Genomic DNA, 115343 nt, shown 5'->3' on the forward strand with positions numbered 1-115343 from the left:
CCTCTGTCCGCCCCCTGAATGCCGCGCGGTTGCCTAGCCAGCCGGAGCGACGGCGCTTGACGAACCAATAAAACAGCCGGAAGTTGCACCAACGCTGGAGGAGCGCGACATGGGGGCCTTCTTGCGCAAGGCCGTGGCTCGGCTTTGGTCTCGTCTCCATCCGGCCCGGGCTGCATCGGCCCATGGCCAGGCCAGCAGTCTTCCCACCGCTCGCCCCAGCGTGCCCGACGCCTCCTTGCGGGCGCTGGAAGCTGCGTTGGGCGATCCCGAAGAGCAGGTGCGGATCGGCGCAGCGCGGGTGGCACCGGGGCTGGCGCCGCAGGACGCGGCCGCGCTCCTGTCCGCACGCGAGGCCCACCTGCCCGAACCGCTGCCCATCGCCGAGGCCGCCATTCTGGCGACGGCGATCGAATGGGCCGGTGGCGACGGCGTGCCGCTGGCCGCCCGCATCCTGGAGACGACGCCGGACGTGGTGGAGGCGGCCACCGCCGGCGACGGCGACCATTGGGCGCACGTGAGCAACGCGTTGATCCACAACATCGCGCGACGGGGGCCCTTCAGGCTGCTCCAGCCGTTTTATGTGGCGCACCGCGTGCGCATCCAGCCGCAGAAGGAGCCGCCGGAGCACGACGAAGTCGAGCTGGGCGCCGGCCAGCGGAAGGCGCAAGCCGCCCGATGGGCCTTCAAGGATGCCCGCCGTGACGTCTCAAGTTTCGGCTACGACGAGGCGACCCAGGCGCGCCTCGACTCGGTCTTCGCGCCGACGCTCTCCCGCCTTGAAACCGGTGACGTGGACGGCGCCCTCGCCGGCCTTCTCGCTTTGGCCATTGCGGATCAGGACCAGAGCGTCCGGCTCACCGCCCAGCGGATGCTTGTGGTGTTCGGAACGCAGGCGGCGGAACCGCTGCTCGCCATGCTCGCCGAGGATACGACCGCCCTTCCAAGGCTTGAGGTCCTGCCAAGGCTTGAGGTCTTGCCGGGGCCGGAGGTCTTGGCGGGGATTGCGGCGGAGCCGCGCGGCTACGTCCCCAAAGGCGCGACAAGCGCGCGCCTGCGCGCCTTTTTCGCCTGCGAGACGCTGGAGGACTTCACCGACCGGCCGACCGCCTTCGCCGTGGTCCATGCCGTCCTCTCCGGGAATGGGCCGGCACGGGTCCGCGCCCAGCGGGTCGCCGCGCGCATGTCGGCCGACGTGGCGCTGCCGGTCCTGGCGTGGTGCGCGCTGCACGGGCCCAACCCGTCCGAGCGCATGGAAGCCAGAATTCTGCTGGATCGGATCCTCATGCGCGATCACCGGCTGGGCATCCGCTTCCACCGCATCGGCCCCACCGAGGTGACGCCGGAAACCCTCTCGTGGCTGGGCCGCATCGTTCGGTCTGGGCCGGACCGGCGGGCATGGACGGACGACCAGGACATCGCCCTTGCGGTGCTGGCCGAGGCCATTGCCGCCCTTCCCAGCGTCTTCGGGGACGCCGGCAATATGTACAAGGAGCTGGGCACCGCCGAGCGGCTCGCCAATTTCATCGCGGCCGAGGAGGCGGCGCGTGCCGGGTCGCCCGCCCCTCCGAGGCCGGCGGGGGTGCAGGCCAGCAAGTCCATTGTTTACGAGGATGCGTCTTACGACGCGAAGGTGAATTTGGACCGGATCGCCCCGGATCTGGCTGCATCGGTTCCCGGTCAGGACAAGGGCGCGACGGCGCCCCTCCCCGCGCCGGCTCCGCGCTTCACCGACCTCCAGCTTTCCGATGCGGGCCGCGAACTGGGGGCGCTGGAACCCCTCGTCCACGGCCGCGCCTACACCCTGAGCATCGCGGTGCGCGCCCTGCGGCTCGGCCTGACGAAAGACAGCGAAGAGCAGCCCGGCGTCCAGATTTTGAGGCAGACGCAGACCGAAACCGTGTGGGCGATCGTCAGCGATGAAAGCACCGCCGAGTTCGACGACGAGGAAGGCGGCGCCTTCGAGATCGACAGGCGCTTTGCATCGTTCCGCCTGCCGGTGAGCGGGGATTCGGAGACGGCCGCCGTGTTCGGGCTTACACCGAGGGTCAAGGCGTTCCGCCAGCGCGGCGGCCAGCGCGGGCGCATCGGCATCCGGCTTTATCACCGGCTGAACCTGATCGATCATCTGGAGCTCGACCTGCGGCTGGAAGTGCAGCCCGACCAGCCCCTCTCACCGCCCGACGAGCCGGCCGTCAAGGTGGTGTTCTGCCGGGCGGAGGGCTTGAGCGTCGAGCCGATCGAGCCGGACCGGGCCGCCCGCGCGCTCAACATCTCCATCGGCCTCGTGGCCGGCACCGAAGCCACCTACCGGTTCGCCGTGACCCTCGGCAATGCCGGGGGCATCCCCCAGACCTACGCCGTGAAGCGCCTGCGGGCCGACCAGCTCGACAGCTTCATGACGCGCTTCCGCAATATCCTGCTGGATGCGGTCTTCGGCGAGGCCTTCGCCAAGGCGGAGCTGACGCCCGCCGCCTGCACCAGGACCCTGACCGACCTCACCCGCCTGGGCCAGGAGGTCATGACCACCCTGTTCGACTACGGCGAGGGCGGCGATTTCTTCAGCCTCGGCCAGATCATGCTGGAAGCCCTGCCACAGGCCCCCGTGGTGCAGATCGTGCTGGGAAAGGGGGCGGAAAACCTTGTCCTCCCCTGGCAGATCCTCAGCGTCGACACGCGCGCCGCCGCCGGTCCGGGCGCTGCGACAGCACGGCCGAAGCCGGAGGACAATCTGTGGGGTTTGCGCTTCGTCCTCGAGGTCAAGCGCTGCGGCGACGGCATCGATCCGCGCCCCCCGGCCGAGCGGGGCCGACGGCCGATCAAGGTCCGCTACGGCAACTGGCCGTTCGCCAACGAAGCGCAACACCGCGCCCGGCTGGCCGCGATCATCGCCGCCCATGCGGACGAGGCGGTCCTGCTCGAACCCTTCATCACGGGTCCGGCGGATTTGTTCGAGGTGCTGAAGGGCGGCGGCCAGCTCATCTATCTTTACGCCCACGGGCATGCCGCGGCACCGTCCACACCCTCGGCCATGGCCCTGCGCGACCTCACCCTCGCCAAGCTGGCGGACGTGCGCGAGGAACTGAAGCGCAACGCGCCGGGCCTTCCCCAGGACGAGGTCGAGCAACGCCTTGCAACCCTCCAGGCCCTGAAGGACGTGGTAGGCCAGGGCGATCCGGCGAGCGCCCTCATCCTCAGCCTCGCGACGGTGCGGCTCACCGACCTGCTTTTGGCCCTGCCGCCGGACGGCGCCAAGCTGGCCGACGCGCCCATCCTGTTCCTCAACACCTGCCAGTCGGCACAGCTCTGGAACGGTGTGGAGAATTCCTTCGTGAGCTTCTTCCTCTCGCGGGGCGCCCGCGCCATCATTGGCAGCGAGGCGACCATTCCCGCCGTATTCGCCGACCGCTTCGGCTGCGAGGTCATGCGCCGGGTCTTCCTGGGGGAGACCATCGGCGAAGCGGTGCGGCAGGCGCGGCTGACCCTGCTCCGGGAGAGCCGGAATCCGCTGGGGCTCTGCTATTCGGTTTACGGAGCCGGCGATGCGCGGCTGATCCAGCCGCGTGCCGCCGGGATGGGAGGACCATGATGAGCGACATTCAAACGGTGATCGGCCAACTTCAGCAGGCCGACGACGAAAAGCTCCTGGAACAGCTCGGGGCCTATTCCAAGGCCTATGCCTCTGATGCGGCGAAGTTCGCCGCCCCGGCAACGTCCGTGCCCCTCGACATGGCGACCATGGGGCCGCTCGACGGGCTCGTGGAGATTGGCCGGCGGGTGCTGAAGCGCTGGCAGAAGGTCATCTACGATCTCGTCTGCGGCGGCAGCGAGGGCGACCAGGATGCACGCAAGACCATTCTCGATTCCCTCAAGATCAATTCGCCGGAAGCCCTCGCAGCGGCGGTGGCGGGCGTCCTGATCAGCGCGTTCAATGTCGGCCCCGCCATCGCGACCATCGTCGGCGTCCTGTTCGGCCGCCTCCTGCTGCCGGCTGCCGGCGAGGTGGTCTGCGAGTATTGGAAGGAACAGCTGGGCTGAGCCTGCGGGGCAGTCGGTGCGGCCCTTGCAGCCCAGGCTGGAGAGCGCGTTCTCGTTTGTTGGCGGGAGAGGGGCATTTGCGCGGCTTTGACACGATGGCACCGGATGCTGCGCCCGGGTGCCCTGCCCCGCCATCGGCGGGCGGGCTCGGGCGCGAGCTTGCTGCGTCGGCGATGGCCCGCGAGGTGGCGACCCTCGCGGGCCTGGACCGGAGCCAGTTGATCGCCGCCAGCGACGCGCTCGGCGCCGAACTCGGCATTCGGATCGCCCTTTATCCATTGGCGCCGCAGCCATCGTTCACCGCCCTGATCGAGAGCCTGCTGGATCGCCTCGCCCAGACCCTGAGCGGATTGTGGCCGGCCTGGTTTCCAGGTGCCGCGGACTATGACCAGGCGTCGGCCATCGCATTGGCGGTGATCCACGGTGCGGCGGACGGGCAGGCGGCACAGCTTGGTGTTTCCACGGCCTGGCTGCGGCGGGCCGCCGGCCTGGCCATGGCCGGCCTGCCGCCGCGCACGCCGGAGCTTCCCGAGGGCGGGGAAATCCGCAATCTCTGCATGGCCATCGCCGCCGCGAGCGGAGCGCACCGGCTCGTCATTGTCCTCGACCCGCAGGGCGAGGAGGCGGATTTCGCCCCGTGGATCGAGGGCCTGTGCCGATGGATCGTCAACCACGCCGACGTCTCGGTGTGGGTTGCCAAACCCGCCGCGCGCTGGCGCACGCTCGCCCTGTTCCGCTCGATCGGCAGCGAGCAGCCGATCGCCGACGCCGGCCGGGACAGCGCGCCGGATGCCGGCATTGCGGACGACAACCAACCTTTCTTCGGCGGCATCATGGGGCGCCCCAACCCCAACAGCTTGGCCGAGGTCGCGCTCTGGCGGTCCCTGTGCCAAGCCGATTGGGCGCGCGGCTGCAGCTTCAACCGGATCGCCCCCGTCGCCCTCGCACCCAAGGTGGATATCCTGTGGGAGCAGGAGAAACTTGTTGTCGAGATCGACGGCGACGACCATCGCGCGAAGACAAAATATGCCCAGGATCGGGAGCGGGACTTCGCCCTGCTTCAGGCCGGGTTCCTCGTTCTCCGACTAACCAATGAGCAAGTCCTCTCGGATTTGCAGCTTTCGCTTGCAAAGGTGAAGGCGATTCTGGCACTCCGGCGCGACATCACTGTCTCGCCGGACACGGGAGACATCGTCGCCGCCCGGGCCGAGCCTGCCTGAGCGGGTTCGACCTGTGGAGGCCGGGACCATGACCGCCGACCTGAAACCCAATCAGCGCCTGCTCCTGCTCACCCTCATGGCCCGCGGCGGCAGCGCGGTGAACCGGGACCTGGGCGGGATCGTCGCGCTCGAAGCGGCGGATCGCAAGGCGCTGGTGAGCCAGGGGCTGCTGATCCAGGGGCCGCGGCTTCCCCGCGGCAGTTTCGAGCTGGAGTTGACGGACGGCGGCTGGTCGGCGGCGTGGAAGGACTTTTCCGCGCCGGCGCCGTCACCGAGCAGTGCCGCCGCCAAGACCCTCTACGCCGTTCTCGCGCGGCTCGGCACCTATATGGAGGCGCAGGCGCTGTCCGCCGCCCATGTCTTCGGCGGCGTGGCTTCGGCCACAAGCGACGCCCGCCCGGCGGATCAGGCGGTCGAGGATGCCTACCGCTCCCTCGTCACCCGGCCGCAGGGCTGGGTTCGCCTGTCGGCCCTGCGCAAGGCCCTGCCCGGCTTCGACCGGGCGTCTGTCGACGCGGCCCTGCTCGCGCTGCTGCGGGCGCGGCGCATCAGCATCGAGCCGGTGGTGGACCAGAAGACCCTGACCGAGGACGACCGCACGGCGAGCCTCCTCGTCGGCGCCGCGCCGGCCCACCACTTCGCGTTCCTCGATTGATGGCCCCCGCATCCATGGGTCCAGAACTCGCAGCCCTCCAGAAGCATCGTTTCGATTGGGTGCATTCGCTGGAAAGCGTCTGGCACGATTCCGATCTGCATGTGGAAGCTCTCCACGCCGTCGAGCGTGCGAGCATCTTGCGTGCTTTCAGCGAAGCCGAAGCCTCTCTGGAGGAGCCTCCAACCGGCGAATCGCCTCTGGGACATTTCCTGATTGGCGGGAAAGGGCTTGGAAAGACGCACCTGCTGGGCGCGACCCGGCGGGAGATATGGCAGCGAGGAGGGTATTTTTTCCTCGTCGAGCTTCTGGATGGTCGCTCCTTCTGGGAATGCGTCGTCACGGCCCTGCTCGATGGGCTCACACGCACGCTGCCCAACGGACCACGTCAGATCGACATCTGGGCGGAGCGTCTCGCTCACCGCTTCGGCTTCTCGCAAGACCAGTCGGAATACCGCGCACTCACCGGGCCTCATTTCGACGGCAAAGCAGTCGATGGCCTTGTCACACGCCTTAGAAGCAACCGGACCAATGGACTGCGAATGCCCGCGGGCCAGAAGGGCCGCGATATCGCGGACGCCTTCCGGGCGCTGCTCCTGTTCAAAAGCACGCACCCCCACGGAGCGCAGGGCGAACTGTTGCTGCTGGGGCAGAGCATGGAGACGGCGGACCAGCGGGCGTTCAATTTCAGCCAGCCCTCCCTCTCCCCGCAAGGATGCGTCTTCGCGCTGTCGTGGCTGCTGGGACAGACCGGCGCGACACTGATGGCCTTCGACCAGCTCGACGTGCTGCTCGACACCCTCGCGGTGATGAAGCAGCCGGACCAGCTGGCGCAGATCGCCCATGGCCTCATGGACATGAAGGAGTACACGAGGGCGACACTCACGGTCGTCTCATGCTTCCCGGAGACCATGCAATATATCGAGCAAAAGGCCGTGGGCGCAGCGAGGAACCGCTTCCGGCCGACCCCGGTGACGCTCCTGCGCCAGATCGACGGGGCGATGGCCGAAGACATCGTGGCGCGTCGCTTCGCCGCCGGCAATGCGCGGGCCGGATTTGAACCGCCCTACCCCACCTGGCCCATTGCGCGAAGCGCCTTCGCCCGGGAAGAGCTGCCGGATTTCACCCCCCGCGAGCTGATTACCGAGGTAGCGCAGCATGTGAGCCGTTGCATCGACAGAGGTGCGGTCAGCGAACTGACCTCGTTTCGCCAGCCCGCGCAGCCCCCTACGGCGCCCAATCCCGCGCCGCCGAACGACCACGCCCCCCTCGATCGCATGTTCGAGGACTTCCGCACCGCCCCCGCCAGCGTGCCCACGCCCGCCGACGAGGACACCGTGGTGCCGGCCCTCCTGCGCGCCGGCCTCGAAGCCTGGATCAACGAACGGGCCGACGAAGGCAAATACGCCTTCGAGACCGACTTCGGAAAAGGCACCCCCGCCCTCCATGCGCGCCTGCGCAAATCCCTGGACGAAGCCTCCGAGGCCGAGGAAATCTGGTCGTTCCGGGCCATCGGCGCCCCCCACCATGCAACGGTGCGCTCCCGCTTGCGACAGGCCAGGACGGCCACCGGCGCGGGCCTGCTGAAGGAGTTGCGCCACCTGATCATCCTGCGCAGCACGCCGTGGCCCAATGGCGCATCGACGGCTGCTGCCGTGGCCGAGCTGGCGCAGGATGGCGGGCGCATCCACACCCTCGCGCTTGAGGAAGTCCGCATCCTCGGCGCCCTCAAGCGCATGATCGAAGCCCAGCCGCAGGGCCTGACCGGGTGGTTGCGGGCCCGCCGGCCGACACGGCAGGTCGCCTTGTTCGCCCACTGCCTGCCCAATGGCTCGAGCGGCGGCGCCCCCTCTCCCGACGGCGGACTGCCGCCCGCCGGCAAGGCCGAGAATGGCAAGGCTGAAAACGGCAAGGCTGAAAACGGCGAGGCGGAGGGCGGGAAGCTCGTCGGCGACACGGCGGACGGCACGCGACCGCCCCCTTCCGCAACCAACCTCGATGATCCCCACACGATGCCCGTGGGCTTTCCGGGCGCCCCGGAGGATGGCGCGGCGGCGGTCTTGCTGCCCTTGTCCCGCCTGCGCCAGCACGTGGCCGTGTTCGCCGGCTCAGGCTCCGGCAAGACGGTGCTGCTGCGGCGGCTGGTGGAGCAGGCGGCACTGCGCGGTGTCTCGTCCATCGTGCTCGACAGCAACAACGATCTCGCCCGCCTGGGCGAGGCGTGGCCGACCCCGCCGCAGGGCTGGGCGCCGGGCGATGACGGCCGGGCGGGCCGTCTGTTCGAGGCGACCGAAGTGGTCATCTGGACGCCGGGTCGGGCCGACGGGCGCGCGCTCAACCTGCGCCCCCTGCCGGATTTCGCCGCCATCTCCGGGGATGCGTTCGAGCTGCAGCAGGCCATCGACATGGCGACCGCCACCCTGTCGCCCCTCGCCGGGTGCGATGGCACCACACAGGCTGCCCAGCGCGCCCGCGCCATCCTGAAGAGCGCCATCGAGGTCTTCGCCCGCATGGGCGGCGGCGACCTTCACAGCTTCATCGCGCTGCTCGCCGAACTGCCGGACACCATCAGCGATATTCGCAATGCGCCGAACATCGCCGCGGGCCTCGCCGACAATCTCATCGCCCAGCGCCAGCTGAACGTCCTGCTGCGGGACCAGGGCGAACCGCTCGACCCGGGGCTCCTGTTTGCGCCGAAGCCGGGAAAATCGGCGCGCATCTCGGTCATCAGCCTGGTCGGGCTACCCGATCAAAGCGTGAAGGAAAGCTTCGTCAACCAGTTGCAGATGGCTCTGTTCGCCTGGCTGAAGAAGAACCCGGCCAAGACCGACCTCGGCGGGCTCTTCGTCATGGACGAGGCGCAGAATTTCGCTCCGTCCGCCCACGCGACGGCCTGCCGCCAGAGCACGATTTCGCTCGTGTCCCAGGCGCGCAAGTACGGGCTCGGCATGATCTTCGCGACCCAGGCGCCCAAGGGTATCCACAACAGCATCAGCGGCAATTGCACCACGCAATTCTTCGGCCGCCTCAACCATCCCACCCAGATCGATGCGGCCAGGGAACTGGCGTCGGCACGGGGCGGGCGGGTGGACGATATCAGCACTCTGTCCGCCGGGGTGTTCTACGTCTCCAGCGAGGGGCTTGGCGTCACCCGGCTGCGCATGCCCAATTGCCTCAGCCACCATCCCAGCTCGCCACCCTCCGACGACGAGGTCCTGGCCCGCGCCCGCATCCGCGCGACATAGGCGCGACGGCGCGCTGTCGGCCGCCGAGATCCATGGCCTCACGCTGATCGGCGCGTGCTCTAGCCGTAGCGGCGGCTCGCCTCGATGGCGAGGCCGGTGCCCACGGAACCGAAGGTGTCGCCCTCGATCACCCGGGCCTGCGGCACGCAGGTGCAGATGGCCGCCCGCACGTGGCTGAGGCGCGTCGAGCCCCCCGTCAGGAACAGGGCGTCGATGTCCGAGGCCTTGAGGCCCGCCGTGGCGAGACAGGAGGCGATCCGCCCCGCGATGCGATCCGCCAGCAGGCCGGTGTGCCGCACCAGGTCCTCATGGGCGATGCCCACGGAGAGGCCCGCTTCCAGCACCGCGAGATCGAGCACCGTCCTGCCCGCCTCCGCCACGCGGATCTTCGCGGTCTCCACGTCGAGTGCGAGGCTGTGGCCGCGCTCGTCCTCCACCGCCCGCGCCAGGCGCGAGACCAGTTGCGGGCGCTCGGCGTCGCGCTCCAGCTCGCGGATGGAGCGGGCGGTCTTGCCGTCATAGAGCCGGTTGATGGAGGACCATGTGGCAAGGTCCTGGTAGATGCCCACCGGCATGGACAGGCCCTTGCGCTTCAGCGGGCTGCCATGGCCGAGCAGCGGCATGACCATGGACAGGGAGAGCTGCCGGTCGAAATCCGTGCCGCCCACGCGCACGCCCTCGTTGGCCAGGATGTCGGAGGCCCGGTCGGACTGGTTCGCATGCCCGCGCGCGATCCGCACGATGGAAAAGTCGGACGTGCCGCCGCCGATATCGGCGATCAGCGCCAGTTCCTCGCCCGCCACCTGCCGCTCGTAATCAAGGCTCGCGGCGATGGGCTCGAACTGGAACGAAATGTCGGCAAAGCCGATCTCGCGGGCGATGGCGCCGAGCACGTCCTGCGCCCGCATGTCGCCGGTGGCATCGCCATCGACAAAGTGCACCGGCCGGCCGAGCACCACCCGGTCGAGCCCGCTGCCGGCCGCCGTCTCGCCCTGCGCCTTCACCGCGCGCAGAAACGCCGCGATCACCGCCCGGAAGCTCAGCCGCAGGCGGCCGACGGAGGTGGTTTCATCCACCAGCGAGGTGCCGAGCACCGATTTCAGGGCGCGCATCAGCCGGCCCTGCTCGCCCGAGACATAGGCCGCCATGGCCGCGCGGCCCACCAAGGGCTCGCCCGTGCGGGGAAAGAAGATGGCGCTCGGCAGCGTGTCGGCCGCCCCTTCCAGGGGCGCGAGCCGCGGTCCCTCCGAGCCGATGAAGCCGAGCGTGGTGTTGGAGGTGCCGAAATCGAGGCCGCAGGCGGTCATGGGGCCTCCGTGCAGAGTGCGGGGTGCGCAAGGGGGCGCTTGCTAGAGCAAGTCGTGCTGCAACGCAAGAGATCAAGCGTATGCGACCGCCGGAGCAGCCCCTTGCGGGGCCGCCCTCAAGCTCGCCCGCGTGGGTGCGCTCCGGGACCGGCCACTGTCAGGGGCGGCGCGGCTTCTTGCCTGCGAAGGTGTTCGGATGACCGCGCTCGGCGGGGCCGCGGCTTGGGGGCTTCCCGGCGCGCGGCTCATGACCGCCCTTGCCCGGTGCGGCCTTGTCGCGGAACGGCTTGCCCCGGCCCGGCCGGTCCTGCCCCGGCTTGTCATATCCCGGCTTATCCTGCGGCCCCTTCCAGCGCGGCGCCGGCCGTTCGGGGCGGCTCGACGGCGCACCACCGGGCAGCGGCTCGATGACCACATCCGAGCCATCGGATTTCCGCGCGGCCGTGTTGAAGCGGTCGACGGCGGCGGCGCTGACCTCGAACGCGGTTTCCTCGTCGAAGATGCGGATGGCGCCGATGTCGTCCCGCGTCACGTTCCCGCGCCGGCAGATCAGCGGCAGCAGCCAGCGCGGGTCCGCCTTGTTGCGGCGGCCGATATTGAGCCGGAACCAGGTCCCGCCGCCGGCGCCCACAGGTCCGCCGAGCCCGCGCGCGGTGGCGCGCTCACGGCCGCGCGGCTCGCCGGGGTCGGCGACCTCCTCCGGCGAAGGCAGGCCGGCGCGATAGAGGCGCACCAGCGCCGCCACCAGATGCTCGGCCGGCTGCTGCTCCAGCAGCGTCCGGGCGACGGCGGTATCTTCCTCGCTTGGCTCGTCGGTGAGGAGGGGGTCACGCAGCATGCGCTCGTGATCGAGCTTGCGGATCTCGTCGGCCGTGGGCGGGCCCGACCAGGCCGGCGCCAGGCCCATGCCCCGCAGCATGTCCTCGGTGCGGCGGCGGCGGAAAGGGGGCACCAGCAGGACGCTGACGCCCTTGCGCCCGGCCCGGCCGGTGCGGCCGCTGCGGTGCTGGAGGCTTTCGGCGTCGTTCGGCAAATCGGCGTGGATGACGAGGCCGAGGCTCGGCAGGTCGATGCCGCGGGCCGCCACATCGGTGGCGACGCACACCCGCGCCCGGCCGTCGCGCAGGGATTGCAGCGCGGAATTGCGCTCGTTCTGGCTCAGCTCGCCGGACAGGGCGACGGCGGAAAACTGCCGCTCCTGAAGGGTCGCGTGCAGGTGCCGTACCGTTTCGCGGGTGTTGCAGAACACGATGGCGCTGGGCGCATCATAAAAGCGCAGCACGTTGACGACGGCGTGCTCGATCTCCTTCGGCACCACGCGCATGGCGCGGTATTCGATGTCGGCGTGGCCGCCCTCGGCGCTTGCCACCTCGATGCGCAGGGCCTCGCGCTGGTAGCGCTTGGCCAGCATCGTGATACCGCGTGGCAGCGTGGCGGAGAACAGCAGGCTGCGCCGCTCCGGCGGCGTGGCGTCGAGAATGAACTGGAGATCCTCGCGGAAGCCAAGGTCGAGCATTTCGTCGGCTTCATCGAGCACGACGACCCGCACGGCGGAAATGTCGAGCCGGCCCCGCTCCAGATGGTCGCGCAGGCGGCCGGGGGTGCCGACCACCATGTGGGCGCCCCGGCTGAGCGCGCGCTGTTCCTGGCGCGGGTCCATGCCGCCGACGCAGGAGACGATGCGCGCGCCCGTCGCCGCATAAAGCCACTCGAACTCGCGCTGGACCTGCAGGGCCAGTTCCCGGGTGGGGGCCACCACCAGCGCCTGCGGCGCCGTGGCGGGTCCAAAGCGCTCGTCCGTGCCCAAAAGCGTGTCCGCCATGGCAAGGCCATAGGCCACGGTCTTGCCCGAGCCGGTCTGCGCGGACACGAGGAGGTCGCGCCCCGACGCCTCGGGGGCGAGCACGGCGAGCTGCACCGGCGTCGGGTCGTTGTAGTCTCGTTCTGCCAGCGCGCCGGCCAGCGCCGGGTTTGTCGTCATAAAGGGCACGGGCTTGGTTCCGCCTATCTGGCACTGTCGTCAGGCGTCGAACGGGAGCCATCGGATGGGGTTGGGAAGCTCTTCTTAATCGAGCGGACGCCCTGATACCACGGCCAGCTTGCTGTGATCCAATGGTACCCCTCTTTGGGTACCCCTCTTGTCGAGACGAATTTCAGATCGTGGCGCGACCGCCCCGGCACCCGCACCCCGCCCGCGAATCGACAACCCGCTCCGTGGGCGGCGAAGCGGGTTAAGCAGCGCATCCTGAACTCAACCGGCTTCGGGCGGCATGGTTGCGGGGTGCCTTAGAGCGTTTTCGAGCGAAGTGGATACCGGTTCGCGTAAAGAAAACGCGTAAACTCAATGCTCTAGCCGACAGCGACGGCGCGGACCGTGGGCTCTTCCTCGGCGTCGGGAGTGACGGCGTCGATCCCCACGGACATGCCCTTGAATTCCGCATCCCCGTAGATGGTCGCGAACGCCGCGTCGGCTGCATCCCGGCCGACGCCGATCCGCACCAGCCCCTGCAGGGCAGCCTGCCGGGTGGCGTCGAACAGATACCATTCGCCCCCGAGATAGGCCTCGAAGACCGCATGGAAATCCGGCGGGTCCAGCTGCCAGGCGTAGCCGCTGGCAAAGCGGGCGGGGATATTGAGGGCACGGCAGAAGGCGATGCCCAGATGCGCGAAATCCCGGCACACGCCGGCGCGCAGCACCATGGTGTCATAGGCGGAGGTCTGCGCGTTGCTGGAGCCGCGGACATAGTCCACATGATCGTGGATCCAGCTGCAGATGGCGTTCACCCGGTTGTGGCCGGGCTCCAGTTCGCCGAACTCGCGGCGGGCAAAACGCCCCAGCAGGTCGGACTGGCAGAAGCGGCTGGGGTTGAGGTAAGGCAGGATCTCCAGCGGCAATTCGCCTACCGGCACCTCGCCGATGCCTGCGGGCTCCTTCTCGATCATGTTCACTTCCACTTCGCCGGCATAGGCCACGGCGAAGGGACCCGGATTGGCAATGACCCGCAGAAACCGGCTGCCGCCTTCGTCCTCGGCGAACCGCTCGATGGCATAGCCCGGCGTCAGTTCCAGCCGCTCGGCGATGATGCGTTGCCGGCGCAAGGCCGCAGCCTCGACGTTGAGGATGAACACGGCAGGAGATTTCACCTCGTATGAGAGGCGGGATTGGACGACGAAGCGCATTTTTGCCCCCGTTAGGTCCGCGCGCGGACGGCGCGAAGAAGACTCCGCAGGCGACGCATTGTTCCATCCATCGCCACACCCGCAACCCACTCGCGCAAACCGTGGCCGGTGCCTTCCGTCCCGCGCAGCCGGCAGCTAAGATGCCCGCTATGTTGCAAAGCAGCATCACAATGACGCACGCTGGGAAGGCCGGAATGGGGAAACTCTTCAGCGCGCACGGCGCGGCACGCTGGCTTTCGTTCTTCGCCGGATGGGTGATGCTCGGCCGCATTGACGCGATCGACCTTGCCGCAGGCGCGGTCATATCGGGCCTTGCCGCGGCCCTCAGCCTGCGCCTGTTGCCGGCCGTGCACCTGAACCCAGGGGCCACGCTGGCCTATGCCGCCCGCTTCTTCGCCGGCTCGCTGCGCGCCGGGTGGGACGTGGCACGGCGCGTCGCCGCCCGTCCGCCTCGGGTGAACCCCGGCGTGCTGGTGGTGCCCTGGTCCGTGCCGCCGGGCGTCGCGCGGGATGCCTTTCGCGCCCTCACCAGTCTCCAGCCGGGCACCCTGCCCTTGAGCGGACAAGGACCGGAGCTGAGGGTGCACTGCCTCGATGTGGACGCCCCGGTGGCCGATGCGCTGGAGGCGGATGCCACCGCCTTCCGTGCCATGGCGGATCTGCCGCGCCATGCCTGACCTGCTCTTCGCGGCCGCGACGCTGCTTCTGCTCCTGGCCGCCGCCGGCCTCGCAGCCCTGTGGCGCGCCGGGAATGACGTGGATCGCATGCTCGCCATCCAGCTGCTCGGCGCGGCGGGCATCGCCGTTCTGCTGCTGCTGACGCCGGCCACCGGGGACGCCTCCCTGCTCGATACGGCGCTGCTGCTGGCCCTGCTCGCAGCGCTGGCGGCCTGCGCCTATCGCGCCGCCTTCGGCCCGATGCGTTCGAAGGCGGGCATGCCACCGGCGGCACCGCGGCCATGAGCCTGATCGCGGATGCCTTCACCCTCATATGCGTTATGGCCGGCATCGCCTTCTTCGCCGCCGGAACCCTTGGCCTCGTGCGCCTGCCGCAGACGCTGTCGCGCATCCACGCCCTCACCAAGGCCGACAATGTGGGCCTCGCCCTCATCGTGCTCGGCCTGCTGCCGCAGGCGGCGAATGTGCTGGATGCCGCCAAGATGATTGCGGTCTGGCTGCTGGCCCAGCTCGCCTCCGGCGCCGTGGCGCAAGTTTTGGCAGAAGCTGCGATGGCAGAAGCTGCGATGGCCGAGGCGAAGGGCGCCGACGACGCCTCCCGGCCCGAGGAGAGCCGCACGTGAGCCTCGCGTTCGATGCTGTGCTCTGCCTTCTGCTGCTGGCCGGCGCGCTCACAGTGGTGGCCACCGGCGCGGCGCGGTCGGCGGTGATTGCCTTCATCGGCTACGGGCTGCTGCTGGGCCTCGCCTGGGTGCGCCTTGCCGCCGTGGACGTGGCGCTGACCGAGATCGCCATCGGCAGCGGCATTTCCGGCATCGTGCTGCTGCGCTGCGTGCGCGCCCTGCCTTCGGCGCGGAACACGCCGGCACCAAATCGCATGCTCCGGCCGCTGGCGGCGGTCGTCGCCGTCGGCATTGCGATGGCGCTCGCGGCGGTGGTGCTCGCCCTGCCGGAGCCGGCGCCGTCGCGCGCCGCCGATGTGGCGGCCGCCCTGCCCGCCACCGATCTGGGCAACCCGGTCACCGGGGTGCTCCTCGTCTTCCGCGCCCTCGACACCCTGCTGGAAAAGGTAGTGCTGTTGCTATCCCTCGTGGGCGTCTGGGCCCTGTCGCGCGATTCGGCCTGCCGGGGGCGGCCGGCCCCCCTGTCGCCGGAACCGGCGCCGGCCCCCTCCGCCTTCCTCGCCCGCGTGCTGGCGCCCATCGGCGTGCTGGTGGGGCTCTATCTGCTGTGGGCCGGCGCCGATCATCCCGGCGGCGCGTTCCAGAGCGGGGCGGTGCTCGCCGCCATGGGCCTCCTTCTGGTCATGGGCGACCAGATCCGGACCCCGGCGGCGGAAAGCCGGGGCCTGCGCCTGCTGGTGCTGGCCGGGCCGTTCGGCTTTCTCGCGGTTGGCTTTGCCGGCTGGGCCACGGCGGGCGTGTTCCTCGGCTATCCGCCGGGCGCGGAGAAAGCGGTGATCATCGCCGTGGAAGTGGCCATCACCCTGTCCATCGCCGTCACTCTCGCCCTCATCGTGCTCGGCCCGCCGGCCGGAGAGGAACGCTCGTGACCGGCGCCCATCTCTTCGGTCTCGCCGGGGCGGCCCTTGTCGGCTGCGGCGTCTATGGACTGCTGACGGCGCCCGGCGCCCTCGGCCGCATCCTCGGCTTCAACATCCTCGGCGGCGGGGTCTTCCTGATGTTCGGCGTGGTGGCGCGGCGGGGGGCGGGCGCCGGGTTCGGCGCCGATCCGGTGCCCCAGGCCATGGTGATCACCGGCATCGTGGTCGCCTTCTGCGCCACCGCCCTCGCCGCGGCCCTGCTGGTGCGGCTCACCGCCGTTCAGGCCGAGGCCGCACGCGACGGCGAGCGGGAGAAGGAGACGTGAGCGCACTTCTCGTCCTCGCCATCACGGCGCCGCTCCTCGGCCTCGTGCCGCTTCTCCTGCTGGGGCCACGCACGGGGGAGCGCGCCGCGCTGGGGATGCTCGCCGTCAACGTCGCCATCACCGCCGGCATCGCCGAGCGGGTGGCGCAGGGCGGGCGGGCGCTGGGCTATGTCATCGGCGGCTTCGCCCCGCCGCTCGGCGTGGGGCTGCGGGCCGACGGCTTTTCCGCCGCCATGATGCTGATGGCGGCCCTCGTCCTGCTGTTCACCGGCCTGTTCGCCATGACCGGTCCGGGCGACATGACGCGCAAGGTGAAGGCGCGCGGTTCGGCAGGCATGCCGGCCACCTTCTTCATCCTGCTGCTGTCGCTCGCCTGCGCCCTCAACCTCGCCTTCCTCGCGCAGGACCTCTTCACCCTCTTCGTGGCGCTGGAACTGCTCACCTTCGCCGCCGTGCCCCTGGTCTGCCTCGAAGGCAAGGCGGGGCAGCTTTCGGCGGCGCTCACCTATTTGCTGTTCGCCCTGTTCGGATCGGTGCTCTATTTGCTGGGCGTGGTGCTGATCTACGGCCGCTTCGGCACGCTGGACATCGCCCATCTCGCCGGCCTGATGGCACAGGGAACGGGCGGCGCAACCGCCGCCGCGGCCCTCGCCCTGATGAGCGCGGGCCTGATGGCCAAGGCCGCCCTGTTCCCGCTCCATATCTGGCTGCCACCGGCCCATTCGGGGGCGCCGCCGGCGGCCAGCGCGGTGCTCTCGGCGGTGGTCATCAAGGCGCCGCTGTTCCTGCTGGTGCGGCTCTGGTCGGACCTTGCGCCTTTGCCCCTCGCCCAGGTGGCCGGCCCGGTCTTCGCCCTCTGCGGGGCGGCGGCCATCGTATTCTGCGGGGTGGTGGCGCTGGCGCAGGAGCGGCTGAAGCTGCTGATCGCCTATTCCACGGCGGCGCAGATCGGCTACCTCTGCCTCATGTTCCCCCTCGCCGCCTCGGGCGACGGGCCATGGAGCGCGCTGGCCTGGACCGGCGGAACGCTGCATCTCGTCTCCCACGCCCTGTCCAAGGCCGCCATGTTCCTGGCCGCCGGGCTGATCGCGGAGACCATGGGCCATGACCGGCTGTCCGGGCTCGGCGGCGTCGGCAAGCTGGCGCCGGTGAGCGTCGCCGCCTTCGGCCTCGGCGGGCTGTCGCTCATGGGGCTGCCGCCGTCCGGCGGCTTCATCGCCAAGGTGATGCTGCTGACCTCGGCCCTGCAGCAGGGCTCGTGGTGGATCGCCACGGTGGTGCTTGTCGGCGGGCTGCTGGCGGGCGGCTATGTGCTGCGGGTGGTGGTGATCGCCCTGCAGCACCCCGACGGCGACCTGCCCGACGCGCGGGAATGCCGCTGGCGGGCGCTGATCGCCCTCGCCCTCGCCTTCGGGGCCATGCTGGTGGGCTTCATGCCGCTCGCCCCCCTGCCCTTCCTGGATGTCGGCCGCCCCGTGACCTGGGAGGGACTCTTGCCATGACCGGCGACACCCTGTCCCCGCCGCTCGACCTCTCCGGCCTCGCGCCCGCCATGCCGCTCCTGTCCGAGGCCCTGATGGTGGTGGCGATTGCACTGCCGCTGGCGCTGGCCTTTGCCGCGCTGGTGCCGGCGGTGCGCCGCGCCCTGCCCTACCTTCTGGTGCTGGTGCCCCTTCCGGCGCTCGTCGCGGCCCTTGCCGTCCCCCGGGGGCTGTCGGTGCTGGTGGCGCCCGATCCCTTCCGCTTCACCCTCGCCCTCGACGCGCCGGGCGCGCTGCTGCTGGGCGGGGCCTCGCTTCTGTGGATAACGGCCGGCGCCTATGCCATGGCCTATCTGCGCCAGGACCCGGCGCGGCCGGCCTTCATGGTCTGGTGGCTGCTCACCATGGCGGGATCCTTCGCCGTGTTCCTGGTGGCGGATGTGGCGAGCTTCTATCTCGCCTATGCCCTCGTCAGCTTTTCCGCCTACGGCCTCGCCGCCCATGACGACACCCCGCAGGCCCGGCGCGCCGGTTCGCTCTACCTGGCCCTGACCGTGCTCGGCGAAGCGCTGCTGATCGCCGCCTTCGTCATGCTCGCGTCGGGCACGGCGGAGGCCAACCCGCAGATCCGCGATGCGGTGGCCCTGCTGCCCGCCTCGCCGTGGAAGACGCCGGTCCTCGTTCTGATCCTGCTCGGCTTCATCCTGAAGATGGGCCTGTTCCCGCTGCATGTGTGGATGCCGCTGGCCCATTCCGTGGCGCCGGTGCCCGGCTCGGCGGTGCTCTCGGGGGTGGTGGTGAAGGCCGGGGTCATCGGCCTGCTGCGCTTCCTGCCCGAAGGCGTGCCTTTGCCCGGCTGGGGCGCACTGCTGTGCGGCGCCGGCCTGTTCACGGCCTATTACGGGGTGGCCGTGGGCCTCACCCAGAGGCACCCCAAGCGCGCCCTCGCCTATTCCACCGTGAGCCAGATGGGCGTGGTGGCGGCGGTGATCGGCGCCGGGATCATGAACGGGACCGCCGGCGCCTTCACCATCGCCGCCTTCTATGCGGCGAACCACATGCTGCTGAAGGGCGCCATGTTCCTCGCGGTGGGCGTGGCCATGGCCGCCTCGCCCCGGCGGGCCTGGACGGTGGCCGCCGTGGCCGGGCTGCTGGGCCTCAGCCTCGCCGGCCTGCCTTTGACTGGCGGCGCCATGGCGAAATACGCCATCAAGCTCATCGTGCCTGATGGGGTGGCGGGCGCCCTGCTCACGCTTTCCGCCGCCGGCAGCACGCTGCTGATGGCGCGCTATACGCTGCTGGTGGCCCGCAGCGGCACGGTAGGGACACCGCCGCGCGGCCTCGTCCTGCCTACGCTCGCCCTCGCCGGGCTGGCGCTGGTGTTACCCTTCCTGCTGTTCGAGGCGGTGACGGGCCTGCCGGCTGCGGTGGCGTTCACGCCTGCGGCGCTCATGAAGGGGCTGTGGCCCGTGGTGCTCGGGCTCGCGTTGGCGGCGCTCCTCGCCTGGAAGGCGCCCCGCGTGCCGGAAGTGCCGGCCGGCGATATCCTCTACGCCCTCGGCTTTCTGGACCGGGCGGGCAGGGCGATCATGGACGGGGCGGTGGCGGCCGATGCCGTCCTGCGCCGCTGGCCGGTTGCTGCCTTCGCCCTGCTGGGCGTCGCCGCCCTGCTCGCCGCCACGCTGACGTTTGCCGCCATGCCTTTATAGCAACCCCCGCCCATGGCAGGGTCTCGGATCGACCGAATCGGTCAACCTGCGGCGGGAAGGCGCTGGCGCACGGCCGCCGACGCACAAGACACGTGAGGACCATAGTGATGTCACGACCGCCATTTCGCCGAACCGGCAGCTCGGTGCGGGACACCGCAGAAGCGGCGTTCAAATCGGCCACCACCAAGCCTGTGGAAGCGCCCCCGAAGGCTCCGGCCATTCCCAGCGGGCGGGAAATGGTCACACTCCGCATCGACCGTGAGGTGCTGGAGCATTTCCAGGCAGGCGGCCCCGGCTGGCAGGACCGGATCAACGACGCGCTCCGGAAGATCGTCGATACCAAGATCGTCGACACCAAGATCGTCGATACCGAGTCATGAGGCGGAGCGCCGGGCAGGGGCGCTGACCCTCGCCCTTTCCGGCGGTGAATGCGGCTCACCTGCTTCTGGGCTCACCTGCTTCTGGGCTGTGACGGCCGCAGGGACAAGGCCTGCGTCGTCAGACCGCCAGCCACTCCTCCATCAGCCGCGCGTTGGAGGTGAGCGCCTGCGGCGCGCCCTCGAACACGATGCGGCCGTGGCCCATGACGCACACCCGGTGCGACACCTTGAGGGCGATGGTGAGCTTCTGCTCCACCAGCAGCACGGACACCCCGCGCCGGTTGATGTCGGCGATGGCCTCCCCCACCACGGTCACGATCTTCGGCGCCAGCCCCTCGGTGGGCTCGTCGATGAGGATGACCAAAGGATTGCCCAGCAGCGAGCGGCACATGGTGAGCATCTGCTGCTCGCCGCCGGAAAGGCTGCCGGCGCGGGTGTTGCGCCGCTCCCTGAGGCGCGGGAAATAGTCGAACATCTGCTCGACGGTCCAGCGCGCGGCGCCCTCGGCGCCCCTCTGCTCGCCCATCCGCAAATTCTCGTCCACGGTGAGGTTGAGGAAGACCTCGCGCTCCTCCGGCACATAGGCGATGCCGGAGCGGCAGATGGTGAAGGCGCGGGCGCCGGTGAGGTCCTTGCCGCGCAGCACGATGTGACCGCCGGTGGGCGGCACCAGGCCCATGATCGCCTTCAGCGTCGTGGACCGGCCGGAACCGTTGCGGCCCAGCAGGCTCACCACCTCCCCCTGCCCCACCTGGAAGGTGACGCCATGCAGGATGTGGCTCTTGCCGTAATGGGCGTGCAGGCCGTCGATGGCCAGAAGGGGCGTGTTGCTCATCAGCTGGCCTCCTCGCCGAGATAGGCTTCGCGCACGGCGGCGTTGCCGCGGATCTCGGCCGGAGTGCCGGTGGCGATGATCTGTCCGTAGACCAGCACGCTGATGCGGTCGGAGAGGGAGAACACCACGTCCATGTCGTGCTCCACGATGAGGAGCGTGCGCCCCTTCGTGATCTCGCGGATGAGGCCCACCGTGTATTCGGTTTCCTCGTGGGACATGCCCGCCATGGGCTCGTCCAGCAGGATCACCTTGGGATCGCTCGCCAGCGTCATGCCGATCTCCAGCGAGCGCTGCTCGGAATAGGAGAGTTCGCTGGCCAGCACCCCGGCCCGCTTCTCCAGCCGCACCTGGGCCAGCAGTTCGTCCGCCAGATGGGTCACCGCCTTGAGGCGGGAGGCCCGGCGCCAGAACACGAAGTCGAGGCCGAACCGCCGCATCACCGCCAGCCTCAGGTTCTCGAATACCGAGAGGCCGGGGAAGATGTTGGTGATCTGGAAGGAGCGCGCCAGCCCCTGCCGGTTCACCAGATGGGGCGGCATGCCGCCGATGGGCAGGCCATCCAGCAGGATCTCGCCGGCCGTGGGCGTCAACTGGCCGGAGATGAGATGGAACAGGGTGGACTTGCCCGCCCCGTTCGGCCCGATCACCGCATGGCGCTCCCCCGGCACCACGTCGAGTGCGATGCCGCGGATGATCTCGATGGGACCGAAGGACTTGCGGACCCCCTGGAGGGACAGGACAGGCGTGCTCATGAAACGCCTCCGCGCTCAGGATCCAGGCGACGCGACGCAAAATTGAGGAGGCCGAGGCCCACCGCCATCAGACCCAGGGGCAGGCCCCAGGTGACGGCCGAGAACGGCAGCCATTCGCGCCCGAACAGGGTGACCGGCGGCCATGGGGTGCCGACGATCATGGACCGGTAGTCGGTGGAGAAGAAGCGTTGCGCCAGCTCCACCATGCACACGAAGCCAACGATGGCGAGCCCCAGCGCCACCACGAACAGCACTCCCGCCGAAAGCTGCTCCCAGCCCAGGCCGAAGCGCCCCTCGCGGACCCGTTTCGCGAACTCGCCCACGAGGCCGTCGGGCAGGAACATCATCACCAGCACGAACAGCACGCCCTGATAGAGCAGCCAGGAGCGGGTGAGGTCCGACACCGCATAGCCGAAGAACGACATGAGCGCGGCGCCGATGGCCGGGCCTAAGAACACCTTCACGCCGCCGATATAGCTGTTGAGCACCACCGAGGCGGAGAGATGCATGTCGAGCACGACATAGTTGGCCGCCTCGATGTTGAGCGCCTGCAGCCCGCCCGCCACGCCCGAGAACATGGCCGACACGGCGAACACCAGCACGCCCAGCCGGTGGACGTTGTAGCCGAGGAAGCGCAGCCGGTGGGTATTTTCGCGCAGGCCCAGGGTGAGCCGGCCCACCGGCGTCAGGGTATAGAGATAAAGCAGCACCAGGCAGAGCAGCACCCAGCCGAGGGTGAGGTAATACACCTCCACGTTGCTGCCGAAGGTGAAGCCCCAGGCCGGCATGCGCATGGCGGAGATGCCCGCTTCGCCGCCGAAGACTTCCTTCAGGTGCGGAGCCAAGGCATGCAGCAGCTCGGCCAGCGCCAGCGTGATCATGGAGAAATAGACGCCGGTGCGCTTGGTGGCTAACCAGCCGGCGGCGATGCCGCTGACGAGGCCCAGCAAGCCGCCCACCAGCGGCAGCAGCGGCGTGGGCAGGAGGCCGGCGCCGTTGAAGGCGTTCATGGCGTGGATGGTGGCGAAGGCGCCGATGCCGAAATAGGCCGAATGGCCGAAGGAGAGCATCCCCGCCTGCCCGCACAACAGGCTGAAGGCGGAGGCGAACAAAGCCGCGATCAGCATCTGGATCGACGCATTGACGAGGCCGGCGGACAGGAAGGCCGGGGCGGCGACGAGCGCCACGACGGCAAGGGCGAGGAGGAGGACCTTGGTGCGCATGGCTTAGCTCTTGTCGCCGAACAGGCCCGAGGGACGCACCAGCAGCACCAGCAGCATGAGCGCGAAGGGAATGGTTGCGGCAAGGCTCGACACCTGCAGCGTCAGGGGGCCGCCCACCGCGCGCGCCCAATCACCAAGGCCGATGACCCCGAGCAGATCGGCGAAACTCGCATCGATGCCGACCGCCAGCGAGGTGACCACCCCGATGAGCAGGGAGGCGACCATGGCGCCCTCCAGCGAGCCGAGGCCGCCGATCACCACCACCACGAACACCAGCACGCCCAGCTCCAGCGCCATGTTGGGATTGGTGGTGTAGAACGCCCCCGCCAGCGCACCGGCGAGGCCCGCGAGCGCGGCGCCGACCCCGAACACGCCCATGAAGACGAGGGGCACATTGTGGCCCAGCGCCTCCGCCATGCGCGGCCGGAAGATGGCCGAGCGCACCACGATGCCCACCCGCGTGGTGGTGAGCAGCGCGTAGATGACGCCGAACATGGCGAGCGCCACCGCGCCCATGAGGAGGCGGTAGACGGGATAATCGGTGCCGCCGATGCGGAAGGCGGAGAAGCTCAAGGCCGCCGGCACCCGGTAGTCCACCGGAAAATTGCCGAAGAACAGCTTGATGAGTTCGGCGATGATGAAGGACAGGCCGAAAGTCAGCAGCAGTTCATGGGCATGGCCGAAGCGGTGGACCCGGCGCAGGAAATAGCGTTCCACCACCACCCCCACCGCGCCGACGACGAGGGGTGAGACGATGACCGCCAAAGCGAAGCCGAGCACGCCCGACAGGGCATAGGCCACATAGGCGCCCAGCATGTAGAACGAGGCATGCGCGAAATTGAGGACGCCCATCATGCCGAAGATGAGGGTCAGTCCCGCCGAGACCATGAACAGCAGCAATCCGTAGATCGTGCCGTTCAGGATCGCCACCAGCAGGTGTTCCATCAGATTATCCCCTCGCTTGGCTCACCCTCATCCCCCGGCGGCCGGGTGAATGCCCCGGACCCGCCGGGGCATGACGGCAGATGATGGGGTGTCGCCCCCTGGCCCGTCAGTTGGGCCGCGTCATCTTGCAGCTCTCCTGCACCGGGGAGGAGGCCTCCGCCGCGGTGAAGACCTTCATCGGCTTGAAGCCGAGGTTGGTGCCGTCCACCTTGAACTTAGCGTCTTCCGCCACGATGGAGACCACCATGGGAATCTGCGCCTGGTGGTCGGCGGCGCGCATGCTGGCCTCGCCCATGGGCATCTTGACATTGACGGTCTCGATGGCCTTGGCCACGGCGTTGATATCGACGCTGCCGTCCTTGGCCGGCGGCACGCTTTTCAGCGCCTCGCCTACCATAGCCACGCCGAAGGCGGTCTGCGGCTCGATGAACACCGGGTAGTGGCCGGTCTTCGCCTTGTAGTCCTCGGCGAAGGCGGCGCTGGCCGCGCTGGCCTCGGCGTTGAACGGGTGGGACACCACATGGCCGACCGCCACCTCGCCGGCATTGGCGATGTTGCCGGGCTGGTCGAGGAAGGCGGTGGCAAAGCGCGCCTTCAGGCCCGCGCCGCGGGTCGCCTTCATGAGCAGCAGCAGGTCGTTGGACCAGTTGCCGGTGATCACCGTCTCGGCATTGGCGGCGGCGATCTTGGCGACGTAAGGCGAGAAATCCTGGATCTTGTTGACGTCGTGAAGTGTCTTTTCCACCACCGTGTAGCCGCCCAGCGGAGCATTGGCGACGATGGCGCCCTCCATGTCGATGCCCCAGCTATAGTTTTGGTTCATGGAATAGACGCGGGTGCCGAGGATGCCCGCATCCTTCATGGCCAGCACCATGGGCTTCACCCGCACCTGCGCATTGGGATTGAAGCGGAAGTGGTGGAAGTGGCACTTGGCGCCGGTCAGCTCCAGCGCCTCGCCACCCACGTTGAGGAAGATGACTTCCTTGCCGGGATTGCGGATATTGTACTTGCGCACGTCCTCGGTGATCTGGCCCGACACGGCAGAGGAGGCGCCCTGCACGATGAAGCGGGCGCCGTCGGCGATGGCCGCCTTCACCTTGTCGGCCGCGCCCACCGGGCCGCCCTGGTTGTCATATTCGAGGAGGACGATGGGCTCGCCGCCATAGCCGCCGCCGGCGTTGATCTTGTCGATGCCGTATTTCGCGGCGGTCTTGAACAAAAGGCCCGTGGAGGCCTGCGGCCCGGAAAGCGTCTCGATCACCGCGACCTTCAGCGGCTCGGCGCTGGCCGCGCCCGCTGTGGAGGCCAAAAGCATGGCGGCGATGGGCGCGAGGAAACCTGTGCGGATCTTCATGATAAGTCCTCCCTGTGACGGTGTTCTGCTTGGTTTCACCCAACTTTTCTTCACTTTTACCAGTCTTATCCCGCCGCGCGCAGGTGGCGTTCCAGCAGGCGCCAAACCGCGTCGCGGATTTCCAGCTGCGGCATATGGCCGACGCCGGGGAACAGGTGCAATCCCACCATGCCCGGCAACCGCCGCATATGGAACGGCGGGATGATCTTGTCCTCGGTTCCGGCAACGACGGTGACCGGAATGCGCAGTTGTTCCAGTTCCGCGCGCACGCTGAAGGCCTGCGTCCCATCCGGGAACAGGGCTGCGGCGAGACGGAGCTGGGCGGCAACCAGCGCCTCGTCGGCACGGGCCGCGGCGGCGGCGCGCACGAAGGCGGGCGTGAGCACGGCGGGATCGGCGACCAGCTCGCCCATCCAGGGCGCGAGGCTCTCGACGGTGCGAGCGCGGGCAAGGCCCGATACGAAGGCGCCGTTGATGTCGGGTCCCAGGCCCGCCGGCGCCAGCAGGAACAGGGAGCGCACGTCGGGATAGCCTTCCGCCGCCAGCGCCACCGCCACCGCCGCGCCGAGGGAATGGGCGACCAGATCGAGGTCGGACAAGCCGAGCCGCTCCAGCGTCTCGCCCACCGCCGCCACCAGCGCCTCGAAGCGCGCGGCGCCATGCCCGGCCGATCCGCCATGGCCCGGCAGGTCGATGCCGAGCACCGGCCGCGACACCGCCGCGCCGGCGAGGAAGGGACGCCAGCCGTTCAGCTCCGAGCCGAAGCCGTGGACCAGCACCAGCGGCCGGCCCTCGCCCTGGCGCAGCCACGCATGGTTGAGGCCGCCCTGCCCCGCCCCGGCGGCAAGATGCGGTGCGGAGGCGGCAAGACGCGGCGCGGCGGGCGCAGCCGGTTGGTGGCGAGCCCTCTCCACGTCGATCCGCACGATGCGCCCCTTGGGGCCGCTGCCGGTGAGCGCGCTGAGGTCCACACCGAAATCATCCGCGAGGCGCCGCGCCAGCGGCGAGGCCACCACCTTGCGGGCGGCCACGAGGGCGGCGATGGACGGCGCCCGCGCCGCAAGGCTCTGGGCAGGCGCTGCCGCTGCAACGGGCGCAGGTGTGGAGGGTACAGGTGTGGAGGGAACAGGCGCGGACGGCACAAGCGTGGGCGATGCCGCAACGGCGGCTACCACGGGCACCGCCACGGCCGGTGCTGCGGCAACCGGCTCGGGACGCTCAGGCGCCGTTTCCCCGTCCGCGAGGATGGAGGCGATAAGGGTGCCCACCGCCACGCCGCGCGAACCGTCGCCGACGAGGATGGGACCGAGGCGGCCCTCATCCTCCGCCTCCATCTCCATCACCGCCTTGTCGGTCTCGATCTCGGCGAGCAGGTCGCCGCGCTTCACCGCCTCGCCCTCGCGCTTCAGCCAGCGGACGAGGTGGCCCTCCTCCATTCCGGCGGCGAGGGCAGGCATCAGGATTTCCTTGGGCATGTGGGGCTCCTGATCAGGCGAGGGCGAGGCCCTGCTCGGCCATGACGCGGCGGATGCCCGCCTCGATATCCCTGGGACCGGCGCAGGCGGCGGCTTCCAGCACCTTGGAGATGGACGGCGAGGCCTCCCCGCCATGGACGCGCTGCACCGGCTGGTCGAGGGCATCGAAGCAGCGGGACTGGATCTCGGCGGCAAGAAAGCCGCCGTAGGACGTGCCCACCGAGCCCTGCTCCACCACCAGCACGTTGCCGGTCCTGGCGATGGACGCCTCGATGGTCTCCCAGTCGAGGCCGGCGCGGTCGAGGCTGCGCAGGTCGATGACCTCCGCGTCCACGCCCAGGCGCTCCACCTCATCCAGCGTCGACTTCACCATGGACAGATAGGTGAGGATGGTCATGGCCGAGCCGGGACGCACCACCTTCGCCTTGCCGAGGGGGATGAAGTAATCGAGGTCGTCCACCGGCGCCGGCCCCTTGGCATTGTAGAGGTCCACATGCTCCAGCACGAGCACCGGGTCCTGGCAGGCCAGAGCGCTGTTCATCAGGCCCACATAGTCGAACGGGGTGGATGCGGCGACGATGCGCCAGCCCACGGCGGTGGCGAAGATGCCGGCCGGGTCCATGGAATGCTGCGAGCCATAGCCCGTGCCCATGGCCACCTTGGTGCGCAGCACCAGCGGCACGGCCATGTCGCCGCCGAACATGTGCCGCGCCTTGCCGATCTGGTTGAACACCTGGTCGGCGGCGACCCACATGAAGTCCGGATACATGAACTCGATCACCGGCACGTAGCGCCCATCCATGGCGATGCCGCCAGCAAGGCCAGCAAAGGCGTTCTCGCTGATGGGGGTGCCGAGCACGCGGTCGCCGAAGGCCTCCTTCAGGCCGCGCGTGGCGCCATTGGTGCCACCCTTCAGGCGATGCACATCCTCGCCCATGACCACGATGCGGTCGTCCTCACCCATGCGCCGGTGCATCACGTCCGCCACCACGTCCACAAAGCGGGCCTGCGGCTCGATGCGGCCGGTGAAGGTCTCCAGTTCCTCGGTGCGCACGCCGTTCAGTTCGGAGAGGTCGCCGCGCACGCCGAAATCGCGGAAATCGGGCGACGGCCACAAAGCTGGGACGATGCGGCGCTTGCCGTCCACCTGCTCCACCAGCTCGCCGGCCACGTCCTCCATCAGCGCCTTGGCGCGGGCGCGGAGCGCCGCCACCTCGTCCTCGCCGATGAGCTGGCGCAGGGCCATTTCGCGGGCCACCAGATCGATGGGATCGCGCCGGCGCCACTCCTGCTCTTCCTCGCGGGTGCGATAGCCGAAGGCGCTGCCGGGGAGCGGTCCGTTCTGGTGGAAGAAGCGGTAGACATCGGCCTCGATGAGCGTGGGCCCGCCGCCCGAACGCATCACCTCCAGCGCCTCGGCGCTGGCCAGCGCCACCGCCAGCGGGTCCATGCCGTCCACCTTCCAGGAGGGGATGGCGAAGCCCAGCCCGCGGGCGGAGAGGCGGGTCTCGGCGGTGGCCTCCTCCACATGGGTGGAGACGGCGTAGCGGTTGTTCTCGATGAAGAAGCACAAGGGCAGCTTCCAGGCCGCCGCAAGGTTCATGGTCTCCAGCACCGAGCCGATATTGGTGGCGCCGTCGCCGAAATAGGTGAAGACCGCATCGCCGGTGCCGGCGCGCTTGTGGGCGAAGGCCGCCCCCGCCGCCAGCGGCACGCCGCCGCCCACGATGGCATTGGTGCCGAGATTGCCCGCATCGCCCCAGCGCAGGTGCATGGAGCCGCCGCGCCCCTTGCAGAAGCCCTGGGCGAGGCCGAGGATTTCCGCCATGGTCTTCTTGGACAGGTCGCGCACGTCGCCGCCGAGGGCGGCAGTGGGGGACAGCCCGTCCGGCGCTACATAGGCCAGCGACTTGGCGAGGAACTGGTGGTGCGCCCGGTGGGAGCCGTTCACCTGATCGGAAGCGCGCATCATCACGGCGGAGCCGGTGGCGCCGCCTTCCTGCCCGATGGCCGAATGGGCGGGGCCGTGCACCAGCCCCTGCCCGGCCAGTTCCAGCACCTTCTCCTCAAAGGCACGGATCAGCACCATGGAGGTGAGCATGGTGCCGAGCAGGGCCGGATCGGCCGCATTCCAGTCGTCGCGGGAGGTGGTCAACGCACGCCAGGGGGCGGCGGGTTTCAGGTCCATATGGGTCGCCATCACGGCAGCTCCGAAAACGCTGGAAACGTCAGGGGTGCGAACATCCCCCACGCGAAAGAACGGGACATCGACGGACGAGCATCGATGGACGAGCATCGATGGACGAGCCTTGGCTCAGCCGCCCGGATCGGCGGTGTGCCAGAGCCGCAGGGAGGTGGTGCGCTCATAGGCCTTGCCGTTGGGAAAGCTCACCAGCTCGCACTGCATGCCCCAGGGGGTGAGGAAATAGACCCAGGTCTGCCCGCCGCTGGGGCCGCTCTCGCGCGTCACCGGCACGCCGCAGATGCGGGCGCCGTGCGCCTCAAGATGACGGACGGCGGCGTCCATGTCGTCCACGTAGAACGCAAGATGATGGCCGCCCACGTCGCTGTTGCGCGGCTGGATCGTCCGCTGGTCCGGGGCGATATACTGGAAGATCTCAAAATTTGAGCCGAAGCCGCAGCGCAGGAAGACCAGCTTCTTCATGATAGCGCGGGGATCGACGTGGAGCTGGCGGGCCATCCAGTCGTCCTCGGCCTGGAAGGGGCCAAGCTCGTAGACCGGGATGCAGCCGATGACATCCACGAAGAAGCGCACCGCCTCGTCGATATCGGGGACGGTGAAGCCGATATGATCGGTGCCGCGCAGGCCCGGAAGCCCCCGCGCGGCCGTCTGCTGGGATTGCCCACCCTCAATGCTCATGACCCGACCCGCTGGAGGGAGGGGCGCGCCGCTTGGCCGGGACGGGTCGCGAAATCCGCAGGGAACCCGCGACCGTCACGGTCGCCGCAGCCCCCTCGCCCTCACATCCTCCGCCCGCCAAACGATCTGCGCCGTTTCCTGACGGATAATTGCCGGGCGATCCGCTGTCAACAGCAATGTATCCAATGATGCCTTTGCGAGGATTTTTGCAGCGCGATATACCCATGTTTGGATACATTTGCTGGATTATGCGCACGCATGGTATCCAAACACACGAGCCGCATGGGTCCCCTTGCGATTCAGGGACCCTTCAGAAGAGCGCGCCATGAGAACGGAAAAATCCCCGGACGGGCCGGACAAGGATCAGCGCGTTCGCAGCCATGCCATCGCCACGGACCTGCGGGCCGGCATCCTCGCCGGCCTCTACGCCCCCGGTACCCGCGTGCGGCAGGAAGAGCTGGCCGAGCGCTACGGCACCAGCCGCATTCCCGTGCGCGAGGCCCTGCGGGACCTCGAAAGCGAGGGGCTGGTGGTGCTTGTGCCCAATTCCGGCGCGTGGATCGCCAAGACCGATATCAATGAGTGCGTGGAGATCTACAAAATCCGCGAGCGCATCGAGCCCCTGGCCCTCAGCGAGAGCATCCGCAACATGGACGCGGCCACCATCGCCCGCCTCGCGGACCTGTGCGCGCAGATCGAGGCCTCAACGGAAGTGGAGGATTTCCTGAAGCTGGACCGGGAATTCCACCTGCTCAGCTACAAGGCGGCGGCCATGCCCACGCTGCTGGCCATGATCGAGCGCTTCTGGAACACAACCCAGCATTATCGCCGCGCCTATTCCCATCTCATCGGGAAAGACGGCCAATGGATCATCCACAGCGAGCATCGCCTCATCATGGAGGCCATCCGGCGGCGTGACGGGGTGGATGTGCAGCACCTGCTTGAAAGCCACATCCGCCGCACCCGCCTGCAACTCCAGGCGAATGATTTGCCCGGCATGGTGCCGACCGGAAAGTAGGGGCACGGGGGCCGTCAAATGACCGACCTGTGAGAGGGGGCGCTCAAACGGCCGCGGACCTGCGCGGCGGGCCGATGGGCGGGCGGGGGCGCATCCGTCTTCGAACCGGTTGAAGACCGGGGCGGTTGGGCCGGGGCGGCTGGAATGAATGGGGATTGCGCATCCGCGGCATGATCGACCCGCAGGCCGAGCCTATGATGGGATGCGGATGTAGGACCGTCCGACCACCACAGCTTCGCTGGCGCAAAGGGGGACCGGGCCGTGTCTTAGTGCGTGTTCAGCGAACTGGTGTTTTCCGAACAGGCTCTGGAGACAAAAATCCAGGACCCGGACAAGATCCAGGGCCTGGCTTCAACTCGCCTCGGAGTACAGTTTCAGCCGGAGTACCGTTTCAGACCGCTTTGGCCTGCGCCTTGGTACGACGCTTGCGGGTCGGCGCAACCACCACGACGGCTTCGGCTTCCGCTTCACGGGCCTCCCGCAGGGCGCGCAGGCGTGCGGTGTTGGCGCGGATCGCCTCGAAATCTGAATTGTAGCGATCCATGGCCTGGGCGATCGAATTTTCGAGCTGCCGGCGACGGTCGGAACTGGAAATACGCTCGTGAAGCGCGGGGGAAAATGTATCCATGACCCACATCCTATACCATGCCGCCCTTGAGGGGTAGAAATTAATCAATGATTGGACTTGTGCGCCGGCTCTTTTTCGGCATGGCCGGTCTTGTCCGCACGCTGCCAATGCCGCTGCCGATCTTGCGCCCTCTTGCCCGCCTCTTGCCCGCGCGCCGCCAATACGGCGCGCTCGGTCGAAATCACCCGCCGAAAAACGGCATCCATCATCCCAGTCGGACGTGAATGGCATGATCCTGCCGCGCCGCGTCGAGACCAATGCGCAGCGGCCGCACCGGCAGCGTAATGGCATCGAGGGTGGCGGAGGCAATTCCGCGGCTCACCCGGTCCGGGTTCTCCACCACGATGCGATACCGCCCCTCCCCATGGCGGATGGTCAGCTCGAAGCCCGGCCAATCCTTGGGAATGCACGGATCGAGGCACAGCTGGTTGCCGTCCTTGCGCAGCCCGAGAATGCTCTCCAGCCCGGCCCTCTGCATCCAGCCGGCTGAGCCGGTGTACCAGGTCCAGCCGCCACGCCCCGCATGGGGTGGCTCGGCATAGATGTCGGCGGCGAGCACATAGGGCTCCACCTTGTAGCGCAGCACGTCGGAGCGGCTCCGGGCGTGATTGATGGGATTGAGCATCCAGAACAGGGCCGCCGCCTTGTCCCCCTCGCCCAGCGCCGCGAACGCCATCACCGACCACAAGGCGGCATGGGTATATTGCCCGCCATTCTCCCGGATGCCCGGCGGATAGCCCATGATGTAGCCCGGATCCGGCGTCGACCTATCGAACGGCGGGGTGAACAGCAGCGCCAGCCCTTCGCCGGGCCGGATCAGCTCGCGCTCGATGGCCGCCATGGCCCGCCGCGCCCGCGCCGGATCGCCGGCGCCCGACAGCACCGCCCAGGACTGGGCGATGGAATCGATGCGGCATTCCGCATTCCCGGCCGAGCCGAGGGGCGTGCCATCATCGAAGAAGGCGCGGCGATACCAGTCGCCGTCCCACGCCTCGCCATCAAGGGCGGCGGCGAGGCCCTCCGCATGCTGGCGCCATCGCGCCGCGCGCTCGGTTTCGCCCCGCGCCTGCGCAAGGGGGGTGAAGGCGGTCAAGGCGGCATGCAGGAACCAGCCGAGCCAGACGCTTTCGCCGGCACCCTGCTCGCCCACGCGGTTCATGCCGTCGTTCCAGTCGCCGGTGCCCATCAGCGGCAGGCCGTGGCCGCCCAGCGCGAGGCTGTGGTCGAGGGCGCGGGCGCAATGCTCGAACAGCGATGCGGTCTCATCCGATACGGTGGGCGGGAAGAAGCTCTCGTGCTCGCCGGCATTCAGCCGCTGCCCCTCCAGGAACGGCACACGTTCATCCAGAACGCCGGTGTCCCCGCTCACGGTCACATAGTGGGCAGTGGCGAATGCAAGCCAGGCGCGATCATCGGAAATGCGGCTGCGCACCCCTCGGCCGGAATGGGGCAGCCACCAATGCTGCACGTCGCCTTCCACGAACTGCCGGGCGGCGGCGCGCAGCAGATGGGCGCGGGTCATGTCGGGACGGATGGCGGCCAGCGCCATGCCGTCCTGCAGCTGGTCGCGGAAGCCATAGGCGCCGCTCGCCTGGTAGAAGGCGGCGCGCGCCCACACCCGGCAAGCCAGCGTCTGGTAGAGCAGCCAGCCGTTCAGCATGATGTCCATGGTGCGGTCCGGGGTGCGGACCTCCACCGCGCCTAGAATATCGTCCCAGCTCCGCGTCACCTCGGCGAGGACGGCATCCAGGTCGGCGGCACGGAAACGGGAAATCAGGTCGCGGGCTTCCGGCGCGTCGCGCGCCTCGCCCAGGAAGACCACGCGCTCGATGCTGGCGTTCGGGCGCAGCTCGATCTGTGTGCGCAAGGCCCCGCACGGATCGAGCCCCGCGCCCACCAGCCCCGAGAGCGGCACGCCCCGCAGGGCCGCGGGATCGGCCAGCGTGCCGTTGCGGCCTATGAAGTCCCGGCGGTCGCCGGTCCATTCGCTCTGCCGTCCGGCCATGTCGAGGAAGGCGACCCGCCCGCCGAAATCCGCGTTCCACGGGTTGCGGGCGAACAGGGCACCGGTTTCGCCATCGATGGCGGTGGCCACGAAGGGCGCGGTGGCCGAGCGCGACGGGCCGAGCACCCATTCCGCGTAGGCGGTGAGCGAGATGCGCCGGGGCCGGCTGGTCAGGTTGCGCAGGGTGAGGCGGGAAATCTTGATGGCGCCGTCCACCGGCACGTACTGGACGAGATCGGCGGCAATGCCGTTCGCCGTATGGGTGAAGCAACTGAAGCCGCGGCCGTGGCGGGCCACATAGGTCGCCGCCTCGTCGCGCATGGGCAAAGCGGTGGGCGTCCACACCGCGCCGGTCTCCTCGTCGCGCAGGTAGAAGGCTTCGCCCGTGCGGTCGGCGACGGGATCGTTGGACCAGGGCGTGATCTGGTTTTCCCGGCTGTTGAGGGACCAGGTCGAGCCGCTGCCCTCGGTTGCCGCCTGAAAGCCGAAGGCGGGATTGGCGATGACATTGATCCACGGCGCCGGCGTGGACTGGCCCGGACCCAGCACCGTCACATAGTCCCGCCCGCCGTCGGCGAAACCGCCGAGCCCGTTGAAGTATTCGAGGTCCGGCAGGGGCGCGGGCACTGCTGCGGCAGGCACCGGGCGCAGGGGATGGGGCTTTGCGGCACCCGCGGTCTCGACGATCCGGTCCAGCTGCTCGGCGAGGCTGCCGCGCTGGGCCACGAGCACGATGCGCGCCGCCGCGGCGAGCAGCGCCGGCATCTCCGCCGCCATGATATCGGCGCGCAGCACGAACACCCGTCCCGCGGTCCCGTCGCGTCCCACTTCGCGCTCCACTTGCGGCCGGGACTGGCTGGTGCGGACCAGGGTTTCGAGGGCGGTCTGGAGGTCCTGCACATAGGAGGAGCGGCGCTCGTTGAGGATCACGAGATCCACCGCCAGCTGCTTCATGCGCCAGTAGTCCTGCGCCTTCAGCAATTCGTGGGCGACGTCCAGGTTGTCCATGTCGGCGATGCGCAGCAGCACGATGGGCAGGTCGCCGGAAATGCTTTGCCCCCACAGGCCGGACTGCGGGCCGCCACCGCGCAGGATCGTGTCGGAGGCCGGGCGCAGGGTCGGCGCGGCATAGATCGCGTATCCGGCGAGCCGCTGGTACACGGCAGCAGCGCCTGCCGTAATTCCGAGGTGATAAAGTTCCACCTGGGCCTGGGTCCAGGCCAGCGTCGCCGCCCGGCCGTAGGCGGTGACATCGCGATGCCGGTCGATGCCGTCCAGCAGCGTGGCACGGCTGGATGCGGCCATGGTCCAGAAGGCGATGCGCGCCATGGCCCCCGGTTCGATCCGCACCCGCCGGCGCAGGGCGAAGACCGGATCGAGCACGGTGCCGACCGTGTGGGACAGCGGGCCGCCGTCCATGACGGCGATGGGCGCGCGCACGCCATGGCCGCGTCCGAGAAAGCGGGCGCGGTCGGTTTCGACCTGCGTCGCCCCCACCTCGTCGCCTTCGAGCACGCTGAAGTGGGCGGCCCAGATCTCCGGCTCGGATGGCGAGCGCCGCCGGCGCGTGGCCAGGATGGCGCCGATATCGGCGAGATATTCGGTTTCGACGAACAGCTTGGAAAAGGCCGGATGGGCCATGTCCGAGGCCTGCGGCGCCAGCACCAGCTCGGCATAGGAGGTGACCTCCACCTCGCGCACCCGGTTGCCGGTATTGGTGATGGAGATGCGGCGGACTTCCGCGTCATCCTCGGCGGAGACGACCACGTCCAGCGTGGTCTCCAGGGTGCCGTCGCGACGGGCGAATTCGGCGCGATCCTCGTGGAAGGTCACAAGACAGGCGTCGGGTTCCACGCCGCTGGGCTGGAAGCCGGCCGACCAGACATCGCCGCTGCGCACGTCCCGCAGGAAGACGTAGGAGCCGAAATCGTCGCAGGTGGCATCCTCCCGCCAGCGGGTGACGGCGAAATCGCCCCAGCGGCTGTAGCCGGAGCCCGCCGCCGTGAGCATGGTGGCATAGCGCCCGTTGGAGAGCAGATGGGTGGCGGGCGTGGCCTGCCGCGCGGAGGTGAAGACGCGTGTGGCGGCGGGCTCCAGATCCAGCACGCGATCCGTCGCGCGCACCTGCGCCGACCAGGGGCGCACCATCGCCACGTCGCGGGGCGTGCGTTCCTGCAGCAGCAATTCGCTGGCCTGAATCATGGGTTCGGCATGAAAGCGCGCCCGCATGATGCCGCCCATGAGCGCGTCGGTGATGGCGACGATGGTCATGCCCTGATGATGCGCCATGAACGCCCGCACGATCACGAAGCTCTCATCCGCCGGGACCCGGCTCGCCGTATAGTCGAGGGCCTCGTAGAAGCCATAGCGGCCGCAGGCGCCGGCCTCGGCGAGGCGGGCGAGATTGGCACAGGCGGCGGCCGGCTCCGCCATGGCGGCCAGGGCCGTGGCATAGGGGGCGATCACCAGACTGTCCGCGAGCCCGCGCTTCAGCCCCAGGTCCGGGATGCCGAAGTTGGAATATTGGTAGGTCAGTTCCAGGTTGCGGGCGTTGTAGGCGGATTCGGAAATACCCCAGGGCACCCGCCGGCTCGCGCCGTAGTCGATCTGCCGGCGCACCACCAGCCGGTTGGTCTGGTCGAGCAGGCTGCCGGCCGGTGCGCGCATGATCAGCGACGGCATCAGGTATTCGAACATGGAGCCGGACCAGGAGATCAGCGCGGCGCCATGGGCCACCGGCGTCACCGAGCGGCCGAGGCGGAACCAGTGGCGGGCCGGGACATCGCCCTTGGCGATGGCGAAGAAGCTGGCAAGCCGGGCTTCGGACGCCAGAAGATCATAGCAGCTCGGATCGAGCGTGCCCTCCGGCACCAGATAGCCGATGGACAGCAGGTTGCGGTCGCCGTCCACGAGGAAGCCGAATTCCATGGCCAGCGCCATGGCCCGGGCGGTGTCCTCCAGCGCAACGAGGCGGGCCGCCACCACGAAGGCTGCACCGTCGCCCGACGCGAGATCGCGGCGATGGGTGGCGATGGCATCAAGGCTCGCCTGCGCCCAGAACAGCATGTCCGCGCCAGCCGTATCCCCGCGCTCGGTGGCCAGCGCACGGGCGATGTCGATCATGGTGTCCCCAGCCGTGGCGAGATCCTCCAGCCGGCGCGAGAGGTCCTCGCCCGGCTCGGCTTCCCGTCGCACATCGTCGATGAGGGCAGAGAGGACCTGGTCCAGCTGCGGCAGCGTCACCGTCTGGGTGCGCCGCCCGTCCTGCAGGCGGGCGGCCTCGGTGCGCGTCAGGTCCAGCGCATCGGCGAGGCCGGCGAGGCGCTGCGCGGACGGCTGGGCGTCGGTTCGCCACGCGCGCAGCGCATTGGCGAGGGCGACGAGGTGCCCGGCCAGATTGCCGCTGTCGACGGTGGAGACGTATTTCGGGTCCAGCGGGCGCAGGTCGCCCGTATCGTACCAATTGTAGAAATGGCCGCGGAACCGCGCGAGGCGGCCCATGGTGGCAAGGGTCGCATCCAGCCGGTCCATGGCCTCATGGGTTCCAACCCAGCCGAAGTCGCGGGCGCTGGCCACCGACAGCAGATAGAGCCCGATGTTGGTGGGCGAGGTCCGGCGCGCCAGGGCAGGCGCCGGGTCTTCCTGGAAATTGTCCGGCGGCAGCATGTGGTCCGCCGCCGTGACGAAGGTCTCGAAGAACCGCCAGGTGCGGCGGGCCGTCAGCCGCAGCGTGCGGGCATCGGCATCCGACATCTGCAGCAGGTCCGCCGGCTGGGGCGAGCGGCTGACGAAGCGCGCCACCGCAGGCGAGGCGACCCACAGGGCCGCGAATGCCAACGCCAGCGGCCAGGCGCCATGCCCCGCGAACACGGCGACAACCAGCGCCGCCGCGGCGATGATGAAGGCGCCGGCCATCCGCCGGCCATAGGCCGCAAGGTCGAGGCGCCGGGCCGAGGCGGCCTGGGCGGCGGGAACCCATTCCAGCAGATGCCGCCGGGTGACCGTGAGCCGCCAGAGGGTGCGCACGATGGCATCGCCCATCAGCCACGCCTCATGGGCCAGGAACACCACAGTGAGCGCCGACTGGAGCAGCGCCAGGCGCAGATCGCCGAGGAGCGCCCGCAGGTGGCTGCCCATGGCAATCCCACGCTGGCCGGGCACCATGGCGGCAGCGACCGGAATGAGGTTGGGCAGCGCGAGGGTGAGGAGCAGGAACGAGGTCCAGATCAGCGCGGCGGTCCACGGCAGCGTAAAGCCGACGATCAGGCCGGCGACGGCAAGCGGCGCGGACAGGGAGCGGCGCAGATTGTCCAGCATCTTCCAGCGCCCCATGGCCGGAATATCGCCGAAGCCGTGGGCCACATGGGCCGGCTGGGGACCAAAGCCGACGATCCACGGCAGCAGCTGCCAGTCGCCCCGCGCCCAGCGATGGCGCCTGAGCGCGCTGACGTCGTAGCGGGCGGGGAACTCCTCCACCACCTCCACGTCGGAGGCAAGGCCCGCGCGCGCGAAAACGCCCTCGAACAGATCGTGGCTGAGCAGGGTGGAATCGGGCACGCGCCCGGCCAGCGCGGCCTCGAACACATCCACGTCATAGATGCCCTTGCCGGCGTAGGAGCCCTCGCCGGTCAGGTCCTGGTACACATCGGACACGGCCGAGCCATAGGGATCGATGCCGCTCATGCTGGAGAAGGTGCGCTGGAACAGCGATCCCTCGCCGCCCAGCGGCAGCGACGGCGTCACCCGCGGCTGGAGGATGCCGTAGCCTTCCACGACCCGCCCGGACGCCGCGTCGAAACGGGGCTGGTTCAGCGGATGGGCCATCTTGCCGATGAGGCGGCGCACCGTGTCGCGCGGCAGCCGCGTATCGGCATCCAGCGTCACCACATAGCGCACGTCCCCGGGCACGCTCGCAGGGCGCCCGTCGATCGGGGCGAAGGTGGTGTCGGTGGCGCCACGCAGCAGGCGGTTCAGCTCGTGGAGCTTGCCGCGCTTGCGCTCCCAGCCGATCCACCGCCCCTCCCCCACGTTCCACACACGCCGCCGGTGCAGCAGCAGGAAGCGGGCGCCGCCCGGCCCCGGTCCGTAGCGCGCATTGAGACGGGCGATGCCCGCCGCCGCCGTTGCCACCAGGGCCGCATCGCCCTCGGCGTGCTCCGCATCGGCATCGATCCAGTCGGACAGCAGGGCGAAATGCAGGTCGCCTTCGGGGCTGGCCAGATGATGGATCTCCAGCCGCTCGATATTCTCCTCGATGGAGGCCGGGCTGGTCAGCAGCGTGGGCACCGCCACCAGCGTGCGCAGATGGGAGGGAACCCCATCGCGCAGCTCCAGCGCCGGCAGGGCGGTTGCCCCGAAGCCGAAGCTCATGGCGCGGTTGACCAGCGCCACCGCCGCGTCAAGGGCCGGAATGGCGCCGAGCAGCGCCAGAAGGCTGAGCGCCGGCCCGGAGAACCCGGCGTAGCCGATCGCCAGCAGCGGCAGGGCGAGCAGCAGAGCGGCGGCGATGGCGATGGCGCCCACATAGCCGCCGATGCCGAAGGCCCGGCTCAACCGGGTGGACACGTCATGAAGCGGCAGGCGGAAGCCGATCTCCCGCTCGAACGCGCGCCGACCGCCTCCGATCAAATGGTAGCCGGGATCGCTTTCGCGCGGGATCGCATCGGCATCGGCTGGCTCACGGATACGCGCGGTCGCCGCGAGGGCGGCCTGGGCGATCTGAAGCTCGGTGCGCGGCGCGCCCCGCGCCAGCTGCTCGATGGCGTTGCGGTAGAGGTTGCGGGTGGAAAAATCCATCGCCGGGTAGGCGCTGCCAGCGGTGAGCACAAGGTCCACCAGGCTGGTGCGCTCGAACATCTCCTTCCAATCCAGATCGGAGATCAGGCGCAGGCTGGTGATGATGTTGCGCACCGTCAGATTGGCGGCGCCCTGGCTGCGGTGCACGTCGCGCACCACTGCATCGGCCGTCATGCCCTGCGCCGCAAGGCGCTGGTCCAGCCAGGTGAGGGCGGGCGTGATCCTCGGGTCCTGATCGCGCAGCCGGTGCACCAGTTGCACCGCGAGGGCATCGACAAGCGCGCCCTGCTCGTGGCCGGCGAGCACGGACGCCACCGGCTCGGGCGGGCGCCCGCTCAGCCCCAGCAGGCGGTCGGCCAGCGCATCGGCCTCGCGCCGGGCCGCCCGATCCTCCACGATGCGATCGGCCATGCGCCGCAGATTCTCGATGAGCACGATGCGCAGGGTGATGGACACCGCCCACAGCTCGCCGATGGTGAGGGGCTGCACCTCCTGATAGGCATTCAGGTAACGCGCCAGCATCTCCGGGTCGAAGCGGCTGTCGGTATGGGCCACGAATGCCCACGCCACCCCGAACACGCGCGGATAGCCGGCGAATGGCCCGGCGGCGAGCTTGGGCAGCTGGCGGTAATAGCCCGGCGGCAGATCGGAGCGGATCTCGCGGATCTGCTTTTCCACCAGGTGATAATTGTCGATCAGCCACTCCGCCGAAGGGGTGATGGCGCCACCCTCGGCGAGGGCACCGGCGATGGCCCGGTAGGCGTCCAGCAGCACCGCGCCGTTGTCGGCGAGGCGCGCCGAGAGCGTATGGCCGCGGGCCGCCCGCGGCTGCACCGGCTGGGCCGCCGCCAGGGTACGGGCGTGCTCCTCCAGACGCTCCGTGCTGAACAGTTCTTCACGGACCGGTTGGCGATCGTCCCAGGGGGAAGACGCAGGCACGCGCCCGACGGCGCTCAGGAGGAGGGAGAGCAAGTGGACCTTTCTGCCGCGCTTTCGGCGCACGGTGGGCCTCATACCTTCGGCCGTTTGGCTTCGACCGATGCGAACTGGGTTAAGCTCGAACGCCGCGCGGGCTCTCGTGGTTCGACCGCGACAGATGGAACCCATCTGTCGCGGTCGAACCACAACCCTTTGATCTGGTGGATCAACTTTTCGAAACGGATGGGTACCATCCGTTTCGGTTGATCCACTAGCCCTCGATCGTGTCGGCGAAGGCGCGGGCAAACCGCACCGCCAGCGCGCGCGCATCCGCCTGCAGCTCGGCGTTGCTCTTGGGAGCGGAAGCGGCGCTGCGCACGGGAATTTCGAGGGTCAGCGACCCGCCGCCGGAATCCTGCTCGCGCCAGACGATCCGGGCGAGGACGTGATCGGCGTCGAGCGCCTGGAAAACGATATTGAGGCCTTTGTTCATCTGGATCTCTGTCGTCGTCGGGGCAAAGGCGCACGGCGCGCACCTGTCGAATGCCATCTGGCGACAGGTCCCTGCGGCAGGTCCAAATGTCGTCGGCCTTAAGAGTATGGTCGGCCTTAAGAGTATCCTCGGCCTTGAGCGTTTTGCGTTCGCACGGGGCTCACGGCAATCGCTGAGAAGTCTCGCTTTGACGCGTTTTCTTCACGCGAACCACTATCCTCTTCGCGCGAGAACGCTCCAAACGCCCTTTCGATCAGCTCTGAACACGGCAGGCCAAGGCTGGCGGCGAGGGCACCTGTCTGGCCCGGATTTTTTGGCCCTGATCTTTTTTGGACGGGCTCGCCTGGCGAGTATTCACGAGGAGTCTTGTCTATTTTCAGTCGTATGCTCTTCACGCGAATCTTTATTCAGCTCGCTCGAAACCGCTCTAGAAATCGGCCGTGGAGAGACGATTGAAATTCTGCTTCCGCCGCGCATAGATTCCGCTGGCGACACTTTCGATCCGCGTCCGGTTCACGTCGAAGACCTGCAGCGATGCTGCTTCGCCCTGCCCCGCCCGGGGGTTGAAGCGCTGCAGCACATCCGCATCCACGTGGAACGAAATCTCGAAGGTGGAATCGTATCCCCAGAAGGTGACGCAGCGTTTGGATGCGTTATAGCTGCGGCTGGTATTGGGAAAGTGGAGCGACATGGGATTTCCTCTTGATAGGTGCGGCCGTCTGGAGTGCGATCCGAGCAAATTGAGCCCATTTGCGCGGTGAACCGCTCTCTAAACTTGAGCCAAGAGCAATTCCCGTAGACATGCGCAGCCATTGAACGTCAGGAACTGCTGCGGGGCGAAGAGCTGGAGCGATGGGCGAACCGGCGTTCGCCGCAACGCCTCAAGCGGCCGCGACGGACGAAGGACCCTCGCGGCTCTCCGCCGATTGCTGTCGATCCTTCAACAGGGCAGCGTCCAGGTCGGCGGCTTCGATGGCGAGGCTCTCGCTTCGGCCCTGCGGCGCCGCGACGGCCGGCGTGTGCAGCATGGTCGCCACGCGCCGGTAGGCGATGAAGGAGAGGCCGAGGATCTGCTCCTCGTCGATCACCACGCGATAGGTTCCCGCGGGCAGTACGCCGTCGGTCCCGATGATCCGGAAGGGGTGCTCGAACGTGACCATGGTTTCATGGGTGCGAACGTTCATGTCGACACCTCAGCTCTTCTTCTTCGGAGGCCCGATTGATACGGGCGTACCCTTGATGAACGAAGGCGCTGCCACCGGTTCTTTTTGCTTCTTCGGCTTCTTGGTTTCGCGATTTCCGCGCAATTGTCCCTTGGCCATTGCCGTCTCCTGCGCCTGGCATTGTGTGCTTCACGCGTGCTGACGATGCCGGCGACCAGTGGGTCACTCAACTCCTGGGCTACTCGTCCTCGCCCAAATCGAGCTGGCCCGAATTGAACTCGCCCGAATTGAGGTCCTCGCCCCCTCGGACGCGCAAGCTCAGGGCCGCGCAGACTGAAGGGCACGTGACCTGCAAGGCGCCGGGCGCCTTGCAGGAAATTGGTTTACGCATGTCCCACCCACGCTGCCGGTCCATTCATGAGCGGCCAAGTGGGAGACACGCGAAGGCCGGCGGCATCCGATTGCTCGGGCCCCCGGCCAGGGCGATCAGCTCAGATCCTTGAGCTGGTCAGCCGACAGCTTGCCGCTCTTGCGGTCCGTCACCAGCTCAAAGGCCACTTTCTGACCCTCGCGCAGATCGGACATACCTGCGCGCTCAACCGCGCTGATATGCACGAAGGCATCGCTGCCACCGGAATCGGGGGTGATGAAGCCAAAGCCCTTCTGGGCGTTGAACCACTTTACGGTTCCCTCAGCCATGGGAAACCCTTTCAAATTTTGAGATGTAGCTTACCGAGCCTTGCCCGGCCGTCGAAATCGCATTTTCTGGCGAGAGATATTGGTTTAGCGTAGAACTCAATCCCGCCTATAGCCAAGTTTTCCGGCTTTCCATCGACGCATCAGCTATGCGCCCAAATGCTGGAAATGGCAATAATATTCTCCATATGGCCATTTTCACATATGTTGATATGCCAAACTTCGCGGAAGGCGCGCGCTGTTTACCTCCGCGCAGCGTCGCCCGCGGGTGCAGCTTGCGAATCGAAAGGCGCACCGCGCCGAAGCCCCGAGAGGCCGACGGGAGAGGCCGACGGGAGCGGCCGACGGGAGAGGCACTGGGGAACCTTGAGGTGGTATCACGCCCATGCGCTGATAAAGTGGTTGCTCCGCAGGGGAGCACCCATTGAGCCTACTCCAGATCCGCCACACCACCACCTATCGCTTTCACCGGCCGGTGGCGTTCGGTCCCCACCGCCTGATGCTCCGCCCGCGCGAAAGCCGTGACCTGCGCGTGATATCCAACGCCATCACCATTGCGCCGGAAGCGAGCGTGAAATGGGCGCACGATGTCTCCGGCAATGCGGTGGCCACCGCGACCTTTCAGGCCGGCGGCGACCTTCTGGTGGTCGAAAGCCTCACCCAGATCCAGCTGGACGCGGTGGCCTGGCCGGTGTTCGACATTGCCGGCTCCGCCCAATCCTTCCCGTTCCGCTATTCCGACGACGAGTGGAAAGATCTCGGCGCGCTCGGTACCCCGCAATATCCCGATCCCGGCAACCAGTTGCGCACCTGGGCCCAGGGCTTCGTGCGCGCCATGCCCACCGACACCCTCTCCCTGCTCAAGGACCTGAGCATGGGGGTCTCCCAGGCCATCAGCTACCAGAGCCGCGACGAGGAGGGCACGCAGGCCCCGGTGCAGACCCTGCAACGGGGCTGGGGATCGTGCCGGGATTTCGCGCTGCTGTTCGTGGAGGCGGCCCGCAGCCTCGGCTTCGGCGCGCGCATCGTGTCCGGCTATCTCCACAATCCCGACCAGAGCCAGACGGGGTCGGCCGGTGCGGGATCAACCCACGCCTGGGGCGAGGTGTTCGTGCCGGGGGCGGGCTGGATCCCGTTCGATCCCACCAACCGCAGCATGGGCGGATCGAACCTCATTCCCGTCGCAGTGGTCCGCGATATCCGCCAGGCCATTCCGGTGGCCGGCAGCTTCATCGGCGACACCCTCGCCTTCCGGGACATGGCCGTGGATGTCCGCGTCTGGTGAGGCGGCAGTGTACCGTCAAGCAGGCGCTCTCATGATCGGGCGTTGACCACCGGAGCAGCCGGCGCGTCCTTATGGTCATGAAGAAAGCGCGCAATGAGAGCCTTGAGCTGCGCCGGATCATCGTGATCGCTTGCGGTCGCCCGCCGGAACAGCGCCCGCTGCACGAGGGTCGGCAGCTCGGTCCATTCCTTGACCACAGCCGCGCCCAAGCATTCGAGAATGTGCCGCTCCCGTTCAGTCAAGGCCGCATGGCGCTGCGCGGAAAGATTTGGGGGCATCTGAGCACCACCCTCATCGTCCCAACGCGAGATGGCCGAGGCCGCATCAGCACGGGGCGGCTCGATGTCTTGGCGATTACTTCCCATTTTTGAAATGTATCACAAACCAGACTGCACCACAATTTCCGCAGCATGCGTTTCGAGCACCCCGAACGGCAGGTTCAAGCGCCTGCCGCAGGACGAGAGCATTTTCGAGGGAAGTGGATACCGGTTCGCGTGAAGAAAATGCGTTAACTCAGAGATTTAGAGCGTTTCACCGTTTCCATGAAAAGGTGAAACGCTCGAGAACCCGGCGGCGGGCGCTTGAAGCGGTTCGGGCTATTGGATCACGCAAGGACGACCCGCCTTCAGGACTCCGCCCTCGGCAACCGCCTCACTTCAGCTGCTGCTCCACCTTGGCGATGGCGGCATTGGCGCAGGCCTCGTCCAGATGCCCGCCCGGCGCCCCGCCGACGCCCACGGCGCCGATGACCTCGTTGCCCGATTTCACCGGAACGCCGCCGGCCACGACGAGAAAGCCATCGATGGCGACAAGCTGCGCGGCCGCCGGCGCCTTCTGGATGTTCTCCACCATGGTCGAGGTGGGAATGCGCGTGGACGCCGCGGTGAACGCCTTGCGCCGCGCCGCGTCGGGGGTGTGAACGCCGGCATTGTCCGCACGCGCGAGCGCCCGCAGCACGCCGGCCCGGTCCACCACGGCGGCGGTCACGTTGTAGCCCTGCGCCGCGCAGGCGGCCACCGTCTCGCGCGCGATGTCCATCGCGATCGCCAGCGGCATGTTCTTTTCCTGGAGAACCTGGGCGGAGGCGGCAGGCGCGAGCGCGGCCACGGCCACGGCGGCGAGAAGAAGGCGCTTCATCGTCAATCCCTTATGGTTGCGGCGGATGTCCCGATGTCCCGTCACCGGATCGACCGGGCGTCGGGCACCGGCGCGGAAAGCGGATCAGGGTGGCGGAACCGCGCCGCCACCGCCAGTGCTCTACCCTGCGGCGCGCCGCAGCTTAATCCGCGTCTTCACACGGGCGGCTAGGTAGGATTACCGAGACGGCGGCGCAGCAACGGATGCGGCCAGCGACATGCGCACCAGATCGGCCACCGAGCTGGTGCCGAGCTTTTCGGCGATATTGGCGCGGTGGGCGTCGATGGTGCGCGGCGAGACGGCCAGGGCCGCCGCGATCTCCTTGCTCGCCCAGCCCCGGCACACCAGATCCATGACCTCCCGCTCGCGCTCGGTGAGGGTGGCGAGCAGGGCATGGGTCTCCTGCCGTTCCAGCACCTCTTCCAGCACCTTGCCCGCTGCGGCGAGGGCATCCAGCAGAACCTGTTCGTCCACCGGCTTGGTGAGAAAATCCAGGATTCCCGCCTTGAAGGCGCGCCGGCAGGCGTTCACGTCACCATGGCCGGTCATCATGATGGTCGGCCAGTCGATGCCGCGCGCCGCCAGCGCCGCCTTGAGCTGGAGCCCGCTGACCAGCGGCATGCGCAGGTCGATGAGCAGGCAGCCGGGGCGCGCCGTGTCCACATGGGCGAGGAAGGTCTCGGGGTCGGCGAAGGTCTCCACCGTCATGCCGCAGGTGGAGAGCAGCAGCGACAGCGCCTGCCGCACCGCCGCATCATCGTCCACGATATAGACGCGCAGGGCCTTCATTGCGCCGCCTCCATGCGTGGCATGGCAGCGGGAAGGACGATGACGAAGGCTGCGCCCGCCGTCGCCCCGGCATCCGCGCGGATGGAGCCGCCGGCGCGTTCCACCAGCGTCGCGCACAGGGACAGGCCGAGCCCCATGCCGTCCGCCTTGGTGGTGAAGAAGGGCTCGAACAGGCGCGGCAGCACGGTCGGCGCAATGCCCGGCCCGGTGTCGGCGACGCGGATCACCACATGCCCGCCGCTGGTCCCGGTACCGATGACGATCGTCTTCTCGGCCGGCGCCGTGCCCTCGAGACTGTCGACCGCGTTGCGGATGAGGTTGTGCAGCACCTGCTCCAGCTCGATGGGGTCCACCACCGCCTGCGGCAGCGAGCGTTCCAGCTCCAGCTCCAGGCGGATGCCGCGCTGGGCGAGATCGGAGCGCGCCAGCGCGGCGGCGTCGCCGACCACGGCATTGATATCGGAAGGGATGCGCGCGGTGGTGCGGTTGCTGATGTAGTCGCGCATGCGCTGGAGCATCTCCCCGGCGCGCTTGGCCTCCCGCACATTGGCCCGCAGAGCCTCGTCGAGCCTCTGGGCATCGCCGCCCGGCGCCGCGAGCCGCAGCGCGGCCTGGCTCTGGCTGAGCAGGGCGGTGAGCGGCTGGGTCAACTCGTGGGCGATGCCGGAGGCAAGCTCGCCCAACGCGTTGACCCGCGAGGCGTGGGCAAGGCGCGTCTCGCGCTCCAGCAGCAGGCTGCGCTCCTGCGCCTCCCGGGCCACGGCGCGCGAGCGGCGGGCGTCCCGGCGCTGCCTCAGGGTGTAGCGCAGGGCCAGAAGGCCGACGAGGGACAGGACGGCGAAGGCGAAGACCGGACCCGGCGTCACCCCCTGCGCGAACGCAAGGCGGCGGTCCAGCGACAGCCGCAACGGCTGGGTCTGGCTGTCCACGGCGCGCTCGAAGCGGAGGGTTTCGAGCGCCGCGCTCCCCTGCGGCCCGGCGGCGGCGCGATCCACAAGGGTGTGCCCGCCAAGGTCAAGCCGCAGGCGGGTCGCTTCGGGGCGCTCCTCTCCCTCCACCAGCAGGGCGGGGTCGATCTCCACGATCATCGCCAGCGGACGGTTCGGCGCGCCGGCCCGCTTGCCGAGGAAATAGCGCCCGGGCACGGCGGGATCGGCATAGGCCCGGGCCTCGCCGGGGGCCTGGGCGAAAACGCCGGCGGTGAAGGCGGGCAAGGGCGTCGCCATCGCCCCGTCCGGGGCCGCGACAAGGACTTCGCCGGAGCCCCCCGCCCCCGGCGCCACGATGCGCACGGAAACGATGCGCGGATAAAAGCGCATGATGGCAAGGGCCACCTGCCGCACCGCCTCGCGCGGCGGCGGATCGGCCGATTGCACCAGCGCCGCGAGGCTGGTGAGGTGGGCATCGTGCTGCGCCACGCGCTGGGAGACGATGCGATGCAGCCCCACCCCGGCGGCGTTCAGCTCCTCGCCGGCATGCTGCGTGGCCGAGCGGATGGAGAGCAGCGCAAAGCCGCCCACCGCCCCGATCCACACCAGGACGAGAACCGCGATCGACCTGAAGGCAAAGATGCGGCGGCTCACCCCATCTCCCCATCCTGAAACATCCCGCCGCACCGGATGGCGACGGCGTCGCCTCCATATGGCGCCATTTCCGGCACCGACGGAAGATCCCCCACGCCGGCGTCGCCGGGCGTGTCAGGCCCGCTCTGCCGGCTCGAACCCGTAGAGGCGTGCCGGATTGGCGACGAGGATGCGGTGGCGGATGTCTTCCGGCGCCCGGTCGAGCCCGAGCCGCAGTCCCGGATCGAGATCCTCGGGCATGTCATGCCAGAGTTCGGTGTGGGGCCAGTCGCTGCCCCACAGCACCCGGTCCGGGCGGCAGGCCATGAGTGCCTCCACGAACGGCGCGAGGTCCGCGTAGGGTGGCCCGGAGCGGCTGACGCGGTAGGGTGCGGAGAGCTTCACCCAGAGATTGCCCGCCGCAAGCAGGGCCAGCACCTGCGCGAACGCCGCGTCCCCCACCGGCCGCACTGGATCGAGCAGGCCGAAATGGTCCAGCACCACCGGCACCGGGCAGCCTTCCACCATCGGCGCAAGCGCAGCGCCCCGCCCGATTTCCACCTGAAGCTGGATATGCCATCGCAGCGGCGCAATGCGGCGGCCGAGCAGCGCCATGTCTTCCAGCGCCAGACCGCCGGGATTGCGTCGGTTGACGCGGATGCCCCGCACCCCCGCATGGTGCAACTCGGCAAGGCTGTCATCGGAAATAGCTGGCGGCACCACCACCACGCCGCGCAACTGCCCCGGCGCCTGCCGGAGCGTGTCGAGAAGGGCGCGATTGTCCGTGCCGTAGACGCTCGGCTGCACCAGCACCGCCCGGTCGATGCCCAGCGCCGCCATCACCGGCCGGTAGTCCGTGAAGGACATAGGATGGGGCGTGTAGTTCCGCACCGCCGCCAACGGATATTGGGCGAAGGGACCAAACACATGCATGTGCGCGTCGCAGGTACCCGGTGGCAGCAGCCGCACCGCGGGCGGCGGGCCGGGCGGGCGCGGCGGCAGGCACAGGGGCGCGCCGGGCTCGGCTGCATCCATGCTCAAGACGCATCGTCCGGCTTGCGGACCATGAAGTCGAAATCGCATCCCTCGTCGGCCTGAAGCACCGTCTGCGCGTAGAGCCGCGCGTAGCCGCGCTCGGGGACAGGACGCACCGGCCCCGCCGGGAGGTCCGCCCGCCGCCGGATGAGTTCGTCCTCGTCCACCAGCAGGTCGATGCGGCGGGCGGCCACGTCGAGGCGGATCATGTCGCCGGTCCTCACCAGCGCCAGCGGCCCGCCGATGGCGGATTCAGGCGTGATGTGCAGCACGATGGTGCCGAAGGCGGTGCCGCTCATGCGAGCGTCGGAAATGCGCACCATGTCCTTCACGCCCTGCCGGCCGAGCTTTTTCGGGATCGGCAGATAGCCCGCCTCCGGCATGCCCGGCGCGCCCTTGGGGCCGGTATTGCGCAGCACCAGCACGTCGTCGGCGGTGACATCAAGGTCCGGATCGTCGATGCGCGCCGCCATGTCGATGACGGAATCGAACACCACGGCCCGGCCCGTATGCTGCAACAGGCGCTCGGTCGCCGCCGCCTGCTTCAGCACGGCGCCGCCGGGCGCGAGATTGCCGTGGAGCACCACCATGGAGCCCTCGGCCTTGATGGGCGCGCTGCGGGGACGGATGACCTCCTGTCCCGGCACATCCTCCGCCGTGGCCACCACCGCGCGCAGGGTCGCGCCGGTGACGGTGGGGGCATCGAGGTCCACCAGGTCGCCGAGCTGGGCCAGCAGCCGCGGCACGCCGCCGGCATGGTGGAAGTGCTCCATGTAGTGCGCGCCGGACGGCTTCAGGTCCACCAGCACCGGCACCTCGCGGCCGATCTCGTCGAGGGTCTCAAGGGCGAAGCGGTGCGGCGTGCGCCCAGCGATGGCGGCGAGGTGGACGATGCCGTTGGTGGAGCCGCCGATGGCCTGCATCACCACCATGGCATTGCGGAAGGCCTTTGGGGTGAGGAGGTCGCTGGGGCGCGGACCGCCTTCCACCGCCAACTTTGCCGCCACCTTGCCGCTGGCCTCGGCGAGGCGGACCCGCTCGGCATGGGGGGCGGGAATGGTCGCGCTCATGGGCAGGGACAGGCCCATGGCCTCGGTGATGCAGGCCATGGTGCTGGCCGTGCCCATGACCATGCAGGTGCCGACGGACGGGGCGAGGCGGCCGTTCACCGTCTCGATCTCCCCTTCGTCGATCTCGCCCGCGCGATGGGCGCTCCACAGGCGCCGGCAATCGGTGCAGGCGCCCAGCACCTCGCCGCGATGATGACCCACCACCATGGGGCCGACCGGCACCACCACCGTGGGCAGGTCCACGCTCGCGGCCGCCATGATCTGGGCCGGCAGGGTCTTGTCGCAGCCGCCGATCACCACCACCGCATCCATGGGCTGGGCGCGGATCATCTCCTCCGTGTCCATGGCCATGAGATTGCGCAGGAACATGGAGGTGGGATGGGCGAAGCTCTCGTGGATGGAAATGGTGGGGAACACCATGGGCATGGCGCCCGCCAGCATGACGCCGCGCTTCACCGCCTCGACCAGGGCCGGCGCGTTGCCGTGGCAGGGATTGTAGTCCGAATAGGTGTTGGTGATGCCGACGATGGGCCGATCCAGTGCGTCGTCCGAATAGCCCATGGCCTTGATGAAGGCCTTGCGCAGGAACAGCGCGAAGCCCTCGTCACCGTAGCTGGTCAAGCCCTTACGCAGTCCCCGCGCCATCCGTGCCGCCCTCTTGCCGCGCCCTCTTGCCGATCGTCGTCGACCTGGGCCGGACATTCGAGGCGACGCCTCATATTGTCAATAAAATTAGCGCACAGCCGCCTGATATCCCGGCATATTCGGAATCTTTGGCATTCATTATTGACAATGATGCGGAGCCTCCGCACTCTCCCGCAAAAATCAGAACACGCCACGGGAGGACGGGATGAAGAGCGTTCGCAGGATCGGGATGGCCGCCCTGGCGGTTCTGGCGATGGGGGTGGGCCATGCGGCGGCGCAGGAGCCCACCCAGATCACCATGTGGAGCAACTGGCCCGACGAGCCGGCCAAGAAGGACTGGGTGAGCGCCCGGGTGCAGGAGTTCGAGGCCGCCAACAAGCAGTGCAGCGTGAAGCTCAGCTTCATTCCCAAGGCCGACATCTACACCCAGGCCAAGTCCGCGGTGCGCACCGGGCAGGCCCCCGACATCTTCTACATGGAGCCCGACCAGCCCGAATTCCTCGCCGGCGGCTTCCTGGAACCCCTCGACGACCACATCAACCTGGCCGGCATCGAAGACTGGGCCAAGCCCGCCTGGACGTCAAAGGGCAAGGTCTATGGCGTGCCAGTGGAGGCCTATACGGTTGAACTTTACTACAACAAGGATCTCGTGAAGAAGGTGGGCGTGGAGGTTCCGCCCTCCTTCCAGCTCACGCAGGCCGCCTTTGCCGATCTGGTGAAGAAGGGCGTCGCCGCCGGCATCACGCCGGTGTCGCAGGGCGTGGGCGACCGGCCCTTCCCCGGCGGCCAGCTGCTGTTTGAATCCCTGCTGCGCAAGCTCGGCAAGGACGATTACGCCAAGCTGCTCAACGGCGAACTCTCCTTCAAGGACCCGCGCGTGGTGGAGGTGATGACCTGGGTGAAGGGGCTGGTGGATGCCGGCGCCTATCCCAAGAGCTTCTCCACCCTGAAGCTCGGCGAATCCCATTTCTACTTCTACAATACGCCCGGCGCCCTCACCTTTCCTGATCCCAGCTGGTTCACCGGCCGTGCCTTCGCCGCGCCCGAGAAGGGCGGCATGCCGGCGGGCTTTCCCCTCGGCATCATGAAGTTCCCCGCCATGGACGCCGGCGCCTGCCCCAATTGCAAGACCCTCGCGGTGGCCGGCAGCTTCGTGATGTATTCCAAGGGCAAGAACAAGGACTGCGCCGGCAGGCTGCTGAAATCCATGGCCACCGCCGAGAACGGCACCAAATGGATCGGCCAGGTCTCGCTCCAGAGCGGCCTCAAGTCGGATCCGGACAAGATCGAGAGCCCGCACAAGGATTATTTCGCCGACCTGATCGCCCGCAACAAGGATGCCGACTATTTCTTCGGCACGCCGCTGCTCTACTACCGGGCAAAGTGCGCCGACACTTACGTCCAGGTGATGAACAACGCCTTCCCCGCCGGCCTCATCACCGTGGCGGAGGCCGGCGAGAAGATGGACGCCGCCTGCCTGAAGAAGTGATCCATGACGGACGCACTGACCTTGAAGCCCGCATCCGGCAGCGAGGGGGCGAAAGCCTCCTCCTCCACCCTCGCCGATCCGCGCCGGGCGTCCCGGCTGGTGCTGGCCGTCTTCCTCGGCCCGGGCCTGCTGATCTATGTGGGGCTCACCGCCTATCCGGCGCTGCGCACCATCTATGACAGCTTCTTCCACATCGAGGGGATGGAGGCGACCTTTGTCGGGCTCGCCAATTATGCCGAGCTGATGGGCGACGAGACCTTCTGGGTGGCGGTGCGCAACACCTTCATCTGGTCCTTCGTCGCCCCCTTCCTCGACGTGGCGACGGGCCTGCTTCTGGCGCTGGCGCTTTATGCGGGCGTGCCGTTCGCCCGCTTCCTGCGGGTCGCGTGGTTCACGCCGGTGCTGTTGTCCTATGTCGTCGTCGCGATCCTGTGGATGTGGATCTACAATTATGATTGGGGCGTGCTGAACGCGATCCTGCGCGCCGTGGGGCTTGAGAGCCTCGCCTCGTCCTGGCTCGGCGACCCCAAGCTGGCGCTGGCCTCGCTCATCGTCACCCATGCGTGGAAGTGGGCGGGCTTCAACATGGTGGTGTGCCTCGCTGCCATCCATTCTTTGCCGCGGGAAGTCCTGGAGGCATCGGAGCTGGACAATTGCGGCTGGGGCGCGAAGCTGCGCTACGTCATCATCCCCATGCTGCGGCCGACTTTGCTCAGCCTCTACATCCTGGCCTTCATCGGCAAGATGAAGATCTTCGACCTGGTCTGGATCATGACGCAGGGCGGACCGCTCTGGGCCACCGAGACCGTCTCCACCTACGTCTACAAGCGCGCCTTCAACTGGAACACCTTCGATCTCGGCTATCCGTCCGCGATCGCCACCGTCTGGTTCCTGGTGGTGTGCGCCTCGGTGCTCATCCTGAACCGTGTGCTCGGTTCCAAGGAACGGCTGGAGTACTGACATGGCCGTGACCACCGTCCTCGACCGGGACCCGCGCCCGCACCCCTCGCAACGGCCCCTGCCCCGCCTGTTCGGCCGCGGCGCGCTGGCGCTGGTGCTGGTCGCCTACACCATCTACACCCTCGGCCCGTTCCTGTGGCTCGCCACCATGTCGGTGCGCACCACCGCCGAGATCAGCGCCGATCATTATGCCTGGCCGCGGCCGTTCCACTGGGAGCAGTTCCGCAGCGCCTGGGTGGATTCCGATTTCGCCACCTATTTCTGGAACTCCGCCATGGTGGTGGTGGGCGCGGTGGCGGTGGTGACCCTGGTCGGCGCGGCGGCGGCCCATGCGCTCGCCCGCTACCGCTTCCGCGGCAACCGGCTGATCTATTCCATATTGTTCTCGTCCATCATCTTCCCGCCGCAGATCACCTTGATCTCGCTGTACCAGATCCTGGTGGACTACAATCTCTACAACAGCCTGTTCGGGCTTTCGCTGGTCTATGTCTCGCTCCAGCTGCCGCTCACCGTGTATCTGCTGGAGGGTTTCTTCGCCCGCATCCCGCAGGACCTGTTCGACGCGGCGAAGATGGACGGCTACGGCGACCTCGAAATCTTCTGGCGCATCGTGCTGCCCGTGGGCATGCCGGCCATCGCCACCACGCTGATCCTGAACTTCATCCAGTTGTGGAACGAGTTCCTGTTCGCCGTGGTGCTCATCACCGATCCCGAGAAGCGCACCCTGCCCATCGGCATCCGCGCCTTCATGGGCGACCATTTCCAGGACATCGGCATGATCGCCACCGGCGTCATGATCTCGGTGATCCCGGTCATCGTCGCCTACGTCTTCTTCTCCGAAAAGCTGATCCGCGGCATGACCGCCGGCGCGATCAAGTGAGGCTTCCATGGCGGTGGTGAAACTCGACAGGATCGTCAAGCGCTACGGCGGCGCCGGGCCGGTGGTGGTGGAGGATGTGGACCTCACCGTCGCCGACGGCGAGTTCATGGTGCTGCTCGGCCCCTCCGGCTGCGGCAAGTCCACCACCCTGCGCATGATCGCGGGGCTGGAGACCATCTCCGGCGGCACCCTGTCCATCAACGGGCGGGTGGTGAACGACGTGCCGGCCAAGGACCGCGACATCGCCATGGTGTTCCAGTCCTACGCGCTCTATCCGCACATGAGCGTCAAGGACAACCTCGCCTTCGGCCTGCGCCGCCGCGCCATCCCGGCCGCCGAAATCGAGCGGCGGGTGATGCAGGTGGCGGACATCCTGGGCCTTGCCCCCCTGCTCGCGCGCCGGCCTGCGGCCCTGTCCGGCGGCCAGCGCCAGCGCGTGGCGCTGGGGCGTGCCATGGTGCGCGAGCCGCAGGTGTTCCTGTTCGACGAGCCGCTGTCGAACCTCGACGCGGCGCTGCGCGTCAACACCCGCAGCGAGATCATCAAGCAGCACAATCGCCTCGGCTCCACCATGATCTACGTGACCCACGACCAGGTGGAGGCCATGACCATGGGCACGCGCATCTGCGTGATGAATGCGGGCCGCGTGGCCCAGATCGGCGCGCCGCTGGAGGTCTACTGGCAGCCCGCCAACACCTTCGTCGCCCGCTTCCTCGGCTCGCCGCCCATGAACCTGGTGGAAGCCACGCTGGCACCCGGCGTGTCGCGGGCGGAGGCTTCCGGCGTGAGCGCACCCCTCAGCCGCTGGACGCCATCCACGCTGGCCAACCTCGCGGGTGGAAAGGTGACGCTGGGCGTGCGTGCGGAAGACCTGACCATCGCGCGCCCCGACGCGGGCGACGCGGTGGGCGCCCTGCGCGGGCGCGCCATCGCGGTCGAGCCGCTGGGCGCGGAAACACTGCTGCTGGTGGCACTCGACGACGGCACGGAGGTGACGGCCCGGCTGCCGCGCCATGTCACCGCCGTGCCGGACGCCACGGTGGACCTGTTCTTCCGCCCGGAAGCCGCCTACCTGTTCGATGCCGCCACCGGCGCGGCGATCCTGCCGCCGGAGAGCGCGACCGCAGCGGTTCATGCCGCCGCCCAGCGGAGGACCCATTGATGGCCCGCCCGCTCAAGGTGGGCCTGATCGGCGCCGGCTGGGTTACCCAGCATCATCTGAAGGGCTGGCAGGCGCTGGGCAACGCCGCCGAGGTGGTCGCCATCGCCGATCCCTCCCGCGAACGCGCGGCGGAGCGGGCGGCCGCATTCGGCATTCCCGCCCTCTTCGACAGCGCCGAGGCCATGCTGGCGGCGGGCGGCCTCGATGCGGTGGACATCGCCGCCCCCCGCGCCGCCCATGTGGCGCTGGCCCGGCTCGCCGCCGGGCACGGCCTGCCCATATTGTGCCAGAAGCCGCTGGCGCCGAGCCTTGCGGAGGCCGAGCACCTGGTGGCCCACATCGACGGGCGGGTTCGCCTGATGGTGCACGAGAACTGGCGCTTCCGGGCCTATTACCGGCAGGCTGCGGACTGGTTGCGCGCCGGCCGCATCGGCGCGGTGAAGGCCGCAGCGCTCACCCTCGTCACCTCCGGCACGGTGCCCGATGCGCAAGGCCGCCTGCCCGCCCTGGAGCGCCAGCCCTTCATGGCCGGGGAAGCGCGCATGCTGGTGGCGGAAGTGCTGATCCATCACCTCGACACCCTGCGCATGCTGCTCGGCCCGCTGAAGGTGGAGGCCGCCGCCCTCAGCCGCACCTGTCCCGCCCTGCGCGGCGAGGACGGCGCGGTGATCCAGCTCTCCACCGCCTCGGGGGCCGGGGTGAGCGTCTTCGCCAGCTTCGCCGCCCATGGCGCCCCGGCCCAGCAGCAGGACCAGCTGACGCTTCTCGGCGAGACCGGGACGATCCGCCTCTGCGGCGCCGAGCTTTCCCTTTCGGGTGCGACCACGCAGCACATCACCTACGATCCGGAAGCGACCTATCTCGGCTCCTACGCCGCCACCATCGCCCATTTCGTCCATTGCCTCGCCACCGGCGCCCCGTTCGAGACCGCGCCGGAGGATAATCTTGAAACCCTGCGGCTGGTGGAGGACTGCTACCGGCTCTCCAGCTTCAAGACCGGCGACAGGAGCGCAGCATGAGCCAAGACGCGCTTCTCGATCCGCTTCCCGCCGCGCTTCCCCCCTCGCGGGCCGACGAACAGGCGGAGATCCTGCGCCGCGTGGAAGAGGACATCATCTTCGGCCGCCTCGCCCCCGGCTCGCGCCTGGTGGAAGACACGCTGATGGCGCGCTACGGCGCCTCCCGCCACTATATCCGGCAGGCGCTGGTGCAGCTGGAGCGCACCGGCATCGTCAACCGGGAGAAGAATGTGGGCGCCACCGTGCGCTCCTATTCGCCGGACGAGGTGCGCCAGATCTACGAGGTGCGCGAGATGCTGACCCGGCAGGCGGCCTTGAAGATTCCGCTGCCCGCCCCGCCGGAACTGGTGGCGCAGCTCAAGGCCATCCAGGCCGACTATGCGCGGCACGCGGAGGCCGGCAACCTGCGCGGCATCCATGAGACCAACGACGCCTTCCACATCGTCCTGTTCTCCGGCTGCGCCAATCCCTATCTCGTGCGCACCCTGCAGGACTACATGGGGCTGACGCTGCCCATGCGCGCGAAGAACCTGGCGGATCGCGACGGGCTCGCCCTGTCCCGGCGCCAGCACGACATCATGATCGAGCTGTTGCAGGGCACCGACAGCTGGGCGCTGGCGCAGCTCTGCGTGGACCATATGCAATACAGCAAGGCGGACTATCTGGCGCGCGCCGAACGGGGCGGGCCGGTGACACCCATCGGCCTCGCCGACTGAGCCTCTAGAGCACGCGCCGATCAGATTGCATCGCAATCCGATCGGATAACGCGTTCTCTTTCCTTAAGTTTAGAGGGCGATTCACCGAGCAAATTGGTTCAATTTGCTCGGATCGCGCTCTAGAGCATTTTCGAGCGAAGTGGATACCGGTTCGCGTGAAGAAAATGCGTCAAAACAATAATCTAGAGCGATTGCCGTGAGCCAATGCGAACGGAAAACGCTCTAGAGCACGCGCCGATCAGATTGCATCGCAATCTGATCGGATAACGCGTTCTCTTTCCTTAAGTTTAGAGGGCGCGGCGAGAGGACAAGGGGACAAGGGGACAAGACATGGATCTCGGCTTGAAAGGAAAGACCGCTCTCGTTCTGGGCGCGGGCGGCGGGCTTGGCAGCGCCATCGCCGCGACACTGGCGCAAGAAGGCGCCCGGGTGGCGCTGGGCGACATCGACGAGGCGGCGCTGGCGCGGACGGCGGCCGCCATCACGCAGGCCGGCGGCGAGGCGATGGCGCTGCCCTTCGACCTCTCCGACATCGCCGGCATCGCTGCGCGGGTGGCGCAGGTGGAGGCGGCCTTCGGCCCGGTGGACGTGCTGGTGAACAACACCGGCGGCCCGCCCCCCACCCCCGCCGCGGGGCAGGACCCGGAGCTTTGGAGCAAGAGCTTCGGCCAGATGGTGCTATCCGTCATCACCCTCACCGACCGGGTGCTGCCGCAGATGCGCGCGCGCAAATGGGGGCGCATCATCACCTCCACCTCGTCCGGCGTGGTGGCGCCCATCGCCAATCTCGGCATCTCCAACGCCCTGCGCCTGTCGCTGGTGGGCTGGTCCAAGACGCTGGCCCGCGAAGTGGCACGCGACGGGGTGACGGCCAACATCATCCTGCCCGGACGCATCGCCACCGACCGCATCAAGTTCCTCGACGCCAAGAAGGCCGAGCGCGAGGGGCGCACGGTGGAGGAGGTCTCCGCCGAAAGCACCGCTTCCATCCCCGTGGGCCGCTACGGCGATCCGCAGGAATACGCCAACGTGGTCGCCTTCCTGGCGGGAACGCCGTCGTCCTATGTCACCGGTTCCGTCATCCGCGTGGATGGCGGCCTCATCGCCAGCATCTGAGGGTTCCCCATGCGTCTCGACGCCACCGCCTCGGGCCTCTTCCCCATCGCGCCCACCCCGTTCACGCCGGACGGGCGGATCGACGAGGGCTCCATCGACACCCTCATCGCCCGCTATCTTAAGGCCGGCGCCACCGGCATCACCGTGCTGGGCATCATGGGCGAGGCGCCGAAGCTGGAGCCGGAGGAATCGCTCCACCTCACCACCCGCTTCATCGCCGGCATGGGCGACCTGCCGGTCATCGTCGGCGTCTCGGCGCCGGGCTTCGCTGCCATGCGCTGGCTGGCGCGTGCGGCCATGGACCGGGGCGCCGCCGGCGTCATGATCGCCCCGCCGCCCAGCCTCCGCACCGACGACCAGATCATCGGCTATTACCGGCAGGCGGTGGAGGCCATCGGCACCGACATCCCGTTCGTCATCCAGGATTATCCGCTCACCCTCACGGTGCAGATGACGCCGAAGGTGATCCGCCAGATCGTCCAGGACCATCCCTCCTGCGTCATGCTGAAGCACGAGGACTGGCCGGGGCTGGAGAAGATCTCGACCCTGCGCGGCTTCCAGGCGGACGGCTCCATGCGGCCCATCTCCATCCTCACCGGCAATGGCGGCCTGTTCCTCGACTTCGAGATGGAGCGCGGCGCCGACGGGGCCATGACCGGCTACGCCTTCCCCGAGATGCTGGCCGACGTGGTCCGCCTCTCCAGGGCCGGCCGCCGGAACGAGGCCCACGACCTGTTCGACGCCCACCTGCCCCTGCTGCGCTACGAGCAGCAGCAGGGGGTTGGCCTCGCGGTGCGCAAATACGTGCTGATGCGGCGCGGCTTCATCGCCAGCGATGCCCAGCGCAAGCCGGGCTCGGCGCTTTCCGCCACGGCGCGGGCCGAGGTGGACTATCTGCTGGCCCGCCTCGCGGCGCACGACAGCCGGGCATGAGAGCAATATAATCCCGCCGGTTTCGTCACGGGGGTGGTCCACCCGCGCCGGATGCCCCCGTGGCGACCTGATGACCGGCAACGGCGCGCCCGCTCGCTGCCGCGCACCATTGCCAACTGCACCGCACGCGCTTTCACTAGGGGGAGTCTCCCGGAGCCGCGCTGTGTCGAATCTCCTGCCCATTCCCACGCTGTCCCTCGAAACGCCGCTGCTGCGCGCCATCAGGGATATCCACGCCCGCTTCACGCCCTTGCATGACGGCGAGGTCGCCTCCTACATCCCCGAATTGGGCAAGGCCGACCCCGACCATTTCGGCGTCGCCGTGGCCACCACCGACGGCCATGTCTATGAAGCCGGCGACACCGCGGTCCCGTTCACCATCCAGTCGGTCTCCAAGGCCATCGTCTACGCCCTCGCCCTGGACACCCTCGGATCGGAGACGGTGGAGGCGGCCATCGGCGTGGAGCCGAGCGGGGAGGCCTTCAACTCCATCCGCCTGAAGGCCGACAACCGCCCGTTCAACGCCATGGTGAATGCTGGCGCCATCTGCTGCAGCGGGCTGCTGGCCGAGACCGCCGGCGACGACGCCTTCGAGCTGATCCGCGCCACCCTCAGCCGCTTTGCCGGGCGCGAGCTGGAGGTGGACGAGGCGGTGTTCCAGTCGGAGCGCCAGACCGGCGACCGCAACCGCGCCATCGCCTACCTGCTGCGCACCTATGGCGGCGTGCGCGGCGACGTGGACCACATCCTCGACACCTATTTCCGCCAGTGCTCGGTGCTGGTCACCGCCCGCGACCTCGCTGTGATGGGGGCGAGCTTCGCCAATCACGGGGTCAATCCGGTGACCGGTGAGACGGTCGCCTCCACCTACGCCGTGGCGCGCACGCTGGCGGTGATGATCTCCTCCGGCATGTACGATTTTGCCGGCGAATGGATCTACCGCGTGGGCGTGCCGGCCAAGAGCGGCGTGGGCGGCGGCATCCTCGCCGCTTTGCCCTCCCAGCTCGGCCTCGGCATCTTCTCGCCGCGGCTCGACGCGCATGGCAACAGCGTGCGCGGCCTGCGCACCTGCTCGGCCCTCTCCGAGGCGTTCGACCTGCACATGCTCTCGCGGCGGGACGACGTGCGCACCTGCATCGCCGCCGACTATGACTTCCGCACCGTGCCCTCCAAGCCGGGGCGCCAGCCCCACGAGCAGAGCATCCTGGACTCGCGCTCCGGCTCCATCCGCGTGCTGGAGCTGGCCGGCAAGCTCTCCTTCGCCACCGTGGATTATGTGACGCGCCAGCTCTCCGATCCCGCCGGCGTGCCCGACTTCCTCATCCTCAACCTGCACCGCGTCTCCACCATCACCGATGCGGGCCTGCGCCTGTTCACCGGCCTGATCCGGAACCAGCTGCCGGCCTCCACCACCACGGTCATCGCCGGGGTGGAGGGCAGTTCGCCGGTGGCGCCGCAGGTCAAGGCCATGAAGGAGGAAGGGGTGCGCGTGCGCATCTTCCCCACCTACGACGCTGCCGTGGACTGGGCCGAGGACCAGATCGTCTATCGCCACGGCGGCTTCTCGCAGATCGGCATCGAGGCGGACCTGTCCGGCCAGGCCCTGCTGGCCGGGCTTTCGCCGCAGGAACTGGCCGACTTTTCTCGTCTCGGCACCCGGGTAGTGTTCGGCGCCGGAACGCGGATCATCGACGCCAGCGAGCCGCCGGCCAGGGTCTATTTCCTGGTGCGGGGCATGGTCAGCGCCCGGTCCCTGAACGACGTGCGCCTGTCCACCATGATCCCGGGCATGGCTTTCGGCGAGCTGGCGCTGATCGACCAGCCGCGCAGCGCGGACGTATGGGCCGACACGGAAGCCGTCTGCCTGGAGATTTCCGCCGAGCAGTTCCGCGCCTTTCAGGAGACCCACGCCCGCGCCGCCGACCGCATCATGCGCAACCTCGCCATCCTGCTGGCCGGTCGGGTGCGCATGGCCACCGCGCGCATCGACATGCTGACGGGATAACCGGTGAACCTCAACGCACCCATCCGCTCCTTCGCCGTGCGGTCGGGGGCCGTGGCGCTGCTCTGCGTCTTCACCGCCTTCAGCCTCGACGCCTGGGGTCTGCGGGAGCGGCTGCGGGAGACGGCCCTCGACGCGATCCTGCGCGCGGCACCCCCGCTCGCCGCGGCGCCACTCACCGTCATCGACATCGACAGCGCGACCCTCGCCCGCCATGGCGCCTGGCCCTGGAGCCGGTCGCAGATGGCACGACTCGTGGAAAAGATCGCCGCCGCCGGGCCATCGATGATCGTCATCGACATGCTCTTCGCCGGACCAGACCGCCTGTCGCCGGCCGCCGTCGCCAGGGCACTGGCCGAGGAGACCGGGCGGACCGACATCGCCGCCCTCGCCCCCACCCTGCCCGATGGCGACGCCGCGCTCGCTGCCGCGCTGGCGCTCCGGCCCGCTGCCCTCGGCGCGGTGCTGGAAAACGTCGCGACGCCCGATTTCGTGCCGGTGACACCAGTGCTGGTGGAGGGGCCGGGCCGCCTCGCGAACCCGTGGCACGCCGCCGGAGCGGCCGGCCCGCCACCGACCTTGCGCACCGTCGCCCAAGGTCTGGGGCTGGTGGCCATTGCGAGCGATACGGATGGCGTGGTGCGCCGCGTGCCGCTGATTGCCATCGCGGGTGATGCGGTTCTGCCCGGTCTCGCGGTCGAAGCGGTGCGGCTGCACGATGGCGCCTCCGCCCTGATCGTCGCGGACGGGGCGCTTCTTGCGGGCATGCATTCGGCGCCCCTTGGCGCCGATGGCCGGCTGCGCCTGCGGGCCTCTGCGCCCGAAACATGGCTCGCACGCACCGTCCCGGCCTATCGCCTCCTTGACGGCGTGCCCGTCGCGGAGGCGCTCGACGGGCGGATCGCCCTTTTGGGATCGAGCGCCGTGGAGGTGGGCGCCCTGCGCCGGACCGCCGCCGCCGACGCCGCGCCGACCTTGCAGATCCAGGCCGATGCGGTGACCACGCTGTTCTCCGGCGCCATCCCCTACCGGCCCGACATGCTTGAGGCGGTCGAAAATGCGGGCGCCCTCGCGCTCGGCGTCCTCGCGCTGGCGGCGGTGCTGCTGGCCGCGCCGCTGGTCGCGTCGGCCTTGGGGGGCCTGCTTTTCCTCGCATGGGGCAGCGGCGCGGCGCTCCTGGCCCATGGGACGAACCTGATGCTGGACCCGGTCGGCCCGCCCCTGGTGGGCGCTGTGGCCCTCGGCGTCGGCCTCGTCGCCGGCTTCGCCGAGACCGAGCGGCGTGAGCGCCACCTGCGCCGCCGGTTCGAACAGCATCTCGCGCCGGCGGTGGTGGCGCGCATCGCCGCCACACCGGGCGCTCTCAAGCTGGGCGGCGAGGTTCGTGAGATCACCGCCCTGTTCACTGACGTGGAAGGCTTCACCGCCATGACCGAGCGCGCCGCGCCGGACGCGCTGGTGAAGGCGCTGGACCGCTATTTCGACACCTTGACGGAGATCGTGTTCGCCCACGGGGGCATGTGCGACAAGATCGTGGGCGATGCGGTGCACGCCTTCTTCAACATGCCCCTCGACCTCGACGATCACGCCGGCAAGGCCCTGGCCTGCGCCCGTGCCATTCGCGCCGCCTCCGAGCGGCTTCGCACCGAGCCGGCGTTCGCCGCGCTGGGCTTCGGGCGCACGCGGATTGGCCTGGAAACCGGCCGTGCCATCGTCGGCGACGTGGGCGGCCGCCGCAAGCTCGACTACACGGCCCACGGCATGGCCATCAACACCGCCGCCCGCCTGGAGGCCGCCAACAAGGATCTCGGCACGTCCATCTGCGTTGGTCCCGGTACCGCCGCACGACTGCCCGCAGGCGCGGTGCGCCCGGTGGCCGCCATCGCCGTGCGGGGCGTGAGCGGCACGGTGCAGGTCTATGCGCCGGCGGAGGACCCCATCCCCGGATTGGAGCCCGTCCGGCCGAATTGAACCGCTCCGACCGGTCGTATCCGTCGCCAATCCACCGACGAGGGCATGCGCGGTACCATCGGCCTCGATCTTCGACCGATGCCAAGTGGGTACGCTCAAGCGCCGCGCGGGCTTGGCCCATGGCCCATGAGTCAAGCTCACGGGCCATTGGGGTTGGCTCCTGCCCGACCGACCCGGGACCTATTCCACCAGCGCCAGCGCCGCGCGGATGCGCGCCTCGCTCCATTCCCGCACCGGCGAGGGCGCGGCGCCGATCGCGGCTATGTCGGTCCCCTGCCCCGGACCGAGATCCACCGTCGCGTCGCCCGCCGACACCCGGACCCGCCCGCGCATGACGAAAACACCGAACCGCTCCTGGCTCGGCCCGGCAAAGAAGCGCGTGCCGCGCACGGCGAGCCGGCCATAGGGCGTTTCCACCTCCACGTCGCGCCCGGGGGCGCCATCCGGCCGGTCGTAGAGCATGGCGCCGTTGCCGAGGCTAAAAACGCCACCGCGATCAACCAGGAAACGGTCGATGCGCAATCGCGTGCGCCCGCCGAGCCGCACCTGGGTGGCGGCGCCGAGCCGCATGGCAAGGCGGGCCGTCTCGCCCGTCACCACCATATCGCCTACGAATACGGCATCGCCGGTCGCGAGGGGCAGCCTGGCACCGCCGCGCTCGGCACCGCCCTCCCCGGCCAACGCTTCCACGATGCCGGCGCGGTCCGCCGCCGCGCTCCGGCCACAGGCCAAGGCAAGGGCGGCGAGAGACAGCAGGCCCCGCCGCGAGAACAGGCGCACCAGACGGCTCGCGCTCGAACCCTGCACCGCCGCAGCCGCGTTCGGATCAGCCATATCCCCTCCGCTCACGCCATCGCCCGGCGGCGCGACGCCGGCCCTGCAGCGCCTTCGCCCGCATGGAACGGTCCGAAACCCCGCGAAGACACTTTCCCATGCGGCACCGAAAGATCAAGCCGGTTAGCAGCACTGCCCAAGCCGGGATCCAGGCAGGCCCGCTGGCGGATGGTCGTCCTGGCCCGCGCGCCTGTTCAGGCGATGCGGGCTCAGGGCTCAAGCCACCTCGTCGCTCACCACCTTGAAGCTCGTGAGCGTCGCCGGCCCGAACGAGGTGACCATGGCCACATCCGTGGCATCTCGCCCGCGCGCGATGAGGATGCGGCCGATGCGCTGCGTGTTGTGCCGGGCGTCGAACGTGTACCAGCGGTCGCCCAGATACACCTCGAACCAGGCGCTGAAGTCCATGGGGTTCACATCGACGGGCACGCCGAAGTCGCCGAGATAGCCGGTGCAGTAGCGCGCCGGGATGTTCATGCAGCGACACAGGGTGACGGCGAGATGGGCGAAGTCCCGGCACACGCCGCGCCGTTCGCTATAGGCGTCGAAGGCGGTTCTCAGCGGGCTCGCATGGGCATAATTGAAGGTGATGTGCCCATGGACGAAATTGCAGATGGCCCGCACCAGGGGCCAGCCCTTGGGCACATGGCCGAACAGGTTCCAGGCGATATTGCTCAGGCGGTCGGTCTCGCAATAGCGGCTGCCGAGCAGGAACAGCAGCACGTCCACCGGCAGATCCCCGAGAGGATGCTGGATCGCATCCGGCGCCACCATGTCGGGCTTGCCGCTGTCGCGGATGACGAAATCGGCATGCACCCTCAGCTGACCTGCCGGCGCCTCGATGACGTGGCAGAAATTGCCGAAGCTGTCGTGATAGGTATTGGCCGGGATCGGCGGATCGAACATCATCCGGTCGACGCTCTCAAGATCGTTCACCCGGGAGGGGTGCACGCTGAGCGTCAGGATCATCGGGGTGGGCTTGGGGCACGTGTGGATAATCTCGTAGCCCGCGCGGATCTTCATCGGTGGGAACCTCTTTGGGTTTGCGCGAGCAGAACGCGCGGATGTCTGCTATGGCTCGCGGCAACTTCGACAGCAGCGACCTGGAAAGCGGCGCAGGCGAGCTTTGTCGCCGCGCGGGCGTGAGGACTGATTTGAACCGGACGGCACCCCTGCTGGCGGACGACGAGATGCCGCCTGTCACCATGCTCAATGCGGAAGGCGCCTCTGCGTTCCTCATTGTTGCGGATCATGCGGGCAATGCCTTTCCGCGATCAATGGGCCGGCTCGGCATTTCCGAGGATGATCAAGCGCGTCACATCGCCTGGGATATCGGCATTGCGGGCGTGTGCCGCACGCTGGCGGAACGACTCGACGCTACCCTCATACAGCAGAATTACTCGCGACTCATCATCGACTGCAATCGCCCGCCGACCGTTCCCTCCTCCATCACACCGCAGAGCGAGGCGACGCCGATCCCCGGCAACCTTGACCTCGACGATGGGGCGAAGGCCGCCCGCGCGCGCGACCTGTTCCAGCCCTACCATGCCTGCATTGCCGCCGCGCTTGACCGCAGGGCCATGGCGGGGCGGGCAACCGTGCTCGTCGCCATGCACAGCTTCACGCCGGTCTATCTCGGCGTGGCGCGGCCCTGGCATGTGGGCGTGCTCTACAACCGCGACGCTCGTTTTGCGGGTGCCGTGCGCGCGGCGCTGCGGCAGGAAAGCGGCCTCACCGTTGGCGACAATGAGCCATACAGTGTCGATGACACGACAGATTACACCATCCCCGTCCACGCCGAGCGACGCGGCCTGCTCCATACGGGCATCGAGATCCGGCAGGACCTGATCGCCGAACCCGCCGGGCAGGCGGAATGGGCGGCGCGCATGGCGCGCGCGCTCACCGCAGCATTGGAAACCTGCCCGCAAGACCGGGCGCCTGCGCCCGTCGCCGGCTGACGGCGGTCGACGGCCCATTTCTTGCTTAAAAAGCCGCATCTGACCTTCGAGGCGGCGGGCTTGCGACCTCTGCCCTGCGCGACAGATGCCCCCCGCGAAACCGCCGGGGCGAACTGCGACGGGCAGGAGCGGCCTCGATCCATGGGCTCAAAAAAGACATTCGGACGCCTGCGGCACATGTGTGAGTGGGCGGACCTCGCCGCCGACGACACGGATCTCGCCGCCGTCCTTGCCGAAGGCCAGGGCCACCATCTCTCGCCGTTCCATCTCCTGTCGGTGCCGGGCATGAGCGCAAGCGACCAGCGGGCGTGCTCGGAATTGTGGACCCGCGAGCGGCGCGTGGCCGCCCAGATCGAGCGCGACACCCTCGCCTTCACCTTCCCACCCACGGGACGGCGCAAGATCCGCCTCGGCTACCTCTCCAACGACTTTCACGAGCACGCCACCGCCCATCTCCTGATCGAGGTGCTGGAAGCGCATGATCGCGACGCGTTCGAGGTGAACGCCTATTCCTTCGGCGCCGACGACGGCCTGCCCATGCGCCAACGGCTGATGGCCGCCTGCGACCGCTTCGTGGACATCGCCCACATGGGGGACAACGCGGCGGCCCAGCTCATCTATGACGACGCGGTGGATATCCTGATCGACCTGAAGGGCTTCACCGCGCAGGCGCGCTCCGGCATCGCCCTGCTGCGGCCGGCGCCGGTGGTGGTGAACTACCTTGGCTATCCCGGTACCATGGGTGCGGGCATCTGCGACTATGTCATCACCGACCCGTTCCTGACGCCTCCGGCGAGCGCGGGCTTCTATTCCGAATCGTTCGCCTACATGCCCAACACCTACCATCCCCACGGCCGGCGCACGCCGGTGGGCGACAAGCCCTCGCGGCGAGAGGCGGGGCTGCCGGACGACGGCTTCGTCTTCTGCTGCTTCAACCAGCCCTACAAGATTTCCCCCGAGATCTTCGACATCTGGTGCCGGCTACTGTCCTGCGTGCCCGACAGCGTGCTCTGGCTGCTCGACACGCCCCATGCCGCGGGCAACCTGCGCAGCGAGGCCATCGCGCGGGGCATCGACGCCCGCCGCCTCGTCTTCGGCGCCAACCTGGGCCAGGCGGAGCACCTGCGGCGGCTCCAGCTCGCCGACCTGATGCTCGACACCTCGCCGTTCAACGCCCACACCACCGCCAGCGATGCCCTGTGGGCGGGCCTGCCCTTCGTGACCTGCCCCGGCGAGACCTTTCCGTCCCGGGTGGCCGGCAGCATCCTGCACGCCATCGGCCTGCCGGACCTCGTGGCGGACAGTCCGGAAGCCTATTTCGACCTCGCCTACACGCTGGCGCTGGACGAAGAGCGCCTTGCCGATGTCCGCGCCCGCCTCGCGGCCAATCGGCTCACGGCACCGCTGTTCGACGTGACCACCTATACGGCGGACCTGGAAGGCCTTTATGGTGCCATGTCCGCCCGGCACCGAGCCCATCTGCCGCCCGCGACCATCGGCGTGCACGGATAGAGTCTGTGCCGATGCGGTAAATCACGGCAGATGTGCTAAGAGGCAAACTTTCCGGTATGATGCCGGTAGCCCTCGAGCGAGCGGTCGCGTTGCGGCCGGGGATTCGCGGCAAACCTCAGATTGGAACCGTTTTGCAGGTACTCGTCAGAGACAACAATATCGAACAGGCCCTGAAAGTCCTGAAGAAGCGCATGCAGCGGGAAGGCATTTTCCGCGAAATGAAGCAGCGCAAGGCGTATGAGAAGCCGTCCGAGCGTCGCGTCCGCGAAGCAGCCGAAGCCGTGCGGCGCACCCGCAAGGCCGCGCGCAAGAAGGCCCAGCGGGAAGGCTTGATCGCCGCGCCGAAGCGGACCTTGAAGCCCCGGACTGGCCCTGGCGCCGGCGCCCCTCCGCGCTGAGCAGGTCGCCCTTCGGGCCGGATCACCGTCCGGCCCGCCACCGGCGCTTCCTCCCCTCTCGAAACCACCCACCGCAGGCCTTATCGCCCGGGCGGGGGCTTTTGCACGCCCGGGCCGCGGCGACGACCGCGCAGCAGCAACCGTGCCGCGATGCCCCGGCATCCGCGCTCTAGGTTCGGCGCGCGCCACCCGGTGGTCACAGCACGGGTGACGGCTTCAGCCCCAGTTCCTGGGCGAGCCAGTCGGCGAAGATGCGGACCGCCTTGCGCGGCTTGGCCTTCGCCGGGAAGACCAGGAAGTGGCCCATGTAGCGCAGGTCGTGGGCGACGCCGTCCAGCGGCGCCACCAGCCGGCCATCGGCGATCTCGCGTTCGGCGAGGCGGGTGGATTCGAGCGTCACGCCAAGCCCGTCCACCGCCGCCGCAATGGCCATGAAGCTGCGATCGAACCGGCTGCCCCGCGGGCTCGGCGGCGCCAGGCCATTGGCGAGAAACCACGCATTCCAGCGCAGCCTCTTGTGCTCGCTCTCGATCAGCGGATGATCGTAGAGGTCGGCCGGGATGCGGATGCCCGCCGCCATCTCGGGCGCGCAGAGCGGGCGCACCACCTCTTCGCCCAGCGGAATGACGGTGAGACCCTCCTGTCGGGGCGGCCCGTAGCAGATGTCCGCATCGAATTCATCATTCAGGAAGCGCGGATAATCCGTGCTGGCCGACAGGCGGATGTCGAAGCCCGGATGTTCGGCGATGAGCCGGCGCAGCCGTGGCATCAGCCATTGCGCCGCCATGCTGGGCGCGCAGTGCAGCCGCAGGTGGTTGCTGGCCCGGCCGCTGACCTGCTCGATGCCGTGCCGCAATTCGTCGAAGCCGGTGGAAACGCTGAGCTGTAGCGCCTCGCCCGCCGGATTGAGGCGCACGACCCGCCCTTCCCGCTCGAACAGGGGAACCCCCATCAGATCCTCCAGCTTGCGGATGGCGTGGCTGACCGCGCTCGGCGAGATGGCGAGTTCCTCCGCCGCGGCGCGGAACGAGCCGGTGCGGGCAGCAGCCTCGAAGGCGCGCAGGGCGCCGAGCGGAAGGGCGTTCATGGCCCCATAGATGAACCCAGTTCACCGGTTCGCGCAATTTTTGTGTTTTTTCCGACACTCCGCTTCCGACACACTCCGGCCAATCAAAATTGGATCGGGAGGACATATCGTGTTGCTCAAGGGGAAGACCGCAGTCATTTCGGGCGGCGCCGGCGTGCGCGGCATCGGCTTTGCGACGGCCAAGACCTTCGCCGCCCAAGGGGCGCGCGTCGCCATTCTCGACCTCGACGCGGCCGGCGCCGCCAAGGCCGCCGCGGAACTGGGCGAGGGCCATGTGGGCATCGGCTGCGACGTGACCGACAAGGCCGACTGCGCCCGCGCCATCGGCGAGGTGCTGGCGGCCACCGGCCGGATCGACATCCTCATCAACAATGCCGGCATCACCCAGGCCATCAAGGTGTGGGACATCGATCCCGAGAGCTGGACCCGCATCCAGGACGTGAACCTGAAGGGCGTGCTCTATCTCAGCCAGGCGGTGATGCCGCACATGCGCGAGCGCAAGGCGGGAGCCATCGCCTGCATGTCGTCGGTCTCCGCCCAGCGCGGCGGCGGCATCCTCGGCGGCGCGCACTATTCCGCCGCCAAGGCCGGCGTGCTGGGGCTGGCGAAGGCCATGGCCCGCGAGCTGGGCGCCGACGGCATCCGGGTCAACTGCGTCACCCCCGGCCTGATCCAGACCGACATCAATGCCGGCAAGATCTCCGACGATGCGCGGGTGAAGATCCTCGAAAACATCCCGCTCAACCGCCTCGGCGTGCCGCAGGACGTGGCGAACATCTTCCTGTTCCTCGCCTCGGACCTGTCCGCCTACGTCACCGGCGCGGTGATCGACGTCAACGGCGGCATGCTCATCCATTGAGCGCTCTGGCGCTGCGGCACCCAGCCTTCGAGGAAAACCAGATGACCATCGCAACTTCCGGCCACAACCGGCAGCTCGCCGAACGTGCGCACGCCATCCGGCGCAATGCGCTGCGCATGGGCGAGGTGCAGGGCCAGGGCTACATCGCGCAGGCGCTCGGCATCTCCGACGTTCTGGCGGCGGCCTATTTCCATGCCATGACCTACCGGCCCGAAGATCCGGACTGGGAAGGCCGCGACCGCTTCCTGCTGTCCAACGGGCACTACGCCATTGCGCTCTACGCGGCGCTGATCGAGGCCGGCATCGTCCCGAAGGACGAGCTCGAGACCTACGGCTTCGACGATAGCCGGCTGCCCATGTCGGGCATGGCCAGCTACACGCCGGGCATGGAGATGTCGGGCGGCTCGCTCGGCCTTGGCCTCGCCATCGCGGTGGGCCGCTGCCTCGGCCTCAAGCGCAAGGGCTCCGACCGCCACGTCTACACCCTGTTCTCCGACGGCGAGCTGGACGAGGGCTCGGTGTGGGAGGCCATCATGTCGGCTGCCCACTTCCAGCTCGACAATCTCATCGCCGTTGTCGATGTCAACAACCAGCAGGCCGACGGGCCGTCCACCTCGGTGCTCGGCTTCGAGCCGCTGAAGGAGAAGCTGGAAGCCTTCGGCTGGTTCGTCCGCCGCGTGGACGGCAACGACATCGACGCGGTGCGCGAGGCCTTCGATGCGGCCAAGGCGCAATCGGGCGGCGGCAAGCCCAGCATGATCATTGCCGACACGCTGATGGGCAAGGGCGTGCCGTTCCTTGAGGCGCGCGAGAAGAACCACTTCATCCGCGTCGACGCCCACGAGTGGCAACTGGCGCTGGCAGCGCTCGACGAGAGGAAGCCGTCATGAACCACGCGACCCGCAAGGCTCCCCCTGCCGCCGCCCCTGCCACGGCTGCAGCCGGCAAGCCCCGGCTGACCACCTCCGCGATGATCGCCTCCATCGCCGCCGAGGGCCAGCGCACCAAGCCTGCCCCCTTCGGCCACGCCCTCGTCGCCCTTGCGCGCGAGAATCCGGCCGTGGTGGGCATGACGGCCGATCTCGGCAAATATACCGACCTGCACATTTTCTCGCAGGCCTTCCCCGAGCGCTTCTACCAGATGGGCATGGCCGAGCAGCTTCTGTTCGGCGCCGCCTCGGGGCTGGCCGCGGAGGGCTTCATGCCCTTCGCCACCACCTACGCCGTGTTCGCCTCGCGCCGGGCCTACGATTTCATCCACCAGACGATCGCGGAGGAAAACCGCAACGTGAAGATCGTCTGCGCGCTGCCGGGCCTCACCTCGGGCTATGGTCCCTCGCACCAGGCCGCGGAAGACCTCGCACTGTTCCGGGCCATGCCCAACATGGTGGTGATCGACCCCTGCGACGCGCACGAGATCGAACAGGCGGTGCCGGTGATGGCGCGGCATGACGGGCCGGTCTACATGCGCCTGCTGCGCGGCCAGGTGCCGCTGGTGCTGGACGAGTACGGCTACGAGTTCGAGCTCGGCAAGGCCAAGATGCTGCGCGACGGGCCGGATGCCCTGATCGTTTCCTCCGGAATCATGACCATGCGGGCCCTGGAGGCGGCGGACCTGCTACGCCAGGACAAGGTCGAGGTCGCGGTGCTTCACGTGCCCACCATCAAGCCCCTCGACGAGGCGACGATCGTGGAGGCGGCGCGCAAGAGCGGCCGCCCGGTGATCGTGGCGGAGAACCACACCGTCATCGGCGGCCTCGGCGAGGCCGTAGCGGGCGCGTTGCTGCGCGCCGGCGTCGCGCCGGCCGGCTTTCACCAGATCGGCCTGCCCGACACCTTCCTCGACGCCGGCGCCTTGCCGACCCTCCACGACCGCTACGGCATCTCCGCCGATGCCGTCACCCGGCGGGTGAAGGACTGGCTCGACCGCTGATCCCACCACCACGGCCCGGGACGCGCCGCGCCCCGGGACCGCCCGGCCGCCACAGAACGCCACGACCAACGATCCGCAGGCCGCCACAGAGCGGTGGATGCCGATGCCTTCAAGGCGCTCCGGCTCAGAAAACAGGGAGGAAGAATGACCGCCATCGGCTTCATCGGTCTGGGCTCCATGGGTCTGCCCATGGCGCGCAACCTCGTGGCACGGGGCTTCGAGGTCACCGGCTATGACCTGCGCCCGCAAGCGCGGGACGCGCTCAAAGCCGCAGGGGGCAAGGCGGCGGAAACCGCTGCCGCCGCCTGTGCCAGCGCCGACATGGCCGTGCTGATGGTGGTGAACATCGCCCAGGCCCGCGACGTGCTGTTCGCCGGCGGCGTCCTCGATGCCCTCACCCCCGGCGGGGCGATCCTGCTCATGTCCACCTGCCCGCCGGCGGCGGTGGCCGAGGTGGCGGCGGAGGTGGACGCGCGGGGCTTCGCCTTCGTCGATGCCCCCGTATCCGGCGGCGTGGTGGGCGCGACGGCGGGCACCCTCACCATCATGGTGGGCGCCGGCGATGCCGCCTTCGCCCGCGCCCGGCCCGCCCTCGACGCCATGGGCGCCAAGGTGGTCCATGTGGGCCGGGAGGCCGGCCAGGGCGCCACCGCGAAGGTGGTGAACCAGCTCCTGTGCGGCGCTCATCTCGCCGTCGCCGCAGAAGCCCTGTCGCTGGGCGAGCGGCTCGGCGTGGACGCAACCGCCATGCTCGACATCCTCGGCGGCTCGGCGGCGGCAAGCTGGATGCTGCGCGACCGGGGTCCCCGCATGCTGGAAGCGGACCCCACCGTCACCAGCGCGGTGGACATCTTCGTGAAGGACCTGGGCCTCGTGCTGGAGGCCGGGCGCGAGGCGAAGGCCGCCCTGCCCATGGCCGCCCTCGCCCACCAATTGTTCCTGTCGGTCTCCGGACGCGGCCTCGGCGCCGCCGACGACAGCCAGGTCATCCGCGCCTATCGCAGCCTGCAGGGCCGGGACTGAACCGCCCGCCGCCTCCACCGACACGCAAAACGCCGACCGCCACCATGCGGAACATCAAGAAGGCCGCACAGCGGCCATCAAGGGAGAAACACATGACCAATACGCCCGCCTCCAAGGGCCTTGTCCAGGGACTCACCCACGGCCTCACCCAGGGTCTCACCCGCCGCACCCTGCTCACCGCGGCGGCCGCGATCCCGCTCTCCGGCATCATCACCCGCGCCCGCGCCGCCGAATTCACCTACAAGCTCGCCACCGGCCAGGACCCCTCGCATCCGGTCAACAAGCGCGCCCAGGAAGCCGCGCAGCGCATCCTGGAAGCCACCTCCGGCCGGCTGGAAATCAAGGTGTTCCCGGCCAACCAGCTCGGCTCGGATACCGACCTGCTCACCCAGGTGCGCTCCGGCGGCGTGGAGCTGTTCAACCTCTCCGCCTCCATCCTCGCCACGCTGGTGCCGGTCTCCGGCATCGTGAACACCGGCTTTGCCTTCCCGGACTACGACACCGTGTGGAAGGCCATGGATGGCGGGCTCGGCACCTATATCCGCGAGCAGATCGGCAAGGCCGGGCTGGTCGCCCCCATCAAGTTCTGGGACAACGGCTTCCGGCAGGTCACCTCCTCGACGCGCGAGATCAAGACGCCCGAAGACATGAAGGGCTTCAAGATCCGCGTCCCGCCGGCGCCCATGCTGACCTCGGTGTTCAAGTCGCTGGGGGCTGGCGCGACGCCGATCAACTTCAACGAGCTGTATTCGGCCCTCCAGACCAAGGTGGTGGAAGGACAGGAGAACCCGCTCGCCATCATCGCCTCGGCCCGCCTCTACGAGGTGCAGAAGTTCTGCTCCATGACCGGCCATGTGTGGGACGGCTACCTCATCCTCGGCAACCGCCGCGCCTTCGCCGCCCTTCCGGACGATCTCAAGGCCATCCTGGTGCGCGAGTTCGACCGCTCCGGCGCCGACGAGCGGGCCGACATCGCCGCGCTCAGCCAGTCGCTGCGGGCCGACCTGACGGCCAAGGGCATCACCTTCATCGACGTGGACCGCGAACCCTTCCGCAAGGCACTCGCTGCGACTTCCTTCTATGCCGACTGGCGTGCCAAGTACGGCAACGAAGCCTGGTCGTTGCTCGAAGCGGCCGTCGGCAAGCTCGGGTGACGTCATGGATCGCGCAATCACGGATACCGTAATCACCGAGCCGAACATGGCTCATACCCATATGCTGGCGGGGCCGGACGAGCCCGCCGGCGGCTGGCGCAAGGGCGTGCTCCGGGTGGAGCGCGCGCTGATCAGGATGGTGGAGATTCCGGCAGCGCTCCTGGTGCTGGCGGAAGTGGTGGTGCTCTTCTTCGGCGTGGTGATGCGCTATTTCGTGCATCAACCCATCGTCTGGTCGGACGAACTGGCTTCCGTCCTGTTCATCTGGCTGGCCATGCTGGGCTCCGTGGTGGCGCTCCAGCGTGGTGAGCACATGCGCATGACCGCCCTGGTGGGCGCCCTGCCGCTGCCCAAGCGCGCGGTGCTGGAGACGCTTGCCGTCGCCGCGCCGCTCATCTTCCTCGTGGCCATGTTCCATCCCAGCCTCGAATATGCCGAGGATGAGATGTTCGTGACCCTGCCCGCCCTCGACGTGCCCAACACGTGGAAAGCGGCGGCGCTGCCGGTGGGCCTCGCGCTCATGGGCATCGTCGCGTTCCTGAAACTCCTCCGCAACGCCAATCCCATGCAGGTGGCGGGGGTCATCGCCTTCCTCGCGGCGCTCACCGCGGTGGGCATGCTCGGGACGCCGTTCCTGAAGACCCTGGGCAACATCAACCTCGTGATCTTCTTCGTCGTCCTGGTAGCGGCGGGGGTGTTCGCGGGCGTGCCCATCGCCTTCTCCTTCGGCCTCGCGACGCTGGCCTATCTCTCCTTCACCACCAATGCCCCGCTCACGGTAGTGGTGGGCCGCATGGACGAGGGCATGAGCCACCTCATCCTGCTCTCGGTGCCGCTGTTCGTGTTCCTCGGCATGCTGATCGAGATGACCGGCATGGCGCGGGCCATGGTGGGCTTCCTCGCCAGCCTGCTCGGCCATGTGCGCGGTGGCCTGTCCTATGTGCTGATCGGCGCCATGTACCTCGTCTCGGGCATCTCCGGCTCCAAGGCGGCGGACATGGCGGCGGTGACCCCGGTGCTGTTCCCGGAGATGATCAAGCGCGGCGCCAAGCCCGGCGACCTCGTGGCCCTGCTCGCCGCCACCGGCGCGCAGACCGAGACCATCCCGCCCAGCCTCGTGCTGATCACCATCGGCTCGGTCACCGGCGTGTCCATCGCCGCCCTGTTCGCCGGCGGCCTGATGCCCGCCGTCGTGCTCGGCGTCATGCTGTGCATCCTGGTGCGCTGGCGCTACCGCAACGAGGACCTGTCGGGCGTGCGCCGGGCGACCCGCAAGGAAATCCTGCGCGCCCTCGCCATCGCCGTGCCGGCCATCGCCTTGCCCTTCGTTATCCGCGCGGCGGTGATGGAAGGCATCGCCACCGCCACCGAGGTCTCCACCATCGGCATCGTCTATTCGGTGGTGGTGGGGCTGCTGATCTACCGGCAGTTCGACTTCAAGCGGCTGATGCCCATGCTCACCGCCACGGCGGCGCTCTCCGGCGCCATCCTGCTGATCATCGGCGCGGCCACCGGCATGGCGTGGGCCCTCACCCAGTCGGGCTTCTCCCAGGAGCTGGCGCGGGTGATGGGGGGACTGCCCGGCGGGGCGGCCACCTTCATGGTGGTGTCCATCGTCGCCTTCATCATCCTCGGATCGGTGCTGGAGGGCATCCCGGCCATCGTGCTGTTCGGGCCGCTGCTGTTCCCCATCGCGCGCAGCATGGGCATCCACGAGGTGCACTATGCCATGGTGGTGATCCTCTCCATGGGCCTTGGCCTGTTCGCCCCGCCCTTCGGCGTCGGCTACTACTGCGCCACGGCCATCGGCGGGGTCAGCCCCGATGCCGGCATGAAGCCCATCGTCGGCTACATGGCGGCCCTGCTCATCGGCCTCGCGCTGGTCGCGGCCGTGCCGTGGTTCTCCATCGGCTTCCTGCCCTAGAGCACGCGAACCGGAGTCCACTTCGCTTGAAAACGCTCCAACTGTTCCTGTGATGCGCCGGGGCGCGTGCCCCGGCGCCAGCCAAGGTCGCTCCCATGTCACTCATTGCCTCCACTGGCTTCGCTGAAGCCGGCAACGCCCCCGCGTGCCCGAATTCCGAGGACGGCACCCCTTCCGCTCGCCTGAACTCCGGTGACGGCTTCGCTTCCGCTCGCCTGAACTCCGGTGACGGCTTCGCTTCCGCTCGCCGTATGGCCGACGCCATCCGCTTCCTCGCCCTCGACGCCATCGCCAGGGCCGAGGACGGCCATCCTGGCGCGCCCCTCGGCGGGGCGGAACTGGCCACGGCGCTGTTCACCCGCCACTTCAAGTGCAATCCGGCCGACCCGGCCTGGTTCGACCGCGACCGCTTCGTGCTGTCGAACGGCCACGGCTCCATGCTGCTCTACGCCGTGCTCCACCTCGCCGGCTATGCGGGCATGCCCATGGCGGAGATCCGCCGCTTCCGTGAGCTGGGCGCCCACACCCACGGCCATCCCGAGCGCGACGTGGCGCTGGGCATCGAGGTCACCACCGGGCCGCTGGGCCAGGGCATCGCCAATGCGGTCGGCATGGCGGTGGCGGAAGCCTTCCTCAGCGCCACCTATGGCCCCGAGCTGGTGGACCACCGCACCTATGCGGTGGTCGGCGACGGCTGCCTGATGGAGGGCGTCGCCCATGAGGTGATCTCGCTGGCCGGCCACCTGAAGCTCGGCAAGCTCACCTTCCTGTGGGACGACAACCGCATGACCGACGATGGCGGCACGCATTTCGCCATCTCCGAGGACGTGCGCGCCCGCTTCCGCATCGCCGGCTGGCAGGTGATCGACGTCGACGGCCACGACGTGGAGGCGGTGAGCGCCGCCCTCACCCTCGCCAACAAGGATCCGCGCCCCACCATGATCGCCTGCGCCACGGTGCTGGGCAAAGGCCTGCCGCGCCTTGAAGGCCAGCGCGGCGCCCATGGCGGGCGGGTGTTCCCGGAGGATGTCGTGGAAGCCCGCGCCGCCGCCGGCTGGACCCACGGCCCGTTCGAGGTGCCGCCGGATGTCGCCACCGCATGGCAGGACGGCACGGCCGAGCGCAACCGCCCCGCCTATGACGCCTGGCAGGCCCGCGTCGCCGCCCTGCCTGCCGAGACGCGCGCCGAGTTCGAACGGCTGATCCGCGGCGATCTGCCGGCGGGCGTGATGCCGGCGCTCGCCGCCCATGCCAAGGCCCTCGCCAAGGCGGCGCCCGCCCAGTCCTCCAACCAGTCCACCGCCGACATCGTGGACCTGCTCGCCGGCCTCGTGCCCGAGTTGCTGCCCGGCGCGCCGGACCTCGAAGGCCCCACCAATTGCAAGCGCGGGCTTGCCGCCTTCACCGCGCAGAACCCGGCCGGCCGCTACATCCATTACGGCATCCGCGAGCATGCCATGGGGTCCATGATGAACGGCATGGTGGCCCATGGCGGCGTGCTGCCGCTGGGGGCGACCTATCTGGTCTTCTCGGACTACATGCGCCCGCCGTTGCGCATGTCCGCGCTCATGGACCTGCCGGTCATCACACTCTACAGCCACGACAGCATCGGCATCGGCAAGAACGGGCCGACCCACCAGCCGGTGGAATTCCTCGCCTCGCTGCGCGCCATGCCCAACATGGCGGTGTTCCGCCCCGCCGACGCGGTGGAGACCGCCGAATGCTGGCAACTGGCGCTCGCCCGCCGCGACGGCCCCTCCTCCATGATCTGCTCGCGGCAGGCGCTGCCGGCCCAGCGTCGCGACGCGAGCGAGAACCGCTCCGCCCGCGGCGCCTATGTGCTGCGTGCGGCCGAAGGCGGTCCGCGCCGGGTGACGCTGCTTGCCACCGGCTCGGAGGTGGACGTGGCGATCCGGGCGCGCGATCTTCTCCAGGCGGAAGGCGTGCCCACCGCCGTGGTCTCCATGCCCTGCTGGGAGATCTTCGAGCAGCAGGACGAGGCCTATGTCTGGGAGGTCCTCGGGCCGGGCACGGTGCGCATTGCAGTGGAGGCGGCGGTGAAACTGGGCTGGGAACGGTGGATCGGCGCGGACGGCGCCTTCGTGGGCATGAGCAGCTTCGGCGCCTCCGGCCCCGCCGACGACCTGTTCCGCCATTTCGGCATCACCCCCGCCGCCGTGGCGGATGCGGCGCGGGCGCGGCTGTGAACGCGCCGTTCCCGCCCGAAGGCCGCGCGCCACGCATCGTCTTCCTCGATCGCGAGACGCTGGCCCCGGCCGTGACGCTCAAGCGCCCGGCCTTCGCCCACGACTGGGTGGAATATGATCGCACCGCGCCGGCCGAACTGATGGAGCGGGCCCGCGACGCCGATATCCTCATCCTCAACAAGGTGCGGCTCGACGCCGGTGCCATCGCCCGGCTGCCGCGCCTTGCTTTGGTCGCGGTGGCCGCCACCGGCACCGACTGCGTGGACAAGGCGGCCTGCGCCGCCGCCGGCATCGTGGTGAGCAACGTGCGCGGCTATGCCAAGGCGAGCGTGCCGGAGCACACCTTCGCCCTCATCCTCGCCTTGTCGCGCGCCATCGTGCCCTATGCGGCGGATGTGAAGGCCGGCGCATGGCAGGCGGCGGGGCAATTCTGCTTCCACACCCACCCCATCATCGACCTGCACGGAAGGCGGCTCGGCATCTTCGGCTCCGGCGATCTCGGCCAGCAGGTGGCGGCCCTTGGGCGCGCTTTCGGCATGGAGCCGGTGTTCGCCGACCGCAAGGGCGCAACCGCTGCCCGGCCCGGCTATCTGCCGTTCGCCGAGGTGATCGAGACCGCGGACGTGCTCACCCTCCACTGCCCGCTGACGCCTGAGACGCGCGGGCTGATCGGCGCGCCTGAATTCGCGCGCATGGGCCGGCGGCCCATCCTCGTCAACACCGCGCGCGGCGGCCTCGTGGACGAGGCGGCACTCGTCGCGGCGCTGGATGCCGGTCAGGTGGCGGGCGCCGGCATCGACGTGGCCATGCCCGAGCCGCCCCCCGCCGACAGCGCGGTGATGCGCCTCGCCCATCATCCGAAGGCGATCGTGACGCCCCACGTGGCCTGGGCCTCCATCGAGGCGCAGCAGGCGCTGGCAGACCAGCTCATCGCCAACATCGAGGCCTTCGCCGCCGGCCGCCCGGTGAACCTCGCCTCGGCCTGAGGGCGGCCGCGGGACACGCGGCGCGAGCACCGCCCGCGCGACTTGAAGGATGGCTCAGGGTCCGGCCCGCCAGCGCCCGTGTGCCTCGATCATGCCGCGCACCGCGTGAATGAACGAACCTTCCATCAGCAATGCAATGCCGAGCCGCGCGCCCACCACCATGCCGGCGATGGCGAGCGGCCAGGACAGGGCCAGCAGCGACCCCGCGGTCAGCCCCTGCCCTATGGTGCAGCCGCCGCACAGGATGCCGCCCACCCCCATCAGCACCGCGCCGAGGAGATGGCGCTTCATCTCGCGCGGATCGTCGAACGCCTCCCAGCGGAAGGCGTCGTTCCGCTGCGCGGCGGCGAAGGCGCCCAACGCCACGCCGAACACACTGCCGGCGCCGAACTCGGCAAGGCTCGCCTGGTCGAACAGCAGGCCGAACAGGGTGCGCGCCACCGGCGAGACGAAGGTGAGGCTCTGGGGCGCCGAGGGGTGGGCGAACTCGTCCACCAGCAGGGTTGTGGCCAGCCAGCCCGCCACCACGCCGAGGCCCAGCACCACGCCCGCCGTCACCAGCCGGGGCGCGCGCCTCAGGCGGCGGTCGGCACAGGCGGGCAGGACCAGAACGAGGCCGACCAGCCCGCCCATCCAGCCCCGCAGATCATATCCCGCGACCCGCCCGACGAGGGAGGGAAGGTCCGCCTGCGTGCCGGCGGGAAGGGCGAGGGCCACCCGCTCCAGCCCATCCACCCGGAAGCCGGAGAGGACGCCGCGCAGGGTGGCATAGGCTGCCGCGCCGAACACGATCAGCACCACCAGGCTGCGCAGGTCGCCCGAGCCGAGGCGCACCAGCGAGCCGAAGGCGCAGGTGCCCACCAGCGCCATGCCGAGGCCGAACAGCAGCCCGCCCAAAAGGATGCCGAGCCACGGCAGCGCCATGGGTACGTAATTGGTGCGCTCGGGCGCAAGGATGCCGGCGAGGGCCAGCGCCTGCGTCCCCGCGATGGCGAGGCCCAGGGCGAGGGCGAACACCTTCATGCGCCGCCAGTCCCGGCCCACCATGGCGTCCTCCAGGGCGCCGAAGGTGCATAGCCGGGCACGGAACACGCAGAACCCCGCGATGCCTCCCACCAGGAGGCCCGCGAGCGCGGTCCACCAGGGACTCGAAATATCCATGCGCCGCCTCCTCCCGTAGACGGCAGGCGCAGGACTTGTAAGGTCGTCCCGTCGCCGGCCCGGCGCTCTCTTGTCTTACTTTTTGTTCTTACTTTTTGTCGGCGCGTGCCGACCCGCAGTACATGTCGTAGATGACCGAGATGACCCGCCGCACGTCGTCGTTGGCGAGGCTGTAATAGATGGTCTTGCCGTCGCGGCGCGTGGTGACGAGATCGTCCAGCCGCAGCCGCGCCAGTTGCTGGGAAACCGTAGGCTGGCGCAGGGACAGGATATTCTCCAGCTCGGTCACCGACCGCTCGCGCTCGGCCAGCAGGCACAGCAGCAAGAGCCGGTTCTCATGGGAGAGGGCTTTCAGGAAATCGCTCGCCTTGCGCGCATTGCGCATGAGCTGGTCCAGCTCCGGCGAAATCTCCGGGCCTTCGCGCAGTTCGTCCTCGATCCGCGTGGATACGATGGGCGGCATGGTTTCAAACCTCTCACAAATCGACGGCAAGAGCGGGATTCGATCCGGTCGAAACGAGCTGATCGAATCCCGCTCAAAACTACAAACAAGAGAACGCCCCGGCCTTACTGCCGGTGGGGCGCGCCCTGTTCCGTCAGCGCGCCGAGCAGACCCCAGAAGGCTTCATCCGAAGCATAACCTGTAATGCGTCCGATCTCGCGTCCTTCGTCCACGAGCACGAAGGTGGGTGTGAAGCGCACCGGCTGCGCCAGGGCGACATCCGCCGGCATCCCGCCGGAAAGGTCCACGCGGCGCAGCGGCGCGCGACGGCCTTCCTCGGTCTTCTGGTAGATGGGCGCCACATCCCGATCGAACTTGAGGCAGTAGGCGCAGCCCTTGCGCTCGAACATCACCAGCTCGCTCGCCCGCGCCGGCGCCACGGCGCCGAACAGGGCGGCGAGAACGCCCACGGTGAGAACGCCCACGGTGAGGACACGCACGGTCAGGACCAGCAAGGCACGAGCCATATTCCACGTTCCAAAGGCGCGATTTCGCTTCTCATATTATCGCATTCGCATATATCATCAACATCGCAAACCGCGTCGGTTGAACGCACGCGGATAAGGGTGAGGAGCATGTCGCTGGATATCGGATTGCCGGGCGCATTCCTGGCCGGGCTGCTTTCGTTCGCCTCGCCCTGCGTGCTGCCGCTGGTGCCCGCCTATCTCGGCTTTCTCACCGGGACAGTGGCAGGCACGCAAGGGCAGGCCTCGCCGCGCTGGCGGGTGATCGCGGCGGCGGTTCTGTTCGTGCTCGGCTTCTCCACCGTCTTCATTCTTCTCGGCGCCACCGCCTCCACCCTCGGGCAGCTGTTGTTGCGCCATGTGGAGGCGCTCACCCTCGTCTCCGGTGCGGCGCTGGTGCTGTTCGGCCTGCACATGACCGGGCTGGTGCGGATTCCCCTGCTCTACCGGCAGGCGAAGATCGATGCCGCCGCCACGCCGGCGGGCTTCGTCGGTCCCTATCTCATCGGCCTCGCCTTCGGCTTCGGCTGGTCGCCCTGCGTCGGGCCGGTGCTGGCCGCCATCCTCCTGGTGGCGGGCGCGGAGGCCTCGGTGGGCAAGGGCATGGCGCTGCTCGCGGTCTATGCCGCCGGCATCGGCATCCCCTTCCTGCTCGCCGCCGCCTTCACCGGCCCCTTCCTCGCCTGGGCCGCCTCCGCGCGGCGGCGGCTCGGCCTCATCGAGAAGGTGGCAGGCGGGCTCCTTATTCTCACCGGCCTCGCCTTCATGACCGGCTACATGCCTGAAGTCGCGCAATGGCTCATGGACCAGGTGCCGGTCCTCGGCACCATCGGCTGACGCAAATCTGGAGGGACCCTGATGTCGGATGCATCCCGGATCACCCGCCGCACCCTCCTGCGGGGCGCCGCCAGCCTCACGGGCACGCTCGCGGCGACCACCCTTGCGACCGGCGCGGCGCAGGCGGCCACGCGGCTCGGGGACGACGGCCTCTATACGCAGGACTGGTATGTGGACAGCTTCCTCGACCTCGGCGAGGACCTTGCCGCCGCCACCGCGAAGAAGCGCCACTTCGCCCTGCAATGGAGCCAGCGCGGCTGCATCTATTGCAAGGAGCTGCACACGGTCTATTTCGCCGATCCGGCCCTGGCCGATCCGATCCGCGCGACGTTCGACATCGTCCATCTCGATCTGTTCGGCGCGCGGGAGGTGACCGTCTTCGACGGCACCCGCCTCAGCGAGAAGGCATTCGGACAGCGCGAGCGCATCCGCGCTACGCCCACCTTCCAGTTCTTCGCCCTGGATGGTGGAACCGCGAAGGAAGTGGCCCGCCTGCCCGGCCTGCTGCCGCAGAAGGAGTTCGCCGCCATGTTCCGCTACGTGGCGGAGGGCGCCTACAAGGACGGCACCTTCGATGCCTTCCTCGCCCGCCGGAACCGCACCTGAAAACGGCCCCGCGGTGAAGCGGGGCCGGAGGACGCAGCAGCGCTATTTCACCGGCTTGTTCACCGGTGAAGCGGGGTCGAACAGATAGGCCACCACATCCTTCATCTGCTGTTCGCTGAGCACACCGTTGTGCCCGAAGCGCGGCATCGACGAACAGGCGAAGGACACCTGCGGATTGAACACCTTGGCATAGGTGGTCTTTGCATCGGCCGGCGCGAACTTGCGATCCGCGCCATAGTTGGCCAGGCTCGGGCCGAGGGTGCCGTAGCTCACCTCGCGCGGGTCCATCTGGTGGCAGGCATAGCAATTGCCGCCGCTTACCGTGCCGGGCGGGTCGGAGAACTGGCCGCCGCGCCCGTTCTGCGCGACCTTCTCGCCCTCCTTCCAATTGCCGATGACGCTGCCCTCGGGCAGCTTCACGGTCTTCGCCTCCCGCGCCATGATGGCGTCCGCCTCCTTGGCCGAGGGCTGGTTCCGCGTCACCGAGCACAACTGCATGGTCTCGTCGGGGACGAGCCGTTGCGCCCAGCCTTCGGGCAGCTTGGTGAAGCTTTCCTTCACCACCCGGTCCACCACGGCAGGTGCGGCCGGCGGGATCTGCTGAGCAGAAGCCATGCCGGGCAGAACAAGCGCTGCTGCGATAAGTATCTTCTTCATGATGCCTCTCCCTCAGCGCTTGATGGACGGAACATTGAGCTCGCCGCCCGCCGCCTGCGCGTTCAGGAACACGGAGAGCGCCGTGACCACCTCCGAGGCGTAGTCCGGCGCGGGCATGCGCATCTGGCGGTAGCAGTCCCACATGCGGTGCTGCATGGTCCTGAGCGCGCTCTGTGAGACGCGGTAGGTGGGCCAGGAGGCCATGGTCAGCTGCGCGTCCTTGCCGGGCTTGTCGAGCTGCGGCAGCCCCTGCAGGCGGATGCGCTTGCCGGCGTCCGCATGGCAGGTGGAGCAGGAGAAATCATTGATGGCCGAGCGGCGGAAGAACAGCGCCTCGCCGATGGCATAGGCCTCCTTCTCCTTGGGATGAGCGAGCGGCACGGCGATCTTCATGCCGTTGGACTTGTTGGCGATGAAGGCGACGAGGTCCTCCATGTCGGAGCCCCGGCCGGGCCCGGAAAACGGCTTTGCCACGATGGGCTTGATGTCGAGGCCCTGGATCTTGTCCATGCACCACAGGAGCCGCTGCTCCAGGTCCATGACCCTGTCGGCATCGGCAAAATAGCGCGGGAGGGTGGCATAGGCGCCCTCCAGCTTGCCCGGCCCCTGGCCAAGGTCGCAGCTTTCCAGGGAGACGTTTTTCGTTCCCCTTTTTTCCGCCCACAGGGCCTCGCCCCGGTCCACCGCGAGGTAGCCGGGATTGGCCATGGGATCGTTGATCATGGCGCGGTAGCGCTCGATTTCCTTCTCGCTCGCGTCCTCCTGGGCGCCGGCCCGCAGGGTCGGGGCGAGGAGGAGCGCGAGGGCGCACAGACATGTGAGAATTAGGACTTTGGGTCGCATGTATCCTCCCGGGTTTGGCAGGCCATGGCGCCGGGCTTTCTGGCGAAGCCCTTGAAGCGGCACGGCATCCGATCATTGCGGCGGCCAGTGACAGGCAATCGCGATGACCCGATAGAGGATACTTTACATTCAAACAAATCGATATCACAATATATGAAATTGATCGGCGACGGCGCGGCGCGCCTTCCTGAAATCATCAAGCAATAATAATCAATTAGGCCCTCAGCCATGGGCCGCCCAGGAGGAAACGAATGACTTTTCAAGTGGATGCCCCCCATCTTGCCACCCGCCGCCGGGCGCTCCAGCTGGCGGGGATTGCCGCCCTTGCCGCGGTGCTGGCGCCGCGCATGAGCTTCGCCACCGAGGCGCAGGTGGCCGAGGAGATGAAAAAGCTCTTTGGCGGCAAGGTGATGGGCGAAGGCAGGGTCAAGCTCGACGTGCCCGAGATCGCCGAGAACGGCCTCGTCGTGCCCATCAACATCGATGTGGACAGCCCCATGACGGACACAGATTTCGTCAAGTCCGTCCATGTCTTCGCCGATGGCAACCCGCTTCCGCAGGTGCTCACCTATACCTTCACGCCGCAGAGCGGGAAGGCGTCGGCCTCCGCCCGGATGCGGCTGGCGCAGACGCAGAATGTGATCGCGGTGGCGGAAATGTCCTCCGGTGCGCTCTTTTCCACCAAGGCGCAGGTGAAGGTCACCATCGGCGGCTGCGGCGGCTGAATAAAACAAAAAAAACGAATCACAATAATCGCGGGCAAGAATTGCCCCACTAAAAGTGTTGGAGGACACAGATGGCCATCAAGTCCGCACCGCGCGTGCGCGTGCCCGCCCAGGCGAAAGCCGGCGAAATCATCGAGATCAAGACCCTGATTTCCCACGAGATGGAAAGCGGCCAGCGCAAGGATGCCGCCGGCAAGACGGTGCCGCGCGACATCATCAATACCTTCGAGGCCGCATTCAACGGCAAGCCTTTCTTCAAGGCCGAATGGTTTCCCGCGATCTCCGCCAATCCGTTCCAGTCCTTCTTCTACAAGGCGAAGGAGAGCGGCGAGTTCACCTTCTCGTGGAAGGACGACGCCGGCGCCGAGCAGAAGGCCACCGCCAAGCTCACCGTCGCCTGACGTCGAAGCACATATCTCGCCAGTCGTCTGTCTTTCGGGCGCGTTGTACTGCCGGATCACCCAGTGATCCGGCAAATGGCACCCCATGACTTTTAGAAAGCGCGACCACCATGATCTCAAGGCGCGATTTTCTGTCCGCCGGGACAGCGCTCGCCGGCCTTCTCGCCACCTCGGGCACGGGGCTGGCGCAGGCCATCGGCGGTCAATTGACCCAGAATGACCTGTTGAAGTTCGGCAAGGGCGGCACCTTCACCATACTTCACATCACCGACATCCACGCCCAGCTCAATCCGCTCTACTTCCGTGAACCGTCTATCAATTTAGGGGTCGGCGATGCGCGGGGCGTGCCGCCGCATCTCACCGACATGGCGTTCCTCAATTACTTCAACATCAAGCCGGGCACCCGCGACGCCTATGCCCTCACCTCGGAGGACTTCACGGCGCTCGCCCGCAGCTATGGCCGCATGGGCGGGGCGGACCGCATCGCCACCCTCGTCAAGGCCATCCGCGCCGAGCGGGGGGCGGACAAGGTGCTGCTGCTCGACGGCGGCGACGGGCTGCAAGGCTCGTGGTCGGCGTTGAAGACCCAGGGCGAGGACATGGTGCGGGTGTTCTCCGCCCTCGGCCTCGACGCCATGGTGGGGCACTGGGAGTTCACCTACGGCGCCGACCGGGTCATGGCCATCAAGGAGAAGGCCCCCTTCGCCTTCCTCGCGCAGAATATCCGCTCGACGGAATGGCAGGAGCCGGTGTTCGACGCGGCGAAGACCTTCGAGAAGGGCGGCGCGAAGATCGCGGTCATCGGCCAGGCCTTCCCGCGCACACCCATCTCCAACCCGCGCTGGATGATCCCGGACTGGGAGTTCGGCATTCGCGAGGAGGAGATGCAGAAGCAGGTGGATGCCGCCCGCGCCGACGGTGCCGACGTGGTGGTCCTGCTCTCCCACAACGGCTTCGACGTGGACCGCAAGATGGCCTCGCGGGTGAAGGGCATCGACGTGATCCTCACCGCCCACACCCACGATGCCATGCCCGCCGCCACCGAGGTGGGCAAGACCCTGCTGATCGCCACCGGCTCCCACGGCAAGTTCCTGTCCCGCCTCGATCTCGATGTGGCCGACAAGAAAGTCACCGGCTACAGGTTCCAGCTGATCCCGGTGTTCTCGGACGTGATCGCGCCCGATCCGGAGATGGCGAAGCTGGTGGCCGACATCCGCGCGCCCTATGCCAGGGACCTCGCCCGCGAGGTGGGCCGGGCGGAAAGCCTCTTGTACCGGCGCGGCAACTTCAACGGCACCTTCGACGACATGATCTGCGACGCCCTCATGCAGGAGCGGGATGCGGAGATTGCCCTCTCCCCCGGCTTCCGCTGGGGCGGCACCCTGCTGCCGGGCGATCCCATCACCTTCGAGGCCATTTCCAACGCCACCGCCATCACCTATCCGGCCTGCTACCGCAACACCATGACCGGCCGGCAGCTGAAGGACATATTGGAGGATGTGGCCGACAACATCTTCCATCCCGACCCCTATTTCCAGGGCGGCGGCGACATGGTGCGGGTGGGCGGCGTCGGCTACGCCATCGACGTGTCGAAAGGCCCCGGCCAGCGCATCTCCGACCTCACCTTCCTGAAGACCGGCAAGCCGCTGGAGGCGGACAAGACCTATACGGTCGCCGGCTGGGCCTCCATCGCCCAGACCGTGGAAGGCCCGCCCGTGTGGGAGGTGGTGGAGCGCTACGTGGCCGCCGCGAAGAGCGTGAAGATCGCGCCCAATGCGTCGGTGAAGGTGACGGGGGCGTGAGGGAATGGAAGGACCGGCCCGCCCCCTCTCCCGCTTGCGGGGGAGGATTGGGGAGGGGGCAGGCCCTTTCGGCAAACATCGCGCCGGGTGGAGAGGCCCCAGCCCCCACCCTGCCCTCCCAGGCACCACGTTCCGCCATAAATATTCAAACATCCGAATAAAAAAATATCATGGAGGACGCCATGTCCGATAACCAGCTCCCCGAGACCGGCCGCCCCGCCGGGAACGGTTCCGCACCGCCCCTCTCGCGGCGCCGCTTCCTGTCCGTGGCCGGACTGGGTGCCGGCGCAGCCGCGGCCGGCGTCGGCGCCCTGCGGGCCGGCCCCGCAGCCGCCGCCGGTCCCGATCCCAACATCGTGCCGGTTCCGGACTGGTCGAAGACGCTGGGTCCCGGCGTCAACGTCAATCCCTACGGCAAGCCCTCGAAGTTCGAAAAGGACGTGGTGCGGCGCGAGGTGACCTGGCTCACCGCCAGCTCGGAAAGCTCGGTGAGCTTCACCCCGCTCTACGCCCTCGACGGGCCGATCACGCCCAACGGCCTGTGCTTCGTGCGCCACCACGGCGGCGAGGCGGAAATCGACCCCGACAAGTATCGTTTCATGATCCACGGCATGGTGGACAAGGAACTGGTCTTCACGCTGGAAGACATCAAGCGCATGCCGGGGCGGGTTAACCGGGCCTATTTCCTCGAATGCGCGGCCAATTCCGGCATGGAGTGGCGCGGCGCGCAGCTCAACGGCTGCCAGTTCACCCACGGCATGATCCACAACGTATTTTATACCGGCGTGCCGCTGCGCACCTTCCTCGACATGGCCGGGGTGAAGCCCAAGGGCAAATGGGTGCTGGCCGAGGGCGCCGACGCGGCGGTGATGACGCGCTCCATCCCCATGGAAAAGGCGCTGGACGACTGCCTCGTCGCCTTCGCCATGAACGGCGAGGCCCTGCGGCCCGAGCAGGGCTATCCGGTGCGTCTCGTGGTGCCCGGCTGGGAAGGCAATATGTGGATCAAGTGGCTGCGCCGCATCAAGGTGGGCGACCAGCCGTGGCAGCAGCGCGAGGAAACCTCGAAATACACCGACCTCCTCGCCGATGGCCGTTCCCGCCGCTTCACCTTCATCATGGATGCGAAATCCGTGGTGACCAGCCCGAGCCCGCAGGCCCCCCTGCGCCAGAAAGGGCCGAACGTGCTCTCCGGCATCGCCTGGTCGGGGCGCGGCACCATCAAGCGCGTGGATGTCTCGCTGGACGGCGGGCGCAACTGGACCACCGCGCGCATCGAGGGGCCGGCGATGCCCATGGCCATGACGCGCTTCTACCTGGACTTCGACTGGGCCGGGCAGGAGCTGATGGTGCAGTCCCGCGCCATGGACGACACCGGCTATGTGCAGCCCACCAAAAAAGAACTGCGCGCCGTGCGCGGCACCAACTCCATCTATCATAACAATGGCATCCAGACCTGGCTGGTGCGCTCCAACGGGGAGACGGAAAATGTGGAAGTCGGCTGAGGCGCTGCTGGTGGCGTCCGCGCTCCTTCTCGCCGTCCCCGCCGGCGCCGCCCCCGAGGGGAAGGCGGCGCCCGCCAAGGCCGGGGCTCAGGAAAAGACGGGGGTGGAGAAGACGGGGGTGGAGAAAGCCAATCCCCGGCAGGCGGCAACCGTTTCGGCCGCCGCGCCAGCGCCGGCCGCGAAGGCCATCGCGCTGGGCCGCCCGGCCCTGCCCGAGGAGATCGCCGCCTGGAATATCGACGTGCGCGCGGACGGCGAGGGCCTGCCCGCGGGCAAGGGATCAGTGAAGCAGGGCGAGGAGCTGTTCCTGCGCAGTTGCGCCGTCTGCCACGGCGAGTTCGGCGAGGGGGCGGGGCGCTGGCCGGTGCTGGCGGGGGGACAGGGCACGCTGAAATCGGACCGGCCGGAGAAGACCATCGGCTCGTTCTGGCCCTATGCCTCCACGGTGTTCGATTATGTCCACCGCGCCATGCCGTTCGGCAACAACCAGTCGCTGGCGCCGGACGAGACCTATGCCATCGTCGCCTATCTCCTGAACCTCAACGATCTGGTGCCGGAGGATTACGTTCTGTCCAAGGAGAATTTCCCCAAGGTGGTGCTGCCCAACACGGCGAATTTCTACGAGGACGACCGCGAGACCACGGAGAAGGCCTTCTGGAAGGCCGAGCCGTGCATGAAGGACTGTTCCGGCGAGGTGCATGTCACCGCCCGCGCCCAGATCCTCAACGTGACCCCGGACGGCGAGGCGCCCAAGGGTAACCTGGAATGAGGGGCAATCTGGAATGAGAGGGGACCACCCATGAGCGCCCCCCGGCCGAGGAGAGCAGGTCCATGATGTTCCGGCCGGCGCAGCGGATGACGGTGCGGACCCGCCTCGTGGCGGCCGTCGCGCTCGTCGGCGCCACGCCGGCCTTCGCCACCGGCGACCGGGAATTCGGCGCCTATCTCGCCGGCCCCTGCGTCACCTGCCATCAGCCGGCGGGGCAAAGGGCGGGTCCGGAAGCGGGCGGCATTCCGGTCATCGCCGGGTGGCCGCCGGACCAGTTCATCGCCGTCATGGACGCCTACCGGAGCAAGCAGCGTGACCACGCGGTGATGCGCGCGCAGGCGGCGGCCCTCTCCGACGAGGAGATCGCCGCCCTCGCCGCCTATTTCGCGGACATTCAGCCCACGGCGCGATAGCGCGGCACGGCACGGGAGTCGCGATAGCGCGGCACGGTAAAAAGTCGCGACACCGCGGCGCGGTGAAGGAAACGAGACGCGCGACAGCGTCCGGACACGGGAGGACGGGAGGGCTGGCCAGCCCGCTCCGCGCGCTCCCAACGGGAGGACCACATGCCGAATTTCGACCGCCGGGCATTCCTCGGCACCATGGCCCTGGCCGGCACGGTGCCGGTGGCGGCCCGCGCCGCCCAGAGCCTGGAGCCCAAGGACATCGCCAAGGAGGCGGACAATGCCTGCCTCTATCACTGCGACTTCGGCGACCCGCCGCGCTTCGTGCAGATGCTCACCAACATCTCCAACCATTATGCCGCCTACGGCGCGGACCCGTTCGCGCTGCAGCTCGCCATCGTGGCGCACGGTCCGGGGGTGAAGTTCTTCCTCGAAACCCTCGACGGCACCACCTGGCGCGACGAGGTCATGGTGCCCGCCATCTTCGAGAAGGTGGAGGCGGTCGCGAAGAACGGGCTCAGGATCTATCTGTGCTCCATCACCTTCGAGCGGCTGAAACTCGACAAGGCCAGGGCGCGCCAGGCCCCCTACATCGCCTTCGTGCCCTCCGGGGTCGCCACCGTCGGCGCGCTCCAGAACAAGGGTTTTGCCTACATCAAGATCGGATGAACCGACATACGAAGGAGGAAACCATGACCGTTTCCCGCAGGCTTTTTCTGGCCGCCGCAGGCCTTGCAGCCTTACCCCTCGGCGCCCCCGCCGTGCTGGGGCAGGCCAAGCCCCGCCTCGTGGTGGTGGGTGGCGGCGCGGGCGGCGCCACCGCCGCGCGCTACGTGGCGAAGGACGCCGCCGGCGCCATCGAGGTGACCCTGGTGGAGCCGAACCCCACCTATGTCACCTGCTTCCATTCCAACCTCTTCCTCGGCGGCTTCCGCAGCTTCGACAGCCTCCTGCACGGCTATGAGGGGCTGGCGAAGGACGGCGTGCGCGTCGTCCATGAGGCGGCTGCCGCCATCGACCGCGACCGGCGCGAGGTGGTGCTCGCGGGCGGCGGCCGCCTGCCCTACGACCGCCTCATCCTCTCCCCCGGCATCGACCTCGACTACGATTCGGTCCCGGGCTGGAGCAAGGCGGCCGAGGACATCATGCCCCACGCCTGGAAGGCGGGGCCGCAGACCAAGATCCTGAAGGCGAAGCTGGACCAGGTGCCGGACGGCGGGCTGATCGTCATGATCGCCCCGCCCAACCCGTTTCGCTGCCCGCCCGGCCCTTACGAGCGCGTCTCCATGATGGCGCATGTGCTCAAGAGCACCGGACGCGGCCGGGCCAAGATCATCATCATCGATCCCAAGGAGAAGTTCTCCAAACAGGGCCTGTTCCAGCAGGGTTGGGAAGCCAGTTACCCCGGCATGATCGAGTGGATGGCCCCGAGCATCTCGGACGGCCTGAAATCGGTGGACCCGAAGACCTCCACCGTGGTCACCGGCTTCGAGACCTACCGGGACGCGGCCCTCGTCAACGTCATCCCGGCGCAGATGGCGGGGGCCATCGCCCGGCAGGCGGGGCTGGCGGATGGGTCGCGCTGGTGCCCCATCGATCCCGACAGCATGGCCTCGCGCATGGACAAGTCCATCTTCGTCATCGGCGATGCCGCCATTCCCGGCGACATGCCCAAATCCGCCTTCGCCGCCAACAGCCAGGCCAAGGTCGCGGCCATGACCGTGCGGGCGGAGCTGATCGGCGCGCGCGCCTTCCCGGCCCGCTACGCCAACACCTGCTGGAGCCTCATTGCCCCAGACGACGCGGTGAAGGTGGGCGGCCGCTACGCCCCCGCCGATGGGAAGATCCGCGAAGTGGAGGGCTTCATCTCGAAGACCAGCGAGCCGCCCGAGCTGCGCCGGGCGACGCAGGCCGAGAACATGGGCTGGTACTCCGCCATCACCGCCGACATCTTCGGGTGATGGGCGCCGATCCTCAATGCCCGCCGCCCCCTGCCCCGCCGGGCTTCGGGCGGCGCATGAGGGGGGCTGCGACCACCAAAGCGAGGAACACGAAGGTCAACAGGTAGAACACGTCGGCGAAGGACATCACCAGCGCCTCCCGCCGCACCACAAGCGCCAGCTGCTTCAGCGCCGCGTCGGAGGCCAGGGAACCGAGGCCCTCGAAGGTCCGGGTGAGGCCGTCGATCTGCTCCAGCGCCGCCTGGTTGCCCCACTGCACGCTCTCGTGCAGGCGCGCGAGGTGCAGGTCCCAGCGGTTGTTGAGCACGGTATTGATGAGGGCGAGCCCCACCGCCCCGCCGAGATTGCGGGTGAGGTTGAACAGGCCCGAGGCATTCTTCAGCTGCGCCGGCGGCAGCGTGCCCAGCGACAAATTGTTGATGGGGATCATGGCCATCATCAGCGAGGTGCCGCGCAGCATCTGCGGGATCAGCAGCTCCCAGAAATCCCAGTCCTTGGTGATGAAGGTGATCCACCAGGTGCCCAGCGCGAAGCCGGCGAAGGCGGCGCCGATCATGATCCTCGGATCGAGCCGCGTCATCAGCCGCCCGGCGATGGGGGCGCTTATGAACATGAACACGCCGGTGACAAACATGGTCTCGCCGATCTGGAGCGCCGAATAGCCCCGCACCCGCCCCAGATACACCGGGTAGAGATAGGTGAGGCCATAGAGCCCGATGCCCAGCACAAAGCTGAAGGCCGAGCCGATGGCGAAGTTGCGGTTCACGAAGGCGCGGATATCCACCACCGGCTCCTTCGCCATCAGCACCCGCGCGAAGAAGGCCAGGGCCGAGACGCCGCACACCAGCGCGAAGACCGAGATGTACGTGTCCTCGAACCAGTCGTTGGTGGGGCCTTCCTCCAGCACGAATTCCAGGCTGCCGAGGAAGCCCGCCATGAACAAAAGGCCCCACCAGTCGAAGCGGTCCAGCAAAGCGAAGTCCGGCTCGTCGAAGTCGATCAGCGTCACCGCCGCGATCACCACCGCGATGCCCGGAACGACGTTCACCAGAAACAGCCAGTGCCAGGAGAACAGGTCGGTGAGATAGCCGCCCACGGTGGGCCCGATGGTGGGCGCCAGCGTCGCCACGAGGCCGATCATGGGCGCCACGATGGGCTGCTTCTCCTTCGGGAACACCGAATAGGCCGCGGCGAACACGGTGGGGATCATGCCGCCGCCGAGGAAGCCCTGGAGCGCGCGGTAGGCGATCATCTGCTCGATGGAGGTCGCCGTGGCGCACATGAAGCTCATGAAGGTGAACCCCGCCGCCGAGGCCGCGAACAGCCAGCGGGTGGACAGCGCCCGCGACAGGAAGCCCGACAGCGGGATCATCACCACCTCGGCGATGAGGTAGCTGGTCTGCACCCAGGAGATTTCGTCGGAGGAGGCGGCGAGCCCGGCCTGGATCTCCGCCAGCGAGGCCGAGACGATCTGGATGTCCAGGATCGCCATGAACATGCCGAACACCATGCACAGGAAGGCGACCATGCGCCGTCTTTCCACCCCCGGCGCGGCGGCGGGCGCCATGGGCGGGGCGGTGGGCGGGCCTTGGGTGATGGCGGTGGCCATGGTGTTCGTCCTTGGGCTGGCGCTGTCTTTAGGCGGAAGGCACCGCCCACGCCCGGTGCGCCGGTGGAACCCTCTCCCGCCCGTGGCCGGATGTTTCCGGCCTCGGCTCGTGGGAACCGAACTCGGCAGAAGCCGAGTTCGGGCGGGGGAGGACAGGGAGGGGGCTGGACCTCCGCGCCATCCCACCGCCGGGCTTCTTCCCCACCGCCGCGCCCCCTCCCCAACCCTCCCCCGCAAGCGGGAGAGGGAGCGACAGCGCGCTAGTTGAGAGCACGGCCCATGTCCGGAAAGCCGGAGAACCCTCTCCCGCGTGCGGGGGAGGGCAGGGAGGGGGCAAGCCCTCTCAGCGTACGCCCATCGCCGGGCTTCTTTCCCATCGCCGCGCCCCCTCCCCGCCCCTCCCCCGCAAGCGGGAGAGGGAGCAACGGCGGACCCTCCCCGCCCCTCAGGAGGCGTCGGCGCGGGTGTCGACCACGGCGGTCACCGACATGCCGGGCCGCAGGCTGTGGCCTTCGAGCGCGCCGGCAGTAAAGCCGATGCGCACGGGAACCCGCTGCACGATCTTGGTGAAATTGCCGGTGGCGTTCTCCGGCGGCAAAAGGCTGAACACCGAGCCGGAGGCCGGTGAGACGCTCATGACCGTGCCGGCGAAATCCCGGTCCGGATAGGCGTCCACCCACACCCGCACCTTCTGGCCCTGATGCAGGCGGCCGAGCTGGGTTTCCTTGAAATTGGCGTCCACATAGACGCTGGCCAGCGGCACCACGGCGGCAAGGCGGGTGCCCGGCTGCACCAGTTGGCCCACCTGCACCGTGCGGTTGCCCACCACCCCGTCGATGGGCGCGCGCACCACGGTGAAATCAAGGTCGCGCCGGGCCTGGTCGCGGGCGGTGCGGTACTGGTCGAGCACCCGCGAGGCCTCGACGCGCTGGGCCTTGAGCACCGTCACGGCTGCCTCGGCCGAGGCGACGGCGGCCTGACCCGCCGCCACGTTCGCCTGTGCCTTGTCGCGGTCGGCGCGGGCATTGTCGAGCACCGACTGGCTGGCGAAATGGGAGCTGGCAAGCTTGTTCTGCCGGTCGAATTCCAGCTGCGTGCGCTGCAGGTCCGCCAGGGTGGCGGCCAGCTGCGCCCGAGCCTGGGCGACGGCGGCCTCCGCCGCCTTCTCCTGCTCGTCGAAGCGGGACAGGGCGGCATCCTGGGTGGCGATCTTGTCCTGCGCGGCGCGCAGGGCGAGGGTGTAGTCGCCGTCGTCGATGCGCGCGATCACGTCGCCGGCCTTGACCCACTGGTTGGCGACGACATCCACGCTCTTCACGTAGCCGCCCACCTTGGCGGCGAGGATGGAGGTGTCGGCGCCCACATAGGCGTCGTCGGTGGAGACCTCGAACCGGCCCACCTGCCACCAATGGGTACCATACCAGCCGCCGCCCGCCACCAGGGCCGCGAGCAGGCCGCCGAAGACGAACCGCTTCACCGAGCGCTTCTTCGGTGCCGCCGCCTCGCCCGCCGGGTCCGATGCCGGGGCGTCGGTAAATGGCGTATTGTTGGGCGTGCCGCCGGGGGCACCTTCGGGAGCACTGCCGGGCCGTCTCAGCACCGTCACCCCTGCGGCCGGCGAAGGCGAATCGGACAGATGGGGGGCCGGCGGGTGGGGGGCGGCGTCCTGCGCGGCCGGTTCGGTCCTGTTCGCCTGTGTCACGGTCGCCCTCCGGCTGGCGCGAAATGTTTCGACTGAACGGTTCAGTTCAACGTTTAGACGGAGTATATTGAACTAAACCGTTCAGTCAATTATTTTGACAGCACGCCCCGGCGCTCCTATGCAGGGTGTCTGTCAGGAAGGGTCAAGATGAGGCATCCCACCAAGGGCGCCGCGCCGAAAGTCGCGACCGCGCCCGAACCCGCAGAGCCCGAGGCCAAGAAGCGCCGCGACATCATCGACGGCGCCCGGCGCGTGTTCTTCGACAAGGGCTTCGACGGCGCCAGCATGGACGAGATCGCCCGCGCCAGCGCGGTCTCGAAGGCCACCATCTACGTCTATTTCTCCAGCAAGGAAGAGCTGTTCCAGGCGCTGGTGGAAACCGACCGCCGCAAGTCCGCCGAGCGCCTGTTCGAGTTCGATGCGGATGATGCCGACGTGGAAAGCCTGCTGATGCGCATCGGCATGACCTTCATGACCATGATGGTGCAGCCCGATCACATCCGCCTCGTCCGCATGGTCATCGGCGCCGCGGAGAAATTCCCGGCAGTGGGCCGCACCTTCTTCGACGCCGGCCCCTGCCACGGCGGCCGCCGCCTTGCCGATCTCATCGCCCGCCAGGCCGCCCTCGGCCACCTGCGGGTGGACGACTGCGAGATGGCCGCGTTCCAGTTCTTCAACCTGTGCCAGGGCAATCTGGTAAAGGGCCTGATGTTCGGCACCGGCGAGCAGCCGACCCCCGACGAAATCGAGCGGACCGTCGCCGGCGCGGTGCGGGTCTTTCTCGCCGCCTATGGCATTTTGCGAAACTAGAGCCAACCCTCGACTGCCATTGACTGTTTCTGGAAAGATTTTCCCGCCAAGGTTGCCGCACCGCGTAAGCATGTGTCAATAAAACGCGATTTCCCGTTGGCTGCTTCCAATTGCGCTAGTGTAACCCCGGTTTAAGGCTTGATCTGCGACGGTGGCAATGCATCGTCATACCGTCGAAACCGGAGGCGTCATCATGACCTCTATTCGCGAGCCCCGGGGTTGGCCGGGACGACGAACCGTCTTTTGTGCACCGCCCACCAGCAGGCGCCTGACATTCCTGAAGGGAATGGCACCGTGTCCGTGACGTGGACGCGCCACCGCCTCGCCGTCAAGACACCCTGAATTCAAAGCGGGCGCGCCACCGCTCCCACCCGAGCGGCCGGCGCCTGCCGGGCGTCGCCTTGGGCCCGCGCCAAGGATTTTTCATGAGCCTTTCGCCCGGCCACCGGGGGCCATCGCCCGCGCACTCGACCGCGCCCAAGCCGACCGCGCTCGATCAGGCCTTGCGGGCCATCCGCCCCGCCTTCATCGCCGTGATCGTCTTCAGCTTCTTCATCAACCTGCTGGGGCTCAACGCCTCGATCTACATGATGCAGGTCTACGACCGCGTCCTGTCGAGCCGCAGCATCGAGACGCTGGTGCTGCTCACCCTCATCACCGCCTTCCTCTATGTGGTGTGGTCGGCGCTGGAAGCGCTGCGCTCCCGGGTGCTGGAGCGGGCCGGCTTCGCCTTCGACGCCGAAGTCCACGTGCCGGTGTTCGACGCCATCCAGCGCACCGCGGTGCGTGACCGCAGCGCGGGCCAGACCCAGGCCCTGCGGGACCTCGACAGCGTCCGCGACTTCTTCGCCGGTCCCGCCCTCACCGCCCTGTGCGACCTGCCGTGGATGCCCATCTACGCCATCTGCGCCACGCTGCTGCATCCCTATTACGGCTTTCTGGCCCTGGGCAGCGCGCTGGTATCCGGCACCCTCGCCGTGCTCAACAACCGGGCCACCCAGGCCAGCCTCGCGGCATCGGGCCGCGCCGGCATCACCGCCAACACGCTGGCCGCCGCAACCCTGCGCAACGCCGAGGTGCTGCATGCCATGGGCATGGCCCCCGAGCTGCGCCGACGCTGGGGCGCGCTGCGCGAGCAGGCGCTGGGCTGGCAGGGCAAGGCCGGCGACCGCGGTTCCATCCTGTTGGCGCTCACCAAGTTCAACCGCGCGCTGGTGCAGAGCGTGGTGCTCGGCCTCGGCGCCTACCTCGCCATCCAGAAGGAGATTTCCCCCGGCATGATCATCGCCGGCTCGATCCTGGTGGGGCGCTGCATCCAGCCCATCGAACTTGCGGTGAGCAACTGGAAGTCGGTGGTGAACATGCGCGCCGCGCACGGGCGCATCCAGCAGCTCCTGGCCGGCGCGCCGGATCCGGGGCGGCGGCTGCGCCTGCCGGAGCCGCGCGGCGAGATCACGGTGGAGAACCTGTTCGTGCGCGCTCCCGGCCGCGAGGTGCCGGTGCTGCGCAACGTGTCGTTCCGCCTGCCGGCGGGCACCGGGCTCGGCATCGTCGGCCCCACCGCGGCCGGCAAGTCCAGCCTGGCGCGTGCCCTGGTGGGGGTCTGGCCGGCGGTCTCCGGCTGCGTGCGGCTCGACGGCTCGGAGCTGAGCCACTGGGACGAGGAGCAGCTGGGCCGCGCCATCGGCTATCTGCCGCAGGACGTGGAGCTGTTTTCCGGCACCATCGCCGAGAACATCGCCCGCTTCGGCGAGGCCAACGACGGCGAGGTGGTTGCCGCCGCCCGTCTCGCCGGCGTGCATGACCTGATCCAGCATTTGCCGCAGGGCTACAACACCCAGATCGGCGAAGGCGGCGTCGCCTTGTCGGGCGGGCAGCGCCAGCGCATCGGGCTGGCGCGGGCGGTGTTCGGCCTACCCGCCTTCATCGTGCTCGACGAGCCCAACTCCAGCCTCGACCCGCCCGGCGAGCTGGCCCTTTCCGAAGCGCTGCGGCAGCTCAAGGCCGCCGGGCGCACGGTGGTGGTCGTGACCCACCGCCCGGCGGCACTCGGCCAGTGCGACCTGATTCTGGCGATCTCGGACGGCGCGCTGCAGGCCTTCGGCCCGCGTGAGGACATGATGAAGCGCATGACGGGGGCCGGCCCCCAACCGGCGGCCCAGCCCGGCGCCCCGCCGACGGGGGTCACCATGGGCCATCCCACGCTGCAGCATGCGGCCCAGGGCGGACGCCCGCGCCCGCCGCTGGCGAGCGTTCCGTTGGGCGTGGCTCCGGCCGACGATCCGCCCCACATTCTCCCCGCACCGCGCCCCCCGGCGATGGAAGATGGCCATGCGGCTTCTTGACGGCTGGTTCAGCCCCCGCACCGCGCCGGCCGGGCCGGACACCGCCGTGGCCGCCGGCGCGCAACCATCCGCGCCGGTTCCCCAGCCCACCGCGGGCGCGCCGCCGCCGCCGTCGAGCGACTATCACGCCATGGCGCGCATCGGCTACGCCATCATCGCCTTCACCTTCCTTGGGGTCAGCGGCTGGGCGGCGCTGGCGCGGGTGGACAGCGCCGTCATCGCCCCCGGGGTGGTGGCGGTGGAAAGCAAGCGGCAGGTGGTGCAGCATCTGGAAGGCGGCATCGTCGCCGAAATCCTCGTCAGGGAAGGCGAGGAGGTGGTGAAGGACCAGGTGCTGTTCCGCCTCGACCCGACCCAGTCCAGGGCCAGCGACGACACCGCCCTGGCCCAGTTGCGCGCCGGCCTCGCGCTGGAGGCGCGGCTGGTGGCCGAGCGGGACGACCGGGAGGAGATCACCTTCCCCGGCGACCTCATCGCCCACGCCGGCCTGCCCGTGGTGCGCGACGCCATGGCCGACCAGCTCACCCAGTTCCGCGACCGGCGCGCCGCCTTCAAGAGCCAGACCGGCATCCTGGAAAGCCGCGCCGAGCAGTCCGGCCACGAGATCGAGGGCCTCAGCCAGGAGCGGCTGTCCGCCGAGCAGCAGCTGGTGTTCATCGACGACGAGCTCGATTCCCTGCGCCAGCTGGAGCAGAAGCGGCTGGTGAACAAGTCCCGCGTCTCGCAGATCGAGCGGGAGAAGGCGCGGCTCGAAGGCATGGTCGGACGCAACACCGCCGACACCGCCAAGGTGCGCGGCGCCATCGGCGAACTCACCATGCAGGTCTCCCAGTTGCGCCAGCAGCGGGCCGAGGACATCGGCAAGCAATTGCTGGACGTGCGCCAGAAGATCGCCGAGTTGAGCGAGAAGGTGCGGGTGACGCGCAACGTGCTCGGGCGCATCGACATCCGCGCCCCCCGCGGCGGCACGGTGCAGAACCTCAATGCCCGCGTCTACACCGTCGGCGCGGTGGTGCGGCCGGGCGACACCCTGCTGGAGATCGTGCCCCTGGACGAGCCGCTGGTGGTGGATGCCCAGGTGCCGGTGCAGGACATCGACCGCCTGAAGAAGGGCGATGCGGTGGAGGTGCGTTTCCCCGCCTTCCACGATCGCACCACCCCCATGGTCATGGGCAAGCTGAAGTCGGTCTCCCGCGACCGGCTGGTGGACGAGACCACCCACCAGCCCTATTTCCTGGCCCGGGTGGCGGTGGCCGAAACCGACATCCCTCCGCAGCTCAAGCAGCGCCTGGTGCCGGGCATGAATGCGGAAGTCGCGTTCTATGTGGGCGAACGCTCGGTCCTGAGCTATCTGGTGCGGCCCCTTACCGATGCCTTCTCCCGCGCCTTCACGGAGCGCTGAACGGCGCCGGGGGGCACCACCCGAACCGGTTCGGAAAAGGAGACGGGGATGCTGAAGATCTGGGGCCGGCTGAACTCGGTCAACGTGGAAAAGGTGGTGTGGTGCGCGCGGGAGCTGTCCATCCCGTTCGAGCGCATGGACGCGGGCGGCGTTTTCGGCCTCGTGGACACGCCCGCCTTCCGCGCCCTCAACCCCTTTGGCCGCGTGCCGGTGATCGAGGACGACGGCTTCGTGCTGTGGGAATCCAACACCATCGTGCGCTATCTCTGCGCGCGCCACGGCATGGGAACGCTGATGCCGGAAGACCTGCGCCTGCGCGCCGATGCCGAGCGCTGGATGGATTTCCAGCTGAGCGCGGTGGCGCCCGTGCTCTCGCCGGTGTTCCGCGGCCTCGTGCGCACCCGGCCGGAGGCCCGCGACATGACCGTCATCACCCGCGCCTTCGGCGAGCTGAAGGAGGCGCTGGCGGTGGCCGACGGCGCCCTGGCGACGCGCACCTACCTGGTGGACGAGCGCTTCACCATGGCCGACATTCCGCTCGCCAGCGCCTGCCACCGCTGGTTCCACCTGCCGCTGGATGGCACCGGGCTGGAGCGCCCCGATTTCCCGCACCTCTTCGCCTGGTACGAGCGGCTGAAGGTCCGCCCGATCGCAGCCGAGCTCATGGTGCTGCCCTTGACCTGAGCCGGATGCACTTGCTGAGCCGGATGCACTTGCGGAGCCGGATGCACTTGCGGCTTCGTCGCGTGATGCCGTCGAAGCGCGACGGCCCGCGAGCCCGCTCCCCAAGCTCGCTCCCCAAGCTGCTCCCTAAGACTGCTCCCTAAGTTCACTCCCGATGTCCCCTGCCCCGAGGTCGCCCTGCCGGGTCGCGACCTGATCCCTCTCCCATGACGGGGGCTGGAGGAGGAGGGGCGATGGTCAGCCGGGGAAGAGATGGGACCAGCCGGCCCCACCAGCAGAAACCCTCTCTTCCGCCGCCGCGCGGGAACCGAAGCCGGAAACATCCGGCTTCGGAACAGGAGAGGGCGCGGCTTCAGAGGGTCACGACGGGCCCTCCGCTCACTCCACGGTCTGCGCCTCGGCCACCGCCACCGCCGTCATGTTGACGATGCCGCGGGCGGTGATGGACGGACCGAGGATGTGCGCGGGCTTGGCCGTGCCCATCAGGATCGGCCCCACCGGCAGCGCATCGCCCAGCACCTTCAGCATGTTGAAGGCGATGTCGGCGGCGTCGAGGTCGGGCATCACCAGCACATTGGCCATGCCCTGCAGGCTCGAATGCGGGAAGCTGTGGCGGCGGATGTCTTCCACCAGGGCCGCATCCGCCTGCATCTCGCCATCCACCTGAAGGTCGGGCTCGCGGTCGCGCACGATGGACAGCGCCGCCCGCACCCGCTTGGCGGACAGCGTCTCGTGGCTGCCGAAGTTGGAGTGCGACAGCAGCGCCACCCGCGGCTGAAGGCCGAAGCGGCGGACGTGGGCGGCGGCCAGCACCGTCATTTCGGCGAGGTCGGCGGCGGTGGGCTCGGTCTGGATCTGCGTGTCGCAGATGAAGAAGTTGCCCTTGGGGGTGATGAGCAGCGACAGGGCCGCCAGTTCCTTCACCCCCGGCGCGAGGCCGATGATGTCGCGCACCTGGCGCAGGTGGCGGGTGAAGCGGCCCTCGATGCCGCACAGCATGGCATCCGCCTCGCCGCGACGCACCATGAGGGCAGCGATCACGGTGGGATGGGTGCGCACGAGGGTGCGGGCGGCATCCGGGGTCACGCCGCGGCGGCCGGCCACCTCCACGTAGTCCCGCACATAGTCGCGGTAGCGCGGATCGTCTTCCGGGTTGATGAGGTCGAAATCCTGTCCCGGCCGGATCGAGAGGCCGAAGCGCTTGAGCCGCGCCTCGAGCACGCTGGGGCGGGCCACCAGCGTGGCGCGGGCGATGCCCTCCTCCACCACCGCCTGGACGGCGCGCAGCACCCGCTCGTCCTCACCCTCGGCATAGACCACCCGCTTCATGCTGCGCTTCGCCTGAGCGAACAGCGGCCGCATGATGAAGCCGGAGCGGAACACGAAATGGTCCAGCCGCTCGATATAGGCGTCCATGTCGGCAATGGGCCGGGTGGCGATGCCGGTGTCCATGGCCGCCTGAGCCACCGCCGGCGCGATGCGCAGGATGAGGCGCGGGTCGAATGGCGAGGGAATGAGCGAATCGGCGCCGAAGGCGCGGGTCTCTCCGCCATAGGCGCGGGCCACCACGTCGGACGGGGTCTCGCGGGCGAGCGCCGCGATGGCCTCCACCGCGGCCATCTTCATCTCGGCGTTGATGTCGGTCGCCCCCACGTCCAGCGCCCCGCGGAAGATGTAGGGGAAGCACAGGACGTTGTTGACCTGGTTGGGGAAGTCCGACCGGCCGGTGCAGATCATGGCGTCGGGGCGCGCCTCGCGGGCGAGTTCCGGCATGATCTCGGGCGTGGGGTTGGCCAGGGCGAGGATGAGCGGATGGTCCGCCATCTTCTTCACCATGTCCTGCGTCAGCACGCCGCCGGCGGAGAGGCCGAGGAAGATGTGCGCGCCCTCGATCACCTCGTCCAGGGTCCGTTTGTCGGTCTTCTGGGCGAACTTCTCCTTGTAGGGATCCATGAGGGTGTTGCGGCCGTCATAGACCACGCCCTCGATGTCGCAGACCCAGATGTTCTCTTTCTTCGCGCCCAGCGTGAGAAGCAGGTTGAGCGAGGCCAGCGCCGCCGCGCCGGCGCCCGAAGCGACGATCTTCAGCTCCTCGATCTTGCGCTTGCCCACCTCCATGGCGTTGCGCACCGCGGCGCCGACGATGATGGCGGTGCCGTGCTGGTCGTCGTGGAAGACCGGGATCTTCATGCGCGCGCGCAGCTGGGCTTCCACCTCGAAGCACTCGGGGGCCTTGATGTCTTCCAGGTTGATGCCGCCGAAGGTGGGTTCCAGCGCGCTGATGACGTCGACCATGCGCTCGACGGTCTTGGCGTCGATTTCGATGTCGAACACGTCGATGCCGGAGAACTTCTTGAACAGGACAGCCTTGCCCTCCATCACCGGCTTGCCGGCGAGCGGGCCGATGTCGCCGAGGCCGAGCACCGCGGTCCCGTTGGAGACGACGGCGACGAGATTCGCGCGGATGGTCAGTTCCGCCGCCAGGAGAGGATCGGCGGCGATGGCTTCGCAGGCGGCGGCGACGCCGGGGGAATAGGCGAGCGCGAGATCGCGCTGGTTGCCGAGCGGCTTGGTGGCCTGGATCTCCAGTTTCCCGGGCTTCGGCAGGCGATGATAGACGAGCGCCCCGGAACGCAGATCCTCGGAAATATTGGACGCCATATCCACTCCCCCTCCTCGAGCCCGCCGGCTCGGCAAAACGGGCTGCAACCTAGCCGCCACGCTCTCCCATGTCACGGGCCGGAACAAAAATTGAGGTATGTTGCACGTGCGTGACACGACTCGGCCGGACGGCGGAGGAAAGGACGGAACATGAGCAGAAAATTCGGCCTTCGGATCGCCGGCGCGATCGGCCTTGTGGCCGTGCTCTGCGTCGCCGGCTGGTACGGCTTCCTCGCATGGTCGCGCACCAAGGTCCGCGCGGAGGTGGACGCCGTGTTCGCCGGCATCAGGGACACCGGGGCGAAGGCCTCTTTCACCGACGCCACCTTTGATCCCAAGGAGATGGGGATCACCGTCACCGGCATTTCCATCCTCTCCCCCGACGGGGCGGCACGGGTGAAGGTGGACCGCCTCTCCGCCCGCGGCGGCGAGCGGCCCAACGACCGGCGCGTGGCGGTGGACGCCCTCGACCTCGACGGCGTGGAGATCGCCCTGACCGGCGAAGCCGCCGCCGGCGGCACCATCACCTACACCCTGCCGCAGGTCATGATCGACCGCTACAACGGCCCCATGACGCTGGTGGCCGCCGGCGAGGGCAATGGCCCCTTCGGCGCGCTCCGGGTGGCGCTGCGCCAGCTTGCGGCGACCACCGCCGCCAAGGTGACCATTCCCGAGGCCCGCGGCCGCATCACGCCGGCCGGCGCCGCACCCTCCGAGTTTACCTACCGCAACCTTGCCGCGGAAGGCGTGAATGCGGGGCTCATCCGCAGCATGGTGGTGGACACCATCACCTTCTCCTTCCCGCTGCCACCCCTGCCCCAAGCCCAGATCGGCGACAGCGCGAAGGATGCCCAGCCGGGCGCCGGTGCCGCGCCGGACAAGACCGCGCCCAGCCGGGCCACGGCGCAGATCGACGGCTATGTGGCGGCGCAGATCGATACCGCCCCGCTCCTGCTCATGACCCAGCCCGGCGGGCCTTCCGGCAAGGCGGCGGAGACCTACGGCCGCATCGTCGGCAAGGTGGTGACCGGCCCCTACAAGATGACGCAGGAGAACGGCCCGACCCAAGGCGCCCAGTCCATTCTGCTGGAGAACATGGCCATCCGGCCCGCATCCTTCGACGCCCAGCGCATCGCCACCTTCGAAGCCCTGGGTCGCAAGGCGCCCGACCTGTCACCGGAGGAGAGCCGGCGCTTCATCGAGGTGACGCGCGATCTCGCCGGCGGGCTCGCCTTCACCACTTACGCCATCACCAACGCCACCAGCGAGCAGCAGGGCGCGAAGGGCAAGGTCGCCATGGTGCGGCTGGAGGGGCTCGCCAACGGCGTGCTCGACGGCGCCACCCTCGAAGGCGTGGAGGGCGTCACCCCCGGCGGCGGCGCGGCGAAGATGGCCCGGTTCGCCGTGCGCCAGCTCGATTTCAACCAGCTGACCCGGCTCGCCGCCGAGGCGGATGCGCCCTCGCCCTTGTCGGCGCTGGTGCTGTTTAAGGTCTTCTCCGGCGTGGAGATGAAGGGCCTCGAAGTGCCCTATGGCGAGGGGCAGCAAAGCAACGAGCCGGTGAAGATCGGTACCTTCGCCCTGTCGTGGGGCGGTTCGCTGGGGGCCCTGCCCTCCTACCTGGACTTCACCCTCGCCGACGTGTCCGGGCCCATCAACGCCGACGACGGCGAGCCCTTCACCTATCTGCTCCGGGCCGGCATCACCCGGGCCACCATCTCCATGGGACTGAAGGCGGCCTACGACATCAACGACCGCACCCTCACCATCGCCCCGGTGACCACCGAGGTGAAGGACGCCTTCCGCGTCAACCTGGAGAGCACGCTGGCGGACGTGCCCGATGCCGCCTTCACCGACGCCGCCGGCTTCATCTCGGCCCTGCCCGCGGTGGCGGCGGGGCCGGTGAAGGTGACGCTGACGGATCTCGGCCTCGCCAAGCTCATCTTCGCCCAGATGGCCGCAGCCGCCGGCGTGAGCGAGGACGAGTATCGCAACGAGGTGGTGGCGCTGGCGGAAGGCTTCGCCGCCGAACTCAAGGCTGTCTCGCCGGACGCGGAGTCGGTGGGCGAGGCGGTGGTGGCCTTCCTGCGCAAGCCCGGTACGCTGACGGTGACGGCGACCCCGAAGGGCCGCGTGCCGCTGCTGGCGCTCGCGGGCTCGGACGACCCCTCGGTGGTGCTGGAGGCGTTCCGCTTCTCGGCAACCGCGACGGCGCCCTGAGGCCGCCGGCTGCGAAGCCTTCTCCCACCTGAGGCCGGATGTCTCCGGCCTCAGGTGCTGGGAACAGAACACGGCGCGGCCCCTCCCCGGCCCTCCCCCGCAAGCGGGAGAGGGAGGCGCCCATCACCTGCGGCGCGGGATGGACGGGCGGCTCATTTCCCGCCCGGCGGCGTATTGAGCAGCACCACCAGCTTCATGATCTGCTGCTGGATGGCGGCATTCACTTCCGCCGGCTTCTGCTCCTCCACCCGCACCATCTTGAGGCCGAGCGGGCTCTGGTAGAAGGCCACGAGGTCTTTCAGTTCCGCAGGCGTGAACGCCTTCGCATAATAGGCCGCGAAGGTGGCCATGAGGTCCTCGCGGATGCCGGCGGACGCCTTCAGAAGATCGGCGCGGGCCTGCGCCTGAGCGTCGGCCGGCTGCTTCTCCACCGCCTGGGCGATCATGCGGTCGATCCGGCTTTCCATGCCGGGCGCGACCGCAAGGTTCACCGCCTGGCGCGCCAGCGCGGCGGCCCCATCATCCGCCACGGCCGCGACCGGAGACATAAGGGCCGCGACTACAAGCCAAGACACCACGAGCCGAGACACCAACGGCTGAGACAACACGCACCGCATCGGCGTTCCTCCCCGGGAACGGCCGATGCGTCGCGTGCGCCCGGTCCTGCATCCCCGCGGGCGACGCTATACCTATTTCGCCTGTGGTGCAGGGCGGATGTGAAGCTCGCGCAACTGCTTGGGGGCGGCTTCCGCAGGGGCGCCCATGAGCAGGTCGATGGCCTGCTGGTTCATGGGGAAGAGCGAGATTTCGCGCAGGTTGGTGACCCCGCACAGCAGCATCACGATGCGATCCACGCCCGCCGCCATGCCGCCATGGGGCGGCGCGCCATACTGGAACGCGCGGTACATGCCGCCGAAGCGCTCCTCCACCGTCTGCGCGTCATAGCCGGCGATCTCGAACGCCTTCACCATGGCCTCGGGGCGATGGTTGCGGATGCCGCCGGAGGCAATCTCGTAGCCGTTGCAGGCGATGTCGTACTGGAACGCCTTGATGGCCAGCGGGTCCTGCGTGTTCAGCGCGTCCAGGCCGCCCTGGGGCATGGAGAAGGGATTGTGGGAGAAGTCGATCTTCTTCTCCTCCTCCGAATATTCGTAGAAGGGGAAATCGACGATCCAGGCCAGCTCGAAGCGGTCCTTGTCGATGAGGTTCAGCTCCTCGCCCACGCGGGTGCGGGCCAGGCCGGCGAACTTCACGAACTTGTCCGGATCGCCGGCGACGAAGAAGGCGGCATCGCCGGCCTTGAGGCCGAGCTGGACGCGGATGGCCTCGGTGCGCTCGGGACCGATGTTGTTGGCGAGCGGGCCGGCGCCTTCACCGCCTTCGCGCCACATGATGTAGCCGAGGCCCGGCTGGCCCTCGCCCTGCGCCCAGCTATTCATGCGGTCGCAGAAGGCGCGCGAGCCGCCGCCGGGGGCGGGAATGGCCCACACCTCGTTCTTCTCCACCTCCAGCATGCGGGCGAACACCTTGAAGCCCGAGCCGCGGAAGTGGTCCGACACATTCTGCATCACCAGCGGGTTGCGCAGGTCCGGCTTGTCGGTGCCGTACTTGCGCAGCGACTCCGCATAGGGGATGCGCGGCCACTTCTGGGTCACCGGCTTGCCCTCGGCGAACTGCTCGAACACGCCGGTGATCACCGGCTCCACCGCCGCGAAGATGTCCTCCTGCTCGACGAAGCTCATCTCCAGGTCGAGCTGGTAGAACTCGCCGGGCAGGCGGTCGGCGCGGGGGTCCTCGTCGCGGAAGCAGGGGGCGATCTGGAAGTAGCGGTCGAAGCCGCTCATCATGATCAGCTGCTTGTACTGCTGCGGCGCCTGGGGCAGCGCATAGAACTTGCCCGGATGCAGGCGGCTCGGCACCAGGAAGTCGCGCGCGCCCTCCGGCGAGGAGGCGGTGAGGATGGGGGTCTGGAACTCGAAGAAGCCCTGCCCCTTCATGCGCGCGCGCATGGCATCGATGATGGCGCCCCGCGTCATGATGTTGCGGTGGAGCTTTTCCCGGCGCAGGTCGAGGAAGCGGTAGCGCAGGCGCGTTTCCTCGGGATACTCCACATCGCCGAACACGGGCAACGGCAGCTCGGCCGAAGGACCCAGCACTTCCAGCTCGGCGGCGTAGACCTCCACGGCGCCGGTGGCGAGGTCGGCGTTCTGCGTGCCCTCGGGGCGCAGGCGCACCTTGCCGTCGATGCGGATCACCCATTCGGCGCGCACCTTCTCGGCGTCCTTGAAGGCGGCGCTGTCGGGGTCCACCACCACCTGGGTCAGGCCATAATGGTCGCGCAGGTCGATGAAGAGCACGCCGCCGTGGTCGCGGATGCGGTGGCACCAGCCGGAGAGGCGCACGATATCACCCACCTGGGCGGTCGAAAGCGCGCCGCACGTATGGGAGCGGTAACGGTGCATGGGTCGCCCTTTCAAGGCTGAACAGAGAGGCGCGGGGACCCGTGGGTCCGGTGTCCACACGTCCCGCGCGCAGCCGGATGGGCGCGCGCCGGACGCCTGAGGCCCCCTCCGTCCCGGGCGCGGCGTCTCCGCGCGCCACGGCACGAAAGTCCGCGTCTGAGGCGGGGCGAAGGTGCATGCGCCCCGCCCCTTGTCAAGCATCCTGTCCGTTTCGGCAGGTTTCGGGCCATGTTGAAAAACGCTGCGATCGTGCGTTAATGCTGCGGTGCAGCACGTGGCGAGCGGGGGCAAAGCCAGCATGAACACGCCACGGGGAGGGGAACCAACGCCGGACAAGGCGGGGCGGCTGAGCCGGCGCAAACCGGTGCCGCCGGCAATCATCGCCACGCTGCTGATCCTGTGCATCGTCGCCGCGACCGCCTCATTCGTCCGGACGGCGCGGCGGGACGGCATCGACGACCGCCGCCGCGAGCTGGCCAACCTTGCCCTGACCCTGGCGGAGCAGACCGCGCGGGTGTTCCAGGGCCTGGAGTTCGTCCAGGACGACCTGATCGGCCATATGAGCGAACAGGCGGTCGAAAGCCGTGCCCAGCTCCACGCGATCATGGGCACGCACGCCGTCCACCTCCTGCTGCGGGCGCGAATGTCCGCGTTGCCGCAGGTGGACTGGTTCTCCATCGTCGACGACGCCGGGCGGCTTGTGAACGCCTCCCGGACCTGGCCGATCCCGGACGTCAACATTTCCGATCGCGACGCCTTCCGCGTGCTCTCCGCCCCGCATGGGCCGGACGTGTTCATCGGGGAGCCGGCGGCCAGCCCCAGGACCGGCCGCATCGCCATCCCCCTCTCCACCCGTTTCACCACCCGCGACGGCCGCTTCCTTGGCCTGGTGCAGGGCGCGCTGGAGCAGTCCTACCTGGAGCGCTTCTACGGTGCCATCCAGCTCGGCCACAGCGGCATGATCGCTTTGGTGCGCACCGACGGGGCGCTGCTCGCGCGGCATCCCGGGAGCGCCGGCCTCTCCGACCGCGACCCGACGCTGCGGGCGCGCACCATCAGCGCCGTCTTTGCCGCAGCCTCGGACGGTCTCCTGCCCGCCGACACCCTCGACGAGCAGCGGCGCATCGCCGCCCTCCAGCCGCTGCCACGCCTTCCGCTGGCCATCGTGGTGAGCGACAGCCGGTCCACCATCGAAGGCGTGCTGTGGCAGCGCGCCATGCCGCTCATCCTCGCCTCGGGGCTGTTGTGCTGCGCTATCGCCCTCATCACCTACGGCGTCGCACGCCTGATCAAGGGAGAGCGCGCCTTTGCCGCAGCCGAGCACGCCATGGCACGCGTGGACCCGCTGACCGGCCTTGCCAACCGGCTCGCCTTCACCGAACGCCTCGAAGCCCTGCTCACGACGCCCGATGCCCCGCCGGCCTTCTCGCTGCCGGCCTTCTCCCCGCCGGCCTTCGCCCTGCACTGCGTTGATCTCGACGACTTCAAGGCCGTGAACGACACCCTCGGCCACGACGCCGGCGACCTGCTGCTGGCCGAGTTCGCCCGGCGCATCAGCAGCCACCTGGCTCCGGGAGACACCGCCGCCCGGCTCGGCGGGGACGAGTTCGGCATCCTGCGCCTCGGCACCACGAGCGAGCAGGAGGCCCTGACATTCGCCCAGGGCGTCATCGATATCCTTCGCGCGCCGCTCGTCATCGGCCATCACCGGGTCACGGGGGGATGCAGCATCGGCCTGGCCCTGTCCCCGGCGAACGGGACCAGGGCGGCCCAGCTGCTGCACAATGCCGACCTCGCGCTCTATCGCGCCAAGGGCGACGGGCGCGGCGTCGCGCGGGCCTTCGCCGAGGAGATGGAAGCGAGCGCCCGCGCCCGCCGCACGCTGGAGGCAGACCTGCACGCCGCGTGGCGGGAGCGCCGCTTCACCCTCGCCTATCAGCCGATCTACGAGGCCGCCAGCGGCCGTCTCGCCGGGTTCGAGGCGCTCGCGCGCTGGCCGCATCCCGAACGCGGACTGGTGCCGCCGGCGGCCTTCATCCCCGTGGCGGAGGAGACCGGCCTCATCCTGCCGCTGGGCGCCTGGGTGCTGAGGGAAGCCTGCCACGCAGCGGCGGAATGGCCGCAGCACCTGTTCGTGTCGGTGAACCTCTCGCCGCTCCAGTTCCGCGGCGCCCAGACCCACCAGCAGGTGCGCGCCGCCCTGGAGCAGTCGGGCCTGGCGTCGCAGCGCCTCGAACTGGAGATCACCGAATCAACCCTGCTCAAGGAGGGCCCCACGGTGCGGGGCACGCTGGAGCAGCTCGCCGCCGAGGGAATCACCGTCGCCCTCGACGATTTCGGCACCGGTTACTCCTCCCTCGCCTACCTGCGGACCCTCAACATCGGCCGCATCAAGGTGGACCGCTCCTTCGTGGACGAGGTGGAACGATGCCCCCAGAGCCTGGCCATCGTGCGGGCCATCGTCGGCCTCGCGCGCACCCTGTCCCTGCGCTGCACGGCCGAGGGCATAGAAACCGAGGCCCAGCGGCGGATCCTGACAGAAGAAGGCTGCACCCATCTCCAGGGGTTTTTCCTGGGCCGCCCGACCACGGCGGAGGCGGCCCTCGCCCTGGCCCGATCCACCGCCGCCTGACAAAATCGCGCCACATTCCCTTTTCCGGACGGCCCGGCATAGGTATGGTCTGCGGATGGACCCGATCTCCTCGACCGAGGCGCTGGCAGCGGCCTGCGAACGCCTCGCCCGCCACCCTTTCGTCACCGTCGATACGGAATTCCTAAGGGAAACTACGTTCTGGCCGAAGCTCTGCGTGGTGCAGGTCGCCTCGCCGGAAGAAGCCGTGCTCATCGACGCGCTCGCCGACGGGCTCGATCTCGCCCCCTTCTACCGACTCATGGCCAATGAGCGGATCATGAAGGTGTTCCACGCCGGCCGGCAGGACATCGAGATCATCTGGCACCAGGCCCGACTCATTCCGCACCCGGTGTTTGACACCCAGGTGGCCGCGATGGTGCTGGGTTACGGCGACAGCATCTCCTATGACCAGCTGGTGCAGCGCGTGACGGGCCACGCCCTCGACAAATCGTCGCGCTTCACCGACTGGTCGCGCCGGCCGCTGAGCCAGGCGCAGATCGTCTATGCCGTGGCCGATGTCACCCATCTGCGCGACATCTACATCAAGCTGACCACCGACCTGGAGGCGCGCGGCCGGGCCGAGTGGGTTGGGGAGGAAATGCACGTCCTCACCTCCCCCGCCACCTACGAGCAGCACCCGGACAGCGCCTGGGAACGGCTGAAGTCCCGCGTGCGCAAGCCGCGCGAGCTGGCCGTGCTGGTGGAGGTGGCCGCCTGGCGCGAGCGCGAGGCGCAGACCCGCGACCTGCCCCGCGGCCGCGTGATCAAGGACGAGGTGATCGGCGAGATCGCGGTGCAGCAGCCGCAGACGCCCGAGAAGCTGGCCGAGCTGCGCTCCCTGCCCAAGGGCTTCGAGCGCTCGCGCTACGGCGAGGCGGTGCTGGAGGCGGTGCGGCGCGGCGTCGCCCGCGATCCCAAGGGCCTGCCCCGCATCGAACGCGACAAGCCGCTGCCCAACGGCGCCAGCGCCACGGTGGAACTGCTGAAGGTGCTGCTGCGCATGACGGCGGAGCAAAATGCCGTGGCCGCCAAGGTGATCGCCACCACCGAGGACCTGGAGCGCATCGCGGTGAGCGACGAAGCGGACGTGCAGGCGCTGAAGGGCTGGCGCCGCGAACTGTTCGGCGAGCGCGCGCTGGCGCTCAAGGCCGGCCGGCTGGCGCTGGCGGTGGATCACGGCCGCGTCATCGCGGTGGAGAAATAGGGCCTGCCCCTCCCCTCACCCGGGGCCAGGGCCGTCTGGGTCTTAAAGAGTCCGCCGTCATCCCCCTCTCCCGCTTGCGGGGGAGGGTTGGGGTGGGGGCGCATCCTTTAAAACTTGGCGCCCTAAGTCACCCGGCCTTCCGTCACCCGGAGCGTGAGAAGGTCAGGATCTCGCGCTTGCCGGCATGGTTGGCCGGGCCGACGATGCCCTCGGTCTCCATGCGCTCCATGAGGCTTGCGGCCTTGTTGTAGCCCACCTGAAGCCGCCGCTGGATGTAGGAGGTGGACGCCTTGCGGTCGCGCATGACGATGGACACCGCCTGATCGTAGAGATCGCCCCCCGCCTCGCCGAGGCTGGAGCGGTCGAACACCGCGTCGTCCTCGTCGTCCACCTCCGCATCCTCGTCCAGAATCACCGCGTCCAGATAGTCCGGACCGCCCTGGGCCTTGAGGAAGGCCACCACCTTCTCCACCTCGCCGTCGGACACGAACGGCCCGTGGACGCGGGTGATGCGCCCGCCGCCCGCCATGAACAGCATGTCGCCCTGCCCCAGCAACGTCTCCGCGCCCATTTCGCCGAGGATGGTGCGGCTGTCGATCTTGCTCGTCACCTGGAACGAGATGCGGGTGGGGAAATTGGCCTTGATGGTGCCGGTGATCACGTCCACCGAGGGCCGCTGCGTCGCCATCACCAGATGGATGCCGGCGGCCCGCGCCATCTGGGCGAGCCGCTGGATGGCGCCCTCGATCTCCTTGCCGGCCACCATCATAAGGTCGGCCATCTCGTCGACGATGACGACGATGTAGGGCAAGGGCGTGAGGTCCATCTCCTGTTCCTCGAACAGGCTTTCCCCGGTCTCCTTGTCGAAGCCCACCTGCACGCTGCGGGTGATGACCTCGCCCTTCTCCGCCGCCTCCTTCACGCGGGCGTTGAAGCCGTCGATGTTGCGAACGGCGAGGCGGCTCATCTTCTTGTAGCGCTCCTCCATCTCCTTCACCGCCCATTTGAGGGCGATGATCGCCTTCTTGGGGTCGGTGACGACGGGGGTGAGCAGGTGGGGGATGCCCTCGTAGACGGACAATTCCAGCATCTTGGGGTCGATCATGATGAGCCGGCAGGCCTCCGGCGTGTGCCGGTAGAGCAGGCTCAGGATCATGGTGTTGATGGCCACCGACTTGCCCGATCCGGTGGTGCCGGCCACCAGCAGGTGGGGCATGCGGGCAAGGTCGGCGATCACCGGCACGCCGCCGATGGTCTTGCCGAGACACAGGCCGAGCTTGGGGTGGGTCTCCACGAATTCGTGGCTGGACAACAGCTCGCGCAGCCACACGGTCTCGCGCCGCCGGTTGGGCAGCTCGATGCCGATGACGTTGCGCCCCTCCACCACCGCCACGCGGGCCGACACCGCGCTCATGGAGCGGGCGATGTCCGGCGACAGGCCGATGACGCGGGAGGACTTCACCCCCGGCGCCGGCTCGAACTCGTAGAGGGTGACCACCGGGCCGGGATTGGCGTCGATGACCTCGCCGCGCACGCCGAAATCGCGCAGCACCTGCTGGAGTGTGGTGGAGGACTGGTCGAGAAACTCCTCGGACATCTCATAGTCCGGCTCCACCACCGGCGGCTCGCGCAGCAGGTCGAGGGGCGGCAGGTCATACGGGCTGGTATCCCCGACCACCCCGAGCGCGACGGGGACCAGGCTGGCGGGAACGGGGGCGGGACGGCCCGGCGACGGTTCCGCGGCGATGGCCGCGGGCAATGCGGCCGCCGGCGCAAAGCTCAGCGGCGCCACCGCGCCCAGGAAGTGGGCGGTGATGCTCTGCTGGTAAGGCCGCCAGAGCGAGGGGCCTGGCTCCGTCACGATCGGCAGGGCGGCGAGAGCAGACGCCGCGAGGGGTTCATCGAGGTGGCTGGCGTCGACCTCCTCGGCGTCTTCAGCTTGTTCAGCTTCCTCAGCGTCATCGGCCAGGAGCAGGTCCTCGTCCTGCTCGTCCTCGCCGTCGCCCAGGTCCTCGTCGGAGTCCTCGTCCTCGTCCTCGTCGGAGGCGTAGATTCCGACCTGCTCCTCGTCGTCCTCTTCAAACGCGTCATCGTCTGAGACAAGCATCAGCGCGTCGTCATCGACGGCGACCTCTCCATCAGAGGCATCGCCGTCGACCGCAAGATCCTCGCCTTCCGCCTCGTCTTCCGCCTCGCCTTCCACCTCGTCCTCGGCCGCGACATCTGTCGCAAGGGCATCTTCGGCGTGCGAATCGGCGTCCGCCTCGGCCCCGGCCATGTGGCCGACGATCACCGCAACGTCGTCGGCAGCATCCTGCGCTTCGGCAGGCGCTGCACCCTCGGACGGCGCGAGATCCTGCTCGTCAGCATGGGCGGGGGGCACAGCAGCGCGGCCGAGGACCAGAAGGCGCGACAGCGCCTCGAAATACGGCGGCAGATCCTGGTGCAAATCCGACTGCAGGTCTTCGTGCGATTGGGCGATCCCGGTCTCCGCTACGTCCCCCGAGGCGTCGGGCGGTGCGTTCCGATGCTCAAATGGGACTTCGATCGCCGCGGAACCGGCGAGCGTCTCTTGCACTTCGAGCGTCTCTTGCACCGCGATCGTCTCTTGCACCGCCGTGCTGTCTTGCACCGGCAGGCATTCCGGCTCTGCGTGGAGCGTTGGTGCCGCGCTCGCCTCCGCGGACGCCGCCGGGTCGCCGTCCCAAGTCCAGCTCACGGCGTCATCGGCGGCGATGGGCGTCCCCGCGTCCATGGGCTGTTCGGCCTCGAAGGGGGCGGGCGCGACGACCGCGGCTTCGTCGGGAGCCTCGACCGCGGGTTCGGCCACCACGGCCGCAGGTGGATCGAGGGGCGCTGCAATCACCGCCGCCTCCGGTGCGGCCACCGCATCATCGGCCGGATCGAGCACAAAGCGCCAGTTGCGGCTCGAAATCTCCGGCACGGGAGCCGTCTGCGATTCGCTCAGTAACAGGACGTGGCCCTCAATGCCGGGCAGGGCCGACGGCTCGCACAGGGCCTCCGCCTCGCGCGGACGCAGGAAGTGATCCGGCGTGCGGGTGAAGCGGGTGTTGGCATCGAGGGTGAAGGGCCTGAGCCAGCTGGGAATCAGCTCCAGGTCGATCCAGCTGTGCGTGAGCGGGGCAGCCGGCGTCTCGGCCGGGGGATGATACTCCGGCGCGAAGGCGCCAAGGGAGGGCGTCACCCGGCGGCCTCCCGCATAGGCAGACGGCGGCGCATAGTCCGCCTCCTCATCATAGGAAGGAAACTCAAAGGGTCTGGGAGGACGGTTGAAAGAAGACATGCTGATCCGTAGCCCGCAGCACCGGCGCCGTTCCCCAAGGCTTAGAGCCCCCGCGTTAAGGGGAGGTTTGCACCCCCTGATATGTGGTTTTTTATTACCACCGCCTATGGATGGCGCAGTGGCCGTGCGGCAGCCGGGCAGGCACGAAGCCCCCGCGCCGCCTACGCCCCTGGCCGGCCGGGTGCGGGGCCGTTCAACGATCCAGATTGTGCGGGTGTCGGCTCAGCCGCGGCGGCAGATCGGGGATGGCCCGCGCATGGCGCGCGGCGCCCGGTCACAGGGCGTCGCGCAGGCCCTTCACAAAGCTGGACAGGCCGGTCAGGCGCCGCCGCTTCAGCCGTTCCGCCTGCAGGATGGCGGTGAGCTTGACGAGGCTGTCGTCCACCTCGTGATTGATGATGATGTAGTCGTATTCGGTGTAATGGCTGATCTCGTCGGAGGCCTTGGCCATGCGCTGGTGCACCACCTCCTCCGAATCCTGCGCGCGGGAACGCAGGCGCTGTTCCAGGTCGGCGGCGGTGGGCGGAAGCAGGAAGACCTTCACCAGGTCCTGCTGCGCGGTCTCGCCCAATTGCTGGGTGCCCTGCCAGTCGATGTCGAACAGCACATCCCGCCCGGCGGAGAGGGCCACCTCCACGGCCGGGCGCGGCGTGCCGTAGAGATTGTCGAACACCACGGCGTGCTCCAGAAGCTCCCCCTCGTCGCGCATGCGGTGAAAGGTGGGCACGTCCACGAAATAATAGTCCTTGCCGTCCACCTCGCCCGGCCGGGGCGGTCGCGTGGTGATGGACACGGACATGGTGATTCGATCGTCGCTCGCCAGCAGCTTGCGCGACAGCGTGGTCTTGCCCGCCCCCGAAGGCGAGGACAGCACCAGCATCAGCCCGCGCCGCGCCAGAACGCCCGCGCCCGGTTTCCAGCCCGGCAGCGCGAAGTGCGACGACACGGAGGAGGCGGCGGATTGCGGCATGGGCTCAGGCTTCACTCGAGGTTCTGGATCTGCTCGCGGAACTGATCCACCAGCAGCTTGAGGTCAAGCCCGATCTGCGTCAGCGCCACGGAATTGGACTTGGAGCACAGGGTGTTCGCCTCGCGGTTGAACTCCTGCGCAAGGAAATCCAGCCGCCGCCCGGCCGGGCCGCCGGTGTGCAGCAGGTCGCGCGCGGCGGCGATATGGGCGCCGAGTCGGTCCAGTTCCTCGCGCACATCCGCCTTGGTGACGGCAAGCACCGCCTCCTGGTGCAGGCGGTCGGGATCGAGGGTGGCGGCTTCCATCAGCACGCGCACCTGCTCGGCGATGCGGGCCTTGATGGCCTCGACGCCGCGCTCCGGCAGGCGCTCGGCGCGCACCAGCAGTGTGGCGATGGCATCGAGCCGTTCGGAGAGGATGGCGTTGAGCGCCTCGCCCTCGCGGGCACGCATGGTGCCGAGTTCGGCGAGGGCCCGGTCGAAGGCGGAGAGCATGGCGGACATGAGCGCGCGGCGCTCCTCCTCGCCCTCATCGGCCTCGGCGATCTCCACCAGACCCTTGACCGCCAGAAGGGCGTCGAGGGTCGGCGCCGGTGCGCCAAGGCGGCGGGCGCTTTCGGACACCGACCGGTAAAGCGCTTCCAGCGCCCCCTGGTTGACCCGAACGGTGCCGGTCTCCCCCTCGCGGGTGGCGGCGAGACTGGCGGAGACCGAGCCGCGGGTCAGCACCTGGCCGGTGCGGGTGCGCACGTCCGCCTCCAGCACCTCGAAGCCCGGCGGCAGGCGCAGCCGCAGGTCCAGCCCCTTGCCGTTGACCGCGCGCACTTCCCAGCCGAACCGCCACGGCCCGTGGGAGCCGGCGACGCGGGCAAAGCCGGTCATGCTGGCGAGGGGGGCCCGGGCCGAAGCCGGAACGCGGTTGGTGGTGACGGCGGCACGCTTCATGGTCAATCCTGCGGCGACGCCGCGCTCCGGGTTCAAAACGTCTGCGGCGGACGCGGGCACCGGTTCTGCATCCTGAAACCGCATAACACAATAACCTGAGGCCCGAAGCGATGTGATCGGTCAATGTAATCCCGGCGAAGTGATCCGGGCGAAGTGATCCGAACCCCCGAGCC

95 protein-coding genes are annotated in these 115343 nt (G+C 68.7%); 54 read left to right on the plus strand and 41 right to left on the minus strand.

What is annotated here, in order from left to right; all coding sequences use genetic code 11:
• The first annotated feature begins 109 nt into the window (after positions 1-109).
• From V5F48_RS04130 to V5F48_RS04150, 5 genes are all read left to right on the plus strand, one after another.
• Positions 110-3586 carry a hypothetical protein gene (locus V5F48_RS04130; protein WP_394040354.1) on the plus strand — a complete coding sequence of 1159 codons (3477 nt, stop codon included), beginning with the start codon at positions 110-112 and terminating at the stop codon, positions 3584-3586.
• The gene (locus V5F48_RS04135) at positions 3586-4035 is read left to right on the plus strand and encodes a hypothetical protein (RefSeq protein WP_394040356.1); all 450 of its coding nucleotides are present in this window, start codon (positions 3586-3588) and stop codon (positions 4033-4035) included. Before V5F48_RS04130 ends, V5F48_RS04135 begins: the two co-directional genes overlap by 1 nt.
• 173 nt (positions 4036-4208) lie before the next feature.
• A complete protein-coding gene (locus tag V5F48_RS04140; protein ID WP_394040358.1) occupies positions 4209-5255 on the plus strand; it encodes an endonuclease domain-containing protein in 1047 nt (348 codons plus the stop codon).
• A 28-nt stretch (positions 5256-5283) separates the two neighbouring features.
• Positions 5284-5910: a hypothetical protein gene (locus V5F48_RS04145; RefSeq protein ID WP_394040360.1), complete on the plus strand. Its 627-nt coding sequence runs from the start codon at positions 5284-5286 to the stop codon at positions 5908-5910.
• A gap of 539 nt (positions 5911-6449) precedes the next feature.
• Positions 6450-9152: an ATP-binding protein gene (locus V5F48_RS04150; RefSeq protein WP_394040362.1), complete on the plus strand. Its 2703-nt coding sequence runs from the start codon at positions 6450-6452 to the stop codon at positions 9150-9152.
• Positions 9153-9211: 59 nt separating this feature from the next.
• Here the strand turns inward: V5F48_RS04150 and V5F48_RS04155 are convergent, their stop codons facing one another.
• The 3 genes from V5F48_RS04155 to V5F48_RS04165 form a co-directional block, all read right to left on the minus strand.
• Positions 9212-10459: an Hsp70 family protein gene (locus V5F48_RS04155; RefSeq protein WP_394040364.1), complete on the minus strand. Its 1248-nt coding sequence runs from the start codon at positions 10457-10459 to the stop codon at positions 9212-9214.
• A gap of 157 nt (positions 10460-10616) precedes the next feature.
• Positions 10617-12440 carry a DEAD/DEAH box helicase gene (locus V5F48_RS04160; RefSeq protein WP_394040716.1) on the minus strand — a complete coding sequence of 608 codons (1824 nt, stop codon included), beginning with the start codon at positions 12438-12440 and terminating at the stop codon, positions 10617-10619.
• Positions 12441-12808: 368 nt separating this feature from the next.
• The gene (locus V5F48_RS04165) at positions 12809-13639 is read right to left on the minus strand and encodes a transglutaminase-like domain-containing protein (protein ID WP_394040366.1); all 831 of its coding nucleotides are present in this window, start codon (positions 13637-13639) and stop codon (positions 12809-12811) included.
• Between the two features lie 194 nt (positions 13640-13833).
• On the opposite strand from V5F48_RS04165, the gene V5F48_RS04170 reads away from it, so the two are divergent.
• The 8 genes from V5F48_RS04170 to V5F48_RS04205 all read left to right on the plus strand — a co-directional run bounded on the left by V5F48_RS04170 (position 13834) and on the right by V5F48_RS04205 (position 19756).
• Positions 13834-14316: a Na+/H+ antiporter subunit E gene (locus tag V5F48_RS04170; RefSeq protein WP_394040368.1), complete on the plus strand. Its 483-nt coding sequence runs from the start codon at positions 13834-13836 to the stop codon at positions 14314-14316.
• Positions 14309-14602, plus strand: coding sequence for a monovalent cation/H+ antiporter complex subunit F (locus V5F48_RS04175; protein ID WP_394040370.1), 294 nt, complete (start codon positions 14309-14311; stop codon positions 14600-14602). Before V5F48_RS04170 ends, V5F48_RS04175 begins: the two co-directional genes overlap by 8 nt.
• Positions 14599-14940 (plus strand): monovalent cation/H(+) antiporter subunit G, encoded by a 342-nt coding sequence (locus tag V5F48_RS04180; protein ID WP_394040372.1) that lies wholly within the window; start codon positions 14599-14601, stop codon positions 14938-14940. The genes V5F48_RS04175 and V5F48_RS04180 overlap by 4 nt, the downstream gene beginning before the upstream one ends.
• Positions 14937-15869, plus strand: a complete 933-nt coding sequence (locus tag V5F48_RS04185) for an MnhB domain-containing protein (RefSeq protein WP_394040374.1) — start codon at positions 14937-14939, stop codon at positions 15867-15869. The genes V5F48_RS04180 and V5F48_RS04185 overlap by 4 nt, the downstream gene beginning before the upstream one ends.
• Entirely contained in the window at positions 15866-16186 is a 321-nt protein-coding gene (locus tag V5F48_RS04190) for an NADH-quinone oxidoreductase subunit K (RefSeq protein ID WP_394040376.1), read from the plus strand. The genes V5F48_RS04185 and V5F48_RS04190 overlap by 4 nt, the downstream gene beginning before the upstream one ends.
• A complete protein-coding gene (locus tag V5F48_RS04195; RefSeq protein ID WP_394040378.1) occupies positions 16183-17688 on the plus strand; it encodes a complex I subunit 5 family protein in 1506 nt (501 codons plus the stop codon). The genes V5F48_RS04190 and V5F48_RS04195 overlap by 4 nt, the downstream gene beginning before the upstream one ends.
• On the plus strand, positions 17685-19376 hold the full coding sequence (locus V5F48_RS04200; RefSeq protein ID WP_394040380.1) for a complex I subunit 5 family protein: 1692 nt from the start codon (positions 17685-17687) through the stop codon (positions 19374-19376). Before V5F48_RS04195 ends, V5F48_RS04200 begins: the two co-directional genes overlap by 4 nt.
• Positions 19377-19483: 107 nt before the next feature.
• Positions 19484-19756, plus strand: a complete 273-nt coding sequence (locus V5F48_RS04205) for a BrnA antitoxin family protein (RefSeq protein WP_394040382.1) — start codon at positions 19484-19486, stop codon at positions 19754-19756.
• 118 nt (positions 19757-19874) lie between these two features.
• Here V5F48_RS04205 and V5F48_RS04210 read toward each other — a convergent pair whose 3' ends face one another.
• The 8 genes from V5F48_RS04210 to V5F48_RS04245 all read right to left on the minus strand — a co-directional run bounded on the left by V5F48_RS04210 (position 19875) and on the right by V5F48_RS04245 (position 29221).
• Positions 19875-20591: an ABC transporter ATP-binding protein gene (locus V5F48_RS04210; RefSeq protein ID WP_394040384.1), complete on the minus strand. Its 717-nt coding sequence runs from the start codon at positions 20589-20591 to the stop codon at positions 19875-19877.
• Positions 20591-21343, minus strand: coding sequence for an ABC transporter ATP-binding protein (locus V5F48_RS04215; protein WP_394040386.1), 753 nt, complete (start codon positions 21341-21343; stop codon positions 20591-20593). Before V5F48_RS04215 ends, V5F48_RS04210 begins: the two co-directional genes overlap by 1 nt.
• On the minus strand, positions 21340-22566 hold the full coding sequence (locus tag V5F48_RS04220) for a branched-chain amino acid ABC transporter permease (protein ID WP_394040388.1): 1227 nt from the start codon (positions 22564-22566) through the stop codon (positions 21340-21342). Before V5F48_RS04220 ends, V5F48_RS04215 begins: the two co-directional genes overlap by 4 nt.
• Before the next feature lie 3 nt (positions 22567-22569).
• Positions 22570-23511 carry a branched-chain amino acid ABC transporter permease gene (locus tag V5F48_RS04225; RefSeq protein WP_394040390.1) on the minus strand — a complete coding sequence of 314 codons (942 nt, stop codon included), beginning with the start codon at positions 23509-23511 and terminating at the stop codon, positions 22570-22572.
• Positions 23512-23617: 106 nt separating this feature from the next.
• Complete coding sequence (locus V5F48_RS04230; protein ID WP_394040392.1) at positions 23618-24865, minus strand: branched-chain amino acid ABC transporter substrate-binding protein; 1248 nt, start codon at positions 24863-24865, stop codon at positions 23618-23620.
• Between the two features lie 65 nt (positions 24866-24930).
• The gene (locus V5F48_RS04235) at positions 24931-26340 is read right to left on the minus strand and encodes an acetoin dehydrogenase dihydrolipoyllysine-residue acetyltransferase subunit (protein ID WP_394040394.1); all 1410 of its coding nucleotides are present in this window, start codon (positions 26338-26340) and stop codon (positions 24931-24933) included.
• Between the two features lie 13 nt (positions 26341-26353).
• Positions 26354-28540, minus strand: coding sequence for an alpha-ketoacid dehydrogenase subunit alpha/beta (locus tag V5F48_RS04240; RefSeq protein WP_394040396.1), 2187 nt, complete (start codon positions 28538-28540; stop codon positions 26354-26356).
• A gap of 114 nt (positions 28541-28654) precedes the next feature.
• The gene (locus tag V5F48_RS04245; RefSeq protein WP_394040398.1) at positions 28655-29221 is read right to left on the minus strand and encodes a VOC family protein; all 567 of its coding nucleotides are present in this window, start codon (positions 29219-29221) and stop codon (positions 28655-28657) included.
• 325 nt (positions 29222-29546) lie between these two features.
• Between V5F48_RS04245 and V5F48_RS04250 the strand changes: the two genes are divergently transcribed.
• Positions 29547-30239, plus strand: a complete 693-nt coding sequence (locus V5F48_RS04250; protein ID WP_394040400.1) for a GntR family transcriptional regulator — start codon at positions 29547-29549, stop codon at positions 30237-30239.
• A gap of 391 nt (positions 30240-30630) precedes the next feature.
• On the opposite strand, the gene V5F48_RS04255 is transcribed toward V5F48_RS04250, so the two are convergent.
• The 3 genes from V5F48_RS04255 to V5F48_RS04265 are packed head-to-tail and all read right to left on the minus strand — an operon-like array spanning position 30631 to position 39640.
• Positions 30631-30867, minus strand: coding sequence for a hypothetical protein (locus tag V5F48_RS04255; RefSeq protein WP_394040402.1), 237 nt, complete (start codon positions 30865-30867; stop codon positions 30631-30633).
• Between the two features lie 44 nt (positions 30868-30911).
• Positions 30912-31076 carry a hypothetical protein gene (locus V5F48_RS04260; RefSeq protein ID WP_394040404.1) on the minus strand — a complete coding sequence of 55 codons (165 nt, stop codon included), beginning with the start codon at positions 31074-31076 and terminating at the stop codon, positions 30912-30914.
• Positions 31073-39640 (minus strand): GH36-type glycosyl hydrolase domain-containing protein, encoded by an 8568-nt coding sequence (locus V5F48_RS04265; RefSeq protein ID WP_394040406.1) that lies wholly within the window; start codon positions 39638-39640, stop codon positions 31073-31075. Before V5F48_RS04265 ends, V5F48_RS04260 begins: the two co-directional genes overlap by 4 nt.
• Between V5F48_RS04265 and V5F48_RS04270 the strand changes: the two genes are divergently transcribed.
• Positions 39641-39853 carry a hypothetical protein gene (locus V5F48_RS04270; RefSeq protein ID WP_394040408.1) on the plus strand — a complete coding sequence of 71 codons (213 nt, stop codon included), beginning with the start codon at positions 39641-39643 and terminating at the stop codon, positions 39851-39853. It abuts the gene before it with no gap.
• A gap of 4 nt (positions 39854-39857) precedes the next feature.
• On the opposite strand, the gene V5F48_RS04275 is transcribed toward V5F48_RS04270, so the two are convergent.
• From V5F48_RS04275 to V5F48_RS04295, 5 genes are all read right to left on the minus strand, one after another.
• On the minus strand, positions 39858-40079 hold the full coding sequence (locus V5F48_RS04275) for a hypothetical protein (RefSeq protein ID WP_394040410.1): 222 nt from the start codon (positions 40077-40079) through the stop codon (positions 39858-39860).
• A gap of 427 nt (positions 40080-40506) precedes the next feature.
• Positions 40507-40770, minus strand: a complete 264-nt coding sequence (locus V5F48_RS04280; RefSeq protein WP_394040412.1) for a DUF1488 family protein — start codon at positions 40768-40770, stop codon at positions 40507-40509.
• Between the two features lie 190 nt (positions 40771-40960).
• Positions 40961-41263, minus strand: coding sequence for a hypothetical protein (locus V5F48_RS04285; RefSeq protein ID WP_394040414.1), 303 nt, complete (start codon positions 41261-41263; stop codon positions 40961-40963).
• A 9-nt stretch (positions 41264-41272) separates the two neighbouring features.
• The gene (locus tag V5F48_RS04290; protein ID WP_269149857.1) at positions 41273-41401 is read right to left on the minus strand and encodes a hypothetical protein; all 129 of its coding nucleotides are present in this window, start codon (positions 41399-41401) and stop codon (positions 41273-41275) included.
• Positions 41402-41728: 327 nt separating this feature from the next.
• Complete coding sequence (locus tag V5F48_RS04295; RefSeq protein ID WP_012113582.1) at positions 41729-41941, minus strand: cold-shock protein; 213 nt, start codon at positions 41939-41941, stop codon at positions 41729-41731.
• Positions 41942-42362: 421 nt separating this feature from the next.
• Here V5F48_RS04295 and V5F48_RS04300 point away from each other — a divergent pair, with 421 nt between their 5' ends.
• A complete protein-coding gene (locus V5F48_RS04300; RefSeq protein WP_394040416.1) occupies positions 42363-43223 on the plus strand; it encodes a transglutaminase family protein in 861 nt (286 codons plus the stop codon).
• A gap of 29 nt (positions 43224-43252) precedes the next feature.
• On the opposite strand, the gene V5F48_RS04305 is transcribed toward V5F48_RS04300, so the two are convergent.
• The 6 genes from V5F48_RS04305 to V5F48_RS04330 form a co-directional block, all read right to left on the minus strand.
• Complete coding sequence (locus V5F48_RS04305) at positions 43253-43501, minus strand: hypothetical protein (protein ID WP_394040418.1); 249 nt, start codon at positions 43499-43501, stop codon at positions 43253-43255.
• Positions 43502-43874: 373 nt separating this feature from the next.
• A complete protein-coding gene (locus V5F48_RS04310; protein WP_394040420.1) occupies positions 43875-44360 on the minus strand; it encodes a GlcG/HbpS family heme-binding protein in 486 nt (161 codons plus the stop codon).
• 177 nt (positions 44361-44537) lie between these two features.
• Positions 44538-45149: a response regulator transcription factor gene (locus V5F48_RS04315; protein ID WP_394040422.1), complete on the minus strand. Its 612-nt coding sequence runs from the start codon at positions 45147-45149 to the stop codon at positions 44538-44540.
• Positions 45146-46732, minus strand: coding sequence for a sensor histidine kinase (locus tag V5F48_RS04320; protein WP_394040424.1), 1587 nt, complete (start codon positions 46730-46732; stop codon positions 45146-45148). Before V5F48_RS04320 ends, V5F48_RS04315 begins: the two co-directional genes overlap by 4 nt.
• Before the next feature lie 114 nt (positions 46733-46846).
• Positions 46847-47746 (minus strand): amidohydrolase family protein, encoded by a 900-nt coding sequence (locus V5F48_RS04325; protein ID WP_394040718.1) that lies wholly within the window; start codon positions 47744-47746, stop codon positions 46847-46849.
• A 2-nt stretch (positions 47747-47748) separates the two neighbouring features.
• Complete coding sequence (locus V5F48_RS04330; protein WP_394040426.1) at positions 47749-49461, minus strand: IlvD/Edd family dehydratase; 1713 nt, start codon at positions 49459-49461, stop codon at positions 47749-47751.
• A gap of 205 nt (positions 49462-49666) precedes the next feature.
• On the opposite strand from V5F48_RS04330, the gene V5F48_RS04335 reads away from it, so the two are divergent.
• From V5F48_RS04335 to V5F48_RS04380, 10 genes are all read left to right on the plus strand, one after another.
• The gene (locus V5F48_RS04335; protein ID WP_394040428.1) at positions 49667-50950 is read left to right on the plus strand and encodes an ABC transporter substrate-binding protein; all 1284 of its coding nucleotides are present in this window, start codon (positions 49667-49669) and stop codon (positions 50948-50950) included.
• A gap of 3 nt (positions 50951-50953) precedes the next feature.
• Positions 50954-51910, plus strand: coding sequence for a carbohydrate ABC transporter permease (locus tag V5F48_RS04340; RefSeq protein ID WP_394040430.1), 957 nt, complete (start codon positions 50954-50956; stop codon positions 51908-51910).
• Between the two features lies 1 nt (position 51911).
• The gene (locus V5F48_RS04345; protein ID WP_394040432.1) at positions 51912-52790 is read left to right on the plus strand and encodes a carbohydrate ABC transporter permease; all 879 of its coding nucleotides are present in this window, start codon (positions 51912-51914) and stop codon (positions 52788-52790) included.
• 7 nt (positions 52791-52797) lie between these two features.
• Entirely contained in the window at positions 52798-53952 is a 1155-nt protein-coding gene (locus V5F48_RS04350; RefSeq protein ID WP_394040434.1) for an ABC transporter ATP-binding protein, read from the plus strand.
• Entirely contained in the window at positions 53952-54971 is a 1020-nt protein-coding gene (locus V5F48_RS04355; RefSeq protein WP_394040436.1) for a Gfo/Idh/MocA family protein, read from the plus strand. Before V5F48_RS04350 ends, V5F48_RS04355 begins: the two co-directional genes overlap by 1 nt.
• On the plus strand, positions 54968-55687 hold the full coding sequence (locus V5F48_RS04360; protein WP_394040438.1) for a GntR family transcriptional regulator: 720 nt from the start codon (positions 54968-54970) through the stop codon (positions 55685-55687). Before V5F48_RS04355 ends, V5F48_RS04360 begins: the two co-directional genes overlap by 4 nt.
• Positions 55688-56017: 330 nt before the next feature.
• A complete protein-coding gene (locus V5F48_RS04365) occupies positions 56018-56803 on the plus strand; it encodes an SDR family oxidoreductase (RefSeq protein WP_394040440.1) in 786 nt (261 codons plus the stop codon).
• A 9-nt stretch (positions 56804-56812) separates the two neighbouring features.
• Positions 56813-57736, plus strand: coding sequence for a dihydrodipicolinate synthase family protein (locus V5F48_RS04370; protein WP_394040442.1), 924 nt, complete (start codon positions 56813-56815; stop codon positions 57734-57736).
• 163 nt (positions 57737-57899) lie between these two features.
• Positions 57900-59741, plus strand: a complete 1842-nt coding sequence (glsA, locus tag V5F48_RS04375; protein WP_394040444.1) for a glutaminase A — start codon at positions 57900-57902, stop codon at positions 59739-59741.
• A 3-nt stretch (positions 59742-59744) separates the two neighbouring features.
• Positions 59745-61709 carry a CHASE2 domain-containing protein gene (locus tag V5F48_RS04380; protein ID WP_394040446.1) on the plus strand — a complete coding sequence of 655 codons (1965 nt, stop codon included), beginning with the start codon at positions 59745-59747 and terminating at the stop codon, positions 61707-61709.
• 180 nt (positions 61710-61889) lie between these two features.
• On the opposite strand, the gene V5F48_RS04385 is transcribed toward V5F48_RS04380, so the two are convergent.
• Both V5F48_RS04385 and V5F48_RS04390 read right to left on the minus strand, forming a co-directional pair.
• The gene (locus tag V5F48_RS04385; RefSeq protein ID WP_394040447.1) at positions 61890-62543 is read right to left on the minus strand and encodes a FecR domain-containing protein; all 654 of its coding nucleotides are present in this window, start codon (positions 62541-62543) and stop codon (positions 61890-61892) included.
• A 216-nt stretch (positions 62544-62759) separates the two neighbouring features.
• Positions 62760-63566: a transglutaminase-like domain-containing protein gene (locus tag V5F48_RS04390; protein WP_394040449.1), complete on the minus strand. Its 807-nt coding sequence runs from the start codon at positions 63564-63566 to the stop codon at positions 62760-62762.
• Between the two features lie 167 nt (positions 63567-63733).
• Here V5F48_RS04390 and V5F48_RS04395 point away from each other — a divergent pair, with 167 nt between their 5' ends.
• The 3 genes from V5F48_RS04395 (at position 63734) to rpsU (ending at position 66411) form a co-directional block, all read left to right on the plus strand.
• On the plus strand, positions 63734-64501 hold the full coding sequence (locus V5F48_RS04395) for an N-formylglutamate amidohydrolase (RefSeq protein WP_394040720.1): 768 nt from the start codon (positions 63734-63736) through the stop codon (positions 64499-64501).
• Positions 64502-64678: 177 nt separating this feature from the next.
• The gene (locus V5F48_RS04400) at positions 64679-66013 is read left to right on the plus strand and encodes an O-linked N-acetylglucosamine transferase, SPINDLY family protein (RefSeq protein WP_394040451.1); all 1335 of its coding nucleotides are present in this window, start codon (positions 64679-64681) and stop codon (positions 66011-66013) included.
• Positions 66014-66069: 56 nt separating this feature from the next.
• Complete coding sequence (rpsU, locus tag V5F48_RS04405; protein ID WP_394040453.1) at positions 66070-66411, plus strand: 30S ribosomal protein S21; 342 nt, start codon at positions 66070-66072, stop codon at positions 66409-66411.
• Between the two features lie 196 nt (positions 66412-66607).
• Here rpsU and V5F48_RS04410 read toward each other — a convergent pair whose 3' ends face one another.
• Positions 66608-67498, minus strand: coding sequence for a LysR substrate-binding domain-containing protein (locus tag V5F48_RS04410; RefSeq protein WP_394040455.1), 891 nt, complete (start codon positions 67496-67498; stop codon positions 66608-66610).
• A gap of 109 nt (positions 67499-67607) precedes the next feature.
• On the opposite strand from V5F48_RS04410, the gene V5F48_RS04415 reads away from it, so the two are divergent.
• From V5F48_RS04415 to V5F48_RS04450, 8 genes are all read left to right on the plus strand, one after another.
• A complete protein-coding gene (locus tag V5F48_RS04415; RefSeq protein ID WP_394040457.1) occupies positions 67608-68357 on the plus strand; it encodes an SDR family NAD(P)-dependent oxidoreductase in 750 nt (249 codons plus the stop codon).
• 41 nt (positions 68358-68398) lie between these two features.
• Positions 68399-69247 carry a transketolase gene (locus V5F48_RS04420; RefSeq protein ID WP_394040459.1) on the plus strand — a complete coding sequence of 283 codons (849 nt, stop codon included), beginning with the start codon at positions 68399-68401 and terminating at the stop codon, positions 69245-69247.
• Positions 69244-70290 (plus strand): transketolase family protein, encoded by a 1047-nt coding sequence (locus V5F48_RS04425; protein ID WP_394040461.1) that lies wholly within the window; start codon positions 69244-69246, stop codon positions 70288-70290. Before V5F48_RS04420 ends, V5F48_RS04425 begins: the two co-directional genes overlap by 4 nt.
• 144 nt (positions 70291-70434) lie before the next feature.
• Positions 70435-71313, plus strand: coding sequence for an NAD(P)-dependent oxidoreductase (locus tag V5F48_RS04430; RefSeq protein ID WP_394040463.1), 879 nt, complete (start codon positions 70435-70437; stop codon positions 71311-71313).
• Positions 71314-71405: 92 nt separating this feature from the next.
• Complete coding sequence (locus V5F48_RS04435) at positions 71406-72467, plus strand: TRAP transporter substrate-binding protein (protein ID WP_394040465.1); 1062 nt, start codon at positions 71406-71408, stop codon at positions 72465-72467.
• Between the two features lie 61 nt (positions 72468-72528).
• A complete protein-coding gene (locus V5F48_RS04440; protein WP_394040722.1) occupies positions 72529-74391 on the plus strand; it encodes a TRAP transporter large permease in 1863 nt (620 codons plus the stop codon).
• A gap of 95 nt (positions 74392-74486) precedes the next feature.
• A complete protein-coding gene (gene tkt / locus V5F48_RS04445; protein WP_394040467.1) occupies positions 74487-76598 on the plus strand; it encodes a transketolase in 2112 nt (703 codons plus the stop codon).
• Positions 76595-77584 (plus strand): D-2-hydroxyacid dehydrogenase, encoded by a 990-nt coding sequence (locus V5F48_RS04450; protein ID WP_394040469.1) that lies wholly within the window; start codon positions 76595-76597, stop codon positions 77582-77584. Before tkt ends, V5F48_RS04450 begins: the two co-directional genes overlap by 4 nt.
• Positions 77585-77638: 54 nt before the next feature.
• Here V5F48_RS04450 and V5F48_RS04455 read toward each other — a convergent pair whose 3' ends face one another.
• The 3 genes from V5F48_RS04455 to V5F48_RS04465 all read right to left on the minus strand — a co-directional run bounded on the left by V5F48_RS04455 (position 77639) and on the right by V5F48_RS04465 (position 79714).
• Positions 77639-78745 (minus strand): YeeE/YedE family protein, encoded by a 1107-nt coding sequence (locus V5F48_RS04455; RefSeq protein WP_394040471.1) that lies wholly within the window; start codon positions 78743-78745, stop codon positions 77639-77641.
• 88 nt (positions 78746-78833) lie between these two features.
• On the minus strand, positions 78834-79208 hold the full coding sequence (locus V5F48_RS04460; RefSeq protein ID WP_393992543.1) for an ArsR/SmtB family transcription factor: 375 nt from the start codon (positions 79206-79208) through the stop codon (positions 78834-78836).
• A 104-nt stretch (positions 79209-79312) separates the two neighbouring features.
• On the minus strand, positions 79313-79714 hold the full coding sequence (locus V5F48_RS04465) for a thioredoxin fold domain-containing protein (RefSeq protein WP_394040473.1): 402 nt from the start codon (positions 79712-79714) through the stop codon (positions 79313-79315).
• 108 nt (positions 79715-79822) lie between these two features.
• On the opposite strand from V5F48_RS04465, the gene V5F48_RS04470 reads away from it, so the two are divergent.
• Positions 79823-80548, plus strand: coding sequence for a cytochrome c biogenesis CcdA family protein (locus tag V5F48_RS04470; RefSeq protein ID WP_394040475.1), 726 nt, complete (start codon positions 79823-79825; stop codon positions 80546-80548).
• Between the two features lie 21 nt (positions 80549-80569).
• Positions 80570-81154 (plus strand): SoxW family protein, encoded by a 585-nt coding sequence (locus tag V5F48_RS04475; protein WP_394040477.1) that lies wholly within the window; start codon positions 80570-80572, stop codon positions 81152-81154.
• A gap of 42 nt (positions 81155-81196) precedes the next feature.
• Here the strand turns inward: V5F48_RS04475 and soxX are convergent, their stop codons facing one another.
• Both soxX and soxA read right to left on the minus strand, forming a co-directional pair.
• Positions 81197-81811 carry a sulfur oxidation c-type cytochrome SoxX gene (gene soxX / locus V5F48_RS04480; protein WP_394040479.1) on the minus strand — a complete coding sequence of 205 codons (615 nt, stop codon included), beginning with the start codon at positions 81809-81811 and terminating at the stop codon, positions 81197-81199.
• A 12-nt stretch (positions 81812-81823) separates the two neighbouring features.
• Complete coding sequence (gene soxA / locus V5F48_RS04485) at positions 81824-82654, minus strand: sulfur oxidation c-type cytochrome SoxA (protein WP_394040481.1); 831 nt, start codon at positions 82652-82654, stop codon at positions 81824-81826.
• Between the two features lie 251 nt (positions 82655-82905).
• On the opposite strand from soxA, the gene soxY reads away from it, so the two are divergent.
• From soxY to V5F48_RS04525, 8 genes are all read left to right on the plus strand, one after another.
• On the plus strand, positions 82906-83379 hold the full coding sequence (gene soxY / locus V5F48_RS04490) for a thiosulfate oxidation carrier protein SoxY (protein ID WP_394040483.1): 474 nt from the start codon (positions 82906-82908) through the stop codon (positions 83377-83379).
• 71 nt (positions 83380-83450) lie between these two features.
• Positions 83451-83780 (plus strand): thiosulfate oxidation carrier complex protein SoxZ, encoded by a 330-nt coding sequence (gene soxZ, locus V5F48_RS04495; RefSeq protein WP_394040485.1) that lies wholly within the window; start codon positions 83451-83453, stop codon positions 83778-83780.
• Between the two features lie 110 nt (positions 83781-83890).
• A complete protein-coding gene (gene soxB / locus V5F48_RS04500; RefSeq protein WP_394040487.1) occupies positions 83891-85582 on the plus strand; it encodes a thiosulfohydrolase SoxB in 1692 nt (563 codons plus the stop codon).
• A 182-nt stretch (positions 85583-85764) separates the two neighbouring features.
• On the plus strand, positions 85765-87087 hold the full coding sequence (soxC, locus tag V5F48_RS04505; RefSeq protein WP_394040489.1) for a sulfite dehydrogenase: 1323 nt from the start codon (positions 85765-85767) through the stop codon (positions 87085-87087).
• Positions 87071-87856 (plus strand): c-type cytochrome, encoded by a 786-nt coding sequence (locus V5F48_RS04510; protein WP_394040491.1) that lies wholly within the window; start codon positions 87071-87073, stop codon positions 87854-87856. Before soxC ends, V5F48_RS04510 begins: the two co-directional genes overlap by 17 nt.
• Positions 87857-87918: 62 nt before the next feature.
• Positions 87919-88269 (plus strand): c-type cytochrome, encoded by a 351-nt coding sequence (locus tag V5F48_RS04515; protein WP_394040493.1) that lies wholly within the window; start codon positions 87919-87921, stop codon positions 88267-88269.
• A 153-nt stretch (positions 88270-88422) separates the two neighbouring features.
• The gene (locus tag V5F48_RS04520) at positions 88423-88929 is read left to right on the plus strand and encodes a DsrE family protein (protein WP_394040495.1); all 507 of its coding nucleotides are present in this window, start codon (positions 88423-88425) and stop codon (positions 88927-88929) included.
• A 23-nt stretch (positions 88930-88952) separates the two neighbouring features.
• Positions 88953-90221, plus strand: a complete 1269-nt coding sequence (locus V5F48_RS04525) for an FCSD flavin-binding domain-containing protein (RefSeq protein WP_394040497.1) — start codon at positions 88953-88955, stop codon at positions 90219-90221.
• 13 nt (positions 90222-90234) lie between these two features.
• Here V5F48_RS04525 and V5F48_RS04530 read toward each other — a convergent pair whose 3' ends face one another.
• Together V5F48_RS04530 and V5F48_RS04535 are read right to left on the minus strand one after the other, a co-directional pair.
• Positions 90235-91830 (minus strand): DHA2 family efflux MFS transporter permease subunit, encoded by a 1596-nt coding sequence (locus V5F48_RS04530; protein ID WP_394040499.1) that lies wholly within the window; start codon positions 91828-91830, stop codon positions 90235-90237.
• Positions 91831-92275: 445 nt separating this feature from the next.
• Positions 92276-93532, minus strand: a complete 1257-nt coding sequence (locus tag V5F48_RS04535) for an HlyD family secretion protein (RefSeq protein ID WP_394040501.1) — start codon at positions 93530-93532, stop codon at positions 92276-92278.
• A 147-nt stretch (positions 93533-93679) separates the two neighbouring features.
• On the opposite strand from V5F48_RS04535, the gene V5F48_RS04540 reads away from it, so the two are divergent.
• From V5F48_RS04540 to V5F48_RS04555, 4 genes are all read left to right on the plus strand, one after another.
• The gene (locus V5F48_RS04540; RefSeq protein ID WP_394040503.1) at positions 93680-94342 is read left to right on the plus strand and encodes a TetR/AcrR family transcriptional regulator; all 663 of its coding nucleotides are present in this window, start codon (positions 93680-93682) and stop codon (positions 94340-94342) included.
• 425 nt (positions 94343-94767) lie between these two features.
• Complete coding sequence (locus V5F48_RS04545) at positions 94768-96687, plus strand: type I secretion system permease/ATPase (RefSeq protein WP_394040505.1); 1920 nt, start codon at positions 94768-94770, stop codon at positions 96685-96687.
• Complete coding sequence (locus V5F48_RS04550) at positions 96674-98089, plus strand: HlyD family type I secretion periplasmic adaptor subunit (RefSeq protein ID WP_394040507.1); 1416 nt, start codon at positions 96674-96676, stop codon at positions 98087-98089. The genes V5F48_RS04545 and V5F48_RS04550 overlap by 14 nt, the downstream gene beginning before the upstream one ends.
• A 48-nt stretch (positions 98090-98137) precedes the next feature.
• Positions 98138-98773, plus strand: coding sequence for a glutathione S-transferase family protein (locus tag V5F48_RS04555; protein WP_394040509.1), 636 nt, complete (start codon positions 98138-98140; stop codon positions 98771-98773).
• 378 nt (positions 98774-99151) lie between these two features.
• Here the strand turns inward: V5F48_RS04555 and V5F48_RS04560 are convergent, their stop codons facing one another.
• Positions 99152-101434, minus strand: a complete 2283-nt coding sequence (locus V5F48_RS04560) for an NADP-dependent malic enzyme (RefSeq protein WP_394040511.1) — start codon at positions 101432-101434, stop codon at positions 99152-99154.
• 150 nt (positions 101435-101584) lie between these two features.
• Here V5F48_RS04560 and V5F48_RS04565 point away from each other — a divergent pair, with 150 nt between their 5' ends.
• Positions 101585-103654, plus strand: coding sequence for a hypothetical protein (locus V5F48_RS04565; RefSeq protein ID WP_394040513.1), 2070 nt, complete (start codon positions 101585-101587; stop codon positions 103652-103654).
• Between the two features lie 152 nt (positions 103655-103806).
• Here the strand turns inward: V5F48_RS04565 and V5F48_RS04570 are convergent, their stop codons facing one another.
• A complete protein-coding gene (locus V5F48_RS04570; protein ID WP_394040515.1) occupies positions 103807-104202 on the minus strand; it encodes a DUF2059 domain-containing protein in 396 nt (131 codons plus the stop codon).
• 141 nt (positions 104203-104343) lie between these two features.
• A complete protein-coding gene (gene aspS / locus V5F48_RS04575; RefSeq protein ID WP_394040517.1) occupies positions 104344-106116 on the minus strand; it encodes an aspartate--tRNA ligase in 1773 nt (590 codons plus the stop codon).
• A gap of 298 nt (positions 106117-106414) precedes the next feature.
• Between aspS and V5F48_RS04580 the strand changes: the two genes are divergently transcribed.
• Positions 106415-108748, plus strand: a complete 2334-nt coding sequence (locus V5F48_RS04580) for a putative bifunctional diguanylate cyclase/phosphodiesterase (protein WP_394040519.1) — start codon at positions 106415-106417, stop codon at positions 108746-108748.
• Between the two features lie 55 nt (positions 108749-108803).
• Positions 108804-109952, plus strand: coding sequence for a ribonuclease D (rnd, locus tag V5F48_RS04585; RefSeq protein ID WP_394040521.1), 1149 nt, complete (start codon positions 108804-108806; stop codon positions 109950-109952).
• Positions 109953-110094: 142 nt separating this feature from the next.
• Here rnd and V5F48_RS04590 read toward each other — a convergent pair whose 3' ends face one another.
• The 3 genes from V5F48_RS04590 to V5F48_RS04600 all read right to left on the minus strand — a co-directional run bounded on the left by V5F48_RS04590 (position 110095) and on the right by V5F48_RS04600 (position 115170).
• Entirely contained in the window at positions 110095-113157 is a 3063-nt protein-coding gene (locus V5F48_RS04590; protein WP_394040523.1) for a DNA translocase FtsK, read from the minus strand.
• A 373-nt stretch (positions 113158-113530) separates the two neighbouring features.
• Positions 113531-114226 carry a guanylate kinase gene (gene gmk, locus V5F48_RS04595; RefSeq protein ID WP_394040525.1) on the minus strand — a complete coding sequence of 232 codons (696 nt, stop codon included), beginning with the start codon at positions 114224-114226 and terminating at the stop codon, positions 113531-113533.
• An 11-nt stretch (positions 114227-114237) separates the two neighbouring features.
• Complete coding sequence (locus V5F48_RS04600; RefSeq protein ID WP_394040527.1) at positions 114238-115170, minus strand: YicC/YloC family endoribonuclease; 933 nt, start codon at positions 115168-115170, stop codon at positions 114238-114240.
• Positions 115171-115343 lie beyond the last annotated feature (173 nt).

Origin of the sequence: Xanthobacter autotrophicus ATCC 700552 (assembly GCF_043194565.1) — a bacterium.
In the GTDB taxonomy this organism is placed as follows: domain Bacteria; phylum Pseudomonadota; class Alphaproteobacteria; order Rhizobiales; family Xanthobacteraceae; genus Xanthobacter; species Xanthobacter autotrophicus_F.

Bases quoted from the DNA above. Each gene is read 5' to 3' on its own strand.
- V5F48_RS04475 (WP_394040477.1), top strand. From the start codon at position 80,570: ATGTCGGATGCATCCCGGATCACCCGCCGCACCCTCCTGCGGGGCGCC.
- rnd (WP_394040521.1), top strand. From the start codon at position 108,804: ATGGACCCGATCTCCTCGACCGAGGCGCTGGCAGCGGCCTGCGAACGC.
- V5F48_RS04385 (WP_394040447.1), bottom strand. From the start codon at position 62,543: ATGGCTGATCCGAACGCGGCTGCGGCGGTGCAGGGTTCGAGCGCGAGC.
- V5F48_RS04160 (WP_394040716.1), bottom strand. From the start codon at position 12,440: ATGACGACAAACCCGGCGCTGGCCGGCGCGCTGGCAGAACGAGACTAC.
- V5F48_RS04510 (WP_394040491.1), top strand. From the start codon at position 87,071: ATGTGGAAGTCGGCTGAGGCGCTGCTGGTGGCGTCCGCGCTCCTTCTC.
- V5F48_RS04235 (WP_394040394.1), bottom strand. From the start codon at position 26,340: ATGCCCAAGGAAATCCTGATGCCTGCCCTCGCCGCCGGAATGGAGGAG.
- V5F48_RS04260 (WP_394040404.1), bottom strand. From the start codon at position 31,076: ATGATGGATGCCGTTTTTCGGCGGGTGATTTCGACCGAGCGCGCCGTA.
- V5F48_RS04175 (WP_394040370.1), top strand. From the start codon at position 14,309: ATGCCTGACCTGCTCTTCGCGGCCGCGACGCTGCTTCTGCTCCTGGCC.
- soxX (WP_394040479.1), bottom strand. From the start codon at position 81,811: ATGAAGAAGATACTTATCGCAGCAGCGCTTGTTCTGCCCGGCATGGCT.
- V5F48_RS04550 (WP_394040507.1), top strand. From the start codon at position 96,674: ATGCGGCTTCTTGACGGCTGGTTCAGCCCCCGCACCGCGCCGGCCGGG.
- V5F48_RS04455 (WP_394040471.1), bottom strand. From the start codon at position 78,745: ATGGATATTTCGAGTCCCTGGTGGACCGCGCTCGCGGGCCTCCTGGTG.
- V5F48_RS04525 (WP_394040497.1), top strand. From the start codon at position 88,953: ATGACCGTTTCCCGCAGGCTTTTTCTGGCCGCCGCAGGCCTTGCAGCC.
- V5F48_RS04330 (WP_394040426.1), bottom strand. From the start codon at position 49,461: ATGGCGCGGGGACTGCGTAAGGGCTTGACCAGCTACGGTGACGAGGGC.
- V5F48_RS04565 (WP_394040513.1), top strand. From the start codon at position 101,585: ATGAGCAGAAAATTCGGCCTTCGGATCGCCGGCGCGATCGGCCTTGTG.
- V5F48_RS04315 (WP_394040422.1), bottom strand. From the start codon at position 45,149: ATGAAGGCCCTGCGCGTCTATATCGTGGACGATGATGCGGCGGTGCGG.
- V5F48_RS04170 (WP_394040368.1), top strand. From the start codon at position 13,834: ATGGGGAAACTCTTCAGCGCGCACGGCGCGGCACGCTGGCTTTCGTTC.
- V5F48_RS04410 (WP_394040455.1), bottom strand. From the start codon at position 67,498: ATGAACGCCCTTCCGCTCGGCGCCCTGCGCGCCTTCGAGGCTGCTGCC.
- V5F48_RS04355 (WP_394040436.1), top strand. From the start codon at position 53,952: ATGGCCCGCCCGCTCAAGGTGGGCCTGATCGGCGCCGGCTGGGTTACC.
- V5F48_RS04420 (WP_394040459.1), top strand. From the start codon at position 68,399: ATGACCATCGCAACTTCCGGCCACAACCGGCAGCTCGCCGAACGTGCG.
- V5F48_RS04205 (WP_394040382.1), top strand. From the start codon at position 19,484: ATGTCACGACCGCCATTTCGCCGAACCGGCAGCTCGGTGCGGGACACC.
- soxY (WP_394040483.1), top strand. From the start codon at position 82,906: ATGACTTTTCAAGTGGATGCCCCCCATCTTGCCACCCGCCGCCGGGCG.
- V5F48_RS04245 (WP_394040398.1), bottom strand. From the start codon at position 29,221: ATGAGCATTGAGGGTGGGCAATCCCAGCAGACGGCCGCGCGGGGGCTT.
- V5F48_RS04310 (WP_394040420.1), bottom strand. From the start codon at position 44,360: ATGAAGCGCCTTCTTCTCGCCGCCGTGGCCGTGGCCGCGCTCGCGCCT.
- V5F48_RS04225 (WP_394040390.1), bottom strand. From the start codon at position 23,511: ATGGAACACCTGCTGGTGGCGATCCTGAACGGCACGATCTACGGATTG.
- V5F48_RS04350 (WP_394040434.1), top strand. From the start codon at position 52,798: ATGGCGGTGGTGAAACTCGACAGGATCGTCAAGCGCTACGGCGGCGCC.
- V5F48_RS04340 (WP_394040430.1), top strand. From the start codon at position 50,954: ATGACGGACGCACTGACCTTGAAGCCCGCATCCGGCAGCGAGGGGGCG.
- tkt (WP_394040467.1), top strand. From the start codon at position 74,487: ATGTCACTCATTGCCTCCACTGGCTTCGCTGAAGCCGGCAACGCCCCC.
- soxB (WP_394040487.1), top strand. From the start codon at position 83,891: ATGATCTCAAGGCGCGATTTTCTGTCCGCCGGGACAGCGCTCGCCGGC.
- V5F48_RS04580 (WP_394040519.1), top strand. From the start codon at position 106,415: ATGAACACGCCACGGGGAGGGGAACCAACGCCGGACAAGGCGGGGCGG.
- V5F48_RS04255 (WP_394040402.1), bottom strand. From the start codon at position 30,867: ATGGATACATTTTCCCCCGCGCTTCACGAGCGTATTTCCAGTTCCGAC.
- V5F48_RS04165 (WP_394040366.1), bottom strand. From the start codon at position 13,639: ATGCGCTTCGTCGTCCAATCCCGCCTCTCATACGAGGTGAAATCTCCT.
- V5F48_RS04390 (WP_394040449.1), bottom strand. From the start codon at position 63,566: ATGAAGATCCGCGCGGGCTACGAGATTATCCACACGTGCCCCAAGCCC.
- V5F48_RS04295 (WP_012113582.1), bottom strand. From the start codon at position 41,941: ATGGCTGAGGGAACCGTAAAGTGGTTCAACGCCCAGAAGGGCTTTGGC.
- V5F48_RS04155 (WP_394040364.1), bottom strand. From the start codon at position 10,459: ATGACCGCCTGCGGCCTCGATTTCGGCACCTCCAACACCACGCTCGGC.
- V5F48_RS04335 (WP_394040428.1), top strand. From the start codon at position 49,667: ATGAAGAGCGTTCGCAGGATCGGGATGGCCGCCCTGGCGGTTCTGGCG.
- gmk (WP_394040525.1), bottom strand. From the start codon at position 114,226: ATGCCGCAATCCGCCGCCTCCTCCGTGTCGTCGCACTTCGCGCTGCCG.
- V5F48_RS04360 (WP_394040438.1), top strand. From the start codon at position 54,968: ATGAGCCAAGACGCGCTTCTCGATCCGCTTCCCGCCGCGCTTCCCCCC.
- V5F48_RS04230 (WP_394040392.1), bottom strand. From the start codon at position 24,865: ATGAAGATCCGCACAGGTTTCCTCGCGCCCATCGCCGCCATGCTTTTG.
- V5F48_RS04365 (WP_394040440.1), top strand. From the start codon at position 56,018: ATGGATCTCGGCTTGAAAGGAAAGACCGCTCTCGTTCTGGGCGCGGGC.
- V5F48_RS04345 (WP_394040432.1), top strand. From the start codon at position 51,912: ATGGCCGTGACCACCGTCCTCGACCGGGACCCGCGCCCGCACCCCTCG.
- V5F48_RS04395 (WP_394040720.1), top strand. From the start codon at position 63,734: ATGCCGCCTGTCACCATGCTCAATGCGGAAGGCGCCTCTGCGTTCCTC.
- V5F48_RS04220 (WP_394040388.1), bottom strand. From the start codon at position 22,566: ATGCGCACCAAGGTCCTCCTCCTCGCCCTTGCCGTCGTGGCGCTCGTC.
- V5F48_RS04460 (WP_393992543.1), bottom strand. From the start codon at position 79,208: ATGCCGCCCATCGTATCCACGCGGATCGAGGACGAACTGCGCGAAGGC.
- V5F48_RS04600 (WP_394040527.1), bottom strand. From the start codon at position 115,170: ATGAAGCGTGCCGCCGTCACCACCAACCGCGTTCCGGCTTCGGCCCGG.
- rpsU (WP_394040453.1), top strand. From the start codon at position 66,070: ATGATGCCGGTAGCCCTCGAGCGAGCGGTCGCGTTGCGGCCGGGGATT.
- soxZ (WP_394040485.1), top strand. From the start codon at position 83,451: ATGGCCATCAAGTCCGCACCGCGCGTGCGCGTGCCCGCCCAGGCGAAA.
- V5F48_RS04435 (WP_394040465.1), top strand. From the start codon at position 71,406: ATGACCAATACGCCCGCCTCCAAGGGCCTTGTCCAGGGACTCACCCAC.
- V5F48_RS04290 (WP_269149857.1), bottom strand. From the start codon at position 41,401: ATGGCCAAGGGACAATTGCGCGGAAATCGCGAAACCAAGAAGCCGAAG.
- V5F48_RS04400 (WP_394040451.1), top strand. From the start codon at position 64,679: ATGTGTGAGTGGGCGGACCTCGCCGCCGACGACACGGATCTCGCCGCC.
- V5F48_RS04130 (WP_394040354.1), top strand. From the start codon at position 110: ATGGGGGCCTTCTTGCGCAAGGCCGTGGCTCGGCTTTGGTCTCGTCTC.
- V5F48_RS04325 (WP_394040718.1), bottom strand. From the start codon at position 47,746: ATGGATGCAGCCGAGCCCGGCGCGCCCCTGTGCCTGCCGCCGCGCCCG.
- V5F48_RS04545 (WP_394040505.1), top strand. From the start codon at position 94,768: ATGAGCCTTTCGCCCGGCCACCGGGGGCCATCGCCCGCGCACTCGACC.
- soxC (WP_394040489.1), top strand. From the start codon at position 85,765: ATGTCCGATAACCAGCTCCCCGAGACCGGCCGCCCCGCCGGGAACGGT.
- V5F48_RS04305 (WP_394040418.1), bottom strand. From the start codon at position 43,501: ATGCCCCCAAATCTTTCCGCGCAGCGCCATGCGGCCTTGACTGAACGG.
- V5F48_RS04530 (WP_394040499.1), bottom strand. From the start codon at position 91,830: ATGGCCACCGCCATCACCCAAGGCCCGCCCACCGCCCCGCCCATGGCG.
- V5F48_RS04280 (WP_394040412.1), bottom strand. From the start codon at position 40,770: ATGTCGCTCCACTTTCCCAATACCAGCCGCAGCTATAACGCATCCAAA.
- V5F48_RS04555 (WP_394040509.1), top strand. From the start codon at position 98,138: ATGCTGAAGATCTGGGGCCGGCTGAACTCGGTCAACGTGGAAAAGGTG.
- V5F48_RS04200 (WP_394040380.1), top strand. From the start codon at position 17,685: ATGACCGGCGACACCCTGTCCCCGCCGCTCGACCTCTCCGGCCTCGCG.
- V5F48_RS04215 (WP_394040386.1), bottom strand. From the start codon at position 21,343: ATGAGCACGCCTGTCCTGTCCCTCCAGGGGGTCCGCAAGTCCTTCGGT.
- V5F48_RS04570 (WP_394040515.1), bottom strand. From the start codon at position 104,202: ATGTCTCCGGTCGCGGCCGTGGCGGATGATGGGGCCGCCGCGCTGGCG.
- V5F48_RS04210 (WP_394040384.1), bottom strand. From the start codon at position 20,591: ATGAGCAACACGCCCCTTCTGGCCATCGACGGCCTGCACGCCCATTAC.
- V5F48_RS04135 (WP_394040356.1), top strand. From the start codon at position 3,586: ATGAGCGACATTCAAACGGTGATCGGCCAACTTCAGCAGGCCGACGAC.
- V5F48_RS04140 (WP_394040358.1), top strand. From the start codon at position 4,209: ATGGCCCGCGAGGTGGCGACCCTCGCGGGCCTGGACCGGAGCCAGTTG.
- V5F48_RS04520 (WP_394040495.1), top strand. From the start codon at position 88,423: ATGCCGAATTTCGACCGCCGGGCATTCCTCGGCACCATGGCCCTGGCC.
- V5F48_RS04515 (WP_394040493.1), top strand. From the start codon at position 87,919: ATGATGTTCCGGCCGGCGCAGCGGATGACGGTGCGGACCCGCCTCGTG.
- V5F48_RS04370 (WP_394040442.1), top strand. From the start codon at position 56,813: ATGCGTCTCGACGCCACCGCCTCGGGCCTCTTCCCCATCGCGCCCACC.
- V5F48_RS04250 (WP_394040400.1), top strand. From the start codon at position 29,547: ATGAGAACGGAAAAATCCCCGGACGGGCCGGACAAGGATCAGCGCGTT.
- V5F48_RS04470 (WP_394040475.1), top strand. From the start codon at position 79,823: ATGTCGCTGGATATCGGATTGCCGGGCGCATTCCTGGCCGGGCTGCTT.
- V5F48_RS04150 (WP_394040362.1), top strand. From the start codon at position 6,450: ATGCCCGCGGGCCAGAAGGGCCGCGATATCGCGGACGCCTTCCGGGCG.
- aspS (WP_394040517.1), bottom strand. From the start codon at position 106,116: ATGCACCGTTACCGCTCCCATACGTGCGGCGCGCTTTCGACCGCCCAG.
- V5F48_RS04180 (WP_394040372.1), top strand. From the start codon at position 14,599: ATGAGCCTGATCGCGGATGCCTTCACCCTCATATGCGTTATGGCCGGC.
- V5F48_RS04440 (WP_394040722.1), top strand. From the start codon at position 72,529: ATGCTGGCGGGGCCGGACGAGCCCGCCGGCGGCTGGCGCAAGGGCGTG.
- soxA (WP_394040481.1), bottom strand. From the start codon at position 82,654: ATGCGACCCAAAGTCCTAATTCTCACATGTCTGTGCGCCCTCGCGCTC.
- V5F48_RS04285 (WP_394040414.1), bottom strand. From the start codon at position 41,263: ATGAACGTTCGCACCCATGAAACCATGGTCACGTTCGAGCACCCCTTC.
- V5F48_RS04275 (WP_394040410.1), bottom strand. From the start codon at position 40,079: ATGAACAAAGGCCTCAATATCGTTTTCCAGGCGCTCGACGCCGATCAC.
- V5F48_RS04240 (WP_394040396.1), bottom strand. From the start codon at position 28,540: ATGGCGACCCATATGGACCTGAAACCCGCCGCCCCCTGGCGTGCGTTG.
- V5F48_RS04425 (WP_394040461.1), top strand. From the start codon at position 69,244: ATGAACCACGCGACCCGCAAGGCTCCCCCTGCCGCCGCCCCTGCCACG.
- V5F48_RS04465 (WP_394040473.1), bottom strand. From the start codon at position 79,714: ATGGCTCGTGCCTTGCTGGTCCTGACCGTGCGTGTCCTCACCGTGGGC.
- V5F48_RS04540 (WP_394040503.1), top strand. From the start codon at position 93,680: ATGAGGCATCCCACCAAGGGCGCCGCGCCGAAAGTCGCGACCGCGCCC.
- V5F48_RS04560 (WP_394040511.1), bottom strand. From the start codon at position 101,434: ATGGCGTCCAATATTTCCGAGGATCTGCGTTCCGGGGCGCTCGTCTAT.
- V5F48_RS04145 (WP_394040360.1), top strand. From the start codon at position 5,284: ATGACCGCCGACCTGAAACCCAATCAGCGCCTGCTCCTGCTCACCCTC.
- V5F48_RS04430 (WP_394040463.1), top strand. From the start codon at position 70,435: ATGACCGCCATCGGCTTCATCGGTCTGGGCTCCATGGGTCTGCCCATG.